This window comes from Sinomicrobium soli, assembly GCF_003285545.1.
GTDB lineage: Bacteria > Bacteroidota > Bacteroidia > Flavobacteriales > Flavobacteriaceae > Sinomicrobium.
Genome location: NZ_QLNV01000011.1, coordinates 1 through 115,343, shown reverse-complemented (window position 1 = coordinate 115,343; position 115,343 = coordinate 1). Strand labels below are relative to the sequence as shown.

Sequence of the window (115,343 nt, the reverse complement as noted above, 5' to 3'; positions counted from 1 at the left end):
CGGAAGGGACCGTAGAAAGCCGAAGCGTACTTGGCGCTGTAACTCATGATGCCGGTGTCGGTAAACCCTTCTTCTTCAAAGGCCTCGCGAATGGCCAGGATACGGCCGTCCATCATGTCGCTGGGCGCTACGAAGTCGGCCCCGGCACGGGCGTGGGAGAGGCTCATCTCCACCAGCACGTCTACGGAAGCATCATTGAGTATCCTGCCGTTTTCCACAATCCCGTCGTGACCGTAGGACGAATAGGGGTCCATGGCCACATCGGTCATCACCAGCATTCCGGGAACGGCATTCTTAACGGTCCTGACGGCGCGCTGCATCAGCCCGTCGGGGTTAAAGGCCTCCGTTCCCCGGTTGTCTTTCAGGGTGTCCGGTACCTTTACAAAAAGCAGTACGGCGCGGAGCCCTGTTTTATACAGTTCCCTGACCTCTTTTTCCAGGAGGTCCAGGCTGTAGCGGTAGTATCCCGGCATGGATGCGATCTCTTCCTTCAGCTGTTTTCCTTCCGTTACAAAAAGGGGCACCAGGAAGTCGTCGGGGGTAAGTGCCGTTTCCCTTACCAGCCGCCGGATGGCACTGTTCTGCCTCAGTCTTCGGTTTCTTCTCAATGGATACATAATATATTGTTTTTTAGTAATTGCAGATCAATCGGCCCATTCCACGGGCTCTTTCAGAACTTTGAGTAACTTCTCTTCTTCACTGCCCCCGGCCGGATGATGGTCGTACACCCATTGTACCCGGGGAGGCAGGCTCATGAGAATACTCTCTGTACGCCCGTTGGTCCTGAGCCCGAACAGGGTACCCTTGTCGTGTACCAGGTTAAATTCCACATAACGTCCGCGCCGTATTTCCTGCCAGTTGCGCTGGGCTTCGGTATAACCGGTGCCCTTGCGGCGCTGAACGATGGGGAGATAGGCTTCCGTAAAGCGGTCTCCCGTTGCTGTCACAAAATCGTACCACCGCTCGAGGGCCATGTCTTCCGAGGGGCGGCAATAATCGAAAAAGAGTCCGCCCACCCCCCTGGCTTCCTTCCGGTGCGTATTGTAAAAGTAGTTGTCACATTTCTTTTTAAACTCGGGGTAAAAGTCGGGATGGTATTGATCGCAGGCCGTTTTGCATACCCGGTGAAAATGGACTGCATCCTCTTCAAACAGGTAATAGGGCGTCAGGTCGAGCCCGCCCCCGAACCACTGGTCGGCAATATGGCCTTGAGCGTCATACATCTCGAAATACCTCCAGTTAGCGTGTACGGTGGGCACAAAGGGATTTTCGGGATGCAGCACCAGGCTGAGTCCGCATGCAAAAAAATCGGCGTCTTTTACCCCGAAGTGTCTTTGCATGGTCTCCGGGAGTTTGCCGAAAACCCTCGAAATGTTCACTCCTCCCTTTTCGAATACCTTTCCGTTTGCTATGACGCGGCTGCGCCCACCCCCGCCCCCGGGCCGTTCCCAGAGGTCTTCCCGGAAAGCGGCTCTGCCGTCTTCAGCTTCGAGTTTCGATGTAATATGGTCCTGAAGGTGTTGTATGTATTGGTAGAATTTCTCTTTCATCTCTGCGGTTTAACGTTCGGTATTTTCAATATGTACCAGCCGGTTGCCGGCTTTTTCCGTATCACCGGGCATCCTTATGGCGATACTGTTTCGGGAACAGGCTTGCAGCCGTTCTGTAATATAGCGGTAGCCCGGGGCTTTTCCCTCCTCCAGCCAGCACGTAAACAGATACCTCCCCGTGGCGTTATTGTGCATGTCCATGGCGTGCTGCAGGGGAGGATTGGGTGCAAAGTCCTCATGCCATTCCGTGATGGTCTTTGCCCATTCCAGGGCCTTGTGTGTGTCGTTTTTGTTCCATTTCATGCTTTCCCTTGCGATCGCGATATTCCACAGCGCATGTCTGAAGGCATTTTCAGGTCCGTTTCCCTGGTGTTTTCCGGGATAGAGCCTGTTGCAGATGGCCATACATTTTACGGTAGCCCTTGCGGTGGGGTATAGCATAAGCGGGCGTGCTGCAAAAAGCCGGGCGAGACTGGTCACCTGTTTCCAGTTCAGTGTTTTTATAAGCCTCCATACCGACATTAAGCCTTACTTTCGTATTCCTTGACGGCGTCTATAAAGGCCCTTGCGTGATCTACCGGAATGTTGGGCAGTATGCCGTGCCCGAGATTGGCGATATAGCGGTCTTTCCCGAACCGGTCGATCATTTCGTGTACCATTTTCCTTATCGTAGCAGGGGGAGACAATAACCTGGAAGGGTCAAAATTTCCCTGCAAGGTAATTTTTCCTCCGGTGAGATAGCGGGCATTTTCCGGCGAGCAGGTCCAGTCCACACCTATGGCACTGGCTTTTCCGGATGCCATTTCGCGGAGGGCAAACCAGCACCCCTTGCCGAATACGATCACCCTGGTAAGGGGGGCCAGGGCTTCGACGATGCGGTTGATGTATTTCCATGAAAACTCCTGGTAGTCTTCGGGAGAAAGCATACCGCCCCAGCTGTCGAAGATCTGTATGGCATCGCAGCCCGAACGGACTTTTTCCTTCAGGTATGCTATAGTGGTATCGGTGATCTTCCGGAGCAGTTCATGTGCGGCTTCGGGCCGGGAGAAACAGAACCCCTTGGCGGTATCGAAACTTTTCGAACCTTTTCCTTCCACGGCATAGCAGAAGATGGTCCAGGGAGAACCTGCAAAACCGATAAGCGGCACCTCGCCGCCGAGTTCCTCTTTGGTGAGTGCAATGGCGTCCATGACATAGCCCAGGCTTTCCCGGATATCCGGAACGATCACTTTTTCCACATCACTGGCAGAGCGTACCGGCTCGGGGAGCCAGGGACCTACATTCTCCTTCATTTCCACGTCTATGCCCATAGCCTGGGGGACTACCAGTATATCGGAAAACAGTATGGCGGCATCGGGTTTAACGATACGTATGGGTTGTACGGTGATCTCGGCTGCCAGCTCCGGGGTGCGGCAACGGGTAAAAAAGTCGTATTTGTCCCGTAATGCCCGGAATTCCGGCAGGTATCTTCCGGCCTGGCGCATCATCCACACAGGGGGGCGGGAAACGCTTTCTCCGTCAAGGGCCCTGAGAAACAGGTCGTTTTTTATCATGGTCATTATTCTTTTGGTTACCGGTTAAGGTTGTTCTTTATCCGTTTTTATGGTTAAAATATGCGACTGCACTTGCAATAACACTTTCTGTGGTAGGCTCCTGCGCTACAACGATATGGTTTGTAATGGTTTCCAGGGCCTTCGCCGTGGTGGTACCGATACAGAAGCACACCTTTTTTCCGATGGTATTTTTTTCCAGGTAGCTTTGAATGCCCGACGGACTGAAAAAAAGAATGCCCTGTACATCGGCATCCGTACCTGCCGGGGTGAGCCGGGTATGGTAGACCGTAAACTCGTTAAAAGAGATATTTGCGGCAGACATGGCATCCGGGAGGTTGTTCCTGCGCAGATTGCCGCAGAAAAACGTGAAACTCCTGTCGGCAAAACTGCTGGTAATCTCCGCGGCCAGCCCGGCAGCGTAATCTTTTTGTACCAATACCCTGAAGCCGTTCTGCTCCAGCAGCGCCCCGGTTTTTGACCCGACACAGAAACAGGGCCGGTCTTTCAGCGAATTACTGTTATGGTGCCGTAACACACTGCGTACGGCATTGCTGCTGGTAAAAATCAGGCATTCCTTTACCCGGTCGATACGGACGGGTAAAAGTGTTACGGAGATAAAATCGGCCTCTTCCAGCTTCAGTCCCGCATTCGCGAGAAGTTCCCGCTGTCCGGCACCGAGTTTTTTTGTAGATAATATATGTATGCCATTTTTCATTATTCCTGGGAACAGAAATTGGTAATATCCTTATTGGCCCCGAACACTACCAGGATGTCATTGGCCTGCACTACCGTATCCTTGTTCACTGCTCCGAGGACTTTCCCGATGGATTGCCGGGACCCGAAGAAGGTCGCTTTTACTTCTTTCCGGATGATAGTGATGATGTTGAGGTTGTATTCATTCCTGAAATTGATCTCCTGGAGGGTTTTGCCTTCGAATTCCGGTAATGCCTTTATCTCCGAGATGGAGTGATGGGGGTCGAGCTCGAAGTTGTTGATCATGCTTTTCAGGTTGATCTTCTTGGCGAGCGCCTCGGCAAATTCCTGTTCCGGACGTACTATGATCTCGATACCCATGGCCTGCAGTACGGTGTCGTGAATGGGTGACAGCGACCGGCTGATGATCTTGGTGTCTGATAATTTCTTGATAATGGCCGTGGCAATAATGGTGGCCCCTTCGTTTTCGCCTATGGCAATAACGGCGAGATCCGTGTTTTTCAGCGGAACGGCCTCGTAAGCCATTTCGTTGGTGGCATCCATACAGATGGTATGGGCGATGGCATCCTTCAGGCGGTCCACCTTTTCCATTTTAATGTCTATCCCTATAACTTCGTTCCCTGTCTCGGTGAGGTGTAATGCCAGCGATGAGCCGAAGTTTCCCAATCCTATTATGATAATTTTCATCTGTTTAAAATTTTTTGCACCGGCCAAAATATGCAAAAAATTTCTGCACATTCAGGAACCGCTGCGCTCTCACATGAAAAATTTTAATCATTTCCCTGTGTGAAATATTTGATTAAAGTTTTTCATGTTCGTTTCATTTATACAATATTTGCAAGCTCTTTCATTCGTTCATACATCAGTTAATCAAAATATTTTCCTCCGGGTAGCGGTGGAAATTGTGTTGTATACGGCGCAACATGCCTATCAGCAGGTTGAGCAGCCCTATCCGCCCGAAAAACATCACGAAAATAAGTACCAGCCTTCCGGGATCGCTGAGCTCGGAAGTGATGCCGAGCGATAATCCTACGGTACTGTATGCCGAAAAGACTTCGAAAGCGATCTGGATCAGGGTGAATTGAGGGTCGAAGACCAGCAACAGTAAAATGGCGATCCCTATTACAAAAAGCGATATGCATATAATGGCAAAGGCCCGTTTTACCGACTGGTTGTTGATCTGCCGCGTTCCGATCTCTATATTTTCCTTGCCTCTTGCCATTGCCGCGATATTCAGGACGGCCAGGGCAAAGGTGCTGGTCTTTATCCCTCCCCCGGTAGATGCCGGAGAGGCCCCTATCCACATCAGTAATATACAGAACAGGATAACGGGAATGGTCAGGTCGGCAAAGTCTACGGTGTTGAACCCGGCGGTACGGGTGGTCACCGAAATAAAGCTGGCCGTGGTAAATTTTCCCCAGAACCCGGCCTGTCCCCTGAGCATGTTATTGCTCTCTGCAAGGTATACGACCAGTGTGCCTACAAAAAGCAGGATGGAAGTCGTGACCAGTACGATCTTGGAATTGAGCGTAAGTACACGCACGGGTTCGCGGAACTTGTGGAAGGCTATGATGTTGAGGACCAGTTGCCTGATGTATTTTAAGGCGTTGAAAACGATATTGTATCCCAGTCCGCCGAAAATGATAAGGAACATGATAACCCACTGAAAGGCATAGGCCTTGTTGATCCCTGCAGTTCCCAGCCCGTCGGAGAGCGTGGAAAACCCGGCATTGCAAAAGGCCGAGATGGAGTGGAAAAGGGAAAAGAACAGTTTGTTGTCTATGTCGCTGATATCGCTGATGAAATAAAAAATAAGCACAGCGCCTACCAGTTCGAGGGCAAAAGTGAAAATGACGACCTGTACGGCCACTCTCAGTACGTCGTTCAGGCGCTCCGTGCCCATAACATCCCTGATATTCAGTCCTTCCTGGAAAGAAGTGCCTCCCTTGAAGAAAAAGGCAAAAAACGAGGTGAAGGTCAGCATGCCTATTCCTCCCAGCTGGATAATGACCAGTATTATGGTTTGCCCGAGTGAGGTAAATTCCGTAGCCGTGTCCATGACGATCAGCCCGGTGACACACACGGCGCTGGTGGCCGTGAAGAGGGCATCGATATACCGGATACCGCCGGTGGTGGCATTGGGGAGCATCAGGAGAAAGGAACCTATAAGGGCGATCACCACAAAACTCCCTATAAAAAGGATGAGGGGGTTGTGATATACGGTATACAGCTTTCTCAGCAGGTGGGTAAGCCGGAGCAGGAAATAAACGATAAGGCCGCTATCTATGATATAGGAAATCTCCCTTATTTTATGGATACTGTCAAAATCACCGATCAGGAATACCGAGATGGTGAGCACTACCGTGGTAATGAGTACCAGCAGATTGGCCTTGTACATATTGTTCAGTGGGGAGTGCCTGGAGATCCTCAGCCGGATAAAATTGAGTGCGATCAATGCCGTGGTTATCGTGAGCAGGGTAAGCGATTTGTTGTAGAAAAGATGGTAATCTGCCTTGTACCCGAAATCGATAACCAGGAATACGATCAGTATGATATCGGTGAAACCATAAATCCTGGACAGGGGATTCCTGTAGCTCTTTAAATTTTTCTTAGGCATCTTTCATCCAAAAAACATTCTACTTTTCCGGAATTGAACCGGGTTAAAACACCAGACTTGTGCGGTGCAAAGTTCTTAATAAAATGTAACATACTAAAAAACAAACGGTTTTTTTAAATACGATATTCCCGTTCCGGCATTTTCAGTGCGATGTGTTTCAGGAGGAAGCCGTCGTTCCCGGTCGCTGATCCTGGTACTGCCTGATGTGCTCCAGGGTTTCTTTTCCCCCGTTTTTCAGTATTTCCAGGGCGCATTGTTCCCCGAGAACGGTATATTGCTTCAGGGGAGCCCGCTTTTGTACGGAATGTTTTCTTTTCCCGTCGGGAGACAGCAGGATGCCGTTAAACACAATGTCGTCGTTTTCAAGGCATGCCTTTGCTCCTATGGGCGCAGTGCACCCCCCTTCGAGAACGCGGAGGAACTGTCGTTCCACATGCGTGCATATTTCCGTATCCCTGTGGTTCAGCCTGTCCAGAGCCTGCCTGCCGTAATCATCGTGCTCCATGGCTACTGCCAGCATGGCCCCCTGGGCGGGGGCGGGAACCATCCAGTCGAGAGTTATACGGTTTCCGGGATCGATGTCCGTGCCCTCAAAGGGAGAAATGCGTTCCAGTCCGGCAGCTGCAAATATGGCCCCGTTCCAGGAGCTGTTCTGCAGTTTTCGCATACGGGTGTTTATATTGCCCCTCAGGTTTTCTACGGAATGCTCCGGGTAGCGGTGGAGCCACTGGGCCCTGCGGCGGAGACTTCCCGTAGCGACGGTGCCTGCTTCATCGAGAAAAGCCAGGTCGCCCTTGTGTATAAGCAGGTCTGATGCATCCGCCCTTTTCAGTACGGCCCCCTGTACAATACCCCGGGGCAGGGCTGTGGGGACGTCTTTCATGCTGTGTACCGCAATATCTATTTCTCCCCGTATCATGGCTATATCCAGGGCCTTGGTAAAGATCCCGGTAATTCCCATTTCATACAGGGGCTTGTCCAGAACAAGGTCGCCATGCGACTTTACCGGTACAATCTCCGCCTGGTATTCCAGTGATTCCAGGCCTTCCTTTACCCTGTTGGCCTGCCATAAGGCAAGTTCACTGTCTCTTGTTCCGATTCTTAGCGTTTTTTTCATCTATACAAAAATCATAAGCCATTGGTTTGGCTTTGTTTATATCGGTTAGCATTGGCCATTTTTGCTAAATGCCCATTATGGGCCTTCATTGTTTGTTTTTGAGGTTCGAAGTCGGAAGTCCGAAGTACATTTACTTCCGGCTCCGGGCTTCCGACTTCCGACTATTCTGTCCATGCCTTTAAGCCCGCGCCGGGCAGGATTTTAAATGCTTCGTACCGGCCGGACGTGTTGCGGTACCTCCAAAGATATGATTTTTGTCTTTTGCGTCAGGTTGTCGCTTTGGTAGGCTTCTGCTCTTTTACAAGGGAATTGCCATTACTGTTATCCAGCTGAAAAACCTTTTTTATAAGCTCCAGGCTCTCGTCTGCAGACGCGTTGTTCTCCTTGAGGTGATTGGCAAAATGTGTGGTGATCTTCTGGATGATCCGGTTGCCGATAATTTCGGCCTGTTCATTGTTGAAACCCTCGATCTTTTTGCGCTGAAAATCCACTTCGGCATCCTTGAGCGATTTCAGCTTTTTCTTCAGGGCCTTGATGGTAGGGGCAAACTTTCGCGTTCCCAGCCATTGGGTAAACTCGCCTTTTACCTCCTCGATAATGGATTCTGCCTGGGGAACGAAGGCCTTCCGGCGTTCGAGGGTCTTGTCAGTCATCTGTGAAAGATGATCCAGCGATACGAGGGTTACCCCCGGCAGATTGGCCATGTCGCTGTCTGCATTCCGGGGAACGGAGAGATCGAGAACAAGCATTTCCTTGTCCGGCGGAACAAGTTCTCCGGTAACCGTAGGCGTCCGGGCCCCGGTAGCCACGATAAGGATATCGCATTTGCGTATCTCATCGGGAAGGTCGGCCAGGTCTTTTACGGTCAGGTTGAATTTTCCGGCTATTTTTTCGGCCTTGCCTTTAGTGCGGTTGATCAGGGTAATATGATCGTTTCCCGTATGTTTTATAAGATTTTCGCAGGTATTTCTTCCTATTTTCCCGGTGCCGAACAACAGGATGTTCTTTCGGGCGATATGGTTTACATGGTTCAGGATGTACTGCACGGAGGCAAAAGACACCGATGTGGCCCCCGAAGAGAGGTCGGTTTCGTTCTTGATCCGTTTACTGGCCTGGATCACGGAATTGCACAGGCGTTCCAGGAAGGCATTTGCGGTATGGTGTTTCCTGGACAGGGCAAAGCCTTTCCTGATCTGTGCTATGATCTCGAAGTCTCCCAGTATCTGGCTGTCCAGCCCTGTGCCCACCCTGAACATATGACCTATGGCCTCATTGTTCTTGTATACGTAGGCCACGTCCTTAAACTCGTCTACATTGCCGTTGGAGTGGTCACAGAGTAATTTTATAAGCTGAAAGGGGTGCTGTGCAAACCCGTATATCTCGGTACGGTTACAGGTGGATATGACCAGTATCTCATCGATACCCTGCGCCCCGGCCTGTTGCAGCAAGGATGTTTTCTGTGCTTCATCCAGGCTGAATTTACCCCTGATCTCTTCATCTGCTTTCTTGTAGCTCAGTCCTACGGCATAAAAATATTTTCCCCGGTTGAGGTTGTAATCTTCCATTTAGGCTAAATCTAAAATCGCAACAAAAGTAGGATACCTCCATATAAAAAAATAACGCTGGAGGAACTTTTTATGACGCTTCAGGAAATTTTCGCCCGTTTAGGTGTGCGAATGGGCCAAAAACCGTACTTTTGTAGGAATATCAACGGTTTCAAAAAGTAGAATTTAGAATTATTCTAAATAAAAAAGTCGAATGAGCTCATGATTACGGAAGATAAAAATATCGCTGTAAGTGCTGCGGATGAAGTGCAGCTCGAGGAGGGGTTTTCCCTTTTGAGAATACAGAATGAAGGAAGTGCCGGCCAGCATCTGACCAGGGAGATCGATTGTAGTTATATCCAGTTTCACTTCGGGTTGCGGGGAGATTCCAGGTTTAATTTCAGCGGGGGCCGCTATCATCTCCAGGTAGGGGAAGAGCAGTCGCTGCTGCTTTACAATCCGCAGCGCGACCTGCCCATAGACGTGGAGATAGGGCCTAAGGCACAGCTGCTTTCCGTATTGATATCCATACAGAAATTTCATTCCCTCTTTTCACATGAAGCCGGTTACATTCATTTTCTCAGCGAGGAGAACAAAGACAGGAAATATTACGATAACGCCGATGTTTCCCCGGCCATGATGGTCGTGCTCAACCAGATGGTGCATTATAACCTTCGCGATTCCGTAAAGCGGCTGTACCTGAAAGGCAAGGCCTATGAGCTTCTGGGGTTGTATTTCAACAAACCGGATGATGCCGATACCGACCAGTGCCCCTTCCTGGTAGACGAAGAGAATGTGGCGAGGATAAAAAGGGCCAAGGATATTGTAATTGCCAATATGGCCGAACCTCCTACCCTGGAAAACCTGGCCAATGAGGTGGGGCTCAACCTGAAAAAGCTGAAAACGGGGTTCAAACAGATCTATGGCGATTCCGTATACAGTTTCTTGTTCGATTACAAAATGGAGTACGCCAGGAAGATGCTGGAGGGCGGGGCCCACAATGTCAATGAGGTAGGGTTCAGGATAGGGTACAGCACCGCGAGCCATTTTATTGCGGCTTTTAAAAAGAAGTACGGAACAACGCCTAAAAAATACCTGATGTCCCTGAACGTATAGGTATTTTCTGCGGCAAGAAAAAATAAGCCCCTTTTCAGAAGCTGAAATACGCAACTTATCACTACATTTGGGAACCCGGTTCCCCGATTCCGGAAACAACTAACCCTTTAATTACAACTAATACAGGATGAAACCAACCCCGGCCTTATTGCTGCTGCTGTTTGCCCTTGTTTCTTTCGGGGGATATGCACAGAAGCAGCAGAGCGTACTTGTTTTTACCAAAACAGAAGGATTCCGCCATAAGTCCATAGAGGCAGGCGTGGCATTGATAGAAAAACTCGGAGCAGAGAACCGTTTTGGGGTACTGCATACGGAAGATGCCTCGGTTTTTTCGAAAGATTCGCTCCCGCATTTCGATGCCGTGGTATTTCTCAACACCACGGGAGATATACTGGATGACGAACAGCAGAAGGCTTTCGAGATCTTCATGGAAAAAGGAGGAGGTTTCGTCGGCGTGCACGCCGCATCGGACACCGAATTCGACTGGCCCTGGTACGGTATGCTGGTAGGAGCTTATTTCGACGGGCATCCCGAGATTCAGGAGGCTTCCATACAGGTGAGAATGCCGACCCATGCTACCTGTTCCCACCTGGGGGATACCTGGGTGCGTACCGACGAGTGGTACAACTTCAAGAATATCAGTCCGAATATCAAGGTATTGCTCAACCTCGACGAATCTTCCTATGAAGGCGGTACCAACGGGCCGTCTCACCCCATAGCCTGGTACCAGGAATTTGCCGGGGGCCGTTCGTTCTATACCGGGGGCGGGCATACGGTCGAATCCTACGAGGAGGAAGCCTTTGTACAACACCTGCTGGAAGGGATCAAATACTGCCTGTTCCGGTAGCGTTGCGGGTTGTGGATTATAAATTTTAAATTCTGAATTTTGAATTAAAAAACTTCGTGCTCCAAAACTCATTTCCGAGCTGCAAACATCTATGACTTTACAACCTGTGTTTTTTCTTAAAAAAACAGCTATAAACATTCCTTGGAGGCATATTCGGTATTACGTATTTTGTCTTAATTCCGTTAATCAGTAATTTATATCAGGACTGATTTTGTGTTGCATAATGTTTTTAATTAATGCGATTTTGTTGTTTATATCATTGTTTTTTATGATTTTATTTATATTTTTACTATTGTCGCCCTCCCCTTGTATTTGAACAAAATTTATTTATGCTTATGAAAAACATTATTACTCCGACCAAAATTTTTTATGTCTTTCTCTTATTCCTGTGTTTTGCTTGTCAAAAAGAAGATACGGGAATAGCTATTCGTACAGAAGATGATGGACCCCGGCACCCTTCTTCATCCGATATTTCAACATCTACTTACCAATATGTAACACCGGATAAAATTCCCGATATCATGAATGCCTATAGCAGGCACTCCGGGAAAATATCGGCTAAACAATTCAGGGAAAGCCCGAACGCTTCACTGATCATGGAAACCACTAATACGGATGGTGTTAAATCTTATAGTATGAGACTGTTGCAGGGCGACAGTAATCCTAATGTATTATATAACCTGGTTGTCAGGAAAGCCCCGGGAGAAGCCCCTTCGCGCCCTTTTATAGTCAAGTACGAAACCGACATACCGATTAATGAGATTACTCCCGGTTCTTATAAAGAGGCCCAATGGTCCATATCTACCTATTGGGCAGATGACAGGCAATTACAAGGGAAGGTTTCCAAGGGAGGGAAAAGCGGAATTTTTGCGAGATCAGAAGATATAGAAGAAACCACTCCCCCATGTGGAGGTTCTTCAGGTGGGGGCGGCGGAGGAGGAAGCGGGAGCGGTAATTCCTGGTGGACTACCTCAAATGTCAGTGATTGGGGAGATGGAGGTTCTTCCGGAAGCGGAGGAGGTTCCTCTGGTGGAGGAAATAGAATTAAACGTCTTTGTAATGCAAGAATAAATGTATCCCAATATAATTGTAACGGCCCTAACGGAGATACCCCTCATCCTGAAGGCCCTAACTCCGGGGAACCGGGCGATAACAGGTGTGGAGACCCTACCACCGGTTACGGAGGTACGGGATATGATATTGTAATTGAGATAGAGTGTGTTGAGATTTCTGTACCTGCAGAGATATTAATGGAAGAAGAGGGAACGGGAAATGAAACGCATACGCTGAGTTTTTGTGAAATGGCAGCGGTACATGACTTTTTACAAAGTGAAGCATCGGATCTGGATACTTCACAATTAGCCTTACTTTCTGAGCTGGAACGTTCTATAGAAGACGTAGATCTGAATGATTGTATGGATGATAAAGTAAGCGATCAAGAGAGAAAAACGTTTGTAATGGCGCGAAACGGAGATGAGGAGGACGGACCTGCAACCCCGGAAGATTCAGATGTGCCGGATGAAGAAGTCATTGAAGATAATTGTCCGGATATCGATGGTATTGGCCTTAACAGTGTTTCGGCGGAAGTGCTGGAGGTTATGAATTCACTTCTTTACCTGGAGGAGGATTTTGATGGCATCTCAAAAGAACAGGCAAACTGGATACTTGACCCTGGCAATCAAAGCAAGATTGAGGACATACATTCTTTTTTATACAATAACAATAATTCTGTTGAAGCCAAAGCTGAAGCCCTGATGCAAATTGATCTGGAAAGGGCGAATGACAATGGCTGGGATTTTACAAAATCCGGGACATTCCAAAACCGGCCTGCCCTAAAGTATGTGGCAACGTATTCTCCCGATCTTGGAGAATTGATGTACCTCCTGGAAAGCGGACAGGTATTATATCAATCTTCCAGGGAGCGGATTATTAATAAAAAGGAAGAAAAGAGTATTGCCGCTAGCGAACTGCCTGTCGATGGTTATAATTATATGTATAGTTATGAGACCAATAAATGGTATGAATATAAATTACCTAAACCGGATTATACGCATACCGACCTGAATTTTCTTATTGATGCTTTCTGGGATGGTGCCAAGTTTGTTGGCCGCTATGCCCTTCCGTTAGAAGATGCTATTATTCTTATAGACGGAAAGGATTTTGATGGCGTTGAACAAAGCCAGGCATTGTCAGCAGGAATGATCATAGTAGGTTTTATTCCTGGTGGCAAAATCATGAAACCTGTAACTAAAATTGTGAAGGGAACAGCAGCCTGGAAGATCATAGGTAATGTAGGAAGGAAAAGTGTGTCATTATCCTTTAACGTTGTAGATGGTTTAGTTACGTTTGGGAGTCGAAGTAAATTGGCTACTGTTATAAAAACAACGGCATTAGAAGAAGCACATCATATTATCCCATGGAATAAATTAGGGGACGAAGTTGTTCAGGAGGCTGCCTATGCCGGGTTTCATATGAATTCTGCGGTTAATGGAAAGGCATTACAGAAATATACGGCTTTAACCGGTGAGGGGATACATGGAAATCATCCGGCTTATGATAAATTTGTTCAATATAAACTTGATGAATTTAAGAGCAGTAATATACTTACTTCTGATAATGCATCAGAATTTTTAAATAACTCTTTAATTCCTGAATTAAATAACTTAATTGATGAAGCCATAGGTTCAGGAATGAATTTAAATACCTATTTTAGAGACGTTGTCAATCCTTTAAATGGTATAAACTAATGAGATATTATTCTATAGGAGTATCCGATGATTTAAAAATCATCGGATACTACCCACAATTAAAATTCAAAGAAGGATATAATCCTAGCCTACCCGAAGGGTATTATAATCTTCCTATACATCATTTTCCTGATTTTGTGCCTAATCTCGAGTATGAATTACATAAAGATGCCAGTCCTGTAAATATTTTACCTCCATACCCTGGGAGGTTTGCATTTATTATAGATGAAAAAGTAAAAAATATTCTAGAAAAACATTGTTTACCTCCTCATACTTTTTATCCAACAAAAGTGTTTCATAATGATAAGGTTTTGCAGTACTATTGGTTTCATTATATACCTAATGATTTTTGGGAACTTATAGATAATAAGAATTCTTTCGCATATGTTTATCAAATAAAAAAAGCGACCTTCACTAAAATAATGGAAATCCCTATAATTTCTAAAGAGCAAATATTAAATGAGCAAAAAAAATATACAGGGCTTACACCAATTAGTTTAGGCAAGCTAAAAATGAGTGTTGAATTTTGTAAATATGATTTCTACCTAACCGGAGCATTTAATCATACCATTATAAGTGAAAGGTTAAAAAAAGCATTGGAAGAAAATAATGTTTCTGGTTATAAAGCTAAGCTCTTTGATAAAATAAGTTTTGAGTAAGCATCTTGATTAAAAAACCGGGAACTCCGACCCCGTTCCCATACGATTAAAAAAAAGGTATTCCTGCCGGTCAAACCTTAAAGAATGCCTATTTTTGTCTGAAAAATCAGAGCAAAAGGATGAAGGGCGTATTATTGGTCAATCTCGGTTCGCCGGACAGTACGGATGAAGCAGACGTAAGGAAATACCTGGATGAGTTTTTAATGGATAAAAGGGTGATAGATGTCCCCTGGCTGTTGAGGGCTTTTATCGTAAAGGGGATGATACTGAGGACCCGGCCCAAAAGTTCCGCAGAAGCCTACAGGAGGATCTGGTGGGACGAAGGTTCGCCGCTTATCGTGCTCTCCCGGAGATTGCAGGAAAAAGTACAGGACATGGTCTCGGTACCTGTAGGACTGGCCATGAGATACGGCAACCCTTCCCTCGAACACGGCCTGAGGGAACTGTATGAAAAAGGGGTCAGGGAGGTGTTGCTCATACCGCTTTATCCGCAGTTTGCGATGGCCACCACCGAAACCATCCTGGTGCTGGCCGAAAAGCTCCGGAAACAGCATTTTCCCGATATGGATTTTACGACCATGCCCCCGTTTTACAATCATCCCGATTATATCAGGGTACTTTCCGCATCTGTAGAAGAAGCCCTTAAAGGGAAGGAATGGGATCACCTGCTGTTCTCCTATCACGGGGTTCCCGAACGGCATATCCGCAAATCCGATATCACACATTCACATTGCAAAATAGACGGGCAGTGCTGTAAAACTCCCTCGCCCGCCCACCAGTTCTGTTATCGTCACCAGTGTTACGAGACGACCAGGCAGGTGGCGGATTACCTCGGGCTTAAGGAAGGGTCTTACTCCGTCTCTTTTCAATCGCGGCTGGGAAAAGACCCGTGGTTGCAGCCCTTTACCGATAATACGGTGGCCGCTTTTCCGGCGAAAGGGGTCAGGAAACTGGCGATCGCAACCCCTGCATTTGTTTCCGACTGCCTGGAGACCCTCGAAGAGATCGGTATGGAGGCCCGTGAAGACTTTCTCGAAAAGGGAGGGGAAGAATTCCACGTAATACCCTGTATCAATGACAGGGAGGACTGGGTAAAGGTACTGGCCAGGTGGATGGATGAATGGGCAGATACCGCGGTTTTGAAAAAATAATAGTATGGCCGGGATTTCGTCAGAAGCCCTCGGGAAAGAGCCTGTAGGGAGATTATTGGTAAAGCAGGCGCTGCCGGCTTCGATAGGGATATTGGTGATGTCGCTCAATGTGCTTATCGACACCATTTTTGTAGGCAACTGGATAGGCTCTATCGCCATTGCTGCCATAAATGTGGTGCTACCGGTCTCCTTTTTTATCGCCGCTCTCGGGATGGCCATAGGTATAGGAGGAGCGTCCATAATTTCGCGGTCACTCGGTGCGGGAAACCCGGAAAAGGCACTGCATACGTTCGGGAACCAGCTTGTGCTGACCCTGGCGATCACTCTTGTTCTCGCCGTGGCCGGCTTGGGTTTTGCGGATGTCCTGGTGCCCGGATTCGGGGGGAAGGGCGATATATTCGACCCGGCAAAGACCTATTACACCATTGTCATGTACGGCGTTCCCGTTCACGCCCTGTGCATGATGGGCAACAATGTGATCCGGGCCGAGGGCAAACCGAAATTTGCCATGGTGGCCATGATGATCCCTTCGGTAGGGAACCTTGTCCTCGATTATGTATTTATCAACCTGCTGGGATACGGCATGCAGGGAGCGGCATGGGCTACCACGGGGTCTTTCTTTTTGTGTTTTGCCTATATGCTCTGGTATTTCCGGTCCGGGAATTCCGAACTGAAAATAGGGGCCGGACACCTTACCCTCAAGGCAGGGATTGTCAGGGAGATAGGAGCACTCGGGTTTGTGACCCTGGCCCGCCAGGCGGTGGTGAGTGTCACCTATCTCTTCGTAAACAATATCCTCTTTCGCCTGGGAGGGGAAGCTTCGGTCACGGTGTATGCCATTATAGGAAGAATGCTGATGTTTGCCCTGTTCCCGGTGCTTGGGGTTACCCAGGGTTTCCTTCCGATCGCCGGGTTCAATTACGGTGCCGGGAAGTACCGCAGGGTGGTGGAGAGCATTACCATAGCGGTTAAATACGCTGCCTTACTGGCTTTGCTGGTCTTTGCTTTTATCATGGCCTTTCCCGATACCATCGTCAGGGTATTCACCACCGATGCCGAAATACTGGAACGTGCACCCGGGGCGATGAGATGGGTTTTTGCGGCCACTCCCGTTATCGCATTACAGCTTATAGGGGCCGCGTATTTCCAGGCGGTAGGCAAGGCAGTTCCGGCCTTGCTGCTCACCCTTACCCGGCAGGGCTTCTTTTTTATTCCCCTCATACTCATATTGCCCGGACTTTACGGGGAAAAAGCGTTGTGGATGTCTTTCCCCATAGCCGATGTGCTGTCGACCCTGGTGACCGGGTTCTACCTTTTCAGGGAGATCAGGCTGCGTTTAAAGCCAGAGATCGCTGCTGTGGAGGAATGAAGGTTTTGAATTTTGTGCCACCCGAAACCATCAGGATCTGCCCGGTAAAGTATTTTAAACCGATAATATTGTCTAAATTTATCGGGCGAAACAAGAGAGCAATGACAGATTATTACAATTACATCAAGGCGCTTCACCTTATATTTGTCATTACCTGGTTTGCCGGCCTGTTCTATATGCCCCGGCTTTTTGTATACCAGGTGGAAGCATCCGGAAAGCCGTCTCCCGAAAAGGAGATCCTGGGGAAGCAGCTGAAGCTTATGGCCAAAAGGTTGTGGTTTATAATTACCTGGCCTTCGGCGGTGCTTGCCGTGATATTTGCCGTATGGCTGCTCGTCCTTTATCCGTACTGGCTGAAAATGGGATGGATGCACCTGAAGCTGTTATTCGTGGTCCTGCTGGTGCTCTATCACCTGAAAACACACCAGATATTCCGGCAGTTACAGCGTGGTGAGGTAAGGTACTCGTCCGGGTTTATGAGAATATGGAACGAAGGGGCTACCATCCTGCTTTTTGCCATTGTATTCCTGGCCATTCTCAAAAACAGTATCCACTGGATTTTCGGGGTGTTGGGTATCATAGGACTCGGCATACTGCTGATGCTGGGGATCAGGCTCTACAAACGCATCCGCGAAAAAAACCCGGATGCCTGACCGTATGGCGTGAATATTGTATAAGGGAAGCGGGAAGCCGGCAGGCTGAAAGTCGGTTGTGATTAGTTATTTAGTTCTTAGTTCTTAGTTGTTAGTTTGGAGAAACCTGCAACTAAGAACTAAAAAACTACAACCCTGCAAGCTTTTGAATAAACGGAAAAACGGTGTATAAACAATTATCATTAAGACTGCGCATATTTGTCACCATGATCGTACTGGTGCTCGTGGCCTTTGTGCTGATTGCGGGGGTTACCATTTTACAGTTCAAACAGCAGTCTGAAGAATACCACAAGGAGCGGCTCGACCGCAAGGAAGACCAGGTGATGGCCAGTATCAATTACGCTTTTGAAACGACTACCTGGCCGGCCACGCAGGAGAACCTCAGGTATATTTTCAGGGATGAGATCTACCGCATAGCCGATGTACAGAACGTATCTTTTAATATCTATGACCTCGAAGGCAACCTGGTTGCCAGTTCCAAACCGTATACGGACGAGGATTCCACCATGTTCCGCCTCAGCGATACGATACTTAACCGGATCGCCATGAGCCCGTATAAGCGCTATATCGAAAAGCACCTCGCCGCGGGCGACCGTTACCGGGCTTCCTATTGTTATATTACGGACCTGCGCTTTAAGCCTGTCGGGATACTGAACATTCCCTATTTCGAGGACGATTCCTTTAACAACAAGGAGCTGCGTTCGTTCCTGTTCCGCCTGGGCGGGGTTTATGTGCTGATCCTGATCATTGCTGTGTTCCTGGCCTATTTTATTTCCAAATACATCACCCGGTCGCTGAAAACCATCAGTGACAAGCTCAAGGAAACCCGGTTCAGTTCGGAGGCTGCGAATAAAAAAATAGCACTGAAGCATGCCGGAGAAGAGATCTTTAACCTGGTCAATGCCTACAACAACATGGTCGATGCCCTGGAAGACAGTGCCGTACGCCTGGCCCGTAGCGAGCGCGAGCAGGCCTGGCGGGAGATGGCCCGGCAGGTGGCGCATGAGATCAAGAACCCCCTGACCCCCATGCGTCTCAGCGTGCAGAGTTTCCAGCGGAAATTCGACCCTTCCGATCCGGAGATAGAGAAAAAACTGGACGAGTTTTCCAAAACCCTTATTCAGCAGATCGATACCATGAGCAGCATAGCTTCTGCTTTTTCCAATTTTGCCAGTATGCCCGCGCAACAGAACGAAACGCTGAATGTCGTGGAGATCGTTCGCCTGGCCCTGGATATCTTTACCGAAGATTATATCGCCTTTGTTACCCATGAGGAAGAGATCACGGCCCGTTTCGACCGTACCCAGCTTATACGGGTAATCACCAACCTGGTCAAGAATGCCATACAATCCATACCCGAGGACCGGGACCCCAGGGTGGTTGTTTCGGTACTTTCCGAAGGAGACAGGGTAAAGATCACCGTTGCCGATAACGGGGTGGGGATCGCAGAAGAAAACAGGGAAAAGATCTTCGAGCCCCGGTTTACCACAAAGACCAGCGGTATGGGGCTCGGGCTCGGTATGGTAAAGAATATCGTGGAAAATTACAAGGGAAGCATTAACTTTACCTCACAGCCCGGGAAAGGGACCGTGTTTGTCATGGTTTTTCCTAAAGAGCAGGAGGAAGAAGCTGAAAAATAAATATTATGGAAGAGTACGAAAACATTTATGTAGAGGAAGGTAACGGGATCGCTTTTATTACGATAAACCGCCCGGAAAAACTGAATGCCCTGAACAAGGCTACCATTGCAGAACTGCACGAGGCTTTTGAAGATTGTGACAAGGACCCGGAGATCAGGGCGATCGTTGTTACCGGTAGCGGGGACAAGGCTTTTGTGGCCGGTGCGGATATTTCGGAATTTGCCGGTTTTTCGGTGAAGGAAGGAGGGGCACTTGCGGCAAAAGGACAACAGTTGCTCTTCGATTTTGTAGAAAACCTTTCCACTCCCATTATTGCCGCGGTAAACGGGTTTGCCCTGGGAGGAGGTCTGGAACTGGCGATGGCCTGTCATTTCAGAGTGGCTTCTTCCAATGCCAGAATGGGACTGCCGGAGGTTTCTCTGGGAGTAATCCCCGGTTACGGGGGTACACAGCGATTGCCACAGCTCGTAGGGAAAGGGAAAGCGATGGAAATGATCATGACAGCCGGGATGGTCGGTGCCGAAGAAGCCAGAGCATGGGGGCTGGTAAATCACGTAGTTGCGCCGGAGGAGCTCCCCGGGTTTTGTGAAAGCCTGGCACAGAAGATCAGCAAGAACTCTCCGGTGGCCATCGCTGCCGCAATACATGCCGTAAACGCAGGGTTCCGGTATGATACGGATGGTTTTAAAACGGAGATAGAAGCCTTTAGTGCATGTTTCGGTACCGAGGATTTTAAGGAAGGGACGACGGCATTCCTCAAAAAGCGGAAGGCGGAATTTCCGGGAAGATAGCATTTCCCGGACGAACGGCCTTTATGACCTCAGTTCCATCAACCGCGAAACGTATTTTCCCACCACATCAAACTCCAGGTTTACTACAGTTCCCTTAGTGTAATTCCGGAAATTGGTATGGTCAAACGTATAGGGAATAATGGCTACGCTGAAAAAATCCCTGCCCGAATCCACTACGGTGAGGCTGGTACCGTCTATGGTGATGGAACCTTTTTCTATGGTTACATTGTTTGAGGAAGCATCATAACCGAAGGTAAATACCCGGCTTCCGTTGGCGTGTTCAATATCCCTGCACACCGCGGTCTGGTCTACATGCCCCTGTACGATATGACCGTCCAGCCGCTCCCCCAGTTTCATGGCCCGCTCCAGGTTTACCATGTCTCCCGGCTTGAGCTGCCCCAGGTTGGAACGCTGCAGGGTTTCCCTGATAGCAGTTACCGTATACCGGTCTTCGTCTATCCCCACTACTGTAAGGCATACACCGTTGTGCGACACACTCTGGTCTATTTGGAGTTCCCCGGTGAATGAACAGCGGACCGTAATATGCAGGTTATCCTCTTCCCGGGCAATATTCTCAATGGTTCCCAGAGTTTCTATGATTCCTGTAAACATGGTTTTGTGTTTATAAGTTATTTTTACAATGTAAAAGTAGGAAATATTAATGTGATCAGGGGGAGAGTTTTTTAGTTGTTAGTTCGTAGTTGTTAGTTCGTAGTCAAACCTGCAACTTGTAACCTTCAACCCAAAAACAACTGCCATCTATTTAGAATCTTTATAAATAAAATGGTATATTTGCGTTTATTTGATGGGAGTTACTGTCTTAAACTCACCGGCCCATGTTGATCAAAGCGAGGATAGAAAACCATAGCGAGTGGCTTTTCCAGGAAGAGATCCCGGAAAAATATGTCCCGGACCACCGTTTGTCCGAACGGCAGGTAAATATCAGGCATGCCCCCGTAGAGATGAAAAACTACCAGTTGTCTACCAACGGATTGTTTCTGTTGTATTCCGAAATGAATTTCAGTGATGCCGTCCGGATAGAGACCGAGGTAGATGGCGATGTGATTGCCAGCCAGTTTATTTTCAGCCGGGAGAAAAAGAAAAAGGCGGGTATTTCCGGGGGAGGTCAGTACCGTCAGAGCCGGCACAATATCCGGTACGTGCCTGCACAGCGGCAGAGTTATGAAGTAAAACCGGATTGGGAATATATCTATTTTCTCGTGGTGCTTTCCAGGGATTACTACTTTAACCTGGTAGATACCGGGACGCCCATGCATGAGAATTTCATGGGAGAAATAAACAAGGGGGTGGCCGCCTCCTTTATCGGGGAAGACCTGTATGTAACCCCGGAAATGAGGAAATCCATAGATGGCATACGCGAATGCAAACAGGCCGGCGACCTGAAGCGTATGTTTACCGATGCCAGGGTCATGGAGCTGATCATGTACCAGCTGGAACAGTTCAGCCAGTTTCTGAAAGACGAGGGAAACGTCCTGCACGATGAGGACATTTCCAAACTGGAATACGTCCGCGAATTTCTGGAGCAGCATTATATCGACCCGCCTACCCAGAGGGAGTTGTCCCGGATGGCTGCGATCAATGAATCGAAACTGAGAACGGGCTTTAAAAGATATTTCGGCACCACCATTTACGATTTTATTACCCGGCTTCGGATGGTAGAGGCCCGCAGGCTGATCGTCGAGGAACGGAAAAACAACATGTACGAGGTAGCTACCTCGGTAGGGTTTAAGCACCAGGCCAGTTTTACGAATGCATTTAAGCGCTATTATGGCTTTCCGCCCAGCGGGGTCAGGGTCTGAGGTAAGGTGCCTTCAGGTTGGAATTGAATGAGGCGGCGTCCAGTTTTATACCGCTCGGGCTTACTTTGGTAATCAGGGTCCGGGGGTCGGTCTGTACGGAAGTATGCAGCCCGAAAGCCGAATAGATATTCCTTGTGGTGAGTACTTCCTCCGGGGTGCCATCCCACCATTTACGTCCCTCCTTAAGCATGATGATACGGTCGGTATACTGGGCGGCCATGTTGATTTCGTGCAGTACGCAGACCACCATATAGCCTTTTCCGGCCAGGGCATTGACAATCCCAAGTGTCTGGTGCTGGTAAAGCATATCCATAGCAGAAACAGGCTCGTCAAGTAGCAGCAGTGCGTTTTTATGGTCCCATACCTGGGCCAGTACCCGGGCCAGGTGAACCCGTTGCTGTTCGCCCCCGGACAAGGTGAGCATGGAGCGTCCGGCCAGGTGACTGATACCGCATATTTTCATGGTCTCCGAGAGGGCAATGCTGTCGGCCCTCTTGTCTTTTGCCGTGCTGGTATACCTGCCCATACGGACGATCTCCTCTGCCGTAAAGGCCAGGCTTACGGTATTCTGCTGGTAGAAGGTGGAACGCTTTCCGGCCAGTTCCCTGGCAGTATATGCATCCAGGTTCTTTCCGTCGTACACCACCCGGCCTTCCGTAGGTTTCTTTTCCCGGCAGAGGATTTTCATCAGGGTCGATTTCCCCGCCCCGTTGGCGCCGATTACAGCGACTATTTCACCCTTTCGTATACTGAAGGTGATATCTTTCAGCAAATACCTGCCATTGACCTTATAGCTGACCGATTCTACCCTTAACATGTCTTTTTCTTTTGATGGTTTACTGTGCTGTTTTCTTTTTATCCCTGTACAGTATATACAGGAATACGGGAGCGCCCAGCAGTGCCGTGATCACTCCGATAGGTAATTCCAGGGGCGCTGCGAGAACCCGGGCCAGCATATCCGATACCGTGAGTACGAGTGCCCCGAGCAGTGCTGAGGCAGGCAGGACAAACCGGTGGTCCACTCCGCCGAGCAGGCGAACGATATGCGGCACCAGTAGCCCTACAAACCCTATGATCCCGCTAACCGATACACAGGCGCCTACCGACAGGGTGGAAAAGATAATTACAGCATTCTTGATCTTCCCCGGATCTGTCCCCGCCTGTTCGGCCTGCCGCTCTCCTATGGCAAAGAGGTTAAGCCCCTTGCCAAACAGCGGCAGCGCCAGTACAGGAACGAGTACGAAAGGGAAAATACCCAGTACCATCTTCCAGCTGGCCCCGCCCAGGCTGCCCAGCATCCAGAAAGTGATGGTGCGCAGCTGTTGTTCGTCTGCGAGGTAGGAGATCAGTCCGGTGAGCGCCCCTGCCAGGGCATTGATGGCAATACCGGCCAGCAGCATGGTCGCTATATCCGGCCTGCCGTCTGTCCTGGAAAACCGGTATACCAGTATGGCTGCGAGTCCGGCCCCGGCAAAAGCGGCGAAAGCCAGCAGGTAATACCCGAGGAACTGTCCTATGGAGACCAGCAAAACGGATTCCATGCCGATGACCAGGGCGGCGAAGAGGGAGGCCCCTGCCGAGATCCCTATCAGTCCCGGTTCGGCCAGGGGATTGCGGAAGATGCCCTGTACCGCGGCACCCGATATCCCCAGGGCCGCCCCGACCAGTACACCCAGCAGTACCCGGGGCATACGTACATATGATAATACGTTTCCGGCCAGGTCGTCGTCGGTAGTGAGCCCGGTAAAAAGACCTGAAGATCCCGCAAGAATGCCCGGGATATCCGTAACGGGTATTTTCATGGCGCCCATACCGAGGGAGAACAGGATTGCGATAAAAAGCCCGGTGGTAAGTATGGCGTAAATAATACTTTTTCTGTTCATGCTTATTCCTCTCCTTTTACAAGCTCGCGGTGCAGGCTTAATATGGCGCGGTCGAGCCGGGTGGCAAAATTGATCATAAGCGGTCCGTCCAGGGCTACGATCCGTTGGTGTTTCCCGGCATTGGTAAAAGCTACTCCCGGCATGCCGAGAACTCCTTTGCGGCCCCCGAGGCTTTCCATACCGAAATCGAACATGAGAATGACATCGGGGTTGGCATTCACCAGGGCTTCGGTATTATAGGTCTTGAACTGGTTGAATTCCCGTATCGCATTCCGCCCGCCGGCCAGGTGTATAAGGGCATCCATATTGCTGCCCCCGCCCGCCACGGTCATGGTGCCCGTACCCCGGGCGTAGATAAACAGTACCGTGGGACTTTTATCTGCGGCCTCTACCGTTTGCAGGGCCTGTTCTATACGGATGCCGGTCTCGTCTGCGAGTTGTGCTGCCCGGTCTTTCATTCCGAGGGCCTTTCCCACATCCCGGATAAATGCCAGGGCCCCTTTTGCCGAAAAATCCTGCCTTATGGCTACAAAGCGTATACCGGCCCCTTTAAGTGCCTGAACCACCCCATAAGGAACGTCGCCATAGGGAGCGAGGACCAGGTCGGGCCGGAAGGCCATCAGCCCTTCTGCCGAAACCGAACGGTTCCTGCTCACCTTGGGCAGTTTTCGTATCGCTTCGGGATATTCGCTGGTTACATCTACGGCTACAATACGGTCGGCCAGCCCGAATGCCGCAACGGTTTCCGTAAGGGCCCCTCCCAGGGTGATGACCCGCCGGGGCTGGGTGTGCGCCGCCCCGGCAAGCAGGAGGGTAATGACAGGGATATATATCTTTCTGAATGTGATGCTCATAGTTGATGCTGTTTCTTTTTCGGGCGGAATAATGATGCAGTATCCGGCCGTACGCGGTACAAAAGAAATATTTAATCAGTCTAAATACAAGTAGCGTTTTCACAGGGAAAAACGGATTGCACAAAATCCGGCCCCGCGGCTGCACCGGGATTTGTGATATTAAAATGCTTTTAATCAGTTTTTTACATCTGTTTGTTGTACATACTTTATCCCGCGGGGTCCTGGTTTTTATCCTTTAAAAAAACGGATTGCACAAAAAATAAAACGGATCGCACAAAACAAAGAACGGATTGCACAAATCACCTGTAGGGGGTTATGACTAATATTGCAATGACATTTATTTAGATTAATTATAAATAAAATAACTTACAGAAAATGAGAATGATAATCATGGTAAACAGGTGGTTTATGTTCCTGCTGCTTATTCCCTGGATGCTGCAATCCTGTTCCGGCAGTGATGATACTGTAGACGGAGGAGATCTCGACGACGGGTTCAGTACCGTGGTCCGGGACCTTCCGGGAGATACCAACGGCTCCATGGGCGGGGATGTGGACGGCAAGACCAAACAGGGTTTCGACACCTTCCTGTTCCGGCTCAGCGACCAGAAACAGGTCTGGCTGCGCAATGAAGCCGATTCTGCCCGCTGGATGAAAACCGCCGACTGGGACCTGGCCTTTACCGGGCCCTATAACAGTGAGGTGTTTGTCAATAATGCAAATTATTTTTATAACCCTGGTTATGAAGGAGAAGCTGTGAATACGTCGGTTGTGATGATAGACCAACCATATGAAACGGTAAATGAAGCACCTTCAGATGAAGAATTCGATACTTCAGAAATCACCAAGATAGGATGGGCCACCAGCGCTTATGATGATGGCTGGTTTTTTTACAGTATGGATACCCATATAGCCATACCTGTCAGGGACAGGACCTGGGCCATCCGGCTTCCCGATGGTAAATATGCCAAACTGGAACTGATCAGTGTCTACCAGGGCAACCCACCGGAGGTGACTAATATGAACTGGCCCGCGCCCTATTTTACCTTTAGGTATTATGTACAGGAAGATGGTTCTGAAAATTTAAAAACTCAATAATATTTGAACAAGCTATATGAAAAGACTTAAAAATAAATATCGGTACTGTTTTCAAGGAGTTCTAATCTTGTTGTTATTGAGTTTGACCTTGTCCTGTAGCAGTGATGACGGCAGAGATCCGGATACAGAACCTGATTTTGTAACGGACGAATCTATTTTTAACCGGCTTATTACTGTATCCAATCTCGGAGGAGAACTCCCGGAAGGACACGAACCCATGGACGAACAGGACCCACTCTATTATAGTCTTGAAAATGAGGCCACCGTAAATACCCATTACAAACAGACCGACCGATGGGATATCAGTTTCAGTGGGATATACAGGAGTTTTGCCGGTGGTAATAACGGGTCGGATGTTGCTAACCTGGGATATAAGGGGCCCGGAGTAGGAGGGATACTCATTCTTGAAAAAGCCTTTGATGATGTTATAGACATTCCCGATGACTCAGAGTTCCGTACTCCAACAGGAATCATTGGGACAGACGATGCAGGAGCCTTTGGCAATGGGATAGGGTATTATTGTTATGACTTTGGAGGTGATATTTTTAATGATGGCTCTTACGAATACCAACATATAGCTTATTGCCTGGCAGATACGACCACCGTATATGAGGGGACGGAAAAGGAAAGAACACTTTTACCACGTACGATGATCGTAAAAACGGCAAAAGGTAATTACGCCAAAATAAAGATGATCAGTTTGTATAAGGACTTGACTGACCCGGACGAATGGAAGCGAAATTCTCCTCATGTGTATTATACCTTCCAATATGTACTGGCCAAAGCCGGGAGTAGCAAATTTGAAATAACGCAATAGGACCTTCATCAAAATAATCACAAAATGAACTATAGATTTTTACCTTTTACCGTCATTATACTGATCATAATCTCTGTTTTACTGCTTTTTTCCTGTGAAGATACTGTTGAACCCGAACCGTTACCTAAAGATATCATTGAGGAATACAAAGTGAGTAATATCCCGGACAATATAGTATACGGAACGATAGACAATATTGAAAATACCATTACCGTGTACTTGCCCTATTATTATTCTCTGGATGTGATAGATCCCGAGATCACACTGGCAGAGGGAGCCACCCTTGAAGAAGAGATACTTCCTGTATCTGTTAACGATACTACACAGATCTATACTGTTAATGGAGACGATGGTAATATAAGAACATATAGGCTGGATATTGTTCAGCAAAACCCTTCCAGTCTTACGGTCGATTACAATTCGCTTTCTGATACCGCTACCGAATTTGCAAGTTATCCTAATGCCACAACAACACTTAAAGGAAACTTATTTAGTGTTAGTACTGCAACATTGGAAGTGACTTTAATCGACAGCATAAATGAGAAAGAAATTCCTGCAGATCTTAGTTCCACTATGATTACCGCTGGAGCAGAAGAATATACCTTCCCTATAATTATTCCAGCAGAGGCTGATAGTGGTTATTATGATATTAGAGTGAAATTTTTAGGTAATACATGTATACTTCCAAAACCCATACATCTGAAGTATAGGTCTCCACAAGCTGTAACAGGTTCAAGTACAGTTATACAGGGAGGTAATTACACCATAAATGCAAAAAGCGGATATGTGTTTTTAGAAGCGACCTCAGTAACCGTTAACTTGGCCAGCGGTGATAATATAAACCTGCCGATTGTGAGTGAAAGCAGAAAACAGATTATAGTTAAAATACCAGATGATTTTCCTTTGGGCGCCACCGGAACTCGGCCGTGGACTTTTGAATATTCGGGATGGACAGATGCGATAATACAGAATTTCGGGCTGACAGTGCAGGCTAAGGAATAATATGATATTAATTGATGGAACTAATGACAGTGCTGAAACGTCTTTTAATAATTAATCCAAACAAAATTATATATGAAAAAACAAAAGTGAATAATGGTTGCTCCGCCTCGAAGAAATCGATCATGGAATTTTGTATTTATGCGTTTTTTACAGATTTACTTGATTGGTTATTGGAGATAGGGGATATCCTATCACATCCCTTAATAATTGAATTAGAAAACGCAAAAACCAAATTAAATAAATCTTAAAATTTAAAAAAAATGAGTTCAGTAAGAATAATTAATCCAAACGGAACAATTACAATTTCAGGTAACTGGGGGAACCCTGCATTAAGTTCTGGTGCAGACTTCGGACAAATATTTGCAAGTGTTACTACTGGTCAGCAAGGGGTTTTACCCCAATCCACACGTCAATTAATTTTTGGCAGTTACAACAATTCTTATATAAGTGCAGCCAGTGGCTTTACATTAAGTTATACCACAGATACAGCATTTGCTGATGCTGATTCGGGAACCTATGCTACAGCAACGGTTGCTACAACACCGCAGGGTGCTGGTACTTGGTATACGTATTCAACAGGTGGTTTTGTTGATCTCACTGACGATTTTGTATTTTATGTTACAGCCGGAGGTTCAGAGCCAGTTTATGCATTTGCATTTATAGGTTTTACTACGGCTGGTGACAATACCTCGAATCAAGGAACCTATACATTTGAGGTAAAAACTCTTTAACTATAACATAGTTACGTGTGTTTAGCTTAAAACTCACTTAGCTACTATCTCTATCAACAGCAGACAACTCTTGCTAATTTATGCAGGAGTTGTCTCTCTAAAAGTTTAAAGATTGTGAACATAATAAGCCAGAGATTAAGGATAACCTTATCGGTTGTTTTAATTTTATTTATGAATATATTCCTGTCCTGTGAAAAGGAATATTTGGAATACCCATATAACGATATAAAACAGTTTAGTATAACTGATGCAAACGGCAATGAATTAAAAGCCGTAATAAAGGACGATAGTATTATCGTTTACTGGCCCCCACTTCAAGATATTCCGGAAATTGTAACTCCAAAGATAACTGTCTCAGATCTGGCGTCATTGAGTCCTGCATCAGAGCAACAAGTTTCTTTTACTTCAGAAACAGTATATACAGTAATTGCTCAGGACGAGAGTGTAAAAACTTACACATTGATACCGATAATTAATCAGCCTGAGCCTTGGGTAGAGATAAATCAAAGAGATGCAGCTATTTATAGACTTAATTCCCAAAGCCTACGGATAGGAGGAGAATACATCATACCGAATTCGGAAGAGACTAATGTCTTTTTGATAGATTCCGTAAGCAAAAAAGAATTTAAGATTGATTTGGAGAATGCAACAATATTTACATACAATGCAATAATAGTTAGTATACCTGCATATCAAGAAATAGATCCAGGACGGTATTATGTAAAAGTAACAACAGGAACTTATACAAAAACTACCGAACCTTATTCACTTCTTCCCCCAATAGGAGGAACTGATTTGATACAAAGCTTACAATTAGATCAACAAGGGCAGCAAATAAAACAAGGTGACGAATTAAGTTTTACCTATTCACTGACCGGTCCGGCGGCTAAATATTATATAGGAAATTTTACATATGCTGTCATTACAGATATGTTTGGAGTTACAATAGCAACTGCTAATATTTCGGAACAGACGGAAACATCTTTGAAGTTGCAACTACCAGATGATATCCCGACAGGTTTACTTGGAACCATATATTTATATAATTCTGCGAATATAAATGGTTCTACACCTGTTATATTATCTCAGTGGTATGCGGACTATATTACTGGTATTATTGCTAAATGATACTATAAGTGATTTATGGAGTAATGGAGAGTATTTCTATTCCAATTGAAATGGAAAATTGTTTGTACTTTAAAAGGGGAAAGGCGCATTGATTTTTAAGAGGATATTTATTTTGATTTTACTATTTGTAAAATTTATTAATGTAAGTAACGCCCAATCCCCCATAAGAGGCACACTTACCGGGCAGGTACTGGACGACCGGGGTGCTCCCGTAACAGGAGTAAGCGTATACCTGGAGCCCGATATGCATATCGCCCGGACCGATGATGCCGGGAACTTCGGGTTTCGCGATATCATCGCCGGGAACTATACCCTGCATATATCGGGTCTGGGCTATATAAAACAGGCCCTGAAAGTGCATGTGGAGCCCGGCCGTACGGAAACGGTGGCTGTAACGCTGGTGATGGACAAGGATAACGACCTGGACGAAGTAGTGGTGGAAGGCCGGGTAGAGGCCGCAGACAACCTGCTCGATATCCGGGGTGGCAGTGCCATGCCCGTAACGGTTATCGGGAAGGAGGCCATTGCACAGATGGGCAGCCGCAGGCTGGACGAGGTACTGAAGGAACAGACAGGGATTGCCATAGTCAACGATATAGGCGGCGGGGCCCGGGCAACAGGGGTGCAGATGCAGGGGTTCAGCAGCGATTATGTGATGATCCTGATCGACGGGCAGCCCATGGTAGGGCGTAACCGGGGGAATTTTGACCTTTCCCGTATCAGCGTGAGCAATATAGAACGTATCGAGATCATCAAGGGAGCTTCTTCCTGCCTTTTCGGAAGTGAGGCTCTCGGAGGGGCCATCAATATCGTTACCCGCCACGGTGCCATTCAGCCGCAGGCGATGGCATCGGTGCGCTACGGTTCATTGAACATTGCAGATATAACCCTGGAAGGAGAGACTCCGTTTGACCACCAGCGCGGTTCGGCCAATATCTCGGCCAATTATTACCGTACCGATGGTTTTAATACCGATCCTTATATGTCCGGCGGGACTACCGCCCCTCCTTATGACGATTATACGTTACAGGGTAGGGTGAGGTACCGCCTTTCCCCCACGGGAACCCTCGGGGGGTCGTTCCGCTATGCCCTTCGCAGATCGTTTATGGAACAGGTTTTCGGGACGGGGGCACAACAGAATACGGCGGGGGACAACCAGGATATTACCGATATCAATGCCTCCCTGACTTACGATAAGACCTTTAAGAACGGGGTGCGCAGCATGAGCCGCTACTACCTTACCCGCTATGTGTCGGATATGAGTGTATTGTGGCAGGAGACCGATGCTAAAGCCGGTGCCGAGAAGTTTGCACAGACCCTGCACCGGGCAGAACAGCAGTTTGCCTATACCCCCCATAACGAATTGAAATTTACGGCCGGGCTGGGGGGTAGTGTGGAACAGATGGACAACCGTGATTTTAATGTACCCGGCGGATTGTGGAGCGGCTTTGCCTACCTGCAGGCCGACTGGCATATCGATGACCGTCTCGAAGTGGTGGGCGGACTGCGTTACGACCATCACAACAGTTTCACTGGGCGGCTCAACCCCAGTCTCGGGTTGCACTACAGGGTGTTGCCGGAGCTGACTTTTAACCTCGCTATGGGTAGTGGTTTCAAGACACCCGATTACCGCCAGCGCTACCAGGTGTTTATGAACCCGGTGGCCAATTACCTGGTGATCGGTACCGAACTGCTCCGGGAAACCCTCGAAGAGATGAAGGATGCCGGCCAGATCAGCGAGGTGAGGGAATACCTGGTGAACCAGCTCGACCAGAACCTGAAGGCTGAAAAATCCCTGTCGTTCAACGGGGGTTTTACCTATGCTCCGAAGAAAAATGTAAAGATAGATGTAAACGCCTTCTACCACGACATTTCAAACCAGATCAACAGTATCCGTGTGGCTTCCGGAACCAGTGTCCGGGATATCTATACCTATCAGAACCTGCCCAGGTCGTTTAATGCGGGACTGGAAGCCTCGGCGTCGGTCACGCTGCCGTCCGGGCTGGATATCAGGGCTGGATATCAGTACCTGGTGGCCAAAGACCGGGGGGTAATGGACAGTATACGCAATGGTACGGGGGCCTATGCCTATGTGCGCGACAATGCTTCGGGCTTGTTCCGCGAGTCGAGACTGTCTGATTATTTCGGCCTGGAAAACCGGTCGAAACACATGGCCAATACCAGGGTGGCCTATCGCTATGCACCGTGGAATGTTACGACCAATATACGTGTGAATTACAGGGGGAAATACGCCTTTGGCGACCGGAACAACAATCGTTTTATCGATCGTTACGATACCTTTGTAAAAGGACATTTCCTGGTCAATGCCGGGATAGAGAAGAAATTGTTTAACGACAGGATGGGTATACAGCTCACGGCAGATAATATCCTGGATTACACCGACAGGCTGATGCCCGGGCAACCGGGGCTGGTGTTGCTGGCAGGGGTTACCTACCGGTTTTATAAGGAGTGAGGTTTAATGAAAAGAATTACTTATTTTTAACCATAAAAAGAAAACGGAAAAGATGGAAATGTTAAGTGCAGTGATCAAGGAAGCGACCAGAACAAACCACCAGGAGACGGAGAAAAAAGTGGTGCTCCGTATTAAGAGTATCGAAAGTGATGCGGGCTATGCAGCATTGCTGAAGTGTTTCTACGCGTATTTCAGTGCGGTGGAAAAGGCCATAGCGCCTTATATATACGGCGTACTGCCCGATTATGAAGAACGTCGTGACTCCTCGTATATCAGGGCCGATATAGAAGCCCTGGGCGGTAGTGTCGAAAACCTGCCCCCGGCTACGGCTCCTGAGATAGGAGATGCCGTCCAGGCCATGGGGGCCCTGTATGTGCTGGAAGGCTCCATCATGGGAGGGCCTTATATTGTACAGATGTTGCAGAAAAAGGGGATTGACAGGGGTTTTTCCTTTTTTAAGGGATATGGAGACGAGTCTGCCCGGAAGTGGAGTGCGTTTACCGAAGTGCTGAACCGCCTGCCCCGCAATGAGGAAGACCGGGAAAAAGCAGTACGTGTGGCCTCGGAAACCTTTAAACGCTTCGGCGACGTTTTCGATCGTGCTGAAGTCGCCAGGCTTTAAACGGGCAACGATCTGCCGGCTCGGCAGCATTTTGACTTCCCGAAGTTTTTAATCCTGTTCAACGGCTCCGGTTTTCCTGTGCCGGAATAAGAGGGTTTCATCTGTTTGAATGCCCCGGGGGCAGTTGATTTATCGGTTTCAAATACGTATCTTTCGCACCGGAATCAAACCGCCGCTGATGAATACAACAGAACGCATAAAATTAGGAATTTCCATAGGGGATGTCAACGGGATCGGGGGAGAGGTTATCCTCAGGACTTTCGAGGACCCCAGGATGCTGGAATTCTGTACTCCGGTGATATTTGCAGGCAATAAGGTCATGGCTTTTCAGAAAAAGCATTTTGATATTGATATTAATTACAACGGGGTTCAGGAGGTTTCCCAGGTGGTGGAAGGAAAGATCAATATTGTCAATATTTCCAAAAACACGCCTAAAATAGAATTCGGACAGGAAACGGAAGAGGCCGGAAAGTATGCCGTATTATCGCTTAAATGTGCTGTAGAGGCACTCAAGGCCGGTGAGGTGGATGTGCTGGTTACGGCTCCAGTCAACAAGAGTAATATCCAGTCGGAAGAATTCCGTTTCCCCGGGCACACCGATTACCTGGCCAGGGAACTGGGAGGGGAAGCGCTGATGTTTATGGTGACCGACGACCTGAAAGTCGGGCTGCTTACCGACCATATCGCTATCAATGAGGTGAGCCGGAATATCACCCCGGAACTGGTGAGGGAAAAAGTGGAGAAAGTACACGACTCCCTGGTTCGCGATTTCAGGGTCCGCAAACCCAGGATAGCGTTGCTCGGCATCAACCCGCACAGCGGGGACAACGGTGTGATAGGGCAGGAAGATGACCAGGTGCTGAAACCGGTGATCGCCGAACTCTTCGAAAAGGGCATCATGGTTTTCGGGCCTTATTCGGCCGACAGCTTCTTCGGATCGGGAAATTACAGGAAATTTGACGCCGTCCTTGCCGCATACCACGACCAGGGGCTCATTCCGTTCAAGACACTGTCCTTCGGCCGCGGAGTAAATTATACGGCAGGCCTTGAGAAAGTCCGTACCTCCCCCGACCACGGTACCGCTTACGGGATCGCCGGAAAAGGGGAAGCCGATTTCCGGTCGTTTGAGGAAGCGGTTTTTACCGCCATTCAGATTTACAGGAACCGCCGGGAATACGACGAGATCAGTGCCAACCCCCTTAAAAGGAACCTCGCCCGGGATATAGGGCACGACAAAAGGAGACGGGGGTGAATTTGATAATTTGATAATTTGCCAATGTGATGATGTGCCAATGTGATGATGTGCCAATGTGATGATGTGCCAATGGGGGGCTGGGGGACGGAAGCATAAAGTGGAAAATCCCCTCTGCGTATCTTTGTGAAATAACCAGTAACCGGCAACCTCCACTCCCTCCTCCAGGGAAATCAAAAAAAAAACAATACTAAGTTGGTCATTAATAAAAATTTATATCTTTGCACACCCGTTCCGATACCGTAAGGGTCGGTATGTGATGCGAAGGAAATGTAGTGTAAGATGAAGAAGTTCAGGGATTTTGATATTCCCTTTGCAGGGCTTAAGCAGGGGGAGCACAGGTTCGGCTACCATATAGATAACCGTTTTTTCGAAAGCTTTGGGTATACCGATTTTAACGGCGCCTCGCTGGATGTCACGGTGGTGCTTCGCAAGAAGAGTAACCTGCTGGAGCTGGAGTTTGAAGTGAGTGGCACTGTTAATGTGTACTGTGACCTGTCCGGTGAGCCTTTCGACCAGGAGATCGGGGGAAACCTGGAGCTGGTGGTGAAATTCGGGGAGGATTACAACGATGAGAACGAAGAGATACTCATCCTGCCTCACGGAGAGCACCAGGTGAATGTGGCACAGTATATATATGAAATGGCGGTACTGGCCGTACCGGCCAAAAAGGTGCACCCGGGTATAGAAGACGGTAGCCTGGATTCGGAGATTGTAAGGAAGCTTTCGGAATTGCAGCCCGGAAGTTCCGGTAAAGACGATAAAAAAGAAACAGACCCGAGATGGGATTCACTGAAAAAACTGTTGACCGATAAATAAGAGAAGCAAAAATTTTAAAATAGACGAAAATGGCACATCCTAAAAGAAGACAGTCCAGTACGAGAAGAGATAAAAGAAGAACGCATTACAAGGCGACTGCTCCTCAAATTGCCGTAGACTCCACCACGGGAGAGGCTCACCTTTACCACAGGGCACACTGGCATGAAGGAAAACTGTACTACAGGGGTAAGGTGTTAATTGATAATACCACAGAAGAAGTGGCTTAATAAGCCCGATATTAAAATGTAAAACTCTCACGGTGTGAGGGTTTTTTTTATGAAGAAATATTTTTCTAAATAGTAAAAACCAACTATTTTGCACCGAAATTCAAAGAAAATTAATAATTTCACATATAATAGTTCGCTGTAAACCGGTGATATATTCCGGGCAAAGGTGCTTTGTGTACAGGAGAATGAGTTGTGATTATTATTTGACGGTGTGAGGAGGAGGCCTCGTGTTTGGTAGCGGATTCCGGTATCCGGAACAGAAGGTCCCGCCCCGCGATGGTAGAGGGATGTTAATTTTTCTTCGGTTTCGTGTTTTTGAATAAAACGGAATTTGATTATGGGTAAAAAAACAGCAGCAATTACCGCTGTAGGAGCATATGTCCCGGATTTTGTACTGACCAATAAGATCCTGGAAGGTATGGTGGAAACCAATGACGAGTGGATTACCACAAGAACAGGGATCAAGGAGCGACGTATTCTCAAGGACGATACCAGGGGCACATCTTATCTTGCCATAGAAGCTGCAAAAGACCTTATAAAAAAATCACAGATCAATCCGGAAGAAATAGACCTTATTATTATGGCTACCGCTACGCCCGATCTTCTCGTGGCCTCTACCGGGGCCTATGTGGCTACCGAAATTGGAGCGGTGAATGCCTTCTCCTATGATCTGCAGGCGGCCTGTTCCAGTTTTTTGTACGGGATGTCTACAGCGGCCAGTTATATAGAGTCGGGAAGATATAAGAAAGTGTTGCTGGTAGGTGCAGACAAGATGTCTTCGATCATCGATTACACCGATCGCACTACCTGTATCATCTTCGGAGACGGCGGGGGTGCGGTTTTGTTCGAGCCTAATGAAGAGGGATTGGGGCTCCAGGATGAATACCTGAGGTCTGATGGCGCCGGAAGGGCTTTCCTGAACATGGAAGCCGGGGGGTCGTTGATGCCGGCTACGGAAGAGACCGTCAGGAACAAGCAGCACTACGTCCACCAGGACGGCAGGACGGTATTCAAGTTTGCAGTGTCCAATATGGCTGATGTGGCCGACAAGATAATGAAGAGGAATAACCTGGAGCATGACGATGTGCAATGGTTGGTACCGCACCAGGCCAATAAGAGGATTATAGATGCCACGGCCGCACGTGTAGGGCTGCAGGAGGAAAAGGTGATGGTAAACATTCAGAAGTACGGGAATACCACATCGGCGACCCTGCCGCTGCTGTTAAACGACTATGAAAAGCAACTGAAAAAAGGAGATAACCTTATATTTGCTGCCTTTGGAGGTGGTTTTACCTGGGGTTCCGTGTATCTGAAATGGGCCTATGACCCCCGGTAATATGACATTCGTCCCGTTTGTCGGGAAATGCAAAAAGACCTAAAAACAAACAAAACGACTAACATGGATTTAAAAGAAATTCAAAATCTGATCAAATTCGTCGCCAAGTCCGGTGCCAGTGAGGTAAAGCTGGAAATGGACGATGTAAAGATCACGATCAAGACGGGTACCGAAGGAAGTGCTGCAGAAACCACGTACATTCAGCATGTACCCGTGGCTCCCGCCGTGGCGCCGCAGCAGGTACAGCAACCGGCTCAGGAAGTTCCTGCCCCGCCGGCCCCTGCCCCTGAGAACCCCTCGTCCGACAACGATAAATACATTACCATAAAATCTCCCATTATCGGAACCTTTTACCGGAAACCTTCACCGGATAAAGCTGCTTTTGTAGAGGTAGGAAGCACTATAAAACAGGGTGACGTACTTTGTGTTATAGAAGCGATGAAGCTGTTTAACGAGATCGAATCGGAGGTGTCCGGTAAGATCGTTAAGGTACTGGTAGACGATTCGTCGCCGGTAGAATTCGACCAACCCCTTTTCCTGGTTGATCCATCATAAGAAATTTTAAATTTCAGCAGATGTTTAAAAAAATACTGATAGCAAACCGGGGAGAGATTGCGCTTCGCGTTATTCGTACGTGCAGGGAAATGGGTATCAAGACCGTAGCAGTCTATTCTACGGCCGATGCCGAAAGCCTGCATGTCCGTTTTGCCGATGAAGCGGTCTGTATAGGACCTCCCCCGAGCAATATGTCGTACCTCAAGATGTCCAATATCATCGCGGCAGCGGAGATCACGAATGCCGATGCCATACATCCGGGGTACGGATTTCTTTCCGAAAATGCCAAGTTTTCCAAAATATGTGCCGAGCACGAGATCAAGTTTATCGGGGCTTCTTCCGAAATGATCGAGAAAATGGGAGACAAGGCTACGGCAAAAGCGACCATGAAGGAAGCCGGTGTTCCTACGGTTCCCGGATCAGACGGGCTTCTGGAATCTTATGAACACGCGGCAAAACTGGCCAAAGAAATGGGATATCCCGTGATGCTGAAGGCCACTGCAGGAGGCGGAGGAAAGGGCATGCGTGCCGTATGGAAGAAAGAAGACCTTAAAAAGGCCCTGGAAAGTGCCCAGCAGGAGGCTGCTGCAGCCTTCGGGAACGACGGGATGTATATGGAAAAGCTCATAGAAGAGCCCAGGCATATCGAAATACAGATCGTAGGCGATGCCTATGGAAAGGCCTGTCACCTTTCGGAAAGGGACTGTTCCGTACAACGGAGGCACCAGAAGCTTACCGAAGAGACCCCCTCTCCCTTTATGACCGATGAACTCCGGGAAAAAATGGGAAAAGCGGCGGTAAAGGCTGCGGAATACATAAAATATGAAGGTGCCGGTACCGTTGAGTTTCTTGTCGACAAACACCGGAATTTCTATTTTATGGAAATGAACACCCGTATCCAGGTAGAGCACCCGATCACCGAACAGGTGATCGATTACGACCTGATCCGCGAGCAGATACTGGTTGCTGCAGGAGTGCCGATCTCCGGGCGTAATTACACGCCCAAACTGCATTCCATAGAGTGCCGTATCAATGCCGAAGACCCGTATAACGACTTCAGGCCGTCTCCCGGACGGATCACTACCCTGCATGCGCCGGGAGGCCACGGAGTGCGCCTCGATACGCATGTGTACAGCGGTTATGTGATACCGCCCAATTACGATTCCATGATCGCCAAGCTCATCACCACGGCACAGACCCGTGACGAGGCGATCAACAAGATGAAGCGGGCACTCGACGAATTCGTTATCGAAGGGATTAAAACGACCATCCCTTTTCACAGGCAGCTGATGGACCACCCCGATTATATTGCGGGGAATTACACCACCAAGTTTATGGAAGACTTCGAAATGAAGCCTGAAGAGGAAGAATAGGATAAAAATACTGTAACATACTGAAAACCCGTGCCGGACGGCACGGGTTTTTTTATGGGAAAAGGTTTGTTGGTCTCAAAAAAGTTTAAAACTATGCACTTCAGTGCATCTTCCTTCCAGGTTCTAAAAGTCTGCCGAAAACCTATGGACTTCAAGTCCATAGAGAGGTTTAGTTCAAATATTCCCGGAGTAAACACTCCCGGACTCCTTGTCAAAACGGAAAGAAATACGGAATAATCAGCGAAGCTACGATCCAGGTAATAATGTTGAGCGGGGTGCCGATCTTCAGAAAATCATTGAACCGGTAATTTCCGGGGGCGTATACCATGGTATTTGTAGGGTAGCTTACCGGGGTCATAAAGGTAAGGGAACAGGCAAACATGACCGCGACCAGAAATGGCCGTTCGTTTACGTTCATGGCAGCGGCGAGATTGATAACTATCGGGGTCATAAGGGCTGCAGCTGCCTTGCTTGAAAGAATGTTGGTAGAGAGAAAGGTGGCCAGGTACAGCAGGCTCAGCGTTATCCTCGGATCATAGCTTCCGAGGCTTTGTTCTATAAAAGCGGCCATCTGCTCTGCCCCGCCTGTTTTTTCCAGTGCCGTTCCCATCGAAAGCACCCCGGCCACCATAAAAATGACTTTCCATTCTATTGCCTTATAGGCTTCCGTGGGTTTCAGGGTTGCCGTGATGATCATTAAGAGAGAGCCTATCATACTGCTGATCAGTATGGAGGTGAGGTTGAGGGTGGCTGCGAGAATTACTCCTGATGCGATGACCAGGGAAGGAATGGCTTTCCTGAGGTTCACGCGGGTCGATTTGTGTTCCGAGAGTATAACGATCATTCCCTGTGACGACAGGGCCTGTACTTCTTCATACGACCCGAGGACAAGAAGCATATCACCTTCCAGGAGCCGGGTATCGGCAAGCTTTTCCATCTGTAATGCTCCACGGTGCCGTATGGCCAGTACGGAAGAGCGGTATTTGCGACGGAAATTGACAGCACGCAGGGAATTTCCGGAAAGGGAAGAACCGAAGGGAATAATGACCTCGTAAAGATGTCTTTCGTCGTCATCGCTTTTCAGGGGCGATCCCTTCAGGTCACCTTTTATGGTATATCTGCCGGCCTCGTGGATAAGATTAAGGGTGTCCGGCCGGATAATGACTCTGATAACATCACCCTGCTGTATAGTGGTTTCCGGGCTTATGTGATAAATATTGATATCGTTGCGGCGTATACTCAGTATCTGCAGCTCGTATTCCCGGACCAGTCCGGATCGCGAAATACTGGTGCCGGTATCCGGGCATCCTTCCGGGATGACAATTTCACTGACATAGTTTTCCGCTTCTTCTTTCAGGGCTTTGGCGGTGTTTTTCCGTTTCGGAAGTATCAGGGGAGATGCGAAAAAAATATAGATAAATCCTATAGCGAGCAGGCAGAGTGCGGCCAGGCTGAATTCGAACATCCCGAACCCTTCGACTCCCAGCTTTTCGGCATAACTGCTCACCAGTATATTGGTCGAAGTTCCTATCAGCGTACAAGTGCCCCCGAACAACGCGCAAAAGGAGATGGGGATAAGTAGTCTTGAAGGGCTGATATCGCTTTCCCGGCATACCCTGAGAGCTACGGGCAGCAACAGGGCCACTACCGCAGTATCGTTGACAAAAGCGGAAAACAGCGCTGAGCTCAGGCAGAATACGATAAGGGCCGGTATATAGCCCTTGCGGGCGAGTTTTACCATTTTTTCACTGACCCCTTCGAGTAACCCGGAATGAAATACACCTGCGCTGATCACAAACATACATCCGAGGGTGATGGTTGCCGGATGGTTAAAGCCCGAAAACCCTTCTTCGGGGCTCAGTACCCCGGACACGATGAAAAGGGCCATGATAAGCACGGAAGTCGTGTCTATGGAAAAGTAGTCCCTGACAAACAGGAATATGCCTGTGCCGATGATGACAAGTGTAACGATTAATTGTACAGACATATGTTTATCACGGATATACGATGATCTTGCTGTTCCTGGCGAAGTACTTTTCCAGTTTGGCAGGAAGGTTGTCCATCAGGGGCAGGTGGGAAACCGATCCCTTGCGGGCTGAGATCAGTATAAACAGATCGTTTGGTTTCAGCTCCCCGGAAAGTATAAAGAAATCATCCCAGCTTTCCAGAAGTTCGAACTGATGCCCGGAGTTGATCTTGTGGGCTTCCGTATACTTTTGTATGGCCTCCCTGGTATCTGCGGTACAGTAATACCGTACGGGTATGTTGAGTTCTTCAGACAGCCGGCATATTTTGCTGACCCAGGTGCCGAAACCTTGTTCCAGCTCGGAAAAGGGAGGTGCCGTGACTAAAATACGCTGATGTTTTACCAGGGGTGTCCTGAAATCCCCGATAAATATGGTCTTATCGGTATAGGTCATCAGGTGTTCCATTTTTTCACCGATGAGTTTCTCGATAAACCCCTTTTTTCCCGGCCAGCCCAGTAAAATAATATTGGCGAGGGTTTCCCTGGCTGTCCGGGCTATACCGTTGGAAGCGTTGTAATCTATGGTGGCTATGACATCGGTCCTGATCTCGGAGGCCGTGGCTTCACGCGAGAAGCGCTCGAGCTCTTCCCTTGCTTTTCCCATGTTTTTTTCAGCTTCCCTGTCATTGGGGACCACCGTAAGGATGGTAAGGGGGTATGCCGATTTTTTGTCCTTGATCAGGGTGGCGAATTCCAGGGCTTTCTCCATATTCCTGGTATTGGCAATCGGGAGGAGGATATGCTCGTCGGAAAAGATGGTTCCCCTGCTTCCCGGAACGGAACTGTTACTGCTCGGTTCTTCTGCACTCATGGCAATCTTGCGGCCGGCTTTTTGTGTGGCGAAAGAAGCGATGATGCAGGTTATAAGGATCAGGATAACGGTGCCGTTAAGAATATTCTTGTCGAGTACTCCCGCCCGGTACCCCACCAGGATCACGGCCAGGGTGGCGGCGGCGTGAGCACTGCTCAGCCCGAAAATAAGTTGTCTCTGGGCGGCGGAATACCTGAATGTGACCTGGGTAAGCAATGCGGCACACCATTTTCCCACCAGGGCAACTACCGAAAGTGTTCCGGCTATGATCAATGCCATGGGGCCATCTGTGATAACCCCTATATCGACCAGCATTCCGACACTGATCAGGAAGAAGGGAATAAAAAGGGAATTCCCGATAAACTCTATCCTGTTCATTAAGGCAGAGGAGTGGGGAATTAAACGGTTGAGTGCCAGGCCGGCCATAAATGCCCCGATGATGGGTTCTACCCCTGCGATCTCCGCCAGGAATGCCGCCAGGAAAACGATAAAAAGAACAAAAATATAATGTGAGTGTTTTTCGTTTTCAAGCTTGTGAAAGAACCATTGGGCAATTTTCGGAATTACCAGAAACATAATGATCAGAAAAATCCCCAGGGAAATTGCCAGGCGTATCCAGAAGTCGGTGGTAAGCCCGCCCTCTTCAGACCCCATGATTACCGCAAGTATGATAAGCACTGCGGTATCCGTGAGTATGGTGCCTCCCACGGTAACGGCAACTGCCTGGTTTTTGGATATCCCGAGCTTGCTGACCATGGGATAGGTTACCAGGGTATGCGTGGCAAACATACTGGCGGTGAGCAGGCTTGAATTCAGGTTATACCCCAGAAGGTAATAACATACCGGCAGCCCTATGGCGAGCGGGATGATAAAGGTAAAAAAACCGAATAGCACACTTTTGTTCCTGTTGGCCTTGAATTCGTTCATGTCCAGTTCCAGCCCGGCGATGAACATGATATACAGGAGCCCGATGGTGGAAAACAGGTCTACCGCCGAGTTTTTTTCAAGGATATTGAGACCATATGGGCCTATCAGCACCCCGGAAAGTATGAGTACGATGATGCCGGGAATATTCAGCCGCTTCAGGAGTATGGGCGATAACAGTATAATAAAGAGTATAAGGCTGAATACCAGTACGGGATTGCTCAATGGCAGTTCGAATTCGTGTTTTAACTGACTGATCATGGTTTCCATGGTGACGGGATGTTAAAAGTGTTATGTGTTTGCCATTTTGTATTCTATGTAAATGTAAGATTACAATAATTATCTGATATAATATACGGTATATCCCGGTTCGAGTTCCACTCCGTAATGGTAAATGCGATACTTTCCGTCGCTGTTTTTGTAAAATACGGGAAGTATGTCTCCCTGTTCGGCTGTGAGCTTTTTCAGGAATTCTCTTGATGAAACGGTATCGGTTATTTCGATACTGTATTCTTCAAACTCTTTGTTCTCAATTTTGTAATCCCATTTGTAGTGATCTATCTTTTTGGCGAAAACGGTGGAAGCCCCGATGGGTTCCAGCAGGTCGACATTCGCTCCTTCCGAAGAAGGGTTCAGGGAAACGTAAATGTTGGGAATGCCTATGGCCTCATTGGCGAGCTGTGCCGCGAGTACATTGATCTCGCTGTTGTTGGTAAGGCTTACGAAAGTACCGGCTTCGTACCCGTCGGCTTCTATGATGGTCTCTTCTTTCAGGGCATTGCCCTGTATGCATTTCAGTCCGAAGGACGAGGCCCTGCTGCAGTTGTCTATATTCGAATCGATAAGGGTGACCTGGGCAGACGATCTCAGTTTTCCGGCAATGTATAGTGGCAGAGGTCCGGCACCGAGAATGAGTACCCCCTGTTTCTTTGTGGAGGAAAAAACCAGTTCTCCGCGTTTTCGCAGCCAGTTGGTGGTCCAGGTCAGGAATACGGGTACGGTAGCGGTAGTGAAAATGGCCATAAATACCAGGATCGAAAAGATGGTATTGTCTATATACCCCATACTGAGCCCGATGCCGGCAATGACGATCTCTACTGCTCCGCGGCCGTTCATCCCGGTGCCTACGGTAATCCCTTCACGCCATCCGTTCCCGCTGGGGATATAGAAGAGTGTCGTACCGATAATTTTTCCCAGTACGGCCACAGCGAGTACTATCAGTAACAATGTCAGGTTGTTCTGGAAAACATCAAAGGTGACGTGATAACCTGCGGTTACAAAAAATATGGGGGCCAGGAAACCGATGGAAATATCGTGGAATACCTTGTTGAGCTCCCTGGAAAGCCGGTGGTCAAAAATGCTGTCCCTCAGGAAGAGCCCGGCAATAAAGGCGCCGAGAATGGAGTGAAGCCCTGCCAGTTCCGCCAGTTCGGAAAAACCTATGGCTATAACGAGCATTATGGTAAAATACAGGGTGCGGTTTGCAAGTCCGGATTTTTCCAGTTGCCTGCCGAGAAAAGGCAGTACATACATGCCGATCAGTCCGGCTACGAGAAAGAAACCGAGAGCCTTGCCCGTAACCAGGAGAATTTCGGTAAAAGCGATATTTCCGGCATCGGCAAAACTGATGATACCTGCAAAGATAATCAGGGCCACGGTGTCCGATATCAGGGCTCCTGCCATCAGCACGTGGGCGATACGGGTGTTCAGGAGCTTCAGGTCTACCAGGATACGCGATTTGGTAGCCAGGGAAGTGACCCCCACGGCTATGGCCACAAACAGGGCGCCCATAGGTGAGCTGCCGAACCGGATCATGACGAAATATCCCAGGCCGAAAGGAACAACAAAGCCGCCTATGGCTGCCAGCAACCCGGCTTTGGAAGCTTTCCCCAGGTCCCGGAAGTCTATTTCCATACCTATGTACAGCATCATGAGCAATACCCCCATTTCTGCCAGTATCGCGGTGGTTTCGGAGGGAGCCAGGATACCGAGCCAGGCCGGACCGAAAATAATGCCGGCCACCAGTTCTCCCAGAATGGACGGGTATCCCATCCGGGTGGCTGCAGCACCTCCTAACCAGGCAAATAGCAGAACCAAAAGTAAATTTAATAGTTGTAACTCCATAAAGGGGATAATTTTTTAATTGCGGGTTTGTTGTTCCCGGGATTCGTAATAAAAACGTTTCAGGCTCTTTTTGAGCAGAATAAACCGGTAAATTCCGATAACCAGAAACACGATACTGAGAGCCAGAGCCAGTATTCCCAGATACCTGAGGTTGTAAAAATTGTTGAGTTGAATCAATGCGATACCGCCCAGTATCAGGTACAGAAATGTACGGATGTAGGACAATAGTGTTCTTTCGTTAGACAGCCGGGTCCGTTCTATGGAGAGGTAGTCTCTGAGAATAAGATTGTGGTCCTCTCTCAAATCACGCCCGAATCGCAAAAGTTTCATATTTCGGAAGGGAATGAGTTTTTTCATGGTTCACGCTTATACCTGAGTGTACACAATTAATATCCGGATGGGACAGATCCACCGCCAAAGCTGTTCGAACGGTGCCCGTACGCTCTAAAAATAAATGAATATTTTAGAATATCCATAAGATTGTCTTTTAAAAATATACCGAAATATAAAAATGTTAAAAAACACCCAATAAAAAGGGGTTTTCTGATATTTTGTTTTCCTGATTTATTATTTTGCGGGTTATTTGACAAAATCGGGGCGCATACCGGGAGATCGGGTGAAGAAAAGACGGGCTTACCGCCTGGTACGATCGATATCCGGTAAACGGGACCCGGATGAATGCAGAAAAACGGTAACCCGGGAAAGGAGGTGCCGGGTCTGCTTGTAAACAGCTGTTGTGTATGCAATTATATCCGATTGAAACGGGGAATTTCAAACTGGACGGAGGCGCGATGTTCGGAGTAGTGCCGAAATCGCTGTGGCAGAGGACCAACCCGGCCGATGCCAATAACATGATAGACCTGGCGGCCCGTTCGCTGCTTATAGAGGATGGGAACAGGCTTATACTTATCGATACCGGCATGGGCGACAAACAGTCGGAAAAGTTCTTCGGGTTCTATTATTTATGGGGCGACCACAATACAGACCGGTCACTGGCCCGGTATGGTTTTCACAGGGATGATATCACCGATGTCTTTATGACCCACCTGCATTTCGATCACTGCGGGGGAAGCATCCGGTGGAACAGGGACAGGACGGGATACGAACCTGCATTTAAAAATGCCCGGTTCTGGAGCAACAGGGACCACTGGAAATGGGCCACCGAACCCAATGCAAGGGAAAAAGCCTCCTTTCTGAAGGAAAACATATTGCCTATCGAGGAGAGCGGACAGCTGCACTTTATTCCCGCTCCCGAACCGGGGTCGGATTATCTTGAAGACACGGAGCTGGGTTTCGGTATCCTGTTTGCAGACGGTCATACCGACAAACAGATGATCCCCCATATCAGATACAAGGGAAAGACACTGGTTTTTGCCGCCGATCTCCTCCCTACCACGGGACATATTCCGCTGCCTTATGTCATGGGATACGATACGCGTCCCTTGCTCACCCTGGAAGAAAAAGGCAGGTTCCTGGACAAGGCGGCATCCGAAGAGTACTACCTGTTTATGGAGCACGATGCCCACAACCAGGTCTGTACCCTGAAACATACGGATAAGGGGGTAAGACTCCGGGAAACCCATACCTTTGACGAGGTATTTAATTAAGTGAATTCAGTCGGCAGCCCGGCTTTTAAAGACAAATATATTATTTTATGAACCTTACAAAATCGTTTCTGTTGCCTGTATCGGCAGCCGTTTTGCTCGCAGGTTGCGGAACCTCCGCAATCGTATCTACCCCAATAGAAAATATAGATGCCGTACCGCTCAAGGTTGCCGCACTTTCGCAGGAACAATACGAGACCTGGCCTCATGCCGACCTCCTGGCCGACACCATACCCGGAATGAGTGTAGGCAGAGCCTATGACGAACTGCTGCAGGGACGTAAGAGTACCAGGGTTGTCGTAGGAGTAGTAGATTCCGGAGTGGATATAGAACACGAAGATCTCAGGGATGTACTCTGGACCAATACAAAGGAAATCCCGGGAAATGGTGTAGACGATGACGGAAACGGTTATGTGGACGATGTTCACGGCTGGAATTTCCTCGGCGAGGCCATACACGAAAATCTCGAGTATGTACGCATCCTCAAGAAGGGGGACGACGGTTCCCAGACCTATAAGGATGCCAGGGCCGAATACGATAAGGAACTGGCAGAGGCCAAGACCAATAAGGATCAGTACGAACGTATTCTCCAGATGGTAAACGAGGCTGATGAAGTGATCAGGACCGTGCTGAAAAAGGAGGATTATACGAAAGAAGAGCTCAATAAAGTTGAAGGTTCCGACCTGGAGATCGTCAAGGCCAAGGGAATGCTCAACAACATTCTTTCCATAGACAGCAGCCTGACTTCGGTAAAAGAACTGAAAAAGGAACTCAAGGACGGGATCACGCATTTTACCGACCAGCTGAATTACAACCTCAACATGGATTTTGACGGAAGAAGCGTGGTCGGGGACAACCCGGACGATATTAACGATACGGACTACGGTGATGCCAATGTTATAGGTCCGGATAAGGAGGAAGCCAAGCACGGAACGCATGTGGCGGGTATCATTGCCGCTACCCGTAACAACGGGATCGGGATGAACGGTGTGGCCAATAATGTGGAGATCATGGCGGTACGTGCCGTGCCCAACGGGGACGAATACGACAAGGATATCGCCCTGGCCATCAGGTATGCGGTAGACAATGGCGCCAGAATCATAAATACCAGTTTTGGAAAATACTACTCTCCCCATGTGGAATGGGTAAGGGAGGCTATCAGGTATGCCGCAGAACACGATGTGCTTATTGTCAATGCCGCCGGGAACGAATCCAAGGACCTGGACAAGACCAATGTGTATCCCAATGATGCTATAGATAACGAGACGGAGATTGCGGATAATTTTATCACCATAGGGGCACTGGACTATACCTATGGCCCGGAAATGATTGCCAGGTTCTCGAATTACGGGAAAAACAATGTGGATATTTTTGCCCCGGGAACAAAGATATGGTCTACCATCCCCGGAGATAAATACGAATTTCTGCAGGGAACCTCCATGGCCTCGCCGGAGGTGGCCGGGGTGGCGGCGCTGATCCGTTCGTACTATCCCGACCTTACCGCTTCGCAGGTGAAGAAAATAATCATGCATTCCGGCCTTGCTTCCGAAACGAATGTCATCCTGGAAGGAAACGCGGAGAAAAAGAAACCTTTCTCTGAAGTATCGAGGTCAGGAAGAATGGTCAATGCGTATAATGCCATTATTATGGCTGATAAGGTGTCCAGGAACAAACTTACCCTGTAAGTAAGTTAGTGGGTTAATGAGTTATTGGGTTATTAAGTGTTGCCTTAATAACTCATTAATCTAATAACCTATTAACCTAATTAACCTAAAAAAGAAATAAACATAAATATGAAAAGAGTTGTTATTGCGTGCTCCATGCTCGTGGCGGTATTTCACGCCGTGGCCCAGTCCGGCGCTGAAGGGTACTGGCAGCAGCATGTGGATTACAGTATGGACATTGATATGGATGTCAGGACCTATCGTTATACGGGGAAACAGGAACTGGTGTATACCAATAATTCTCCCGATGAGCTCGACAGGGTTTTTTATCATCTGTACTTCAATGCCTTCCAGCCCGGCAGTGAGATGGATGTGCGCCTGAAAACGGTAAACGACCCCGACAGCCGTATGGTAACCAATAAGGGGACTAAAGAAGAGCCCGTGTACGAAAGCCGTATCGAAGTGCTGAAACCGGATGAGATCGGGTATATCAAGGTACATAGCCTGGTACAGGACGGGGAAGCAGTGGAGTACAAGGTGGAGGGGACTGTTCTGGAGGTTGATCTCGCCAAACCCATAGCACCCGGAGCGTCGACGACGCTCGTGATGGATTTCGAAGGGCAGGTACCGTTGCAGATCAGGAGATCGGGAAGGAACAGTGCAGAAGGAGTGGCCCTGTCTATGACCCAGTGGTATCCTAAAATGGCCGAATACGATTTTGAAGGCTGGCATGCCGACCCGTATCTCGGCCGGGAGTTTCACGGTGTATGGGGAGATTTTGACGTAAAAATAAGTATTGATAAGGATTATGTGCTGGGAGGTAGCGGATACCTGCAGAACCCCCAGGAAATAGGACATGGTTATGAAGAGGAAGGGACAAAGGTAAAACGCCCGAAAGGGAAAAAACTCACCTGGCATTTTATAGCTCCCAAAGTGCACGATTTTACCTGGGCAGCCGATCCCGACTATATTCACGACAAGCTGGAAACCGCCTCCGGTGTTACATTGCATTTTCTTTACAAGGACAACAAGGAAATTATTGAGAACTGGAAGAACCTGCAGCCCAGGACGGAGGCCCTGCTGGATTTTTTCAGTAAAAATATAGGGCCGTATCCGTGGAAACAGTATTCCGTAATTCAGGGAGGAGACGGTGGCATGGAGTACGCCATGTGTACCCTGATCACGGGAGAGCGAAGCTTTGGCAGCCTGGTCGGGGTTACGGCCCACGAGATGGCACATGCCTGGTTTCAGCACCTGCTGGCCACTAACGAATCGAAACATGCGTGGATGGACGAAGGGTTTACTTCCTTTATATCAGACCTGGCCGAGAATGAGGTCATGGAACACAACAGGCCCAATCCGTTCGAAAATGCATACCGCAGTTATTTTATGCTGGCCCATTCGGGAAAGGAGCAACCGCAGACGACGCACAGTGACAGGTATGCCGAAAACATGGCGTATTCTTTTGCGGCCTATAGCAAGGGTGAGGTCTTCCTCGCACAGCTGGGTTATATCATCGGGCAGGACAAGCTGATGGAGACCCTGGGAAAGTATTACGAAGATTTCAAATTCAGGCATCCTACCCCCAACGATTTTAAACGCGTGGCCGAAAAAGTGTCCGGTTTTGACCTGGACTGGTACCTGGTAGACTGGACCATGACGACCAATACCATAGATTACGGGATAAAGGAAGTTGCGGAAGAAGAAGGGAAGACCAGAGTAACGCTCGAACGCATAGGGCTTATGCCCATGCCGGTCGATGTGCTGGTGGTCTATAAGGATGAGACTTATGAAACATTCTATGCGCCGCTTCGTATGATGAGAGGTGAAAAGGAAAACCCTTATCCCAACCTGAAGCGTACGGTTTTGCCCGACTGGGCGTGGGCCTATCCCACCTATGAATTTGAAATAGACAGGCCCAAGAGCGATATCAAGGCTATTGTCATAGACCCGTCCGAACTTATGGCAGACATAGACAAGAGCAATAACGGCATGACGTATGAATAAGAACATTGGGGAACCCGGGGTATCCTCCGGATAAAATTCAGATAGTTTCCTAAATGAGTTTACCAGAAAACCTCCCTGTTTCGGGAGGTTTTTCTATTTTTACAAAAAGATACTCAAATGACTCAGGATTTTCCGAAACCGGAAAAATTGAAAAGCCGGAAGCTGATCGGGCAGCTCTTTGCGGAAGGGAAGAGTATTTCCAGGTTTCCCCTTCGCCTGGTGTATATGCCTGTGGTACTACCTCCCGGTATCCGGTTTCAGGTGGGGGTTTCTGCGAGTAAGCGCAATTTCAGGAAAGCCGTGTCCCGCAACCGGATCAAGCGGCTGCTCCGCGAGGCCTATCGCCTCAACAAACATATCCTGGAAGAAGGCCATAAGGGGGGATATGCCTTTATGCTGCTCTATCAGCACAGGGAAATGCCCGATTTTGAACAAGTGAACCGTAAAATGCAACAGCTGCTGCACCTCTTCCTGGAAAAGGAAGCCGCTGCGGCCGGGGTAAAAAATACAACAGATGATGTTTAATACCGCCCTGTATACCGACCTGTACCAGCTTGCTATGGGGCAGGCCTATTTTCTGAAAGGCAAGCACCGTACGGAAGCATCCTTCGACTATTTTTACCGGAAGATCCCTTTCGGAGGAGGGTATGTGCTTTTCTGCGGACTGGAAGATGCCCTGGCATGGCTGGAAGAGGTGTCGTTCTCCGATGACGACCTGGAATACCTGAAAGGGCAGGGCTTCGATGCCCGGTTCCTGGAATACCTGAAAGAGTTCCGTTTTACGGGTACGGTGCGCAGTATTCCGGAAGGAGAACTGATCTTTCCCTTTGCCCCGGTGCTTTCGGTAACCGGTCCCGTAGTAGAATGCCAGATCGTGGAGACTTTTCTGCTCAACACCCTCAATTTTCAGTCGCTCATAGCTACCAAGGCCAGCCGTATCCGTTATATTTCGGGTGAAGAAAGTACGCTTTCCGAATTCGGGCTGCGGCGTGCACAGGGATATGCGGGGTTACAGGCATCGAGAGCGGCTTTTGCCGGAGGGTTCGATTCCACTTCCAATGTATTGGCCGGGAAAACCTATGGGATACCGGTAAGCGGGACCATGGCACATGCCTATATCCAGAGTTATGACGATGAGCTTGAGGCCTTCCGGGATTTTGCCGAAACCCGCCCCGAAAACTGCGTCCTTCTCGTAGATACCTATAATACCCTGGAAAGCGGGGTGCCCAATGCAATTACCGTGGCCCGTGAAATGGAAGCGTCGGGCAGAAAACTGATGGGGATCAGGCTCGATAGCGGAGACCTGGCCTACCTCTCGAAGGCCGCGCGGGATATGCTGGATAATGCCGGGTTATACGATGTGAAAATAGCAGCCTCCAACCAGCTCGACGAACATGTGATACGGAGCCTCAGGGAGCAGCGTGCCGCTATTGATATATACGGAGTGGGTACCAATCTTGTTGTAGGACACGAGAACGGGGCGCTGGACGGAGTGTACAAACTGTGCAGTTTCGGGGGGCATCCCAGGATAAAGATTTCCGAAAACCTGAAAAAGATGAACTTCCCCGGAAAGAAGCAGGTATACAGGTATTACGATCGCAACGGACAATATATGGCGGATGCCATTACGGGGGCCGGTGCGCTTCCGCCACACCGTATGGCACATCCTTTCGAACCGGGAAAAAGTATGCGGCTGGACCCTGCTACGGCCCGTCCGCTGCTGGAGGAGGTCATGAAGAACGGGAAACGGATTGCCGGTGTACGGGAAGTGAGGGACATAGCAGCTTCCGGAAGGGAAAACCTCCGGAAACTTCCGGAAGAGCACAAGAGGTTCGACTTTCCCCATGTGTATAAGGTGGGGCTGGGCCCGGAAATGGAAACCTTGCGGAATGCCCTTAAGGAGAGGAAACTGAACGGTGACCCGGAGTAGAATAGAAAACAAAAGCGTTAAAGTTCCTTTGTGCCTGGGCCGGGGATTCCCTGCCTGCCGGGAGGCAGGTTCACTTCGTTCTGAATGACATTTGAGCCCAAACCAGCAACTAACAACTAAGAACTACAAACTAAAAAACCAAACCTATGAAAGTTTTGCTGATTGTGGATGTACAGCACGATTTTCTCCCCGGGGGAAAACTGGCTGTGCCCGGCGGAGATGAGGTGATCCCGGTAATCAATGCCCTGCAACCGGATTTTGACCTCGTAGTGGCCACACAGGACTGGCACCCGGCAGGGCATCTCAGTTTTGCCTCTTCCCACCCGGACCGGAAACCTTTTGATGTGATAGACCTCAAGGGGATGGAACAGGTCCTGTGGCCCGACCATTGTGTGCAGGGAACAGGAGGGGCCGCATTGTCGGATCTGCTTCACCAGAACCGTATTGCCGCCATATTCAGAAAGGGAACGCACCGGGAAACGGATAGTTACAGCGGTTTTTATGACAATGGGAAGAAATATACCACGGGGCTTACCTCCTACCTCCGGGAAATGGGAGTGAGAGATGTATATGTATGTGGCCTCGCTGCGGATTATTGTGTGTATTACACGGCAAAAGACGCGAAGACCAGTGGTTTCGAAACCTATTACATTACCGATGCCACCAGGTTTATTGCCAGTGATACCTATGACAAGGCTGTTTCCGATCTCAGTGATATCGGGGTGCATATGATAGCTTCGGATGAACTACAAACTAACAAACTATGAAGAAGATACTTAAAAAACGCCTTGTAATACCTGTTCTCGCCCTGGCTGTGCTGGCAGGGACGAGTTCGTTCAGGAACGATTTCTTTGAGATCGCCAAGCAGATAGAGATCTTTACGACCCTGTTCAAGGAGCTGAACATGAATTATGTAGACGAGATAAACCCTGCGGGATTGATGGACGGGGCCATTAAGGAGATGCTCGGTAAGCTCGATCCGTATACGGTGTATATGAACGAACAGGACGTGGAAGAATACAGGATCAAGAACAGCGGGGAATACTCCGGGATCGGTGCGGTAGTGCGCAGCTACCGGGATAAACTGCTTATTGTGGAACCTTATAAGGGCTACCCCGCAGATAAGGCAGGCCTGAAAGCGGGAGATGAGATCGTACAGATAGGCGATATCCGTATCGCTGATTTCAAGGATGATGCGGGAGAACTGCTGAAAGGCGCCGTAAACAGCTCGGTAGAGATGGTATACCGCAGAACGGGAGAGACCCGTAAAACAACACTTAAGAGAGAAGAAATAGAAGTCGATGCTGTTCCCTTCTACGGGAAGATCGACGATCAGACCGGTTATATCGTCCTTTCCCGCTTCAACAGAAAGGCTTCGGCACAAACCGGGGCTGCCCTTAAGGACCTGAAATCGCAGGGGGTTACCCGTATGGTACTGGACCTCCGGGGAAATCCGGGAGGATTGCTTACCGAGGCGATAGACGTTACCAATCTCTTCGTGCCCAAAGGAGAGACGATAGTGACCACCCGGTCGAAAGTGAAAAAGTTCAACCAGGAATTCCGTACCCGGAAACAACCTATGGATACGGAGATCCCCCTCGTGGTACTGGTCAACGGGCGTAGTGCATCGGCCAGTGAGATAGTCTCCGGGGCCCTGCAGGATCTGGACCGGGCCGTTATTGTCGGGGCAAGGAGCTTTGGAAAGGGGCTGGTACAGCGACCGCTGAAGCTGACGTACGGCACCCAGCTGAAGGTGACCATATCCAGGTATTACACGCCCAGCGGCAGGTGTATACAGGCTATGGATTACGCGCATCGCGATGAAAACGGCAATGCCGTAAGGCACGATGCATCTGTGTACAAGGCCTTTAAGACCAGGAGCGGAAGGACAGTATACGACGGGGGAGGGATCGCCCCGGACCTGGAGGTGAAAGTGCTGAGACAGAACAAGCTGGTACAGGAATTACTGGACAACCACGTGGTTTTTGATTATGTGACAAAATACTATTTTTCGCATCAGCTTGCGGATTATGCCGGCTTTTCCTTTGGCGAAAGCGATTATGCCGACTTCAGGAAATATGTGGTGGACAGGGGTTTTCACTATGAAACGGAAGTAGAGAAGTTGCTTAAGCAGGCTGCGGACCATGAAGAAATGGAGCTGTTCGGGCAGGAAGTAAAGCAGGATTACGACAAGCTGCTGGACGATATAGCCGAGAGCAAGCTCACTGCCCTGGACACCTACCGGGCGGAGCTGACCAAGGAGATAGAGGATGAGATCATTAAGCGCTATTTCTACCGGGAAGGGCTTTACAGCTATTACCTTACCCATGACGAGAGTATCATGGCTGCGGCCGGCCTTCTGAAAAATACCGGCCGCTATAAGGCTTTGCTGAAATCGTGAGTTGCGTTCTGCCTATTCCTTGTAGCTCCGTTTTACCCGGCGGGAGATCGCTGTAACGAGTTCGTAGGAGATGGTCCCGGCCGTAGCGGCGAGTTCTTCCGCAGACGGGTCTTTGCCGAAGATGATGACTTCATCGCCTTCGCTGCAGTCGATACCCGTTACATCTATCATCAGCATATCCATACATACATTGCCCAGTATACGTGCGGGTTGTCCGTTTACCGAGACATGGCTTTTCCCTTTTCCGTATGGTCTTCCTATCCCGTCGGCATGCCCGAGGGGCAGGGTGGCGGTTATCGTGGGCCTTTCGGCGATAAAACCGCGGTTGTAGCCCAGGCTTTCTCCCTTTTCGAGCCGGTGTAATTGTGATATTACCGATTTGAGGGTGCCTATGGGCCGCAGACGGGCACTGTGAATGGCATCATTCCCGTATCCGTAAAGGCCGATACCACTTCGCACCATGTCGAAATGAGCTTCGGGATAGCAAAGTATCCCGGAAGTGTTGCATTGATGGAGCAAAGGACGAAATCCTGCCAGGTGTTCGAAACGGTCGGCGATCTGTTTAAAAGCCGAGATCTGTACACGGGAAAAATCGCGTTCTTCGGGGTCTTCTGAAGCTGCCAGGTGAGAGAACAGGGATACCGGTTTTACAGCCTGGTGCTGCTCCAGGAAAGAGACCACCTTGTCCACATCCCCGGCATCGAACCCCAGCCGGTTGAGGCCGGTATTGAATTTGAGGTGAACGGGGTACTCACGCAGTCCCCCGTTCCCGGCGGTGACGGCAAAACGCTGTAAGACCTCTTCCGAATACAGGGAAGGTTCCAGCCGGTGCGCTATGATCTCTTCAAAGTGAACAGGCTGGGGGTGCAGCACAATGATAGGGGCCTGCACCCCTGCTTCGCGGAGTTCGACCCCTTCTCCGGTATAGGCCACCGCAAAATAGTCGACCCCCAGTTTTTCCAGGAAAAGGGCTATGGGCGGAGCGCCGTGTCCGTATGCATATGCCTTGACTACCGCAAGGAATTTTGTCCCGGGCCGTAATTCCGATCTCAGGTATTCATAATTGTGCCGAAGTGCATTGAGGTCGACTTCGAAAACCGTTTCTCCAACTGTTGACATAAATAAGGTATATGGCATAAACAATACTCGGTACTACTGGCGGGATAGTCTGTGGGTTCCGGAAATCACCCGGAGTTTTTTCCGGGACCCGGTGCTGAAATATCTTTAGGGTCCTTAACATCCATGTTCCGGACTTTTTCCCGGAGCATGGCCTTGTAAAAAGCTCCCCTGCTCAGGGGTTCGTATTCCTCCGTTTCCCCGAGTAACACCAGTTTGTCGTCGTCGGCTTTCCGGAAGCTGTAATGTGCGAGATTCCCGGTCCGGGTACATATGGCATGTACTTTGGTAACATACTCGGCAGTGGCCATAAGGGCCGGCATGGGGCCGAAAGGATTGCCCTTGAAGTCCATGTCCAGCCCGGCTACAATAACACGTATCCCCCTGTTGGCAAGGTCGTTGCATACCGAAACGATCTCATCGTCAAAGAACTGGGCCTCATCGATACCCACCACATCACAGCCATCGGCCAGAATGCGGATGTTTGCCGCTGCCGGTACCGGGGTGGAGCGGATCTCGTTCGCATCGTGGGAAACAACCATTTCCTCGCTGTGGCGGATGTCGACAGAAGGTTTGAAGATCTCCACTTTCTGACGGGCAATACGGGCGCGGCGCAGCCTGCGGATCAGTTCCTCGGTCTTGCCGGAAAACATGGAACCGCAGATGACTTCTATCCAGCCAAACTGTTCTTTATGATTAACTGTATTTTCGAGAAACATTTTGTATTTTTCAAGTCGGAAAAATTATGGAAAAACCGCTTGCACGGATTTTATCAGGGAGTATTCCGATCGTTTTTCACCCGTGCCTGCCCTGATCCGGTAACCGTGGCCTCCGGAAAGACCGGCGGTGATACCTGTCATGCAAAGCTAAGGAAAAAAACGTGATGCCGGGGGCGTATAAACGGCTCTTTTTTGCAGCCCCGACTACGCTCCGGAATTTGTCCGGGATATTCGCAGGGGGGCTTGCTCCGGGCAGAACAGGGCGCATTGAAACGGGATCGGGTGTGTTGTAAAGGAACGGAAGGAACACTGGGTGCCTATAGTTATAATAATACTAATATATTTGTATCTCTTACGGGAAAAACCTATCTTTTGAAAATAAAACGTTGTGCTTCTTTATTGCAGGTAGTACTGGAAGTAATACCCCGGGAGTGACGCCATAAATAATTGTTAAAATAAAAAGCGATGAAAAAGAAACTGGAATCAGAACTTGTGAGTATAGCACATGATATCCTGAAGATGAAGGGAAGGGAAGACCTGGCAGGTCTTCAGATACAGGCCAGGAAAATGTATGAAAAACTGACCCTGCTGCAGTTTGTGGAGCAGCACTTCGGGGAGATGCAGCCTACGGTGGGCAAAAGTGAGGCCCTTCAGAAATTTGAACAGCTTGCGGGAGCGGTTATCGATGAAAACAGGAGGGTGCCGGAAAATAACCCGCACAGTGAAGACATTATCATACCTGCTATGGATACCATAAAGGACATGGTGGCGGAAATGCCGGAAAAGGAAACCCTCGACGACATCCTTGCCGATATATTGCCCGAACCCGTTTTTGAGCGAAGGGTGGAAGAAGAGGAGGTGCCGGTGACAGAAACGGTAGAATTGCGGCCGAAGTCGCTCAATGACAGGCTCAAGGAGGGCGCCGGGATAGGGCTTAATGACAAACTGGCCTTTATAAAACACCTCTTTAACAATAGTACGGAAGATTATAACCGGGTGATCTCGCAGATCAATACCATAGATAGTGAGGAAGAAGCCAGGCAGTTTATCACGCTCATGATAAAACCCGATTATAACAACTGGGAGGGAAAGGAAAAGTACGAGGAGCGTTTTATGAGCTTGCTGGAAAAGAAATTTAACTGAGTTCAATGTCTAAACTCTATATTGTGCCTACCCCGATAGGCAACCTGGAAGACATGACCTTCCGGGCGGTAAAGGTACTTGAGGAAGCAGATACCGTGCTCGCGGAAGATACCCGAACGAGCAGTAAGCTCTTCAGGCACTTCGGGATCGGTACTCCCTTGCAGAGCCATCACATGCACAATGAACACAAGACGGTGGCGGCTATCGTAAAGCGCATAGCGGCAGGGGAAACCATAGCGCTTATCTCGGATGCCGGTACTCCTGCCATATCAGATCCCGGTTTCCTGCTTACACGGGCCTGTGTGGAAGCGGGGATAAGCGTGGAATGTCTTCCCGGGGCAACGGCTTTTGTACCTGCGCTGGTAAACAGCGGCCTGCCCAACGACCGGTTCGTGTTCGAGGGTTTTCTGCCTGTTAAAAAAGGCCGGCAGACCCGCTTTAAGGCCCTGGTTTCCGAACAGCGGACGATGATCTTTTACGAATCTCCCTATAAATTGCTGAAAACCCTGGCTGATCTCGTATTGTATTTCGGGGCAGACAGGCCTGTTTCCGTGTCCAGGGAGCTGACCAAGATCTATGAAGAAACCATAAGGGGTACGGCCGCAGAAGTGCTGGCACATTATACCGGAAACCCGCCTAAAGGAGAGATCGTGATCGTTGTTGGAGGAGTGAGGGAATAGGGTGATCTTATAACTTTGCAGCCTTGTGCAAACAGGTGAAACTATGCCGGGAGAAACAAAGAACAAAGTGTCGTTCCGTGAGATTAACAAGCTGGCAATACCCGCGATTATTGCCGGAATTGCCGAACCCCTGATTTCCCTGACCGATATTGCGGTCATAGGGCACGTAGACGAGCATCCTGTGGAGGCCCTTGCCGCGGCGGGGATCGTGGGGTCTTTTCTTTCGGCCATCATATGGATCGTGGCACAGGCCAAGACCGCCATATCGGCCACAGTTTCCCGTCACCTCGGGGAAGGAAGGCTGAATGCCGTAAAAACCCTGGTGCCCCAGGCTATTGCATTCAATCTTTTACTGAGTTTGCTTATTCTGGCGGTGACCTCCTTTCTCGCCGGTTTTATTTTCAGGGCCTACAATGCCGAGGGGCTTATACTGCAATACTGTACCGGTTATTACCGTATCAGGGCGCTGGGCTATCCCGTAACCCTGGTCACTTTTGCCATTTTCGGGGTGTTCCGGGGGTTGCAGAATACCTGGTGGGCCATGTCGGCCAGCCTTGCCGGGGCTGTGGTTAATGTGGCGCTGGATTACGCGCTGGTATACGGGATAAACGGGCTGCTGCCCGCCATGCATCTGCAGGGAGCGGCATATGCCAGTTTGTGTTCCCAGTTGGTGATGCTGCTTATTGCGCTGTATTTTTACGGCAGGCATACGCCCTTTTCATTCCGGTTGAGCCTGAGGGTCAATCCCCGGTTAAAAGGATTGTTGTTGATGAGCTTTAATCTTTTTATCCGTGCCGCAGCCCTGAACATCGCCATTTATATGGCCAATTCCTATGCCACCGGCTATGGCAAGAACTACATCGCAGCCCAGAGTATGCTGATGAATATCTGGCTGTTTTTCTCCTTTTTCGTAGATGGTTATGCCAATGCGGGAAATGCCATCTCCGGGAGGCTTCTGGGGGCCGGCGACTACAGGAGGTTGTGGTACCTGTGCAAGGATACCTGTAAGTATGCCATTGCCATAGCCCTGGTACTGATGGCTGTCTGCGGTGTTTTTTATGATGCCATAGGACTGGTCTTTAACAAGGACCCCATGGTACTCGCACTCTTCGGTTCGGTATTCTGGATGGTATTGCTGATGCAGCCGCTGAATGCCGTTGCCTTCATGTTCGACGGAATATTCAAGGGGCTCGGGGAGGCCGCCTATCTCAGAAATGTATTGCTGACCGCAACCTTTCTCGGCTTTGTCCCGGTACTTTTTATTACCGATGCGTTGCAGTGGAAACTCCACGGGATCTGGATGGCCTTTACGGTCTGGATGCTGATCCGGGGAGGAGCGCTGGTGTTTAAATTTCGCCGGAAATATCTCAGTGCTGTCGGGTAATATTTGTAATTTAGCTCTTAGCTCTTAGCTCTTAGCTCTTAGCTCTTAGCTCTTAGTTTGCCCAAACCGGCAACCTGTAACCCAGTAAAACCCGAAAAACAATGTCAACAGATCGTCCCAATGGTAGTTTGTATACCAGCATAGAAAATCACGTAGCCACTGTAGAGTTCGGCCATCCTTCGAGTAATGCCTTCCCCCTCGAATTGCTGCAACGCCTCCGGAAAGAATTTGAGTCGCTTTCGGATAACGACGACGTGTATGTTATTGTATTGAAGAGCGAGGGAGAAAAGGCTTTTTGTGCCGGGGCCTCTTTTGACGAATTGCTGGCCGTCCGGGACAAGGAAGAGGGAACAAGGTTTTTTAACGGTTTTGCCGGGGTGATCAATGCCATGCGGAAATGCAGCAAGCTTATTGTGGGCAGGGTACAGGGCAAGACCGTAGGAGGAGGCGTAGGGCTGGCAGCGGCCTGCGACTATGTGATGGCCGTTGAGGCAGCGGCTGTAAAACTGTCTGAGCTCACCATCGGTATCGGCCCTTTTGTCATTGCCCCGGCGGTAGAGCGCAAAATGGGAAAAGCCGGCCTGGCCGAGCTTGCCCTGGCGCCCGAACAGTGGAAGAATGCCTACTGGGCTAAGGAAAAGGGACTGTATGCCAGGGTCTTTGATAAGATAGGTGAACTGGACCGGGAACTGGAGATATATACGGCAAAACTGGCCTCCTGTAATCCGAAGGCCCTGGAGGCCATGAAAAAAACACTTTGGGAGGGTACGTCGCACTGGGATGAACTGTTGCCTGCCAAAGCTGAAATTTCGGGAGACCTGGTACTTTCCGCATTCACCCGGAAAGCCCTGGAAAAATTCAGGAAACAGCAGTGATTAAAAACAAAAAAGGTTGTCCTTTGGGGCAACCTTTTTCCGGTAATCAAACCGCGCTTTTTGAGTAAAGCTAACCTAACTAAAACCTAAAACTAAAGCCTGTATATACACCGAATGAGTACGGGCGGAAACCGCCGCTGTCACCGGAGAATGTGTTTAACTGGTATTTGAACATGGGCTCCACCTGTAACCTGAGTTTGTCGGATAACAGGTAATCCACGCCCAGCCCTACATTGGTGCTGAAATTCACGTCATTGACATTATTGGCCTCCCCCAGCTCCGTAGCCAGGTTATCCGATTTCAGCAGTATGGAATTATTGGTGAGGAACAGCGAACTGATCCCGCCGATGACATTGAGCCCGAACCGGTGATCTATAAGCCGGTATTTTAATTCCATCGGGACCTCTATATATCCGAATTCCTGCTGCATGTTGCCCTCCTGCGGAGAGAAAGTGGCAGCGATCTCCTCCCTTGACGACATCGGGGGGGATTTGGAATCGTTCTTGCTGGATACCAGGGGAGCGGAAGCCACGTCCGATTGCCTGGCGTAATTCACATTGGTCAGAGCCCTGGCCTCGAAATTGGGGCTAAAGGAGATGTCATTGGTATTATAACCGTAGTTTACCTTGTTTACCCCTGAGCGAAAGCTCAGGCGGTTATTGACCTCATAGGCCACATTCACCCCGTAGCTGATATTGACTTTTCCGGATTTCGAATTTCCACTGAATTCGGGATCGATGGGAGACCCTCCGCTTACCGAATTGTAGTATACCGGGGCCACATTGGGGCTCAGGCTCCATTTTTTTCCGTTTTTCCGGGAATTGATGCGGTCTTCGTCGTTCTCCTGCTGTTCCTGTTCCATTTCCGCAATAGCCGTCAGCAGCGATTTTTTCCCCGCCTCTTCCTCGTCATCTGCGGGCGTAAGGTCATTTTTCCTTGTGGTGGGATTGTCGGTATTATCATCATCCGATTTTACATTCTGCGTCTGTACCACGGTATCCCCCTCCGTATTTCCGGAAACCTGTTGATTTTGTGTTTCGGCGTCGTTGTTGGTATCGTTGGTATTATCGTTATCATCCCGTAGAGACGCATAATCATGCGTCTCTACACCACCACCATCATGCGTCCCTGCATCATTCGATTGCGCATCCTGCGTCTCTGCATCCTGTGTTTGTGCCGCGGCATCATCCTGTGTCTGTGCCGTATTATCATCATCCTGCGTTTGTGCGGGCGGGTCCTGGTCTGTTCCGGTTTGCTGTACGGTGTTGACTTTTTCCAGGGGATCTTCAGGGATATCAGAAGGGGTATGGAACAGGCTGTTGAGCCCCAGCGAGAGCAGCAGTATCACCGTAGCTGCGATGCCTCCCAGTTTCCACCACATGGCAGCGGGTTTCCGGGTGGCAGGTATTTCATCCAGCCTTGCCTCGATACCGGTCCATAAATCCTTTTCGGGAAAAGTTTCAAAGTCCTTGAATTTTTCCTGGAAAAGTCTGTCTATGTTCTTTTTGTTGCTCATTTGGTTATAGAGACGTCACTTTTTTTTTATGCTGGTCTTCTTCTATCATCCCCTTGAGAATGCCTCTTGCCCGGGAGAGGTTAGACTTTGATGTACCTTCGGAAATACCCAGAAGTTCCGAGATTTCCTTGTGTGAATAGCCGTCCAGTACATAAAGGTTGAACGTAAGCCTGTATTTATCCGGCAATTGCTGTATGATCCCCAGGAGGTAATCCAGGCTGATATCTTCGTCTTCGAGTATGACTTCCGCCTCATCTTCGATTTCGTCCGATACCAGGCTGAAGACCTTTTCCTTGCGGTATTTCTGCAACACGGTATTTACAGTGACCCGTCGCAGCCATCCTTCGAAAGAACCCTTGAACCGGTACTGTTCTATTTTGCTGAAAATGGCCATGAAGCTATCCTGCAGATTATCTTCCGCCTCAGTCTGGTTCCGGGAGTACTTCAGGCAGGTACTGTACAGCTTGCCGCCAAACAGGCGATAGAGTTGTTCCTGTGCCTTCCGGTCCCGTTTTTTGCACCGGTGTATGAGTTCTTCTAAACTCACTTAATGAACTTGTTCGTTTTGGTTTTAAAACTTTCGGGGAACGGAATTATGTCCCCCGAAAAATCTGTTTTTTTATTCTTCCCGTTTTACAGGAACTAAACGCGATATGAACTCGTCGTCTCCGTTACTGTCTTTTCCTGTCCAGAACTGGAATTTGTATAGGTAAGGAAGCGTTGCTGCTGTCGGATCGATCTGGAACGAGTTGGTGATACCGTCGTCCTTGACTATGTTTACGGTCCGGCAGGAATCGTTGCTGCTGGTCTGTACCCTTGCCAGGGGTACGAATGTTACGACCCTTATAGAGTCTGTCGAGGCTTCGGTATCTGTCCACCCCTGGTTGCCTATATAGGTATGGCATTCCGTAGGAATACGGTAGGAAAAGGCTATTTTATAGTCTTCCCCGACTTCCAGGCTATCCGGAACACTGTCTATAGACACTGTGGGAATCGCCTCGTCATAAAAATTTGCCCCGTCATCACTCAGACATCCCGATACGGCTACCACAAAGGTTAATAGCACTGCTGCAATACTTACTTTTTTCATCGTCGTTTCTGTTTGTTAATTTTAATTGCTTTGCTGTTAATTTATTTATTATTGTTTCCGCTATTCTTTGTTTTACAGGGGGTTGTGTGATGTTTCCCTTTTGATTGTAAAACGCTTTTTTCTTTGTTTTCTGATAGAAAGATACGGGATATTGCAAAGGGTTGCGTCAGGAATAAAAAAAATCCGCCCTTTTTCAACAGGACGGATTTTGATATAAAAGGTGTTTGCTGGTCAATTATTTAATGGCCGTGATCGCCTCCTTGATCTTGGCTTCCAACTCTTCCAGCAGTTCCGGGTTGTCTTCGAGCAGCAGTTTTACCGCATCCCTTCCCTGGCCCAGTTTGGTATCGCCGTAACTGAACCACGAACCGCTTTTCTTGATGATCTCGTATTCCACACCGAGGTCGAGGATCTCACCTACCCTCGAGATACCTTCACCGTACATGATATCGAATTCGGTAGCCTTAAAGGGAGGGGCTACCTTGTTCTTGACCACTTTTACCTTGGTCTTGTTCCCGGCCACTTCCCCGTTGCTGTCCTTGATCTGGGTAGATCTCCTGATGTCGAGACGTACGGAGGCATAGAACTTGAGGGCATTACCCCCTGTGGTGGTTTCCGGGTTTCCGAACATCACCCCGATCTTCTCCCGGAGCTGGTTGATAAATATAACGGTACACTTGGTCTTGCTGATACTCGCCGTGAGCTTGCGAAGGGCCTGTGACATCAGGCGGGCGTGGAGCCCCATTTTGGAATCGCCCATTTCGCCCTCGATCTCACTTTTTGGGGTCAGTGCCGCTACCGAGTCTACGATAACGATATCGATGGCTCCCGAACGGATGAGGTTGTCGGCAATTTCCAGGGCCTGCTCCCCGTGGTCGGGCTGGGAAATGATAAGATTATCTACATCCACCCCGAGTTTTTCGGCATAAAACCGGTCGAAGGCGTGTTCCGCATCTATAAAGGCAGCGATACCGCCTGCTTTCTGTGCTTCTGCGATGGCATGAAGGGTAAGGGTGGTCTTCCCCGAAGATTCCGGTCCGTAGATCTCTATGACCCGGCCCCGCGGATAACCGCCTACTCCCAGTGCAATATCCAGTCCGATGGAGCCTGTAGGGATCACTTCGACATCTTCCACCACATGGTCTCCCATTTTCATTACGGCCCCTTTTCCGTAGGTCTTGTCCAGCTTATCCAGCGTAAGCTTCAGGGCTTTAAGTTTTGCGTCTTTCTCTGAACTCATTAGTCGTTTTTTACAAAAAATAATTCGTGCTAAAATACCATTTCTTTTTCAGAGAAGCAACGGGCGGGATCGAAGAGATGTACCCGGAAGGAGGACGTGTGGAACAAAAAGCAGGCGGCCGGCAGGAAATACCTGCTTTGCCGGACCGGCAAAAAAAACTACTTTTGCAAAAAAATATCCTGATTCTTTAACTTTTAATATTCGTATAGCATGCAACTGTACAATACCTTAAGCGCTAAAGAGAGGGCAGCACTGATAGAAAAGGCAGGCCAGGACCGCCTGACGCTCTCTTTTTACAAGTACCACCACATCAAGAACCCGCAACTGTTCCGGAACCATATGTTCCTGTCCTGGAATGAGATGGATGTCCTGGGGCGTATTTATATCGCCCGTGAGGGGATCAACGCACAGCTGTCGGTACCTGCCGGGAATTTCAAGGCCTTTAAGGAACACCTGGACAGCATAAGCTTTCTGGAGAACGTAAGGCTGAATATTGCCATTGAGCAGGACAACAAGTCTTTTCTGAAACTCAAGGTAAAGGTGAGGCATAAAATCGTGGCCGACGGCCTGGACGACGATACGTTCGACGTTACCGACAAGGGCGTACATGTCAATGCGGAAAAATTTAACGAACTCCTCGACGACCCCGATACCATTCTCGTGGATATGCGAAATCATTACGAGAGTGAAATAGGTCATTTCAGAAATGCCATAACCCCTGATGTGGATACGTTCAGGGATTCTTTGCCGATTATCGAAGACGACCTGAAAGCACATAAGGAAGATAAGAAACTGGTGATGTACTGTACCGGGGGCATCCGTTGTGAAAAGGCCAGTGCCTATTTCAGGCACAAGGGATTTAAGGAGGTGTACCAGCTGGAAGGCGGGATCATCGAATACACCCGGCAGGTGGAGGCAAAGAACCTGGACAACAAGTTTATCGGGAAGAATTTTGTCTTCGATGAACGCAGGGCAGAACGTATCTCGGAGGATGTCATAGCCCATTGCCATCAATGCGGCAAGCCGTGCGATACTCATGTAAACTGTGCCAACGAGGGGTGCCATTTGCTGTTCATACAGTGTGAAGAGTGTGCCGAAAAGATGAACGGCTGCTGTTCCGAAGCCTGTATGGATATCGTGGCCCTGCCCTATGAAGAACAAAAAGCATTGAGAAAGGGCAGGTACAAAAGCAATAACATATTCAAGAAAGGGCGGTCTGAAGTGCTGAAGTTCAAGCCGTAGCGTTTCCGCGGAGGCGGGTGACGCCCGTTTTATGCGCAAGGGGTATGGCTGTGGGATGCAGAAAGGGTAATGTAAAAAAACGTATCTTTACCCTTTGTAAGGTGAGGTGTGCCTCGCCTGTAAATTTAATTATGAACCCTTTTCTGTGTGTTTTAGCCTGAGAATGGCAGCGGACATACAGTTACAATATACAAGCAATTATGGGATGTAGCAGTTGTTCTACCGGAAAGGGAGGACAGCCACGGGGATGTAAGAATAACGGAACATGCGGTACCGATGGCTGTAATAAACTGACTGTTTTTGACTGGCTTTCCAATATGTCGCTTCCGGCAGGGCAGGAGCCGTTTGATTGTGTGGAAGTGCGTTTTAAGAACAGCCGTAAGGAGTTTTTCAGGAATACCCAGAACATATCCCTTTCCATAGGGGATGTCGTCGCCACCGAAGCGGCTTCCGGTCACGATGTCGGGATCGTTACCCTTACCGGGGAGCTGGTAAGGGTGCAGATGAAACGGAAAAAGACAGACTGGAAAGATCCGGCGCTTCCCAAAATATACCGCAAGGCCACACAGCGCGATATCGATATCTGGACGAGTGTGAGGGACAAGGAGGAAGAAGTGAAAAAGAGATCGCGGGAACTGGCCATAGCGCTCGGGCTCCAGATGAAGATCTCCGATATAGAATTTCAGGGCGACGGTTCCAAGGCCACCTTCTATTACACGGCAGAAGAACGGGTGGATTTCAGGCAGCTGATCAAGGACATGGCCCGTGCTTTTAACGTGCGTATAGAAATGCGGCAGATAGGCTTCAGGCAGGAGGCTTCCCGTCTCGGGGGGATAGGATCGTGCGGAAGGGAATTGTGCTGCTCTACCTGGCTTACGGATTTTCGCTCTGTAAATACTTCTTCGGCACGGTACCAGCAACTGTCGCTTAATCCTCAGAAACTCGCAGGACAGTGCGGAAAGCTCAAATGCTGCCTCAATTACGAGCTCGACGCCTACCTCGATGCGCTGCACGAATTTCCGAAAACAGACGTGAAGCTGTTCACCGCCAGGGGAAGGGCGGTATGCCAGAAAATAGATATATTCAAGGGGTTCCTGTGGTATGCCTATGAAGATAACGGCGCCAACTGGCACAAGCTCACCCTGGAGCAGGTTCACGATATTATCGACAAGAACAAGCACGATGTCAGGGTAGACGGCCTGGAGGAATACGCTTCGGAAATTGTGGAAGAAGATACTAAAAAAGCATTTGAAAACGTTGTAGGACAGGATAGCCTTACCCGCTTCGATCAGCCCAGGAAAAAACGCAGGGCCAAGGGAAGAGGAAAGAACGGGAAAAAACGGGCGCCCCGGAAAGCAGCGAGAAAAAAGGAATAAAAAGGATATGAACTCGTCTTGGGTTGTTTCATTTAGGCGAAAAGCCACTATTTTGTGCCCAGATGAAGGCTTTTTTGAGCCACATAGCCATAGCTATGGGGAGAAAAAAAGACAAAATATGGGTGCAAAAGAGGGTTTTGCAGCAAATTATAATAACTCAAGACGAGTTCTATGCCTGATGGTGTACGGCAGTTGGTATCAATTAATTTCTAAGCAATGACGAATATATGCAGATCGTTATCGGTTGCGGGATGTATGCTGATGCTGTCCTGCGATCATGCCTCAGGCGTGTATTCCGAATACAGGGCGCTGGAGGATGCCTGGCCCAAAGGGAAAGCTGTGGAGTTTGCCTTCGAGGCACCCGATACGACACAGGTTTATGACATGTTTATCAACCTGAGAAATGACGAACGCTATCCTTTCAGCAATCTTTACCTTATCGTAAATCTCGATTTTCCCGATGGCAGGGTTATTGCGGACACTCTCGAATACGAAATGGCAGCACCGGACGGTACCTGGCTGGGCCGGGGGTTTACCGACCTGAAGGAGAACAGGCTGTGGTATAAGGAATCGGTAGTTTTTCCGGTACCGGGCACCTATGCTGTCGGTATAGAGCAGGCCATGAGAAAAGTGGGGGAAGAAGAAGGACTGGAAGAACTCGAAGGGATTACGGATGTAGGCCTGCAGATAGAGAAAGCGGAATAGACATGGCAGGCAGTGCGGTATATGCGCCGGGAACCGGGAAAAGATAGTTAGATAATTTTGATATTCGGAATATCATGAGAAATAAACCTGTTAAGAAAAAGGAAACACAAGGTTTTGGTAAATATATAAAATGGTTCTGGGGACTTTTTTTCGGAGGTATACTCCTGGTTGTGCTGGTGTTCCTGCTGGCCTCCTGGGGGGCTTTCGGGACCATGCCTACCTTTGAGGTACTGGAAAATCCGCAGACCAACCTGGCCACCGAGATCATCTCGGCAGACGGGAAAACACTGGGGAAGTATTACCTCGACGATAACAGGACCCCCGTGTCTTTTGACGGGCTCCCCGACGACCTGGTACACGCGCTTGTGGCCACGGAAGACGAACGGTTTTATAAACACTCCGGTATCGATGCCCGCGGGACCTTGAGGGCAGTGGCCTTTCTGGGTAGAAAAGGAGGGGCCAGTACCATTACACAACAGCTGGCCAAACAGCTGTTTACGGAGCAAGTTGCCAATAATATCGTGGCGAGGATACTTCAGAAATTCAAGGAGTGGGTGATTGCGATACGGCTGGAACGCCAGTATACCAAAAACGAGATCATCACCATGTATTTCAATATTTATGATTTCGGATATAATGCCGACGGGATACGTTCTGCTTCGCGAACCTATTTCGGAAAAGAACCGCAGGAACTGAAAATAGAAGAGTCGGCCATGCTGGCCGGAATGTGCCAGAACTCTTCCCTTTTTAACCCTGTAAGACGTCCTGAACTGACACAGAAAAGGCGAAACGTGGTGCTCAGGCAGATGGAGAAAAACGAATACATCACCGGGCAGGAAAGAGATTCGCTGAGTGCGCTGCCGATTAAGCTCAACTTTTCCGCGGAGACCCATAAACAGGGACTTGCTACCTATTTCAGGATGTATCTTCAGAATTTTATGAAAGATTGGGCCAACGATCCCGAAAACCGCAAACCCGACGGGGAGAAATACAATATCTACCTGGACGGCCTCAAGGTATATACCACCATAGATTCGCGAATGCAGCAGTATGCCGAGGAGGCTGTTTCCGAACACATGAAAAAACTGCAGGCGGAATTCTTTCACCAGAACACCCCGGATAGAAATAAAACGGCACCGTTCATAGGGTTGAGCCAGGAGGAGATCGACGCTACCATGAGACGGGCCGTGAGGCAGTCGGAGCGCTGGCGCAAGATGAAATACGACCTGGGAAAATCGGATGAGGAAATCCTGGGTTCGTTTGAGAAAAAGACAGAAATGACCGTGTTTACCTGGGAGGGGGAGAAGGATACCGTAATGACCCCGCTGGATTCCATACGCTATTACAAGTTTTTCCTTCGTACGGGAATGATGTCTATGGAGCCCCAGACCGGGCATGTACGTGCCTGGGTAGGAGGGATCAATTACAAGCACTTCCAGTACGACCAGGTAAAACAGGGGGCAAGGCAGTCCGGCTCTACCTTCAAGCCTTTTGTGTATGCCACGGCGATCGACCAGTTGCGGATGTCGCCCTGCGAAAAGCTGCCCGATGTGCAGCACTGTATCGAGGCGGGCAAGTACGGCAATATAAATCCGTGGTGCCCTAAAAACTCCAGCGGGAAATATACCGGAAAGATGCTGACCCTTAAGGAGGCGCTGGCCAATTCGGTGAATACCATTACCGCTACACTGATCGATAAGGTGGGGCCGGAACCTGTTACACAACTGGTGCGCAGCCTGGGGATCGAGTCCGATATCCCCGCCGTTCCTTCCATTGCGCTCGGGACTCCCGATTTTACGGTGTATGAAATGGTAGGGGCCTACAGTACTTTTGCCAACCAGGGGGTATATGTGAAACCGGTCATGGTGACCCGTATCGAAGATAAGAACGGTACGGTGCTTTTCGAGTCCGTCCCGGAGACCAGGGATGTGATGAGCGAGGAAGTGGCCTATACCACCGTTAAACTGATGGAAGGGGTTACCGAATCCGGTTCCGGTGCGAGGCTGCGCCACAAGTGGGCGGTAAACAATACACTGTATAAGGAGGTCATTACCGGGTATCCTTACGGGTTTACCAACCCGATTGCCGGGAAAACGGGAACTACACAGAACCAGAGCGACGGGTGGTTTATGGGTATGGTGCCCAACCTCGTTACCGGGGTATGGGTAGGAGGAGAAGACCGCGCTACACACTTTGCGGGGCTCAATTACGGGCAGGGAGCCACTATGGCGCTCCCCATATGGGGGTTGTACATGAAAAAGTGTTATGCCGATGAAGAGCTCGGCGTGTCTGAAGAGGATTTCAGGGAGCCTGAGAACATGACTATCGAAATTGATTGTTCCAGGTTTGAGGAAAGCCAGGCACCTGTTGATCTGAATATCGATGAGATCGACTTTTAGTAAATCCTGATAAAATACTCCGTTATACCTGTGTTTATTGTTTTATTATTTGTATTTTTCTGCTAAAAATACGGAAATGATAAATAAAAGGGTAGCTTCTGTTTCCGAGGCCCTGCGGGGAGTTCGCGATGGCATGACTTTTATGCTGGGCGGGTTCGGGCTGTGCGGGATTCCCGAAAACTGTATTGCCGAGCTGGTGCGGCTGGGGATTAAGGATATTACCTGTATCTCCAATAATGCCGGGGTTGATGATTTCGGCCTGGGGCTTTTACTGCACAAACACCAGATCAGGAAAATGATCTCTTCCTATGTAGGCGAGAACGACGAATTTGAACGCCAGATGCTCAGCGGAGAACTCGAGGTGGAGCTCACTCCCCAGGGTACGCTGGCCGAAAAATGCAGGGCGGCCCAGGCCGGTATTCCGGCTTTCTACACTCCTGCAGGGTATGGTACCGAAGTGGCCGAAGGCAAGGAAACCCGTGAATTCAACGGAAAGATGTATGTGCTGGAAGAGGCCTTCAGGGCAGATTTTGCCGTGGTGAAAGCCTGGAGGGGTGATGAGGTGGGCAACCTGGTTTTCAGGGGCACCGCCCGGAATTTTAACCCGTGCATGTGCGGGGCGGCACAGATTACCGTGGCCGAGGTGGAAGAGCTTGTGCCTGCGGGAACACTGGACCCCGACATCATTCATATTCCCGGGATTTTCGTGCAACGGATCTTTCAGGGGGAAAACTACGAAAAACGGATCGAGCAGAGAACCGTAAGAAAACGGGAGGTTTAATTTTTCAATATAGCTGTTATGTTGGATAAAGACGGTATCGCGAGGCGTATTGCCAGAGAACTTAAAGACGGATATTACGTAAACCTGGGCATAGGGATACCTACGCTGGTAGCCAATTATGTCCCCGAAGGGATAGATGTGGAGTTTCAGAGTGAGAACGGCGTACTGGGAATGGGGCCTTTTCCGTATGAAGGAGTGGAGGATGCGGATATCATCAATGCCGGGAAGCAGACGATAACCACGCTTCCGGGGGCCTCTTTCTTCGATTCGGCTACCAGTTTCGGGATGATACGGGGGCAGCACGTGCACCTCACCATCCTGGGGGCTATGGAGGTGGCTGAAAACGGGGATATAGCCAACTGGAAGATCCCCGGAAAAATGGTCAAGGGCATGGGCGGGGCGATGGACCTTGTCGCTTCCGCGGAAAATATTATTGTGGCCATGATGCATACCAACAGGGCCGGGGAGTCTAAGCTGCTGAAATCCTGTACCCTGCCGCTTACCGGGGTGGGCTGTGTAAAAAAGATTGTGACCAATATGGCGGTGCTGGAAGTTACCGCGGAAGGCTTCAGGCTGCTGGAACGTGCCCCGGGGGTATCTGTAGAGGCCATCAGGCAGGCCACGGAAGGACGGCTGGTGGTGGCAGGAGATGTCCCCGAGATGGCATTGGTGTGATAACAGGATGCCACACGGTATTTTTACCCGAAAAGATCTGAAATAACGTCTTCTATACGGGATACCAGGACTACCCGGATATTGCGGTTTTCCGGGACGATCTTGTTCTGCCCGGATATGAAAATGGTGGAAAAACCGAGTTTTTCCGCTTCCAGGATACGTTGTTCCACGCGCTGTACCGGCCTTATTTCTCCGGCAAGCCCGATCTCTGCGGCAAAGCATATATTTTTTTCCACGGCGATATCCTCGTTGCTCGACAGGATGGCAGCTACTACGGCCAGGTCTATGGCCGGGTCGTCTACCGAGATCCCCCCGGTGATATTGAGAAAGACATCTTTGGCACCCAGGCGGAATCCCGCCCTTTTCTCCAGGACGGCGAGCAGCATGTTCAGACGCTTTGCGTTATATCCCGTAGTGCTGCGCTGGGGGGTGCCGTAAACGGCAGTACTCACCAGGGCCTGTATCTCTATCATAAGCGGGCGCATCCCCTCGAGGGTGGCGGCAATGGCGGTGCCGCTGAGGGTCTCGTCACTCTGAGAGATCAGGATCTCCGAAGGGTTGGATACCTCCCGGAGCCCGTTGCCCTGCATTTCGTAGATGCCGAGTTCGGCCGTTGATCCGAAACGGTTCTTGAGCGACCTCAGGATGCGGTAGACATAATTCCTGTCGCCTTCGAACTGCAATACGGTATCTACCATGTGCTCCAGTATCTTCGGGCCTGCTATATTTCCTTCCTTGGTAATATGCCCTATCAGCATGACCGGGGTCCCGGTCTCCTTGGCAAACTTTATCAGCTCGGCGGTACATTCCCTGATCTGGGAAATACTTCCCGCCGAAGATTCTATGTAGTCGGAATGCAGGGTCTGTATGGAGTCGACGATCAGGATATCGGGAGCGATCCCTTGTACCTGCTTAAAGATATGCTGGGTTTTGGTTTCTGTGAGTATATAGCAGTGTTCGCTGTCGGGGGCAATGCGTTCTGCCCTCATCCTGATCTGGGACTGGCTTTCCTCTCCCGATACATAAAGCGTTTTATACGGCAGGCGGAGAGCGATCTGCAACAGCAGGGTACTTTTCCCGATACCGGGTTCACCTCCCAGCAGCACCACCGATCCGGGAACGATCCCTCCGCCCAGTACACGGTCCAGTTCCGTATTCCCGGAACGCATCCGGTGCTCTTCGGATTGTGATATTTCCTTGATCTTTAGTGGTCTCGATACCTTTTTGCCCCCCTGTTGCTCCTGTTGCTCCCAGGGGCTTTTCTCTTCTTTCCGGACCACTTCTTCTACAATGGTGTTCCAGGACCTGCACGAGGTACACTGTCCCTGCCATTTGGCGTACTGAGCCCCGCAGTGCTGACAGAAATAGGAGGTTTTTACTTTGGCCATGTCATATGTATTGGGAAGGAATTCAGCGGCCTAAATTAGGGATAATTTTCGGAATTATAGTGCCGGAACCGCTCAGTTATTCAGCGCCTCTATCCGCTCCATGATAAGGTCTTTGTGGATGAAATCGATCTCCTTCATACCGAAAGCCTTCTTGTAGGTGCGGGTTGCTTTTTTGATATCTCCTGTTTTCTCGGCGTATTCGGCTTCGAGAAAATACCCCAGCATGGTATCCGGAAACTCCTGCCTGGCGAGTTTGCCCAGTTTCTCCAGTGAATTGAGGTCATTTTTTTCCAGGCAGGCTGCGTAGATGGCCATAAAGTCGTTGAGACTTACCGGTTTGCTGAAACCGAAGAGTGCTTCGGCATTTTCGTATTTTCTTTCGAGGTAATCGTATACCGGGTCAGGAGAAGCCAGGATATTGTTTTTGTACTCATAAGGGGAAATGGGGCGGTATATGGCGAATATGCGGTTCAGGGCCTGGGGAATAGCGCAGGATGCAGCGGCATAACCGTCGGTATTTTCAAAGCTGTCGAAGTAATAATGAAGCCGGTCGTTCTGTATCTCCTCAACAGGAGTGTTGAGGTTGTGAATGCGGGACACCTGTTCCCGGTCGCCTTCTTCGCCGACGGCGAGATAGTAGAATGTAGTGGTGCCGATCGCGGGAAGTCTTGCGGCCAGGTGTTGCCTGATGCCGGGTGCAAAGTCGGGCTGTATGGCAATATAAGCGTCGAAAAGCGGCTGATCCTTAAAGATGAAGTAGTTTATAAAGTTGGCCGAAGAGCGATGCCCTGTAATCATTTTAAAGTTGGCCAGACTGTATTTATCTTCCAGGGAAGGCAGCAGCTCCATTCCTATGAATTCGAAGAAATCGGCTCCCGTTCCGGCGGGAAAACCACTCTCGGCGTCATAGCTGCCGTCAATGGCGGCCTGTGTGTCCGGCTGATCTATACCTACCACAATGCTGGGGGGCATCTGCCCGTTTGCAGTGTAAAACCTGGAATTCCCGACCACCAGCTCAAAGAGGTATTCGGCATTCAGCACCAGGATGAGGGGATAATACTGACCGGGATCGTAATCTTCGGGAACATACACCCTGATGTTCCGGGTTTCCCCGAGATATTCGGAGTCGAAAGATATTTCCCTGACCTGTGCGTGATTGTGCAGGAACGGGAGCAGGCCCAGCAGGCAAAGGCATAGCAGTCTCATAAGATAAGCGTATTTGGTTGTGTTTGTTACGGCACCCGGTTTCGGGGGTAACCTGCGGGTACTTTTGAAGGAACTTCCGGAATACAACAGCCGTGGCTATGGTATATCCTGCGGTGTCCTTAAGGGTTTATGCCCAGGAAGTTTGGTTATCAAGCATAACAAATATAGGCTTATTATCTCAAAATACGAATGTTAAAATCACAAAAAGGAGAAGAGGCCCGGTTACCGGCTCTTGTTGTATACCGGGAGCATCAGGAAAGACAGGGAACCCAGGGCAACGATTACGGCGGTCTGGGAGATCCACACGATCCATCCGAAAGAAGTCCCTATGGTATAGTCTATTCCGTACAGTGCAATGGCACCGGCAATGAGGAAGGGATAGGTGCCGAAGCCTCCGTTGGTAAAGGCAATGGTAAAAGAGCCGACGACAAAGAGCGACAGGGTTTCGGAAAAACTGAGGTGCTGTGTTTCGGGAAAGGCAAAGATACAGATATAGAACATCAGTACGTACATGGCCCAGATAAAGAGGGTGTGCAGGATAAAAGGCCCTTTGTGTTTCATGGAAAGTATGCTGAGAACGCCTTCCTTTAACCCGGATATGAAATGCTTTATTTTTTGCCCGGGGGCAGACTTTGTCCTTTTGAGGTACCCGTAGCACACGAGTGCCAGGATCAGGCCCGCACCTGCGATGATGCCTATTTTTCCGGGATTGATATTGCCGGTATCCACAAGCCCCCACAAAATGTCGAACTGGAGAAAGAGCGCGGTAAAGAGGATACACACCGAGATAAGGAGATCCGCTATGCGTTCGGCCACGATGGTCCCGAAGGCTTTTTCGAAAGGTACCTTGTCGTACCGGGTGGCCACCAGCGCGCGGGACACTTCCCCGGAGCGGGGAATGGCGAAGTTCAGCAGGTAACCGATACTCACGGCCATAATGCTGTTAGGGGTCCTTATACGGTGCCCGAGGGGTTGCAGCAGGTAGTTCCACCGCAATGCACGGGAGATGTGGCTGAATGCCCCGAAGAACATGGACAGCCAGATGTAGGTGTAATCTGCCTTCAGGAAATTTTCCCTGAGCTGGCCGAGCTGTTCGGGGGTAAACCTGGAGTAGGCATACCAGATCAGGAACAGGCCGAGTGCCAGCGGAAGTACGATCTGAAGGATTTTTGACAGCTTTTTTTTCACACCCCGTAATTGCCTGTTAGGTTGGTTAAGGCGGTTTCCCGCTTAGCCGATAGCATTGTTTTCTGTGTTCGGAAAAACCAGGGATGGCTTGAATTGTTTGGCTTCTTCGAAATCCATCAGGGCGTAGGAAATGATAATGACAATATCTCCCTTCTGCACTTTTCTTGCAGCGGGGCCGTTCAGGGTTATTTCACCACTGCCCCTGTTTCCCTTTATAACATAGGTTTCCAGGCGCTCCCCGTTGTTGATGTTTACGATCTGCACCTTTTCTCCCTCGATGATGTTGGCGGCTTCCATGAGTGCCTCATCTACGGTTATACTACCGATATAGTTGAGTTCTGCCCCGGTAACGGTAACCCTGTGGATTTTGGATTTTACTACTTGTATCTGCATGCTGCAAAGGTAATTATAAATTGGGAGTTATGTGTTAAGTATTGTTAAAGGCAAAGGCATATGCTCCGGCATGGTCGTGGCTCAGTTGAGGGCGATATTATCGATAAGCCTCACTTCTCCTGCAAACACTGCTACGAATGCCCGGTATTTTTTGCCTTTTTCCTTTTGCGCGGCAGTCTCAAGAGTGCCTGCATCTGCAATTTCCACATATTCCAGCCTGAATTCCGGGTGTTCCCCGAATCGTTCCCTGACCAGTTCTTTTACGGATTCGGGGGTGCGGGTCCGGAAGTTTTCGCGTGCTTCCTGCAGGGTCCGGAATATAAAGCCTGCTTCCCTGCGGAGCGCTGCGGGAAGACGTTCGTTGCGGGAACTCATGGCCAGGCCGTTCGCCTCCCTTTTTACAGGGCACCCGTGAACGCTTACCGGGATATCGTATTTCCCGACCAGCGTCTTTATGATCTGAAGCTGCTGGTAGTCTTTCTCTCCGAAGTAGGCATTGTCGGGCCTGATGATCTCAAAAAGCCGTTTGACAATGGTTCCTACCCCGTCAAAATGCCCTTCCCTGAATTTTCCTTCCATCCGGAATTCCAGTCCGTCAAAGTCAAAATGATCTGATGTCACGGCGCTGTCATAGATCTCTTCTACATCGGGAGCAAATACCAGGACATCCGGGTTTACGGCATATAAGATACCGGTATCTGCTTCCAGGCTTCGGGGATATTTTTTCAGGTCGTCCTTGTTGTCGAATTGTGTCGGGTTTACGAAAATGCTTACCACAACCGTGTCGTTTTCGCGGGTGGCCTCTTCCACCAGGGACAGATGCCCCTGGTGCAGTGCCCCCATGGTAGGGACCAGCCCGATGGTCTTACCTGCTGCTTTTAGTGCGGAAATTTCCTTTTGTAATACCTCTTTCCGGTGGTATACTGCCATAAGGTGATGAATTAATAGCCTGCAAATCTATGTATTTTCACCGAAACAGGGGATGGTTATGTGATATTCCTTAAAAAGCCCGCATACCGGAAACAAGACCGCGCCGCAGGAGCGGAATGCCGGCAGGTATACAGAATAGGGCAGGTAGGAATGAGTACGTTAGGTATATTTTTTGTATTTTTGCATGCTTTGGGAGTTTTTTGAAAAAAACAAACAGCTTCTCTGATAAAAGTTTTATTGTAAACACAACGAATTTATGACTGATAAAAAAGTGTTATTTGTCGCTTCCGAAATGATACCTTATCTGCCGGAGAACGAAGTTTCATCCCTGGCCTATGAGAATCCGAGGATGGTTAATGACAGGGGGGGACAAATACGAATTTTTATGCCTCGTTTCGGTAATATCAACGAGAGAAGACACCAGCTTCATGAAGTCATACGCCTTTCCGGCATGAACCTGGTCATCAATGATATGGATATGCCGTTGATCATCAAGGTAGCGTCTATTCCCAAAGAGCGCATTCAGGTATATTTTATCGACAATGAGGAATACTTCAAGAGAAAGGCTACGTTTTCGGATGAAGAGGGAAATCTTTTTCCCGATAATGACGAAAGGGCGATATTTTTTGCCAAGGGCGTTGTAGAGACGGTAAAGAAACTCAACTGGTCGCCGGATATTATCCACGTACATGGCTGGATGGCCTCGATGCTTCCGCTGTACCTCAGGAGGTATTATGCCGACGAGCCCCTGTTTGCCGACAGTAAGATAGTGACTTCGGTATACGATAGGAATTTTGAGGGAACACTGGACAAGGGGATGCTGGAAAAGGTGAAGTTCGACGGCATAGCGGAAAGTGAAGTGAATGCCCTGGCAGATCCGGATTATTCGGGAATTATGAAAGTGGCCATAGATAATTCTGATGCCGTAATTGTGGCTTCGGAGCGTATTCCCGAAGACCTGCAGGCCTATCTGGATAGTGCAGACAAACCGGTATTGCCGTTTGTCCCCATATATGAATTTGAGGAGGCTTATAAAGAATTCTACGAAACAAAGGTTTTAGGTTAAATTGAGGAATTTGCGGACCGCTGGTACAGCACTTCCGGCAGCCCTTGTATTGGGAGGGGATACGGGAGTACGCCCGGTTTACGGTTCCGGAAAAAAAAGAACAGAATGAGGAAAGCATATTTTCGGTTATACGGGGCAGTACTGCTTCTGGGCAGTGGCGTTTTTGGTGTGTCCTGTAATGATGATATCAATACGATCGGTACCGATATCATAGGCGGAGGTAATTTTGAGACCGAAAAGGTGGATTTTGAAGTATATGCGTACAACCGGAAACTGGCCGGGGTGCAGACCAACGGGTTGCCCCTGTACCAGTTGGGGGTGTATAATGATCCCGTGTACGGAAAAACCGAGGCCAGTATCATCTCGCAGTTGGGGCTGCCCAGTTCTACCGTATTCGGAACTTCGGGAGATAATAATGAGCAGGTGAAGACCGTGTATCTCAATATTCCTTTTTTCAGTACGGTCAAGGAGGGACAAACCGAAACGAATGACAACGGCGAGCCGGTGGCCCGCCAGTTTGAGATCGATTCCGTTTTCGGGAATAAAACTGCCGAGTTCAGGCTCAGGGTAGAGGAGTTTACCTATTATCTGAGAGACCTCGATCCGGGAAGCGACTTCGGGCAGCAGGAATATTTCTCCAATAACGAAGAACTTTCCTCTCACGTAGGGGCGGTACTCCGGGATGATGTGATGACCATCGATGACCGGGAGATACTGGTTATGAAAGAAGATGATCCGGACACCGATGAAGACGAATCGGAAGAAGTGGATACCCGGCTGAGCCCCCGGATAAGGGTAGAGCTGGAGCCTGAATTTTTTCAGCAGATACTGGACCGGGAAGGCAGTGAAGTACTGTCGACCAGAAGTAATTTCCAGGAATTTATCAAGGGGCTCCGCTTTTCCGTAGGGGACCTCTCCGACGATATGCTGATGTTGCTGGACTGGAATAATGCCAGCGTGGAGGTGGTGTACACCTACGAAAGGGAAGATACCTCTTCAGACAATGACGATACTGTAGAAACGGAGGCCTCGTTTACCATGAGCCTTGCGGCGTATACGGTAAACTCCAGTAACGGTGCGAGGTCGAAGGCAAATAATGTGGTCAATATAATGCACAATGAAGCCTACCCGGCCGAGATCGCCGACCAGCTCGATACCGGTACCAATGCTTCCAGCCTGTACCTCAAGGGAGGGGCGGGAACCGTGGTGGAACTGAGCCTTTTTGACGAAGACAGGGAAGGTGAGGTATTGGCAGATATCAGGGCCAAACAATGGGTGATCAACGATGCAAGCCTTACCTTTTACGTAGACCGGGAGAAGCTGGACGCCTACCAGGTGGGCAGGGAGCCTTCCAGGGTCTATGTCTATAACCTGGACGATAACAGTGTACTGGCCGATGTGGAGCTGGATTATACCACCAACCAGGACAAGAACCTTTCCAGGCTGATATACGGCGGGGTGCTGGAAGAAGAGAACGATAAAGGGATAAAATACAAGATCAGGCTTACCGAACATATAGACCGGGTCGTAAACAAGGATTCTGCCAATGTCAGGCTGGGGCTGGCGCTTACGGCGAGTATCAACAATACCATGAACGTATCTGCCCTGGACCAGGAGGGGGATTCTTCCCTGCATGTGCCGGAAGCTGCCGTGCTTACTCCCCTGGGGACCATTCTGTACGGGAACAATGTAGAAGATGAAGCGCAGAAGGACAAGCGTCTGAAACTGGAATTGTACTATACCGAGATAGACTGAGAAACTGTTCCGGGAAAACCTCGAAGGGTCTTTGTTTCGGGGAGGCTTTGAGCATGCCTGTAGTAAAAAACACAAAGCACCTGTCGGAACCCCGGTACAGCCCGGAAATACGACAGGTGCTTTGTCATTTGATATGAAGTTATTAGGTTACTGGGTTAATGAGTTAATGAGTGTTGCCTGAATAACCTGATAACTTAGTAACTTAATAACCCAATCATAGCTACCGGCCCGGTTTACGGATGTTGGTGTGAGCGGATCTCGATAAAAGGAAGTTTCAGATGGAAATAGCATACAAGGGAATTCCGGTTTTCTTTGAGGAAGAAGGCAAGGGGGCTGCCGTGGTATTGCTTCACGGTTTCCTGGAGAATACGACAATGTGGGACGGGTTTTTGCCTGTGCTTTCGTCCGGGTACAGGGTGGTGACCATAGACCTTCCGGGCCACGGGAAGACCGGGTGTCTCGGTTATGTGCACACCATGGAAATGATGGCCGGGGTGGTCAGGGAGGTACTTCGCCACCTGAAAATCCGGAAACCGGTGCTGATAGGTCATTCGATGGGAGGATATGTGGCCCTGGCCTTTGCTGAAAAACATCCTGATATGGTAAAGGGGCTGGTGTTGCTCAATTCTACAGCCCGTGCAGACGACAAGGTCAGGAAGCAGAACAGGGACAGGGCCATTGCCGCTGTCAAACAGAACCACAGGAACTTTGTGCGGATGGCCGTGGCCAATCTTTTTCGTCCCAAGAACAGGAAATTGTTCAGGGAAGAAATAGCCCGTGTAAAGGCGGAAGCCCTGAAAACCCCTCTTCGGGGAATTGTGGCTGCCCTTGAAGGCATGAAGGTCAGGGAGGACCGGGAGGTGCTGCTGCATTTCTCTCCGTACCGGAAAATGATCATTGCCGGAAGAAAGGACCCCGTACTGCCGTTTGATACGCTACTGGGGCAGACGGAGGGAACGGATGTTGCATTGTTTGAAGTTTCTGACGGCCATATGAGCCATATTGAGAATAAAAAGGAGGTTTTGAATGCAATATGTTGGTTTTTAAAGAAATAGGCTTGGTTTTTTTGGTATTCCGTTTATTATGCATTATATTCGGGGCATTAATCGAAACACCCCAAAACTATGCGTATAAAGTCTAAAAAATCTGCCTTTTCACTGGCGCGGATATTGTGTTTTGTATTCGGGCACCGTTTTCGGGTAAGCAGGGAGGTCACCGCCCATATCAAGGAATACCGGTGTACCTGTTGCCGGGCCGAAGTAACCCTTGACGACGAGGGGCATATTACCTCGCTGACGTCACAACTCAAGGAAATAAACGATACGCTTACCGATCTGCACAAGAAAAAGCGGCATTCCAGTTCCGCAGCCTGAAGCGGGTTCCGGGGGCGTAGTGCGGCCGGTGTTTTTCCCGTACCGTTTTAATCGTCCTTTAAGGCATTCCATCCCCTTGCCGTAATCGGTATTGCGGTGTTGGCTCGGGTAATCAGGTGCTTGCCTTCATTCTCCGGGGTCATATAGCCGATAATGCTCAGGTTGGGATTTCCCTTTATCCTGGGGTAATCTTCCTGGTCTATGGTAAAGAGCAACTCGTAATCTTCCCCTCCGCTCAGGGCTACCGTGGTGCTGTTGATATCAAATTCCTCACAGCTGGAAATAACCTGGGGGTCCAGGGGGATCTTGTCTTCGTGAAGGTTGCAGCCCACCGCCGATTGTTTACAGATATGGATGATCTCCGAAGAGAGCCCGTCCGAAATATCGATCATGGAAGTGGGTTTTACGCCCAGTTGCTTCAGGAGTACGGGGATGTCTTTTCTGGCTTCCGGTTTCAGTTGTCTTTCCACGATATAGGTGTACATGGAGAGATCGGGCTGATTGTTCGGGTTTACCTTAAAAACCTCTTTCTCCCGTTCCAGTACCTGTAATCCCATATAGGCCGCACCCAGGTCTCCGGTAACCACGAGCAGGTCGTTGGGCTTTGCACCGCTGCGGTACACCAGGTCCTCCGCCCCGGCTTCGCCTATGGCGGTTACGGAAATGAGCAGCCCCTTGCCGGAAGAGGTGGTGTCGCCGCCTACCAGGTCTACCTGGTACAGTTCGCAGGCGTGGGAGATACCCGCATAGAGTTCTTCCAGGGCTTCCAGCGGAAAGCGGTTGGACACTGCGATGGAAACGGTGATCTGTGTGGCCGTGGCATTCATGGCGTAAATGTCGGAGAGGTTTACCATTACTGCCTTATACCCCAGGTGCCTGAGCGGCATATAGGCGAGATCGAAATGTACCCCCTCGACAAGCAGGTCGTTGGTCACCACTGTTTTCCGGTCCTTGAAATCCAGCACTGCGGCATCGTCGCCAATGCCTTTTACGGTAGATTCCCTCTTAATCGTAAAATTTTTGGTAAGATGCTCTATAAGCCCGAACTCCCCCAGTTCCGACAGTGATGTGCGCTCTTGGTTTTTATCTTCTAACATAGTGCAAAGTTAGCGGTTTTTACAGGATATCCGCAAAATGTCTCTTTTTGAAACCTCCGGGAGGTAACGGCCTGTTGTTTTCCGTGATTTTTTCCGGAATGATCTTTCATAAGCTTTGCCTATGAGGGCATAGCGTAATTGCTGTATAAATAGTTTATTAAGTCTAATATAGTTACTATCTTTGCCAGGCAATTAAGGATTAAACCATTAACAAGATCATGATAAAAGTTTCAGACACAGCGAGGCGAAAGGTTGTAGAGCTCATGACCGAGGAGGGTTTTGATGCTGCCAGTGATTTTGTACGTGTCGGTGTAAGGAGCGGAGGGTGCAGCGGCTTGTCCTACGAGCTGAAGTTCGACCACGACCGGAACGATGACGACAAGCTCTTTGAAGATAACACCGTACGGATACTGGTAGATAAAAAAAGCTTTTTATACCTGGTAGGGACCACCCTGGAATATTCGGGAGGGCTCAACGGAAAGGGGTTTGTGTTTAACAACCCCAACGCGCAGCGAACCTGCGGATGCGGGGAGAGCTTCTCCCTGTAGGCGGAGATGCAGATGACGGTTTGGGCCTGTGTATATCACCGGCCGGGATAATTTTTGAAATCATAGCAATGGCATATACAGAAGAAGAACTTAAGAAGGAGCTCGAAACAAAAGAGTACGAGTACGGTTTCTATACGGATATCGAGTCGGACACCTTTCCGGTAGGCCTCAATGAAGACATTGTCAGGGCCATATCCAAAAAAAAGGAAGAACCCGGGTGGATGACCGAATGGCGTGTGGAGGCTTTTCGTGCCTGGGAGCAGATGAAAGAACCGGAATGGGCCAATATTCATTACGAAAAACCGGATTTTCAGAAGATCAGTTATTATTCGGCCCCGAAAAAGAAAGACAAGTACAACAGCCTGGACGAGGTAGACCCGGAGCTGCTGGATACCTTCAATAAGCTGGGGATCTCCCTGGAAGAGCAGAAACGGCTGGCCGGAGTGGCCATAGACGTGGTGATGGACTCGGTGTCGGTAGCTACTACGTTCAGGGAAACACTGGCGGAAAAAGGGATTATTTTCTGTTCCATCAGCGAGGCCATACGGGAATACCCGGAGCTGGTCAAAAAATATATAGGGACCGTAGTGCCCCAAAGGGATAATTTCTATGCGGCACTCAATTCTGCCGTATTCTCAGACGGGTCTTTCTGCTATATTCCCGAAGGGGTACGCTGCCCGATGGAGCTTTCTACCTACTTCAGGATCAACCAGGCGGGAACAGGCCAGTTCGAACGTACCCTGGTCATTGCAGACAAGGGGAGTTATGTGAGTTACCTGGAAGGATGTACGGCGCCCATGAGGGATGAAAACCAGCTGCATGCGGCCGTAGTGGAGCTCATAGCACTGGATGATGCGGAGATTAAATACTCTACCGTGCAGAACTGGTTTCCCGGAGGTAAGGATGGCAAGGGCGGAGTGTTTAATTTCGTGACCAAAAGAGGGTTGTGCGAAACCAATGCCAAGATTTCCTGGACCCAGGTAGAGACCGGAAGCGCCATAACCTGGAAGTATCCCAGCTGTGTGCTCAAGGGAGATCATTCGGTAGGGGAGTTTTACTCCATAGCGGTGACCAATAATTACCAGCAGGCCGATACCGGGACCAAGATGATCCACCTGGGGAAAAACACCAGAAGTACGATCATTTCCAAGGGGATCTCTGCGGGGAAATCCCAGAACAGCTATCGCGGACTGGTACAGGTGAACAGCCGGGCTGCGAATGCGCGGAATTTTTCACAGTGCGATTCGCTGCTTATGGGAAACAACTGCGGGGCGCATACCTTCCCGTATATCGAGGCCAAAAACAAGACGGCCCAGATAGAACACGAGGCTACGACCTCCAAGATCGGGGAAGACCAGATATTCTATTGCAACCAGAGGGGAATAGATACGGAAAAGGCCATAGCGCTTATCGTAAACGGTTTCAGCAAGGAAGTGCTGAACAAGCTGCCCATGGAATTTGCCGTGGAAGCACAAAAACTTCTGGAAATCTCCCTGGAAGGTTCTGTAGGGTAAACTTCCGTAAGCATAATTCCGGGTTTATAGAGAAAAGTAATAAAATATGCGGGGGTCGGTGTCCGTACCGGATAATAAGGAGGCCCCTGTTTTAAACAGAAATGACAAAAATGTTAAAAATAAATAATTTACATGCCGGTGTAGAGGGAAAGGAAATCCTGAAAGGGATCGATCTTGAGGTTAATGCCGGTGAAGTTCATGCCATCATGGGGCCTAACGGTTCCGGCAAGAGTACGCTTTCTTCGGTCATAGCGGGAAAGGAAGAGTTTGAGGTTACCGGCGGGGAGATCCTCTTTGAAGGTGAAGATGTCGACGAACTGGCCGCCGAGGAAAGGGCGCACAAGGGAATTTTCCTGTCGTTCCAGTATCCCGTTGAAATTCCCGGGGTCTCCGTGACCAACTTTATGAGAACTGCGATCAATGAAACGCGGAAGGCCCGCGGACTGGAAGAGATGCCCGCAAGTGAAATGCTCAAAAAGATCAGGGAGAAATCGGAACTGCTCGAAATAGACCGTAATTTCCTGTCGCGATCACTTAACGAAGGCTTTTCGGGAGGAGAGAAAAAACGCAATGAGATCTTCCAGATGGCCATGCTGGAACCCAGGCTGGCCATTCTTGACGAAACGGATTCCGGACTGGATATCGATGCCCTGCGGATCGTCTCTAACGGCGTGAACAAGCTGAGATCCAAAGACAATGCCGTTATCGTGATTACGCACTACCAGAGGCTCCTGGATTATATCGTACCTGATTTTGTACACGTACTGCTCGACGGAAAGATCGTGAAGTCCGGTACGGCCGAACTGGCCCATGTACTGGAAGAGAAAGGATACGACTGGATAAAACAGGAAAAAGTAAGTAATTAGTTCCGGTTAGCCCCGGATTGCGGGACGGCTTCGTATGCCGGCCGGGTGCAATACAGGGGGTATGGAAACCGCCGGGGGTTCCCCCGGGTCCGGAAAGCAACAGAAACTACAACGAAATGGAATTAAAGGATAAACTGGTCTCTTCTTTTCCTGCACACGAAGGTGGTACGGATGTCCGTTCGCCGCTTCACCGCATTCGCACCGAGGCGATGAAGCAGTTCGAACACAAGGGATTTCCTTCCAAAAGGGAAGAGGCGTGGAAATATACTTCTATCAATACCTTGCTGAAACCCGATTACAGCCTGTTTCCCGAAGGAGGAAAGGGACTGGAATTCGAAGAGGTGAAACGCTATTTCATACACGATATCGACTCCTACAGGATAGCGTTTGTAGACGGCAGGTATGACGAAGGCCTTTCGGCAATGGCACATGAGGGTTTTGATATATGCCTGATGAGCACTGCCCTGGAAAAACCCGGGTACAGGGAAGTGGTGGAAAAGTACTTCAACAGTACCGTGAATACCGAAGACAGCCTGACGTCGTTGAATACCGCCTTTCTCAGGGAAGGGGTTTTCGTGCATGTCCCGAAGGGAAAGGTGGTGGACAAGCCCGTACAGATACTGCATTTTTCCACCGGCAGTGAGCCTGCCCTGCTGCTGCAGCCCAGGAACCTTATTGTGGCCGGGGAGAATGCACAGGTACAGGTTATAGAGCGGCACCAGAGCCTTTCGGACCATCCGGTACTGACCAATTCGGTGACCGAGATATTTGCCGGCAAGAGGGCTATGGTGGATTATTACAAGATACAGAACGACAAGCTGTCGGCTTCGCTTATCGATAATACCTATATATCGCAGGAACGGGAAAGCCATGTTTCGGTACATACCTTTTCATTCGGAGGTAAACTCACCAGGAATAACCTGAATTTCTACCACAGGGGAGAATATGTGGAGTCTACCCTGAAAGGGGTTACCATTCTGGAGGGGCAGCAGCATGTGGACCATCATACCCTGGTAAATCACGCCCGTCCCGATTGTGAGAGCCACCAGGATTACAAGGGGATATACGGCGACCGCAGTACGGGAGTGTTCAACGGTAAGGTTATTGTGGAAAAGGAGGCCCAGAAAACGAATGCCTTCCAGCAGAACAACAACATTTTGCTGGACGATAAGGCCACGGTAAACACCAAGCCGCAGCTGGAGATCTTTGCCGATGATGTCAAGTGTTCTCACGGGTGTACCATAGGTCAGCTGGATGACGATGCCCTTTTCTACCTGCGTTCGCGGGGGATTCCCGCCAGGGAGGCTAAAGCCCTGATGATGTATGCTTTTGCCAATAACGTACTGGAGAGCGTAAAAATACCCGAGGTACAAGCGCGTATCAACAAGCTTATTGCCAGGAAGCTCGGGGTGCGTATGGGGTTCGCCTCCGAGGAGTGACAGGCCCGCGGACCTGTGGTCCGTACCTGTTTGATTTTTTGTTTAATGTTATAAAAGCCCGTAAAGATGGCTTCATCCATATCCGGTACCACTTCGTTCGACATACAGCGTATACGCGAAGATTTTCCGATACTGAAGAGAAAGGTGAACGGCCACCCGCTGGTCTATTTCGACAATGCGGCTACATCGCAGACCCCCGGGGTAGTGATCGATGCCATAGTGGATTATTATAGCCGGTACAACGCCAATATACACCGGGGGGTGCATACGCTTTCACAGGAGGCTACCGATGCCTATGAGAAGGCCCGCATAAAACTTCAGCAGCACTTTAATGCAGCCAGGCCTTATGAAATGATCTTTACTTCCGGGACCACTCACGGGATCAACCTGGTGGCCAGCGGATTTGCTTCGTTTCTCGAAAAAGGTGATGAGATCATAGTCTCGGCTATGGAACATCACTCCAATATAGTGCCCTGGCAGATGCTCTGTGAAAAAACGGGGGCCGTACTTCGTGTGATCCCCATGAATGAGGCAGGAGAGCTGGTTGTGGAGGAATATGAAGGAATGCTTTCGGACCGGACAAGGCTGGTTTTCTGTAACCATATCTCCAATGCGCTGGGAACGGTAAACCCGATCGAAAGGATTATTGCTGCGGCACATAAAGCCGGTGCCGCGGTGCTGATAGACGGCGCACAGGCCTGTCCGCATATCCGGCCCGACGTACAGGCGCTCGATGTCGATTTCTATGTGGCTTCTGCACATAAGATGTGCGGCCCTACCGGGGTGGGCGTGCTTTATGGAAAGGAAAGCTGGCTGGAGAAATTGCCTCCTTACCAGGGCGGGGGAGAAATGATCGAAGAGGTGACTTTCGAGAAAACGACCTATGCTGGGCTGCCCCATAAATTTGAAGCCGGAACCCCCAATATATGCGGGGGCATAGCCTTCGGGGCGGCCGTAGACTATCTGAACGGAATAGGTTTTGATGCCATCGCGGCCTATGAACACAAATTGCTGGAATACGCTACCCGGCGCCTGCTGGAAATAGAGGGGCTGCGTATTTACGGAACATCGGAACATAAAACCTCGGTGATTTCCTTTAACCTGGAAGGCATACATCCTTACGACGTAGGAACGATAGTGGATAAACTGGGTATCGCCGTGCGAACAGGGCATCACTGTGCACAGCCCGTTATGGACTATTACAGGATTCCGGGTACGGTAAGGGCGAGTTTCGCTTTTTACAATACTATTGAAGAAGTGGATGTGTTGGTGGAAGCGGTCAAAAAGGCAAAACTGATGCTGAGTTAGCCGGACCAGCGATACGATAGGGGAAAGTTAATAGTGTGAAAATCAATAAAAGAGGAAATTAGGAGGTGCATTTCAAAAATATTTCTAAATTTGCACCTCGCTTAAAAAACACAACTAAACCACTAAACAACAGCATAACAATGTCTTATACAGTGCCGGAGCCTAAGGTTTTTCCCTGTGAGCAAAGTATGGAGCTCGCTGAAAAGATAGCGAAATCTTACGGGACAAAACTGGGAAGTGTAACCTTTTCCAAGTACAGTGACGGGGAGTTCCAGCCTTCTTTTGAGGAATCCGTAAGAGGGTCCAGGGTATTTATCATCGGCTCTACGCATCCCGGTACGGAAAACCTGATGGAAATGCTGCTTATGCTCGATGCGGCCAAAAGGGCATCGGCACGGCACATTACCGCAGTAATGCCTTATTTCGGGTGGGCACGCCAGGACAGGAAAGACAAGCCCAGGGTTCCCATAGGAGCGAAACTTGTGGCCAAGCTGCTGGAAACCGCAGGGGCAACCAGGATCATTACCATGGACCTGCATGCCGACCAGATCCAGGGATTTTTCGAAAAACCTGTCGATCACCTGTTTGCATCGACCATATTCCTGCCCTACCTCGAGTCGCTTAAGCTGGATAATCTCACTATAGCTTCCCCGGATATGGGAGGTTCGAAAAGGGCTTATGCGTATTCCAAGTTCCTGGAGAGTGAGGTAGTGATCTGTTACAAGCAACGCAAAAAGGCCAACGTGATCGATCATATGGAACTGATCGGGGATGTACAGGGTAAAAATGTGGTGCTGGTTGATGATATGGTAGATACGGCGGGAACACTTACCCGGGCTGCAGACCTGATGATGGAGCGGGGAGCAATAAGCGTGAGGGCCATTACAACACATGCCCTGCTTTCCGGAAATGCGTATGAACGCATAGAGGAGTCCAGGCTGGAAGAGCTGATCGTAACAGATTCCATTCCGCTCAGGAAGGAGAGCCCCAAGATAAAAGTGCTCACCTGTGCCAACCTGTTCGCCGATGTGATGCGAAGGGTGCACAGTAATACCTCCATCAGTTCCAAGTTCCTGATGTAGGGCTGTTTTAAAACGAAACATTTTAATTTTTTTATATAATGAAGTCAATTACAATCAAAGGATCTCAAAGAGAAAGCGTGGGCAAGGCGTCGACCAAGGCCTTACGTAATGCTGGAAAGGTTCCTTGCGTACTTTACGGAGGAGACAACCCATTACACTTTTCAGCTGATGTACTTGCATTTTCAAAGTTGGTTTACACTCCGGATGTACACACGGTAGTGATTGACCTCGGGAGTGACAAGTACAATGCGATACTCCAGGACATCCAGTTCCACCCGGTAACCGACGAAATCCTTCACATCGATTTCTACCAGTTGCAGGACGACAAGGAAGTGACCCTGGAGATCCCGGTGAAGATAGAAGGTACTGCCCCCGGTGTTATCAAGGGTGGGGTACTGCGTCTTACCAAGCGCAAGCTCAAGGTCAAGGCTCTTCCTGCCGATCTTCCCGATTTTATTCCTGCTGATATCTCTGAGCTGGAAATAGGGAACAAGCTTTATGTAACGGCCCTGGGAAATGAGAGTTACAAGATCATGCACCCGGACAATACCGTGGTATGCCAGGTGAGGATTTCCCGTGCGGCGATGAAAGCTGCCCAGGATGCTGCCAAGGCAGAAAAAGCGAAATAGAAAGCAGCAGCTTTTTTAAATACGGAACATCCCGGCTACTGTCGGGATGTTTTTTTATTTTTATCCACTGAGTGGGACTAAAAATGCTCCGATGAAAAAATTCCTGATAGCCGGCCTGGGGAATATTGGCCGGGAATATGAAGAAACCCGACATAATATAGGTTTTAAGGTGCTCGATCACCTGGCCGGAAAGGAATCGCTTGCCTTTGAAACGGTGAAGCTCGGCGACCGTTGCGTATACAGGTTTAAAGGAAGGGTGCTGATACTGCTGAAGCCTGCTACATTCATGAACCTCAGTGGCAAGGCTGTAAGATACTGGATGGACAAGGAGAATATTCCCCTGGAAAACCTGCTGGTGATCACCGATGATATCAACCTGCCCTTCGGTACCATAAGGCTTAAGGGTAAGGGAAGTGACGGGGGGCACAACGGCCTGAAGAGTATACAGCAGTTGCTGGGTACTTCACAGTACTGCCGTTTTCGCTTTGGCGTCGGTGCCGATTTTACCAGGGGAAGGCAGATAGATTACGTACTGGGAACGTGGAATGAAGAGGAAGAGGCGGCTCTGCCGGAGCGCCTCGGGCAATCCTGTGAGCTGATACGCTCTTTTGCTACTGCCGGGCTTGGTAATACGATGAATGCGTTTAACGGGAAATAAACAGGGGGGGTGTAGTTGTTTAGTTCTTAGTTGGTAGTTCGTAGTTTGGGCAGGTGTGTCGAAGTGCCGGGGCAGGGTGATCCCAAATAAAAAGGCGGAGTATAACTCCGCCTTTTTGCCCCAAATCTTACCATGAACTTAACCTACTTATGCTATGGTGATTCAAATATAAGCCTTGTTTTGTGGATTTAAAAAAAATATTCGATAAAAGGCTTATAAATCCGATAAAAGCCTTTTATTGTCTTTTTGCGAAGTTTTTTAATAAGCCCTGTCCTTGTTTCCTTCGTAAAAATTTATAAATGCCTTGTTCACCACCCTGTTGCCCCCCGGGGTAGGATAGTTGCCGGTGAAATACCAGTCGCCCAGGTTTTCCGGGCAGGCTTTATGCAGGTTTTCCACCGATTGGAAAATGATCTTGACACTGGCCCTGATGTCTTCCGAACTCAGCATTTCCGATATTTTAGCTGATATTTCCTCATCGGTAAACGCTGTGTAGAACTGTTGTACGGCATTTTTCACCTCCTTGTCGGGGTAGTCTACCTGTGCCTTGCATTCGCGGTATATCTTGTCTACGATATCGTATGACCCCCTTTCCCTGTGTAACTCCAGTGCGGCACGGAAAGCGACCAGGTCCTCGAGGCGCGCCATGTCGATGCCGTAGCAGTCCGGGTAACGGATCTGCGGGGCAGAGGATACGACGACTATGGATTTCGGGTCGAGCCGGTCCATCATTCTGATAATGCTCTTTTTGAGGGTAGTACCCCGCACAATGCTGTCGTCGATGATCACCAGGTTGTCTTCCGGCCTGATGACACCGTAGGTGACGTCGTAAACGTGTGCTACGAGATCGTCCCGGCTGCTGTCTTCCGTAATAAAGGTACGCAGTTTGGCATCCTTGATCGCGATCTTTTCCGTACGCAGCCGCCGGGACAGTATTTCGGTGAGCCGTTCGTCGGTGAGATGGTCTCTTTCCTTGAGGATCTGCCTGTTCTTCTCTTTGTTCAGTTCGTCCTGGGCAGCCTCTACCAGTCCGTAGAAAGAGGTTTCTGCCGTATTGGGGATATACGAAAAGACCGTATTGGCCGTGTCGTGGTCGATGGCGTCCAGGACCTTGGGCATGAGAAGCCTTCCGAGATCCTTGCGTTCGCGGTAGATTTCCGCATCGCTTCCCCTTGAAAAATATATGCGCTCGAAAGAGCAGGCGCGGCGTTCCAGTTTCGGGAGTATCTTTTTATGGACAACGGAGCCGCTGGCCTTTACGATCACGGCATGGCCCGGGGTGATTTCCCGTACCTCTTCAAAAGGGACGTTGAATACGGTCTGTATTACCGGTCGTTCCGAAGCGATAACCACTACTTCGTCGTCGTGATAGAAATACGCGGGACGTATTCCTGCCGGATCGCGCAGCACAAAGGCATCTCCGTGCCCCAGCAATCCTGCCATGGCATAGCCCCCGTCCCAGTTTTTGGCAGATTTCTTCAGTATTTTGGCTATATTTAGCCTTTCGGCGATCAGTGCCGAAGCTTCCATCTTATTGTAGCCTTCATGCTTGATCTCTTTGTAGAGTTTGGCCACGGCATCGTCGAGGAAATGACCTATTTTTTCCATAACCGTAATGGTATCGGCTTTTTCCTTGGGATGCTGCCCCAGGCGTATGAGATTGTCAAAAAGCTCATTGACATTGGTCATGTTGAAATTTCCGGCCACTATGAGGTTGCGGTGCTTCCAGTTGTTTTGCCGCAGCAGGGGCTGAACATTTTCGATACTGTTCTTCCCGTAGGTACCGTAACGCACATGGCCCAGGAACAATTCTCCTATGTAGGGGATGTTTTTTTTCTGTAATGCCACATCATTTTCGTATTCCGGGTGTTCTTTCAGCGTTCCGCTGATACGGCCGTTTATCTGCGAAAAGATGTCCTGTATGGGCTGCGACTGGTTGGAGCGTACCCTGCTGATGTACCGTTCTCCCGGGGCCACATCCAGTTTTATGCTGGCAAACCCCGCACCGTCCTGTCCGCGGTTGTGCTGCTTTTCCATCATCAGGTACATCTTGTTGACGCCGTAAAACGCACTTCCGTACTTTTCCTTGTAGTATTCGAGAGGTTTTAGGAGTCTGATCACGGCTATACCGCATTCGTGTTTAATAGCGTCGCTCATCGGTGTTGTTGTGTTTGTATGAACAAAAAAGGCCCCGGAAATCCGGGGCGTGGTATTTTATGTTAGTTCTATTTCGAATTGTGTCAATGCCTTAAACTGTAACAGTCTTTTCCGTATTTCTTCTTTCGAGAGTTTCTGCATGCGCTCGGTGCCGAATTTTTCGACGCAGAACGAGGCGAGGTTGGAGCCGTAAATGACAGCATTTTTCATATTCTCGAAAGAGGTGTCGCCTGTTGCCGCAATGTATCCGGAGAAGGCTCCTGCAAAAGTGTCTCCCGCCCCCGTGGGGTCGAACACCTCTTCCAGGGGCAGGGCCGGTGCAAAAAAGATATTGTCATCGTGAAAGAGCAGGGCACCGTGTTCTCCTTTTTTGATCACCACGTAGCGGGGTCCCATTTCCCGTATTTTCTGGGCGGCTTTCACCAGGGAGTATTCCCGGGTAAGCTGCCGGGCTTCTTCGTCGTTGATGGTGATCACATCGGTCCGGGCAATGACCTGCATGAGTTCGTCCCAGGTATGGTCCATCCAGAAATTCATGGTGTCGAGAACAATGAGTTTCGGCGAAGCCATCTGCTCGATGACCCCGAGCTGCGTAAGCGGGTGCAGGTTTCCGAGCAGTACCACATCCGCGTCCTTGTGGTGTTCGGGGATCACGGGATTAAAATCTCCCAGTACATTGAGCTGTGTTTCCAGGGTGTCCCTGGAATTGAGGTCGTTGTGATATCTTCCGCTCCAGAAGAAGGTCTTTCCTCCCTTTACGATCTCGATCGCCGAGGTGTCTATATTCCGTTTTCTCAACATGGAGAGGTATTCCTCGGGGAAGTCTTCGCCTACCACGGAAACGATGGCGACCTCTATCCCGAACTGCGAAGCGGCCAGGCCTATATACGGAGCGGCACCGCCGAGAATTTTATCTGTTTTTCCGAAAGGGGTTTCAATAGCATCAAAGGCCGTGCTTCCGACCGCCAGCAGTTTGCTCATATTGAAATTTTTTGCAAACTTACGCAAATTTATCGGTCTCGAAAAACGTTAGAACCATCTACTTTGGCTCGCCTTGTCCTGAGAGGATGTCCGGGTTTTTCTTTTCCGAAAAACCGGTGTCTTCCGGAAGGTCTGTTTTTTTGGAGGCTTCTACGGCCAGAAAATCGCAGCGTTCGTTCTGCGGATGGTTGTTATGGCCTTTTATCCAGTGAAAACGCACATGGTGCCGGCGGTATTCCCGGAGGAATTCGGTCCATAGATCGGCGTTTTTCTTTCCTTTGAAATGATTGCGTTCCCAGTTGAAGACCCATTTTTTTTCAACGGCATCGGCAACATACCTCGAATCGGTAAAGACCTTGACATTGGTATTGGGGTGCTTCAGTTTTTTCAGGGCTTCGATAACCGCGAGCAGTTCCATGCGGTTGTTGGTCGTATGGCGGAAACCCTGCGAAAACTCCTTCACGTATTTTTTTCCCGCCCATTCCATGACAATGCCGTATCCGCCGGGACCGGGGTTTCCCCGGGCAGCGCCATCAGTATATATATGTACGTCGAAAGTGTTCAAAGCTAAAAGTGTTTTAGATAAGGATATTCCGGCAGTATTTCAGTTTTCTGTTAAAAGCTGTGCTATCACCCGGGGAAAATGCTCGTATTCCAGGGCGTGTACTTTTCCGGCAACATCTTCAGGGGTGTCTGACGGGAGTATGGCCACCCTGGCCTGGAAGATCACGGCACCTTCGTCGTAATTTTCGTTTACATGATGTATGGTGATACCGCTTTCGGTTTCCCGGTTTTCGGTTATGGCCCGGTGTACATTCATGCCGTACATGCCCCTGCCGCCGTATTTGGGGAGCAATGCGGGGTGTATGTTGATCACCCTGCCGGGAAAGGCCCGGAGGATATTGTCGGGAAATTTCCAGAGAAAACCTGCCAGTACGATGAGGTCCGGGCCGATGTCCTTCAGGAGGTTGACGATCAGATCGGAACGGTAAAGTGCTTTCCGGTTAAAATAAAGGGCATCGATATCCTGCCGGTCTGCCCTGTCCAGTACGCCTGCCTCCCTCTTGTTGGAGAGTACCAGGACTACCCTGGCGCTTTCGCTTTCGGAAAAGAAACGGATAATATTTTCCGCATTGGTGCCGGAACCTGAAGCAAATATGACAATTTTTTTCACCGGTTACTTGTTTTTACAGGGCAAAAGAGCGCCTTTCCGGGAGCTGGTTGACCCCGGCGATGACGGCCGGCTATGCCCCTGTTTACGGAGGCAAAAGAACGCATAATAATTAAGAATTAGAAATTAAAAGTAAAATAGGTATTTTATTTTTTAGTAAATTACAGCCACATTTTGGAACTTAGATGTTGTTTTCAACCAAAGTTTTTTATTTTTGCCATCAATTTAAATTTTAAAACTAAAAGATTATGTCAGACATTGCATCAAGAGTAAAAGCGATCATCGTAGACAAATTAGGTGTTGACGAGAATGAGGTTGTACCGGAAGCAAGTTTCACCAATGACCTCGGTGCAGACTCCCTGGACACAGTGGAATTGATTATGGAGTTTGAAAAAGAATTCGATATTCAGATCCCTGACGATCAGGCAGAAAATATCGCTACTGTAGAGCAGGCCATAAAATACATCGAAGAGGCAAAATAAGAATAGGAATATTATAGCAATAAGGGCATGAAACAGAATTCCTGTTTGCCCGGAATTCTGTTTTTATGCCGGATATATTGTGTTTATCTACACGTATTCGGGCTATGTCTGATGGTCCCGGACTCAACAGAAAAAACAGTGAAAAGGGGAGGTATCTTTAAAGTGCTCCCCTGTTTTTCCTCATATCCGGGGATAGATTTTGCAAGGTTTATAGACCTGGATCTCCATAGGGCTGTCACTTTTCCTGCCTGTGGGATGATGTTATCCCGGTTTTCAGGACAAGTGCCTTCTTTTTGAGATGTGTACGTATCCCCAGCGGATGCATGATCATGTGAACGAAGCTTCCGCTTCCTGAGCATATCACAAAAAAACAGTTTGGACTAATATTTATTCGAATGAAATTAAGGCGAGTTGTTGTCACAGGATTAGGAGCTTTAACCCCGATAGGCAATACCCTGGAGGAATATTGGCAAGGCTTGAAAAACGGCGTTAGCGGTGCCGCTCCGATTACCCACTTCGACGCTTCTAAGTTCAAAACGCAATTTGCTTGTGAGGTAAAGAATTTCAATGTTACCGATTTTATAGACCGGAAGGAAGCCAGGAGACTCGACAAGTTTTCACAGTACGCCATGGTGGCGGCAGACGAGGCTATCGCAGACTCGGGAATTGAACTGGACAGCATTGACAAGGAGAGAACCGGCGTAGTCTGGGGAGCGGGTATCGGCGGATTGGAGACTTTTCAGGAAGAAGTGCTCAATTACAGTAACGGAGACGGAACTCCCAGGTTTAATCCTTTCTTTATCCCGAAGATGATAGCCGATATGGCTCCGGGGCTTATCTCGATCAAGCACGGTTTTATGGGGCCTAACTATACGACGGTCTCTGCTTGTGCTTCTTCGGCCAATGCCATGATAGATGCCCTGAACTATATTCGCCTGGGATATGCCGACGTTATTGTGTCGGGAGGTTCGGAAGCAGCCGTAACAGCGGCAGGGATGGGAGGTTTTAATGCCATGCATGCGCTTTCTACCCGAAATGATGACCCGCAGACCGCATCCAGGCCTTTCGACAAGAACAGGGATGGTTTTGTGCTGGGAGAAGGAGCCGGGGCGCTGATCCTCGAAGAGTACGAACACGCCAAAGCGAGAGGGGCCAAAATATATGCCGAACTGGTTGGCGGCGGACTGTCTGCCGATGCCTACCACATGACCGCTCCGCATCCCGAAGGGAAAGGAGTTAAGGCAGTAATGCGCAACTGCCTGGAAAATGCAGGGCTTAAACCGGAAGATGTGGATGCCATCAATACTCATGGAACATCTACACCGCTTGGAGATGTGGCCGAACTCAGGGCGATTACGGAAGTGTTCGGAGAGCATGCCGGGAATATCAACATCAATTCGACCAAATCCATGACGGGGCACCTGCTGGGTGCGGCGGGGGCCATAGAGGCCATAGCGTCGATACTGGCCATGGAGCACAAACTGGTTCCGCCGACGATTAATCACAGTACCCCGGATGAAAAGATATCGCCGGAACTGAACCTTACCCTGAACAAGGCCCAGGAGCGGGATATCAGGGTAGCCATGAGCAATACTTTTGGTTTCGGAGGGCATAATGCCTGTGTACTGTTTAAAAAACTGGATTAGCTTAAGCTTGAATGAAAATCGTTCAGAACATATTAAATTCCCGCTCAGATGACGACGGGAATTTTTTTTTGATGCTCAGAAAAATGCTGGGTTTTTCTCCGAAACACCTCGGGTTTTACAGGAAGGCTTTCACCCATAGGTCGGCCAACCGTAAAGACCGGGACGGAAACCCCATGAACTATGAGCGGCTGGAGTTTCTGGGCGATACCATGCTGAGTACCATTATATCGTATTACCTGTTCAAAATGGTCCCGGCCGGTGACGAAGGCTATCTTACCAAAATGAGATCGAAGGTCGTAAGCCGGGAACACCTGAACGAGCTCGGGAAGGAGCTGGGACTGGTGCGCCATATAGACTCGAGGATATCCAGGGAAAGTTTCGGGGAGAATATTCACGGGAACCTCTTCGAGGCATTGCTCGGGGCCATATACCTGGACCGGGGCTACAAGTACTGCGAGAAGTTTGTCTATCGCAGGGTCATAGAGCCCTATGTGGATATCGAAAGGCTCGAAGGGAAGATCATCAGCTATAAGAGTTTTGTGATAGAATGGTGCCAGAAAGAAAAAAAATCATTTAGCTTTGAGGTATACGAAGATAGCGGTAATGAAAGTGTAAGGCATTTTTCCGTACGGCTTTTTATAGAGGGAAAAGTGATATCGAAAGGAAGGGCGACCTCCAAGAAAAAAGCAGAGGAACAGGCGTCGAAAAGGGCGTATTATGCACTGCAGGATAAAATGCAGTAGGCGAAATCGTTTTCGGTGCTATTATTTGGTTAAACCTCGCAGATATAGTTGCCTAATCGCTTGCATACCCCTATATTTACACTTCCATGTAAATTTATATGGCTACACTCAAACTGTCAGATGATTTTTACGAGCCTGCCTTTTCCCTGATCGCTATTCACTGTTCTGCGGAGGCATGCCGTCTGGCCTATTTTCTCAATGCCGGCCTGGGAATAAGATTAAAGAGAATGATAAGAGATGATGTGCGTGAAAATGATTTGCTGTCGGAGTATTACGAATGGGAGAACGATATGGACGAAGTCGTATGGGCTCTGGTGGTCAATGCGGCCAGGTCTGTAGTGTCGCTGGCGGGGGAGAATCTCTTTTCCGCGGATCAGCTGACCGTAACCCGTTATCTTGTTCCGGAACTGAAAAAGGTAGACTGTTTTCTGAAGATAGACAATGCCGAAGGAGAAGATCACGGAAGTACCGTAGTGTGTAAAATAAATAAAATACCTCAGGTGACTACGGCATATGAGGTGGATGTGAACCAACTAAAATCGAAACACAATTTAATTTTTTGATAATGCCAAACAGAAAAAAAACGAAAATTGTCGCTACTCTGGGACCTGCTACCAGCAGGAAGGAAATCCTGAAGGACATGATAGAAGCGGGAGTTGATGTTTTCCGGATCAATTTCTCCCACGCCAATTACGAGGATGTGGCCGAGCGGATCAGTATGATCAGGGAGCTCAATGAAGAATTCGGATATAATACCGCGATCCTTGCCGACCTGCAGGGGCCCAAGCTTCGTGTGGGGGTAATGGCTGAAGATGTGGTAGTGAACAAGGGAGACGAGATCACTTTTATTACAGGAGAGGAATTCAAGGGAAGCCGGGAAAAGGTGTATATGAATTATGAAGCGTTTCCGCGGGATGTACAGCCCGGTGAACGTATTCTCCTGGACGATGGCAAACTGATCTTTGAAGTGGTGGATACGGATAAGAAAAGTACGGTAAAGGCAAAGGTAATACAGGGAGGAGCACTAAAGTCGAAGAAGGGGGTCAACCTGCCCAATACCAAGGTATCCCTGCCTGCACTGACGGAGAAGGATATCAAGGATGCCATCTTTGCGATAGGGAAAGAGGTAGACTGGATAGCCCTGTCTTTTGTAAGGCACAGCCAGGACCTTATAGACCTGCAGGAGCTGATCAGGGAGCACTCCGACAAGAAGATCCCCATTATAGCCAAGATAGAGAAACCTGAAGGTGTTGAAAACATAGACAAGATCGTGGCGTATTGTGACGGTCTTATGGTAGCCCGGGGCGATCTCGGGGTGGAGGTGCCTGCACAGGAGGTACCCCTGATCCAGAAACAGCTTGTACTCAGGGCCAAAAAAGCCAGGATACCCGTGATTATTGCCACCCAGATGATGGAGAGCATGATCACCAGTCTTACCCCTACCCGGGCCGAGGTAAACGATGTGGCCAATTCCGTGATGGACGGTGCCGATGCCGTGATGCTTTCGGGAGAGACTTCCGTGGGGAGCTATCCGGTACAGGTGATCGAGAAAATGTCGAGCATAGTCACCAGTGTCGAACACTCGCCCCTGGTAAAGGTGCCCCAGGAACCGCCGCATATCAGGACAAGAAGGTATATCACCAAATCGGTGTGCTACCACGCTGCCCTGATGGCCAACGAGATAAAGGCAAAGGTGATCACTACCCTTACCAATAGCGGGTACACGGCCTTCCAGATCTCTTCATGGCGCCCGCAGGCCCACATTCTCGTGTTTACGTCGAACAGGAGGCTGCTTACCCAGCTCAACCTGCTCTGGGGGGTCAAGGCCTTTTATTACGACAGGTATGTGACTACGGATGAAACGATAGATGATGTAAATAACCTGGCCAGGGAAAAGGGTTTTGTGGAAACAGGGGATATGATGATCAGCCTTGCCGCCATGCCGATACAGGAAAAGGGAATGGTAAATACGATGCGGGTAACCGAGATCCATTAATCAGGCATATAGAGGGCCGGTATTTACCGGCGGAGCAGTATATTGACAAAGCGCAGCGGGGAGAATTTCCGCTGCGCTTTTTTGTTGCCCGGGTGACGGTTAAAAGTCGAATTTCAATTGTACGACCACCTGTTCTTCCCTGGGCGTATTGAGGTTGCTTACCGAAATTCCCAGCAGGCGTACCGAATTGAGCAGCCTGTCCTGGTAGAGCAATGCTTTTGCCGTTTCGAGAATAAGGCTTCTGTCACTGATAAAGTAAGGAAGGGTCCTGCTGCGTGTCTGTAAGGTAAAATCGCTGTACTTGATCTTCAGGGTTACGGTCTTTCCCGATATTTTCTTCTCTTTCAGCCGTCCGGAAAGTTCGGTGGCAATATGGTCCAGGCGTTCGAGCATGAATATCTCAGACGACAGGTTTTCGGCAAAAGTGCGCTCTGCTCCTATCGATTTCGGGGTACGGTCCGGTTTTACCGGGCTGAGGTGTATGCCCCTGACGATGTTGTAGTAATGTGTTCCGGCCTTGCCGAATTGTTCCTGCAGGAATTCCATAGGCTTGAGGCTCAGGTCCTTTCCGGTAAAAATACCGAGACTGTACATTTTTTCGGCAGTAACTTTCCCTATACCGTGAAATTTTTTGATATCGAGGGCATGAAGAAAGGGAATGACATCCTCAGGGTTCACCGTTTTTTGTCCGTCAGGCTTGTTGTAGTCGGAAGCGATCTTGGCGATAAACTTGTTTATGGAGATCCCGGCGGAAGCCGTAAGCCCCGTTTCTTCCAGGATCCGTTGTCGTATTTCGGCGGCCAGCATGGTGGCAGAAGGGTTTCCTTTCTTGTTTCGGGTCACGTCGAGGTAAGCCTCGTCCAGTGACAGGGGCTCCACCAGGTCGGTATACTCGCGGAAGAGCTGCCTTATGCGCAGGGAGATTTCGCGGTAGCGGTCGAACCGGGGTTTTACGAACAGGAGTCCGGGACACAGTTTCCGGGCCAGGGCACCGCTCATGGCACTCCGCACCCCGAATTTCCGGGCTTCGTAACTCGCCGCTGCGACCACCCCGCGCTTGCTGCTGCCTCCTACGGCCAGCGGCTTCCCCCGGAGTTCGGGATGGTCCATCTGCTCTACGGAAGCATAGAAGGCATCCATGTCGATATGGATAATTTTGCGATATACGGAGAGGTCGTCCATAAATGATTTAACTTTGGCAAAGGTCTGAAACTTATGTCAATTATACTGCCATGAAGGAAATAGAGCGAAAATTTCTGGTACGGTCGCGGGAATACAGGAAAGAGGCCCGCTTGTCGTACCGCATTGTACAGGGGTTCCTGAATACAGATCCGGAACGCACGGTAAGGGTGCGTATCAAAGGAGATAAGGGCTTTATTACGGTTAAGGGAAGGTCTGATGCCCGCGGACTGGAAAGATTCGAATGGGAGAAGGAAATAAGCCCCGGAGAAGCCGGACTGCTGTTGCCGTTATGTGAAAAGGGCGTTATCGATAAGATACGGTATGAGGTGGTCTCCGGACCCCACGTTATAGAGGTCGATGAATTTTCGGGAGATAATGACGGACTGATACTTGCAGAGATAGAACTCGGCGATGCGGACGAAGTGTACCGCGCCCCTTCCTGGCTGGGACAGGAGGTAACGGGCGATACGAGGTATTACAATTCACAGCTGAGCCGTTGTCCTTATAAGGACTGGGGGCGTGATAGTTATTAGGTTATTGAGTTATTAAGTTATTCAGACGATACCTGTAAACTCAATAACCAAATAACCAAAAAAAGAAACTGCCTTCCCTGTATGCATGATCCGGAAGGATACACACAAGGGGAAGACAGCCTTCTTTTTTAAACTTCCGGGAACTATTTCCAGCCCCCGCCAAGTGCTTTATACAGCGATATTACAGCGTTGAGCTGCCTGTATTTCGAATCGATGTAATTCAGTTCCGAATTGAGGGCCTGTTCTTTGGCGGTAAGCACTTCGAGATAGTTGACCATACCGTTGTTGAGCAGTTCTTCGGAGTATTCAGTAGCCAGTTTGTAGGCACTGAACTCTTTTTCCCTGATATCGATCTTTTCGGTCTCCGCCTCATAGGTATACAGGGCATCGGAAACTTCTTTACTGGCATTCAGCAGGGTTTTCCTGAATTCCAGCAACGCGGATTCCTGCTGTGCTTCAGAGACTTCGTATTGTGTCCTTATCTGCCTTTTGTTAAATATGGGTTGCACCAGTCCTGCGGTCAGGGTAGCGAAAAGGGAGCCCGAATCGAACCATTTCTGAAAATCAGTACTCTGGAACCCCCCGGTAGCTGACAGGGTAAGCGAAGGATAGAAATTACTCCTCGCTACATTGGTCAGCTCAAAGGCATTTACAAGTCCGTACTCGGCAGCCACGACATCCGGACGGTTCTGCAGCAGCTGTGCAGGGACCCCGGTGCGGAGTTCGGTATCGATGTGCTGGCTGTCGAGAGTGCTTCTCTCTATTTTCTGCGGTGCTTCACCGAGCAATATGCTTATGGTGTTTTCCATCAGTTTGATATTGGCCCTGATATCCACCAGCAGGGCTTCAGCCGTATGCAGCTGTGCTTCGGTCTGTTTTACCCCGACTTCGGTCACCGTTCCGGCCTCTTTCAACGCCCTGGTGGTTTCCAGGCTGCTTTTCCTGTTGGCAATGGTCTCTTCGGTAATTTTCCGTTGTTCGTCAAGAGACAGCAACTGGTAATACGCAGAGGCGATGGAGGCTATAAGTTCCGTTTTTACAGCCTTGTGTGCTGCCACGGTTTGCAGGTAGGAAGCCAGGAAGGCCCTCCGGTTACTGCGTATCTTGCCCCAGATATCGGCCTCCCATGAAAGGTTACCGGTAAGCTGGAACTGGTCTATATGCCCGCTGAAGAAAGAGCCGAACTGGCTGTTTTTCGCCAGAAACTGCCGGCTGGCATCAGCACCTACGCTTAAGGTAGGGAAATAGCCTGCCTTCCCCTGTTTCATATAAGCTTCCGCAGCTGTGATCTGCTGTATGGCAATACGGATGTCGAGATTGTTCTCCAGTCCCTGTCTTATGTAATCGCGGAGATAGGAATCGGTAAACAGTTCTTCCCAGGATACGTCGGCCATGGTCAGGCTGTCCTGGGGCAGTTGATCCGTACGGTAGGTGCCCTCGGCTTCCTTAACCTCCGGACGATCGTAGGTTTTGGCTACGAAGCAGGATTGCACGAGCAATGCAAATCCCGCTATCGCAGTTATTTTGAAAATTCTCTTATGGTTCATATATCCTATGGTATTTTAGCTTTCTTGTGATTCTTCTGCGTGTACTACCGGTTTCCTGCTGATGCGCTCCTGCAGCCACTGGAAGGCTATGAAGAGTATCGGAATAATGAATACCCCGAGTATGGTACCGATAAGCATCCCTCCTGCGGCACCGGTACCGATGGAGTTATTTCCGACAGCACCAACCCCTCCGGCCAGCGCCAGCGGCATCAGTCCGAGAATAAAGGCAAAAGAGGTCATCAGGATAGGGCGTAAACGCGCCTTTGCACCGTGAATGGCCGCATCTACCAGTGTTTCTCCCCGCCTTCGCCTCTGAAGGGCGAATTCCACGATAAGGATCGCATTCTTGGCCAGCAGCCCGAGCAGCATGATCAGTGCGATCTGGAAATAGATGTTGTTTTCCAGTCCTACCATCTTGGTGGTAAAGTAGGCCCCGAATACCCCCAGGGGAAGCGAGAAAAGTACGGAAAAAGGTAACAGGTAACTCTCGTACTGCGCCGCTAACAGGAAGTATACGAATACGATACTCAGAATGAATATCAGGACGGTCTGATTTCCTGCATTGACCTCTTCCCTGGTTAACCCGGAGTAGGCAATGGAATAGTTTGAATCCAGTTTTGCCGCTTCCGCTTCTGCGATACCGATACCGTTACCGGTACTGAAGCCGGGATTCATGGCGGCGTTGATCGTCGTCGAGTTAAAGAGGTTAAAACGTTTTACGGATTGCGGACCGTATACCCGGTTCAGGTTGACAAACTGTGTGATAGGTGACATGCCATCGCTGGTACGCACATAGAGCTGGTCGAGAGCTTCAGAGTTGGCCCTGTCTTCCGGAAGGGATTGCATGTATACGCGATATTGTTTACCGAACCGGGCAAAGTCGGCCGTGTATATCCCGCCGATATACCCCTGCAGGGTCGAGAATATGTCGCTTATCGCCACTCCCTTATCCTTGGCCAGAGGTACGTTTACCTCCAGTTCATACTGGGGATAACTGGTGCTGAAAGCGGTCTGTCCGTATTGTATTTCCGGGTGAGACATCAGTCCCATGATATATTCCTGGGTGGCACTGTCCAGGTCCCTGAAATCACCTCCTGACCGGTCGAGCAGGTTGATCTCCACTCCGGCGGAATTACCGAAACCGGGAACACTGGGAGGGGCAAAGAAAATGATGTTGGCCCCGGGTATGGTGGCTGCTATCCCGAAAAGCTGTCCGGTAATGGCATCCGACGAAAGATCGTCTGTGGTTCGTTCTTCCCAGTTTTTCAGCTTGATAAAACCGAAAGCGTTGTTGCTACCCTGGCCGCTAAGCATACCGAAACCGTTGATCATGGAGACCCCTTCCACTCCGGGGATGTCTTTTGCCTTTTCAGACAGCTGGTTTGTTACTTCGGTAGTCCTGTCCAGCGATGATCCCGGGGGCAGCTCGGCATTTACAAAGATAATCCCGCGGTCTTCATTGGGGATAAACCCTGAAGGCGTGGTGGAGTTGGCCCATAAGATACCTGCCACGGAAGCGATGATGACCACCGGGGTGATCCACTTGTGTTTGTACAGGAACCCGAGGGATTTTCCGTAACGCTCGGTAGTGGCGTTGAAACCTTTGTTGAACGCGTTGTAAAAACGTTGCAGGAAGGTGGTGTTCTTCTTTTCCTCCTCCGTATGTGTCTTGAGGAAGAGGGCACACAGGGCCGGGCTCAGTGTAAGGGCGTTTACCGCCGAGATCAGAATGGCAACGACCAGCGTGATACCGAACTGTTCATAAAATACCCCGGTAGGGCCCTGTATAAAGGTTACCGGTACGAACACCGCAGACATCACGAGGGTAATGGATATAATGGCCCCCGAGATTTCGCTCATGGCATTTACGGTGGCATCCATCGCGCTTTTGGCGTGGCCTTCCTCGATCTTGGCATGCACGGCTTCCACCACCACAATGGCATCGTCCACCACAATACCGATGGCCAGGACCAGGGCAAACAGCGTAAGCAGGTTTATGGAGTAGCCAAAGATGTTGAGGAAAAAGAAGGTCCCGATAATGGCTACCGGTACGGCGATGGCAGGGATCAGGGTAGACCTCACATCCTGCAGGAAAATGAATACCACGAGAAACACCAGGATAAAGGCTTCTACAAGGGTATGGATCACCTTGTCTATGGAAGCTTCGAGAAAGTCGTTGGTGTTATACGGGATATAGGGTTCAATACCTTCCGGGAAGTCTGCTTCCAGTTCGTCAAGCCTGTTCAGAATGGTCTCGATGATCTCCTGGGCGTTGGACCCCTTGGTCTGGTATATCGCCATGTTTACCGCTGGGTATCCCTTGGTATTGGAATTCACGGAATACATCTGTCCGCTCAATTCTATATCGGCTACGTCTTTAAGACGCAGGTATTCCCCGTTGCCCAGGGCCTTGATCACGATATCGTTGTATTGCTGTTCGGTCTTGAACCGTCCGCTGTATTTAATGACATAGGAGAAGGCTTCTCCGTTGTTCTCTCCCAGCGATCCGGCAGCGGCCTCGAGACTTTGTTCCCGGAGTGCGGCGGCCACATCGGAAGGGATGAGATCATATGCCGCGAGCTTGTCCGGTTTCAGCCAGATACGCATGGCGTAATCGTTGCTGGAGAATACGTTGACATCTCCAACTCCCGTCACCCTTTTGAATTCAGGTACTACGTTGATACTCAGGTAGTTTTGAAGGAATGTCGCATCGTACTCCTCATTGGTGGAGTAGAACGACATGAACATCAGGGCACTGGTTTGCTGTTTTTGTGTGATAACCCCCGTCTGTACCACTTCCTGGGGCAGTAACGGGTTGGCACGTGCCACCCTGTTCTGTACGTTTACCGCAGCGATGTCGGCATCCATTTCCTGGTCAAAATATACGGTAATGGTTGCACTCCCCGAATTGGTAGCCTCGGAGGTGATATAGGTCATCCCTTCCACACCGTTTACCTGCTCTTCGATAGGGATTACCACACTTTCCATAATGGTCTCGGCATTCGCCCCGGGGTAGGTGGCTTGTACCTGGACCGTCGGCGGAGCGATATCGGGGTATTGCTCCATGGGAAGGGTAAGAATACCCAGAACCCCCAGGATTACTATCAGGATCGAGATCACCGTAGATAAAACGGGTCGCTCTATAAATCTCTTTAACATATCGTAATTTTTAGGCTTCTTTTAGTTTCTGAATGATACTTTTATGGGCTTGGTAACACTGTCGTATGAAACTTCCTGGGGAGCGATTTTCATTCCGCTCTTGAGTTTTCCGACCCCGCTGGTAACGATCTGGTCTCCGATGTTCAGGCCCGATCCTACTACATAAAGATTGTCGACATCGTCTTTGATCTCGATAATCACCGGGTTTATCATTCCCTCGCCGTCTACCGTAAACGCCATGACCTGGCCCTGCCTTTCGAAAGTGGCCGCCTGGGGTATTACAGGCTGGTCGGCATAGGTGGTAGGGATCATGATCTTACCACTGTTACCGTTGGTGATCAGGCGTTCCGGGTTATCGAATATGGCCCTTATGCTTACCGTACCCGTATTCCGGTTTACCTGCCCGGTCACGGTCTGTATCTTACCCTTGTGGCTGTAAATGGTGCCGTTGGCCAGTTGCAGGATTACTTCCGGGAAGTTGCCTATTTTTTCTTTCAGGGTTTCCCCGGGTGTGTTCTCGAGGAAATTCAGATAGTCTTTCTCGTTAAATGAAAAGTAGGCGTATACCTCATTGATATCCGAAACCGTGGTCAGGGGCACCTGGTCACTCGGGCTGACGAGAGTCCCGAGGCGGAAGGGAATGGCCCCTACATAACCGTCTACCGGACTTTTTACGGTAGCATAGCCGATATTGGCCACGATACTGTTATAGTTGCTCTTGGCCTGGGCCAGGTTTGCCTTGGCAGTCTCCAGCTGCACCTCACCGACAATCCCCTTTTCAACCAGGGGCTTCAGTTTGTCGACCTCTACCTGGGCCACATTGATGCTGGCCCTGGCAGCTTCTGCATCCTGGGAGAGCGATTCGGTTTCCAGCCTGAACAGGGGTTGGCCCTTTTTTACCTTTTCTCCTTCATCTACCAGCACTTCCTTGATATATCCCGCCACTTTCGCGCGGACATTACTGTTTATAATACCTTCTATGCTGGTAGGGAAAACCTGGTAGGCGGTTACTTCCTTACTTTCTATTTTTGTCACAGGAAAAGGCAGGGCCTGTTGTGCCTGCTGTCCCTGTTGCTGCTTCTGGTTGCAACTGATAAGTAATGGCGCAATTCCTGCTATTGCTGCCATATATTTCAAAATAGTTCCTGTTCTCATTGCTGTTATTTAAATTGGTTTAAGGTATTCGATATATTTTTCCGTAATTCGAGCAGATTGTTGATCATGGTATCCGCAAACCTGATATAGTGCTGGTTGAACTGCATGCTTACCTGGTTCGGATCGTTTTCCGGATCATACTGCACGCATTTCAGCTTGTAAGACTGTACTTTTTCCAGTAACTGCTTTTCTTTTTTCCACTGTTCTATCTTTTCGTCCAGGCGTACAAGCATCTGGTCCGGGGCCGTTTTGAAATAGCGCTTCCGATCCCCGGTTTTGGTGAAATAGGTGATCTTACCGGTAGATTGCAGAAGGTGCAGGTTGGTGGATACAGAACTCTTGCTGGCCTCCAGCCGTTCCAGAAGCTCTTCAAAGGTAACTCCCCGCTCTCCCGATAATACCAGCATGGAAAAAATCCTTGCCGACAGGGGAGAAAAAGTTTCGTTTCTTTCAAAGAAAACGCCCATTTCTTCTATCAGACTGCATTTCTCATTTTCTAACTCTTCACACTGCATGGCCATCCATGATTTAAATTTCCGGCAAATATATACAAGGTTCGGTTTTTACCGAACCAAACAGGAGTTAATAAAATGTTAAATATGGCCGGGGTAAAAGAAAGGTAATAATATATAGAACGGGATATACACAAACGGTTGTTTTTATACTTACCTTTCTATCTCTATCCATCTCCGGAGTTCCATGCCGTTCCTGTCGATCACCGTGATCAGGTGCTTGCCTGCATCGGGGAGGATGGACATTTCGTGAAATGTCTGTGTGGTCCCGATATATTCTTCGTCCAGGTACCAGAATACGGAGGTCCCCGGTTTGGAGTGTGCTATTTTTACGACCAGCGGATTGGTGTTTCCGTCGAAATCTTTGGGAAGAATGATGTTTTTGCCTTCGGGGGGATATATGAAATCCATGCTGTTGCGGTCTTCGGTAAAGCAGTCTGCCCTGAACGGTGGCAGGGTTTTGTAATCCGAATGATTTTTCCTGAAATAGAATTCCATGACCGGCGGCAGGCTGAACCAGGGTTCCGTGACCATATCGGTGATGTTTTCGCAGGAAGAGTTTACCCGGAATTGCCTTTTGCTGTCCAGGTGTACCAGGTGGTGGTACGGGCAGGGGGCGGTCCGGGTACCGCTTCGGGGGACCTGTCTTTTTACCGCGGGGCACATGGGAGTGGCCAGGTATCCGCTGTTGCGGCATACCTCGGTTTGCGCGAGTTCGTCATACGGTATTTTAAATGAAGATGACCGGGGCAATGCACCGAATACGTCAAACATCAGGGGAGCTGCCGATGTGGCCCCGGTAAGCCCCGGACGCCCTTCCCCGTCTGCATTCCCTACCCATACCCCTACTACATGGTCCGGAGTGACCCCGATGGCCCAGGCATCGCGATTGCCGAAACTGGTGCCCGTTTTCCATGAAATGCTGCGCGACGACTCGAAGTACCGCCAGGCCTGGTTGCCGTCGGGGCGGTTGAGTTCCTGCATGGCCCTGAGGGTGAGATAGATGCTTCCGGCATCAAAAACGGTCTTTTCCGTACCCGGTTTTCCGAAATCGGCTTCCTGGTCTTCTGCCCATACCGGTTCGGTAAATTCACGGCTGTAGTACTCGCTGGATGTCGCGGTATAGTGATCTACGGTGCCGGCCAGCGCTGCATAGGTCTTGCACAGGTCCCACAGGTTGCTCTCGGCCCCTCCGAGGATGAGGGTAAGCCCGTAATAGTCGGCAGGTTTGTTTACGTCCCTGAGCCTGAAACTTTCCAGTTTGTCGCGGAAGCGCTCCAGGCCGTATTCCTGTAACATCCTGACAAACGGAATGTTCAGGGAGCGGACCAGGGCATGGTCTGCAGCTACCGCACCGTCGTATTTCGGGTCGAAGTTCTCGGGCGTGTACCCCGATATTTGTGTGGGGATGTCCGGGATAAGGGTCTGCGGGAGTATCTCTCCGGCATCCAGCATGGCGGCGTAGAGCAAAGGTTTCATGATACTGCCGGTACTTCTCGGGGCATGTATGATGTCTACATCTTTCTGATGCGCCTTGTCGGTAGGGCTGTTTCCCGTATAGGCCAGTACTTCCCGGGTCTTTACATCCATAACCAGTACGGCGGCATTGTAGATATCGTTCTGTTTAAGTACGTTGTAGTGTTGCTTTACGATATCGTTTACCCGTTGCTGCAGGCTGTAATCGATGGTGGTCCGTGTTTTTCTTCCGGGGCGCCGGTTTCCGCCGTACTGCAGCAGGTGAGGGGCATGCCGGGGCAGCGGAAACGGCTGCTGCGGCAGCGGCTCGGCGACCGCCAGCCGGTATGAGGTTTCGCCGAGCACTCTCTTTTCGAATAATTTGTGCAGCAGCCTATTGCGTTTTTTCAGCAGTTCTTCCTGGTTCTTTCCGGGATAGATCAGGGCGGGGGCATTGGGCAATACGGCAAGAGTGGCACTTTCGGCCCAGGAGAGCTGTTGGGGCTGTACGCCGAAATACCGCCAGGCAGCTACGTCCAGCCCTACGACATTACTGCCGAAAGGGGCATGGGAAGCATAGAAGTTCAGGATGCTTTTCTTGGAATATCCCAGTTCCAGCCGGGTGGCCAGTACAGCCTCGATCCCTTTTTCAAGGTAGGTGCGTTTCCTGCCTTTCCTGGACAGGCGGATGACCTGCTGGGTGATGGTACTCCCCCCGCTGACCACCTTTCCCGAGCGGATATTCTGCCATAGGGCCCGCATTGCGGAAACCGGGTTGATCCCCGGGTGGTAATAGAAATACTCGTCTTCGAAATGCAGTACACACTGTTCGAATTTTCCGGGAATGCTGTCGCTCTCGGGAAACCGCCACTGGCCGTCTGCGGCGATCCGGGCACCTAACAATTCACCGTTCCGGCTTTCTATGACCGTTGAATAGGGAGCGTGAAAGAGCGGATCGGGCAGGCAGAAATAGTAACCGGTCAGGACCAGTACTGCCATAACGGTTTTTACCAGATGTTTTTTTATGATGTGCCAGACCCTGTTCAACGTATTGCTTTTTCCGGTGAAATTATTCTTTTTTCACCAGATGGCGTAACCAGGCGCTGTTAAAAAAAGGAAAGCACCCTCGCTTTGAACAGAGAAAGGCGCTTTCCAAACTAACTAACCAAAAATCAACTAACCGTTATTTTTCAAGGGTACTTATCATGTAAATAATGTGTTTTTTATGTCTCCATAACGCAATTATCAAGGTGTCATTGTGAGAAATATCATAATCTAATGTTAAAATTTTACCTCCGGAAACGCTATCTGCCCTGAAGAATAGTATTGCCCCTGCTTTAAGAGGTTGATTTTAAAGGAAATGATGTTCGTTGCAGAAAAGGCGTAGGTGCGTGGCAAAACAGCTTCCCGAAGCGTCTTGTATGGATACGGTCATTATTTTTTTGGTTATTTTTGGCTGGTAAACGTTTGTGAACCGTATGGAATGGGGCAGGATGCTACGCCCGATTCGAAAAAAAACAGTATTTATGAGTGATAAGAAATTTGCAGTGATCGGGGGAGGAAGCTGGGCAACGGCTATTGTAAAGATGCTGACGGAAAACCTGGAGGAAGTGGGCTGGTATATGCGAAATGTATTTGTGAAAGAACATATACAGAACCAGGGCCATAACCCCAATTACCTGAGTGCGGTGGAATTCCGCCCGGAACAGTTGCGGCTTACCAACGATATCAATGAAGCCGTTCGCCGTGCCGATGTGCTTGTTTTTGCCATTCCTTCCGCATTTCTCCTGGCCGAACTGGAAAAATTACAGGAGCCGCTGCAGGATAAGATCATATTTTCCGCGATAAAGGGGATAGTGCCGGAAACCGGGCTGATCGTCGGGGAGCACTTTCACAAGGAATATGGTATCCCCTATGAAAACATAGGGGTGATCACGGGACCGTGCCATGCCGAGGAAGTGGCGCTGGAACGGCTGTCTTATCTCACCATAGCCTGTGCCGATGAAAAAAAGGCCCGGATGGTAGCCCGCAATCTTTCGAGCGACTATATAAAGACTAAAATATCAGATGATATTATCGGTACCGAATATGCGGCGGTATTGAAAAACATCTATGCCATAGCGGCGGGAATAGCTCATGGGCTCGGATATGGCGACAATTTCCAGAGTGTGCTGATGAGCAATGCCATACGCGAAATGCGGAGGTTTATAAAGCGCGTGCACCGTATGAAACGGAATATTACCAATTCCGCATACCTGGGCGACCTGCTGGTAACGGGCTATTCGGTGTTTTCCAGGAACAGGATGTTCGGGAATATGATCGGCAAGGGCTATACCGTAAAATCGGCCATGATGGAGATGAGTATGGTAGCCGAAGGATACTACGCGGCAAAGAGCGCCCGCCTGCTGAATGAAAAGAATGAAAAAAAGATCAGGACCCCCATTATCGACGCAGTGTATAACATACTTTACGAAGGAAAGGACCCCAAAAAGGTATTTAAGAAGCTGTCGGAAAAACTGGATTGATGAGTTTGTTGGTTCTTAGTTCTTAGTTGGTAGTTCTTAGTTTTCAAACTGCTCTGAATGTCTTCTATTTCGCAGCTTATCATACGATTAAGGGCCGATATGCCAATCCCCTCTCCTGAGGGGACTCCGGCATGGTGTTTTTTACGATGAAAAACGCTTACGGCGGTTTCTGTTACATTAGGTCCCTCCGCCGTATTTCGGCTATATTTTTCGATCTGTGGCTATGGTGATGTGTCTCAAAACACCTTCGCCTGATGAAGATCTACTTGCCGGTAGGTAATAATACGCTATAAATAATTCCAAAAACAAATTTTGTATAGCTTCTGAGTTATTGGTTGGAAATATGCGGGACTAAGCCCTTTGCCCGTCATTTTAGAATGCATCCATGATCATAATTATTACTACCTGCACCGCGATTACCTGGGCAGTATACTGGCCATTACCACCCCGGCAGGAGACATTAAAGAACAACGCCACTTCGATGCGTGGGAGGGCCGGGCGTTAAGAAACAGCCCGGTGGGCTGTTTTAGCGGAGGAGCCAGTTGGCGCGGGGCATATAAAATTAACGGATGGCTCGGGCACAGCCTTAAATAATTTTGCTATCTTGGATAGAGGTTATACCGGCCATGAGCACCTGGCCGGGGTAGGGCTGGTGCATATGAACGGCCGTTTATACGATCCGGTACTGCACCGTTTTCTGATGCCGGACAATTTTGTTCAGGACCCGTATAGTACCCAGAACTTTAACCGGTATGGGTATGTACTCAATAACCCGTTGATGTATATAGACCAGAACGGGGAGTTTTTCTTTGTAGCAGCCCTTATCGGCGCGGCGATCGGGGCCATAACCCAGGCCATTAAACCCGGGGCCAATTTCGGTAAGATTCTTGGCGGGGCTTTGATAGGCGCTGCTTCGGGAGCTATCGGAGCGGGAGTAGGCAATGTCGTATCCGGAGGGGCATTTTTTGGTAGTCAGGTAGCCGTAACCATCGGGTTTGCCCATGGTTTTGCTTCCGGGTTCGCAGGTGGTTTTGCCGGTGGCTTTATTGGCGCTGCCGGGAATTCCTGGCTGGATGGAGCGAGTTTCGGGGCTGGTTTGGGAGCAGGTTTAAAGGGAGGTCTTATGGGCGGAGCTATAGGAGGAGTGGTGAACGGGACGATTAGCGGGATTAGAGCAAATAAATCAGGATTAAATTTTTGGGATGGCAAGAGTTTAAGTAAAAGAACAATAGGTTTTATGAAAGCAAGCGGGTTTAATCCTGATTCATCTATTGACCCTACCGATGCAAATTTAATTAAAGCCAGAGAAGAGTGGATACCAGATGCCCCAATGGAAAATGTCAGGAATTTTACAACAGAAAACGTACCGGAAAATATGCAGAAATTAATGGATTCAAATGGTGCGGCGGCTGCTACTCCTGCGCTTCAAAAAGGAGGCGTTTTTACGGGAAGGTCAGACATGTATTTTAACAAAAACTTAGCTTTTTCAAGCGCAAAGGAATTATATTATACAATGGTACATGAATTCAACCATGTATCTCAACATGCCCTTTTAAGGGGATTATCGGTTAGTGATTTCAGTTCTTCCTTATTTGGTCATGTAAAGGAGTTTACGGCATATAGTCATGTGTCTTCTTTGGGAAGTACTAATTATGGAGGATACGGTGCTGGAGGACCTTTTAGTCATTTAATTCCGAAAATTGTAAGTCATCCATACTATTCTGCTTTCCAACCTCAGAATTATTCATGGGTTAAAACACTCAATTTTACTAATATTAAATTTTAAGCTATGAGATTTGTGTTTATTATTTTAATCCATATAATTACTGTAAGTCATGGATATTCTCAGAATATGGCTAACGACACCCTTGATGTCATGGCTAAAGTTCTTTTTGACAATATAGATTACTCATTGAAACCAAATTATTATATAACGTGTGTGGGTCCGGAAACCCATTTCACTAAAAAATCATTTTTGACAGATTCAGAACTATCAGATATTCCAATGGAGGTGCTGGAAGAATTGGAAACCAATGCCAGAGGAGGTAAAGCCAAGGTTTGGTGCAGCGGTTTCCTGAAAACACTACTAAAAAACTATGATACCATTTTGAACCCCTCTCTTTTTCCTCAAAAAACGTGTATAACACTATCTCCAAAAGACATACAAAAAGCCAGAAATGATCATGAGTATAGGATTGCAGGAATTTCAGGAAAAATCAAAGATATTATCATCTTCACATTGCATACCCCCGTTTTCGATAATAATAAGGAGCATTGTGTCGTATCTGTGGTGTCCCGGTTCTATATATTTGGATTTCAGTCGTTTGATTATTTTTTGAAAAAAGTATATGGCAAATGGGTAATTATCTCGAAATTTAATTATGTCATTTCTTAAAACATCGATACCGTACAATACAATGTTGTCGGTTACTTGAATGTTTCAAATTTCATAAGTTATATGAACCAATGTAATACAAGATGGTGACATTTTATTTATGGTATACCCAGAAGGTTTTAGCGGGGATATTAATTTTATTTTTCGGATTTATTGGTTACTCTCAAACAGAGGAACACCCGCCTTGTGGTGATATTTCCGGTTTTTTGGACATTGAACTTGCTTTTCAACAAGACACCATTGCTATGGGAGAGAAGGTAGAATGTTGTGTTAAATTTATAAATACCAGTTCGGAAGCTATAGAATTTTATCCCAAGGGGGTGATACGCCTTATAAGGCCATTTGTAACATTTGGAACGGCAGGTTATCCTTTAAATGACACCATAGATGTAAGGAAAATAATTAAACTTAAACCTCTTGAGAGATATGAGGATGTGTACGATATGGAAGTGGAAGATTCTTTCTTTAAGAAAGGAGAAAATAAGTTGAGAGTACATTATCTGTATAGAAATTTCACAAAAGAAAAGGAGTATGACCAATTATGTGGTGTCCTGATGTCAAAAGAAGTAAACATTGTGGTGGTAGATCCAATGTAAATGCTACTATGGCCGGACATTGTTTATGGCCAAGGAATAAAGAACAACCAAATAGATTATATCATGAGAAAAACTACTTTTTTAGTACTGATCGCAGGGGCACTTGCTTCCTGCGCTGCAAACAAATACCTCGCTTCTTCGGTAAAGCCAATATTACGATACATACGGTCATTTTTGATGGGGAGCGTGGTAATATTGCCTTTTACCGGCAGACACCCCTCAAGGAAAAATCCCCTACCGACCCCGAAGTCCTGGCCGGGGAGTTCTCACAGGTTTTTGAAGGGTATTTGTATCCCAAGAGGTGAGGTTGTTTTTCAAAGGAGTACAGTGACTGGATTATGATTGTTTAAAGTGTATAAATGAAAAAAATAGCAGTCTTTTTTTTGTTGTTAATTGCGCTTCTGTTTCTTTTGGGATTTTATCTGATGCGAATAAGGGAAGGCTTAAAAAGTGAAAATGAAAAGGTGGAATTGGCCTGGGAGAAGGTGATACAGGCCGATAAGGAAAGGACCGCTTTTTTAAGAGAAAATACAAACCGGTTTACCGGTCTGCCGGGGTTCGAAACAATGGATAGTTTGCTAAATGTCCATTATTATCCTGATGCCAATACCAAACCGTATATGTACAGGCAGAGCCGGATCAATAATTATACTGTGATGTATATAGACCAGACAGAAGGTATTTCCGGTTTCAGGGATACGATCCGGAGATATGATGCAAGGAGTAATCAGTATATAGAAGACTATAATAAAAAAGCCGGAGCTTTCAACAGGAATGCCAGTGCTTTTCCCAATATAATAGTATCGAGAAAGTATAAGTATAAAAGAAAGGCAAAGTTCAGGGTAGTATACGGCATGTACGATAATATGGAAGAGAAAGATAAAAAAATGCAGGAGTGGATGTCAAAAATGGAGCGGGAAAAGGGATTGTAGTACTATCGGGAAATAATCAACAGCAAGATGTAGCGCAGACATCTGCGGCTTCGCAGTTCATTTTGTGAGTGACAGGAAATATATAAATTTCCTCTTTGATAGGAAGCGGGAAAGGTGTTTTGTTGTATTGCGACCCGATACTGCACCGTTTTCTGATGCCGGACAATTTTGTTCAGGACCCGTATAATACCCAGAACTTTAACCGGTATGGGTATGTGCTGAACAACCCGTTGATGTATGTAGACCAGAACGGGGAGTTTTTCTTTGTGGCAGCCCTTATCGGCGCGGCGATCGGGGCCATAACCCAGGCCATTAAACCCGGGGCCAATTTCGGTAAGATTCTTGGCGGGGCTTTGATTGGCGCTGCTTCGGGAGCTATCGGAGCGGGAGTAGGCAATGTCGTAGCCGGAGGGGCATTTTTTAGTAGTGAAGTAGCCGTAACCATCGGGTTTGCCCAGGGTTTTGCTTCCGGGTTCGCAGGTGGTTTTGCCGGTGGCTTTATTGGCGCTGCCGGGAATTCCTGGCTGGATGGAGCGAGTTTCGGGGCTGGTTTGGGAGCAGGTTTAAAGGGAGGTCTTATGGGCGGAGCTATAGGAGGAGTAGTGAACGGGACGATCAGCGGGATTAGAAGTGTTAGTGAACATAAGAGTTTCTGGTCCGGAGCCGAAAAAGGAGTAAGTGATTTGAATACGGAAGGGGCTAAAGCCGGTTTATTGGGTAAGGCGCTTAACAGGAAACCCGAGCCTGTGGTTTATGCCGAAGGCACTTATAATGACTGGGTTCAGGCGCATCAGGCAGAGTTCTCCGTAACGTATAGGGTAACGGACTGGCAACGGACTATTCTGGAGACCTCAAAAACGCTACAAGACCTGGGAGATTACCTTACTTACGGAGGGTATGCATTAACTACAACGGGTGTTGGTGCCGGTGTTGGTGTCCCTTTGTCTGGGGTAGGAGGAACTGTTTCTCTTGTCGGTAGTGGTATAGAGGCATATGCCACACAAAATTACGGTCAGGGAATAAGATCTGCAGGTTTTTATATGACAAATAGAGTAGGTGGAAAATTAATAAGTAAGATACCGGGAATGACCGATTGGTCAACGCAAATCCTACGACAAAACCTTGGTATAAAATTTTCTCTTATAGAAAAGGGAATTAATCAATATCCAAATTCACTAATGGGTACTAAAAATTAAACTAAGTTCTTTGAAACTCTTTGTATATCGCGATTGGGGAGTTTTTTGATAGC

General features: G+C 49.0%; 104 protein-coding genes (1 of these 104 running past the window's edge). 65 read left to right on the top strand and 39 right to left on the bottom strand.

What is annotated here, in order from left to right:
- The 9 genes from hemB to hemA form a co-directional block, all read right to left on the bottom strand.
- Positions 1-617 carry the 5' portion of a porphobilinogen synthase gene (hemB, locus tag DN748_RS14415; RefSeq protein WP_112372526.1) on the bottom strand. Its footprint begins 376 nt before the window's first position, so only the first 617 of its 993 coding nucleotides appear in the window; the start codon lies at positions 615-617; the stop codon falls past the left edge of the window.
- Positions 618-644: 27 nt separating this feature from the next.
- Positions 645-1,550, bottom strand: a complete 906-nt coding sequence (gene hemF, locus DN748_RS14410; RefSeq protein ID WP_112372525.1) for an oxygen-dependent coproporphyrinogen oxidase — start codon at positions 1,548-1,550, stop codon at positions 645-647.
- A gap of 9 nt (positions 1,551-1,559) precedes the next feature.
- Positions 1,560-2,072: a DUF6973 domain-containing protein gene (locus DN748_RS14405; RefSeq protein ID WP_112372524.1), complete on the bottom strand. Its 513-nt coding sequence runs from the start codon at positions 2,070-2,072 to the stop codon at positions 1,560-1,562.
- Positions 2,072-3,103 (bottom strand): uroporphyrinogen decarboxylase, encoded by a 1,032-nt coding sequence (gene hemE / locus DN748_RS14400; protein WP_112372548.1) that lies wholly within the window; start codon positions 3,101-3,103, stop codon positions 2,072-2,074. The genes DN748_RS14405 and hemE overlap by 1 nt, the downstream gene beginning before the upstream one ends.
- A gap of 37 nt (positions 3,104-3,140) precedes the next feature.
- Positions 3,141-3,818 carry a uroporphyrinogen-III synthase gene (locus tag DN748_RS14395; protein WP_112372523.1) on the bottom strand — a complete coding sequence of 226 codons (678 nt, stop codon included), beginning with the start codon at positions 3,816-3,818 and terminating at the stop codon, positions 3,141-3,143.
- A complete protein-coding gene (locus DN748_RS14390) occupies positions 3,818-4,504 on the bottom strand; it encodes a potassium channel family protein (RefSeq protein ID WP_112372547.1) in 687 nt (228 codons plus the stop codon). Before DN748_RS14390 ends, DN748_RS14395 begins: the two co-directional genes overlap by 1 nt.
- Positions 4,505-4,679: 175 nt before the next feature.
- Positions 4,680-6,434, bottom strand: coding sequence for a TrkH family potassium uptake protein (locus DN748_RS14385; RefSeq protein WP_112372522.1), 1,755 nt, complete (start codon positions 6,432-6,434; stop codon positions 4,680-4,682).
- Positions 6,435-6,591: 157 nt separating this feature from the next.
- Positions 6,592-7,551: a hydroxymethylbilane synthase gene (gene hemC / locus DN748_RS14380; protein ID WP_112372521.1), complete on the bottom strand. Its 960-nt coding sequence runs from the start codon at positions 7,549-7,551 to the stop codon at positions 6,592-6,594.
- A 266-nt stretch (positions 7,552-7,817) separates the two neighbouring features.
- The gene (gene hemA / locus DN748_RS14375) at positions 7,818-9,116 is read right to left on the bottom strand and encodes a glutamyl-tRNA reductase (protein WP_112372520.1); all 1,299 of its coding nucleotides are present in this window, start codon (positions 9,114-9,116) and stop codon (positions 7,818-7,820) included.
- A 201-nt stretch (positions 9,117-9,317) separates the two neighbouring features.
- On the opposite strand from hemA, the gene DN748_RS14370 reads away from it, so the two are divergent.
- The 9 genes from DN748_RS14370 (at position 9,318) to DN748_RS14330 (ending at position 20,068) form a co-directional block, all read left to right on the top strand.
- Positions 9,318-10,211, top strand: a complete 894-nt coding sequence (locus tag DN748_RS14370; RefSeq protein WP_112372519.1) for an AraC family transcriptional regulator — start codon at positions 9,318-9,320, stop codon at positions 10,209-10,211.
- 127 nt (positions 10,212-10,338) lie between these two features.
- On the top strand, positions 10,339-11,058 hold the full coding sequence (locus DN748_RS14365) for a ThuA domain-containing protein (RefSeq protein WP_112372518.1): 720 nt from the start codon (positions 10,339-10,341) through the stop codon (positions 11,056-11,058).
- Between the two features lie 335 nt (positions 11,059-11,393).
- Positions 11,394-13,805 (top strand): AHH domain-containing protein, encoded by a 2,412-nt coding sequence (locus tag DN748_RS14360; protein ID WP_146746622.1) that lies wholly within the window; start codon positions 11,394-11,396, stop codon positions 13,803-13,805.
- On the top strand, positions 13,805-14,464 hold the full coding sequence (locus tag DN748_RS14355; protein ID WP_112372516.1) for a hypothetical protein: 660 nt from the start codon (positions 13,805-13,807) through the stop codon (positions 14,462-14,464). Before DN748_RS14360 ends, DN748_RS14355 begins: the two co-directional genes overlap by 1 nt.
- 119 nt (positions 14,465-14,583) lie before the next feature.
- Entirely contained in the window at positions 14,584-15,615 is a 1,032-nt protein-coding gene (hemH, locus tag DN748_RS14350; protein WP_112372515.1) for a ferrochelatase, read from the top strand.
- Between the two features lie 4 nt (positions 15,616-15,619).
- Positions 15,620-16,984 (top strand): MATE family efflux transporter, encoded by a 1,365-nt coding sequence (locus tag DN748_RS14345; protein ID WP_112372514.1) that lies wholly within the window; start codon positions 15,620-15,622, stop codon positions 16,982-16,984.
- A gap of 101 nt (positions 16,985-17,085) precedes the next feature.
- A complete protein-coding gene (locus DN748_RS14340) occupies positions 17,086-17,637 on the top strand; it encodes a CopD family protein (protein ID WP_112372546.1) in 552 nt (183 codons plus the stop codon).
- A 206-nt stretch (positions 17,638-17,843) separates the two neighbouring features.
- Positions 17,844-19,277, top strand: a complete 1,434-nt coding sequence (locus DN748_RS14335; protein ID WP_112372513.1) for a sensor histidine kinase — start codon at positions 17,844-17,846, stop codon at positions 19,275-19,277.
- A gap of 5 nt (positions 19,278-19,282) precedes the next feature.
- Positions 19,283-20,068, top strand: a complete 786-nt coding sequence (locus DN748_RS14330; protein WP_112372512.1) for an enoyl-CoA hydratase/isomerase family protein — start codon at positions 19,283-19,285, stop codon at positions 20,066-20,068.
- Between the two features lie 21 nt (positions 20,069-20,089).
- Here DN748_RS14330 and DN748_RS14325 read toward each other — a convergent pair whose 3' ends face one another.
- Positions 20,090-20,680: a riboflavin synthase gene (locus tag DN748_RS14325; RefSeq protein WP_112372511.1), complete on the bottom strand. Its 591-nt coding sequence runs from the start codon at positions 20,678-20,680 to the stop codon at positions 20,090-20,092.
- Between the two features lie 224 nt (positions 20,681-20,904).
- On the opposite strand from DN748_RS14325, the gene DN748_RS14320 reads away from it, so the two are divergent.
- Positions 20,905-21,888: a helix-turn-helix domain-containing protein gene (locus tag DN748_RS14320; protein ID WP_112372510.1), complete on the top strand. Its 984-nt coding sequence runs from the start codon at positions 20,905-20,907 to the stop codon at positions 21,886-21,888.
- On the opposite strand, the gene DN748_RS14315 is transcribed toward DN748_RS14320, so the two are convergent.
- Genes DN748_RS14315 through DN748_RS14305 form a run of 3 tightly spaced genes read right to left on the bottom strand, consistent with a single transcriptional unit; the run spans position 21,878 to position 24,625 of the window.
- Positions 21,878-22,705: a heme ABC transporter ATP-binding protein gene (locus DN748_RS14315; RefSeq protein WP_112372509.1), complete on the bottom strand. Its 828-nt coding sequence runs from the start codon at positions 22,703-22,705 to the stop codon at positions 21,878-21,880. The genes DN748_RS14320 and DN748_RS14315 overlap by 11 nt on opposite strands.
- 19 nt (positions 22,706-22,724) lie before the next feature.
- Positions 22,725-23,771, bottom strand: a complete 1,047-nt coding sequence (locus DN748_RS14310; protein ID WP_112372508.1) for a FecCD family ABC transporter permease — start codon at positions 23,769-23,771, stop codon at positions 22,725-22,727.
- Positions 23,772-23,773: 2 nt separating this feature from the next.
- Positions 23,774-24,625, bottom strand: coding sequence for a heme/hemin ABC transporter substrate-binding protein (locus DN748_RS14305; RefSeq protein WP_112372507.1), 852 nt, complete (start codon positions 24,623-24,625; stop codon positions 23,774-23,776).
- 375 nt (positions 24,626-25,000) lie between these two features.
- Between DN748_RS14305 and DN748_RS14300 the strand changes: the two genes are divergently transcribed.
- The 13 genes from DN748_RS14300 (at position 25,001) to accC (ending at position 38,055) form a co-directional block, all read left to right on the top strand.
- Positions 25,001-25,720, top strand: a complete 720-nt coding sequence (locus DN748_RS14300; protein ID WP_236636878.1) for an HmuY family protein — start codon at positions 25,001-25,003, stop codon at positions 25,718-25,720.
- Positions 25,721-25,796: 76 nt separating this feature from the next.
- On the top strand, positions 25,797-26,537 hold the full coding sequence (locus DN748_RS14295; RefSeq protein WP_146746621.1) for an HmuY family protein: 741 nt from the start codon (positions 25,797-25,799) through the stop codon (positions 26,535-26,537).
- Between the two features lie 24 nt (positions 26,538-26,561).
- Positions 26,562-27,539 (top strand): hypothetical protein, encoded by a 978-nt coding sequence (locus tag DN748_RS14290; RefSeq protein WP_112372504.1) that lies wholly within the window; start codon positions 26,562-26,564, stop codon positions 27,537-27,539.
- 260 nt (positions 27,540-27,799) lie between these two features.
- A complete protein-coding gene (locus DN748_RS14280; protein ID WP_112372502.1) occupies positions 27,800-28,270 on the top strand; it encodes a hypothetical protein in 471 nt (156 codons plus the stop codon).
- A 114-nt stretch (positions 28,271-28,384) separates the two neighbouring features.
- Positions 28,385-29,398, top strand: coding sequence for a hypothetical protein (locus tag DN748_RS14275; protein WP_112372501.1), 1,014 nt, complete (start codon positions 28,385-28,387; stop codon positions 29,396-29,398).
- 112 nt (positions 29,399-29,510) lie between these two features.
- Positions 29,511-31,871 carry a TonB-dependent receptor gene (locus DN748_RS14270; protein WP_201741486.1) on the top strand — a complete coding sequence of 787 codons (2,361 nt, stop codon included), beginning with the start codon at positions 29,511-29,513 and terminating at the stop codon, positions 31,869-31,871.
- Positions 31,872-31,923: 52 nt separating this feature from the next.
- Positions 31,924-32,493, top strand: coding sequence for a biliverdin-producing heme oxygenase (locus tag DN748_RS14265; RefSeq protein ID WP_201741485.1), 570 nt, complete (start codon positions 31,924-31,926; stop codon positions 32,491-32,493).
- A gap of 178 nt (positions 32,494-32,671) precedes the next feature.
- The gene (gene pdxA / locus DN748_RS14260; RefSeq protein ID WP_112372543.1) at positions 32,672-33,745 is read left to right on the top strand and encodes a 4-hydroxythreonine-4-phosphate dehydrogenase PdxA; all 1,074 of its coding nucleotides are present in this window, start codon (positions 32,672-32,674) and stop codon (positions 33,743-33,745) included.
- 282 nt (positions 33,746-34,027) lie between these two features.
- Positions 34,028-34,564, top strand: a complete 537-nt coding sequence (locus DN748_RS14255) for a YceD family protein (RefSeq protein WP_112372500.1) — start codon at positions 34,028-34,030, stop codon at positions 34,562-34,564.
- A 29-nt stretch (positions 34,565-34,593) separates the two neighbouring features.
- The gene (rpmF, locus tag DN748_RS14250) at positions 34,594-34,791 is read left to right on the top strand and encodes a 50S ribosomal protein L32 (RefSeq protein WP_112372499.1); all 198 of its coding nucleotides are present in this window, start codon (positions 34,594-34,596) and stop codon (positions 34,789-34,791) included.
- 337 nt (positions 34,792-35,128) lie between these two features.
- Positions 35,129-36,127, top strand: a complete 999-nt coding sequence (locus tag DN748_RS14245; RefSeq protein WP_112372498.1) for a beta-ketoacyl-ACP synthase III — start codon at positions 35,129-35,131, stop codon at positions 36,125-36,127.
- 63 nt (positions 36,128-36,190) lie between these two features.
- Positions 36,191-36,682: an acetyl-CoA carboxylase biotin carboxyl carrier protein gene (accB, locus tag DN748_RS14240; RefSeq protein WP_112372497.1), complete on the top strand. Its 492-nt coding sequence runs from the start codon at positions 36,191-36,193 to the stop codon at positions 36,680-36,682.
- Positions 36,683-36,702: 20 nt separating this feature from the next.
- Positions 36,703-38,055, top strand: coding sequence for an acetyl-CoA carboxylase biotin carboxylase subunit (gene accC, locus DN748_RS14235; RefSeq protein WP_112372496.1), 1,353 nt, complete (start codon positions 36,703-36,705; stop codon positions 38,053-38,055).
- Between the two features lie 211 nt (positions 38,056-38,266).
- On the opposite strand, the gene DN748_RS14230 is transcribed toward accC, so the two are convergent.
- From DN748_RS14230 to DN748_RS14215, 4 genes are all read right to left on the bottom strand, one after another.
- Positions 38,267-40,042: an SLC13 family permease gene (locus DN748_RS14230; protein WP_112372495.1), complete on the bottom strand. Its 1,776-nt coding sequence runs from the start codon at positions 40,040-40,042 to the stop codon at positions 38,267-38,269.
- A gap of 7 nt (positions 40,043-40,049) precedes the next feature.
- The gene (locus DN748_RS14225; RefSeq protein ID WP_112372494.1) at positions 40,050-42,086 is read right to left on the bottom strand and encodes a cation:proton antiporter; all 2,037 of its coding nucleotides are present in this window, start codon (positions 42,084-42,086) and stop codon (positions 40,050-40,052) included.
- A gap of 69 nt (positions 42,087-42,155) precedes the next feature.
- Positions 42,156-43,940, bottom strand: coding sequence for a cation:proton antiporter (locus tag DN748_RS14220; protein ID WP_201741484.1), 1,785 nt, complete (start codon positions 43,938-43,940; stop codon positions 42,156-42,158).
- Between the two features lie 15 nt (positions 43,941-43,955).
- Positions 43,956-44,297: a DUF202 domain-containing protein gene (locus tag DN748_RS14215; RefSeq protein ID WP_236636877.1), complete on the bottom strand. Its 342-nt coding sequence runs from the start codon at positions 44,295-44,297 to the stop codon at positions 43,956-43,958.
- A 383-nt stretch (positions 44,298-44,680) separates the two neighbouring features.
- Here DN748_RS14215 and DN748_RS14205 point away from each other — a divergent pair, with 383 nt between their 5' ends.
- The 7 genes from DN748_RS14205 to DN748_RS14175 all read left to right on the top strand — a co-directional run bounded on the left by DN748_RS14205 (position 44,681) and on the right by DN748_RS14175 (position 53,546).
- On the top strand, positions 44,681-45,547 hold the full coding sequence (locus DN748_RS14205; protein ID WP_112372491.1) for an MBL fold metallo-hydrolase: 867 nt from the start codon (positions 44,681-44,683) through the stop codon (positions 45,545-45,547).
- A 47-nt stretch (positions 45,548-45,594) separates the two neighbouring features.
- On the top strand, positions 45,595-47,229 hold the full coding sequence (locus tag DN748_RS14200; RefSeq protein WP_112372490.1) for a S8 family peptidase: 1,635 nt from the start codon (positions 45,595-45,597) through the stop codon (positions 47,227-47,229).
- A gap of 108 nt (positions 47,230-47,337) precedes the next feature.
- Positions 47,338-49,215, top strand: coding sequence for a M1 family metallopeptidase (locus DN748_RS14195; RefSeq protein WP_112372489.1), 1,878 nt, complete (start codon positions 47,338-47,340; stop codon positions 49,213-49,215).
- 117 nt (positions 49,216-49,332) lie between these two features.
- Positions 49,333-49,740 (top strand): ribonuclease P protein component, encoded by a 408-nt coding sequence (gene rnpA / locus DN748_RS14190; RefSeq protein ID WP_112372488.1) that lies wholly within the window; start codon positions 49,333-49,335, stop codon positions 49,738-49,740.
- On the top strand, positions 49,730-51,145 hold the full coding sequence (locus tag DN748_RS14185; protein WP_112372487.1) for a nicotinate phosphoribosyltransferase: 1,416 nt from the start codon (positions 49,730-49,732) through the stop codon (positions 51,143-51,145). The genes rnpA and DN748_RS14185 overlap by 11 nt, the downstream gene beginning before the upstream one ends.
- Positions 51,146-51,291: 146 nt before the next feature.
- Entirely contained in the window at positions 51,292-51,912 is a 621-nt protein-coding gene (gene pncA, locus DN748_RS14180; protein ID WP_112372486.1) for a bifunctional nicotinamidase/pyrazinamidase, read from the top strand.
- Positions 51,909-53,546 carry a S41 family peptidase gene (locus DN748_RS14175; protein WP_112372485.1) on the top strand — a complete coding sequence of 546 codons (1,638 nt, stop codon included), beginning with the start codon at positions 51,909-51,911 and terminating at the stop codon, positions 53,544-53,546. Before pncA ends, DN748_RS14175 begins: the two co-directional genes overlap by 4 nt.
- A 12-nt stretch (positions 53,547-53,558) precedes the next feature.
- Here the strand turns inward: DN748_RS14175 and alr are convergent, their stop codons facing one another.
- Together alr and DN748_RS14165 are read right to left on the bottom strand one after the other, a co-directional pair.
- On the bottom strand, positions 53,559-54,665 hold the full coding sequence (gene alr / locus DN748_RS14170; protein WP_112372484.1) for an alanine racemase: 1,107 nt from the start codon (positions 54,663-54,665) through the stop codon (positions 53,559-53,561).
- Positions 54,666-54,730: 65 nt separating this feature from the next.
- Complete coding sequence (locus DN748_RS14165; RefSeq protein WP_112372483.1) at positions 54,731-55,381, bottom strand: thymidine kinase; 651 nt, start codon at positions 55,379-55,381, stop codon at positions 54,731-54,733.
- Positions 55,382-55,846: 465 nt separating this feature from the next.
- On the opposite strand from DN748_RS14165, the gene DN748_RS14155 reads away from it, so the two are divergent.
- The 4 genes from DN748_RS14155 (at position 55,847) to DN748_RS14140 (ending at position 59,463) form a co-directional block, all read left to right on the top strand.
- Positions 55,847-56,524 carry a hypothetical protein gene (locus tag DN748_RS14155; RefSeq protein WP_112372481.1) on the top strand — a complete coding sequence of 226 codons (678 nt, stop codon included), beginning with the start codon at positions 55,847-55,849 and terminating at the stop codon, positions 56,522-56,524.
- Positions 56,525-56,529: 5 nt separating this feature from the next.
- Positions 56,530-57,204 carry a 16S rRNA (cytidine(1402)-2'-O)-methyltransferase gene (rsmI, locus tag DN748_RS14150; RefSeq protein ID WP_112372480.1) on the top strand — a complete coding sequence of 225 codons (675 nt, stop codon included), beginning with the start codon at positions 56,530-56,532 and terminating at the stop codon, positions 57,202-57,204.
- A 43-nt stretch (positions 57,205-57,247) separates the two neighbouring features.
- Entirely contained in the window at positions 57,248-58,588 is a 1,341-nt protein-coding gene (locus tag DN748_RS14145) for an MATE family efflux transporter (RefSeq protein WP_112372479.1), read from the top strand.
- Between the two features lie 101 nt (positions 58,589-58,689).
- On the top strand, positions 58,690-59,463 hold the full coding sequence (locus tag DN748_RS14140; protein WP_112372478.1) for an enoyl-CoA hydratase/isomerase family protein: 774 nt from the start codon (positions 58,690-58,692) through the stop codon (positions 59,461-59,463).
- Between the two features lie 79 nt (positions 59,464-59,542).
- Here DN748_RS14140 and DN748_RS14135 read toward each other — a convergent pair whose 3' ends face one another.
- The 4 genes from DN748_RS14135 to recA form a co-directional block, all read right to left on the bottom strand.
- Positions 59,543-60,979: a porin family protein gene (locus tag DN748_RS14135; RefSeq protein WP_112372477.1), complete on the bottom strand. Its 1,437-nt coding sequence runs from the start codon at positions 60,977-60,979 to the stop codon at positions 59,543-59,545.
- A gap of 4 nt (positions 60,980-60,983) precedes the next feature.
- Positions 60,984-61,526 carry an RNA polymerase sigma factor gene (locus tag DN748_RS14130; protein WP_112372476.1) on the bottom strand — a complete coding sequence of 181 codons (543 nt, stop codon included), beginning with the start codon at positions 61,524-61,526 and terminating at the stop codon, positions 60,984-60,986.
- A gap of 72 nt (positions 61,527-61,598) precedes the next feature.
- Positions 61,599-62,069: a hypothetical protein gene (locus DN748_RS14125; protein ID WP_112372475.1), complete on the bottom strand. Its 471-nt coding sequence runs from the start codon at positions 62,067-62,069 to the stop codon at positions 61,599-61,601.
- A gap of 235 nt (positions 62,070-62,304) precedes the next feature.
- On the bottom strand, positions 62,305-63,309 hold the full coding sequence (gene recA / locus DN748_RS14120) for a recombinase RecA (protein WP_112372474.1): 1,005 nt from the start codon (positions 63,307-63,309) through the stop codon (positions 62,305-62,307).
- A 210-nt stretch (positions 63,310-63,519) separates the two neighbouring features.
- Here recA and trhO point away from each other — a divergent pair, with 210 nt between their 5' ends.
- The 6 genes from trhO to DN748_RS14090 all read left to right on the top strand — a co-directional run bounded on the left by trhO (position 63,520) and on the right by DN748_RS14090 (position 70,487).
- Positions 63,520-64,551 carry an oxygen-dependent tRNA uridine(34) hydroxylase TrhO gene (trhO, locus tag DN748_RS14115; protein WP_112372473.1) on the top strand — a complete coding sequence of 344 codons (1,032 nt, stop codon included), beginning with the start codon at positions 63,520-63,522 and terminating at the stop codon, positions 64,549-64,551.
- Positions 64,552-64,751: 200 nt separating this feature from the next.
- Positions 64,752-65,927, top strand: coding sequence for a PSP1 domain-containing protein (locus DN748_RS14110; RefSeq protein WP_112372472.1), 1,176 nt, complete (start codon positions 64,752-64,754; stop codon positions 65,925-65,927).
- Positions 65,928-66,143: 216 nt separating this feature from the next.
- Complete coding sequence (locus tag DN748_RS14105) at positions 66,144-66,632, top strand: gliding motility lipoprotein GldH (RefSeq protein ID WP_112372471.1); 489 nt, start codon at positions 66,144-66,146, stop codon at positions 66,630-66,632.
- 74 nt (positions 66,633-66,706) lie between these two features.
- Positions 66,707-69,031 (top strand): penicillin-binding protein 1A, encoded by a 2,325-nt coding sequence (locus tag DN748_RS14100; protein WP_112372470.1) that lies wholly within the window; start codon positions 66,707-66,709, stop codon positions 69,029-69,031.
- A gap of 76 nt (positions 69,032-69,107) precedes the next feature.
- Positions 69,108-69,812 (top strand): CoA transferase subunit A, encoded by a 705-nt coding sequence (locus DN748_RS14095; RefSeq protein WP_112372542.1) that lies wholly within the window; start codon positions 69,108-69,110, stop codon positions 69,810-69,812.
- Between the two features lie 18 nt (positions 69,813-69,830).
- Positions 69,831-70,487 (top strand): CoA transferase subunit B, encoded by a 657-nt coding sequence (locus DN748_RS14090; RefSeq protein ID WP_112372469.1) that lies wholly within the window; start codon positions 69,831-69,833, stop codon positions 70,485-70,487.
- A gap of 23 nt (positions 70,488-70,510) precedes the next feature.
- Here DN748_RS14090 and radA read toward each other — a convergent pair whose 3' ends face one another.
- From radA to panC, 5 genes are all read right to left on the bottom strand, one after another.
- Positions 70,511-71,875: a DNA repair protein RadA gene (gene radA / locus DN748_RS14085; RefSeq protein ID WP_112372468.1), complete on the bottom strand. Its 1,365-nt coding sequence runs from the start codon at positions 71,873-71,875 to the stop codon at positions 70,511-70,513.
- 72 nt (positions 71,876-71,947) lie between these two features.
- Positions 71,948-73,081 (bottom strand): alpha/beta hydrolase, encoded by a 1,134-nt coding sequence (locus tag DN748_RS14080; RefSeq protein ID WP_112372467.1) that lies wholly within the window; start codon positions 73,079-73,081, stop codon positions 71,948-71,950.
- Positions 73,082-73,303: 222 nt separating this feature from the next.
- Entirely contained in the window at positions 73,304-74,269 is a 966-nt protein-coding gene (locus DN748_RS14075) for a lysylphosphatidylglycerol synthase transmembrane domain-containing protein (RefSeq protein WP_236636876.1), read from the bottom strand.
- A 42-nt stretch (positions 74,270-74,311) separates the two neighbouring features.
- On the bottom strand, positions 74,312-74,662 hold the full coding sequence (panD, locus tag DN748_RS14070; protein ID WP_112372466.1) for an aspartate 1-decarboxylase: 351 nt from the start codon (positions 74,660-74,662) through the stop codon (positions 74,312-74,314).
- An 81-nt stretch (positions 74,663-74,743) separates the two neighbouring features.
- On the bottom strand, positions 74,744-75,592 hold the full coding sequence (gene panC / locus DN748_RS14065; RefSeq protein WP_112372465.1) for a pantoate--beta-alanine ligase: 849 nt from the start codon (positions 75,590-75,592) through the stop codon (positions 74,744-74,746).
- A gap of 256 nt (positions 75,593-75,848) precedes the next feature.
- On the opposite strand from panC, the gene DN748_RS14060 reads away from it, so the two are divergent.
- The 4 genes from DN748_RS14060 (at position 75,849) to DN748_RS14045 (ending at position 79,786) form a co-directional block, all read left to right on the top strand.
- Entirely contained in the window at positions 75,849-76,658 is an 810-nt protein-coding gene (locus DN748_RS14060) for a glycogen/starch synthase (RefSeq protein WP_112372464.1), read from the top strand.
- 105 nt (positions 76,659-76,763) lie between these two features.
- Entirely contained in the window at positions 76,764-78,413 is a 1,650-nt protein-coding gene (locus DN748_RS14055; RefSeq protein ID WP_112372463.1) for a DUF4270 domain-containing protein, read from the top strand.
- 278 nt (positions 78,414-78,691) lie between these two features.
- On the top strand, positions 78,692-79,468 hold the full coding sequence (locus DN748_RS14050) for an alpha/beta fold hydrolase (RefSeq protein ID WP_112372462.1): 777 nt from the start codon (positions 78,692-78,694) through the stop codon (positions 79,466-79,468).
- Between the two features lie 69 nt (positions 79,469-79,537).
- Positions 79,538-79,786 carry a hypothetical protein gene (locus DN748_RS14045; RefSeq protein WP_112372461.1) on the top strand — a complete coding sequence of 83 codons (249 nt, stop codon included), beginning with the start codon at positions 79,538-79,540 and terminating at the stop codon, positions 79,784-79,786.
- 47 nt (positions 79,787-79,833) lie between these two features.
- On the opposite strand, the gene thiL is transcribed toward DN748_RS14045, so the two are convergent.
- Complete coding sequence (thiL, locus tag DN748_RS14040; protein WP_112372460.1) at positions 79,834-80,883, bottom strand: thiamine-phosphate kinase; 1,050 nt, start codon at positions 80,881-80,883, stop codon at positions 79,834-79,836.
- A 218-nt stretch (positions 80,884-81,101) separates the two neighbouring features.
- On the opposite strand from thiL, the gene DN748_RS14035 reads away from it, so the two are divergent.
- The 8 genes from DN748_RS14035 to pth all read left to right on the top strand — a co-directional run bounded on the left by DN748_RS14035 (position 81,102) and on the right by pth (position 88,927).
- Positions 81,102-81,431 (top strand): HesB/IscA family protein, encoded by a 330-nt coding sequence (locus DN748_RS14035; RefSeq protein ID WP_112372459.1) that lies wholly within the window; start codon positions 81,102-81,104, stop codon positions 81,429-81,431.
- A 68-nt stretch (positions 81,432-81,499) separates the two neighbouring features.
- A complete protein-coding gene (gene sufB, locus DN748_RS14030; RefSeq protein ID WP_112372540.1) occupies positions 81,500-82,945 on the top strand; it encodes a Fe-S cluster assembly protein SufB in 1,446 nt (481 codons plus the stop codon).
- A gap of 110 nt (positions 82,946-83,055) precedes the next feature.
- On the top strand, positions 83,056-83,811 hold the full coding sequence (gene sufC / locus DN748_RS14025) for a Fe-S cluster assembly ATPase SufC (protein ID WP_112372458.1): 756 nt from the start codon (positions 83,056-83,058) through the stop codon (positions 83,809-83,811).
- Between the two features lie 116 nt (positions 83,812-83,927).
- Positions 83,928-85,250: a Fe-S cluster assembly protein SufD gene (gene sufD / locus DN748_RS14020; protein ID WP_112372539.1), complete on the top strand. Its 1,323-nt coding sequence runs from the start codon at positions 83,928-83,930 to the stop codon at positions 85,248-85,250.
- A 66-nt stretch (positions 85,251-85,316) separates the two neighbouring features.
- Positions 85,317-86,558, top strand: a complete 1,242-nt coding sequence (locus tag DN748_RS14015; protein WP_112372457.1) for an aminotransferase class V-fold PLP-dependent enzyme — start codon at positions 85,317-85,319, stop codon at positions 86,556-86,558.
- 140 nt (positions 86,559-86,698) lie between these two features.
- Positions 86,699-87,640, top strand: a complete 942-nt coding sequence (locus DN748_RS14010) for a ribose-phosphate pyrophosphokinase (RefSeq protein ID WP_112372456.1) — start codon at positions 86,699-86,701, stop codon at positions 87,638-87,640.
- A 38-nt stretch (positions 87,641-87,678) separates the two neighbouring features.
- On the top strand, positions 87,679-88,269 hold the full coding sequence (locus DN748_RS14005) for a 50S ribosomal protein L25/general stress protein Ctc (RefSeq protein WP_112372455.1): 591 nt from the start codon (positions 87,679-87,681) through the stop codon (positions 88,267-88,269).
- A 91-nt stretch (positions 88,270-88,360) separates the two neighbouring features.
- On the top strand, positions 88,361-88,927 hold the full coding sequence (gene pth, locus DN748_RS14000) for an aminoacyl-tRNA hydrolase (protein WP_112372454.1): 567 nt from the start codon (positions 88,361-88,363) through the stop codon (positions 88,925-88,927).
- 258 nt (positions 88,928-89,185) lie between these two features.
- On the opposite strand, the gene DN748_RS13995 is transcribed toward pth, so the two are convergent.
- Genes DN748_RS13995 through purN form a run of 4 tightly spaced genes read right to left on the bottom strand, consistent with a single transcriptional unit; the run spans position 89,186 to position 93,239 of the window.
- Complete coding sequence (locus DN748_RS13995; protein WP_112372453.1) at positions 89,186-91,084, bottom strand: amidophosphoribosyltransferase; 1,899 nt, start codon at positions 91,082-91,084, stop codon at positions 89,186-89,188.
- Positions 91,085-91,141: 57 nt separating this feature from the next.
- Positions 91,142-92,065, bottom strand: coding sequence for a PfkB family carbohydrate kinase (locus DN748_RS13990; protein WP_112372452.1), 924 nt, complete (start codon positions 92,063-92,065; stop codon positions 91,142-91,144).
- 58 nt (positions 92,066-92,123) lie between these two features.
- A complete protein-coding gene (rnhA, locus tag DN748_RS13985; protein ID WP_112372451.1) occupies positions 92,124-92,630 on the bottom strand; it encodes a ribonuclease HI in 507 nt (168 codons plus the stop codon).
- 39 nt (positions 92,631-92,669) lie between these two features.
- Positions 92,670-93,239, bottom strand: a complete 570-nt coding sequence (purN, locus tag DN748_RS13980) for a phosphoribosylglycinamide formyltransferase (RefSeq protein ID WP_112372450.1) — start codon at positions 93,237-93,239, stop codon at positions 92,670-92,672.
- A gap of 245 nt (positions 93,240-93,484) precedes the next feature.
- Between purN and DN748_RS13975 the strand changes: the two genes are divergently transcribed.
- From DN748_RS13975 to pyk, 5 genes are all read left to right on the top strand, one after another.
- Positions 93,485-93,718: an acyl carrier protein gene (locus tag DN748_RS13975; RefSeq protein ID WP_072316774.1), complete on the top strand. Its 234-nt coding sequence runs from the start codon at positions 93,485-93,487 to the stop codon at positions 93,716-93,718.
- A gap of 395 nt (positions 93,719-94,113) precedes the next feature.
- Complete coding sequence (gene fabF / locus DN748_RS13970; protein WP_112372449.1) at positions 94,114-95,364, top strand: beta-ketoacyl-ACP synthase II; 1,251 nt, start codon at positions 94,114-94,116, stop codon at positions 95,362-95,364.
- A gap of 11 nt (positions 95,365-95,375) precedes the next feature.
- On the top strand, positions 95,376-96,107 hold the full coding sequence (gene rnc / locus DN748_RS13965; RefSeq protein WP_112372448.1) for a ribonuclease III: 732 nt from the start codon (positions 95,376-95,378) through the stop codon (positions 96,105-96,107).
- Between the two features lie 98 nt (positions 96,108-96,205).
- Positions 96,206-96,670: an IPExxxVDY family protein gene (locus DN748_RS13960; protein WP_112372447.1), complete on the top strand. Its 465-nt coding sequence runs from the start codon at positions 96,206-96,208 to the stop codon at positions 96,668-96,670.
- Between the two features lie 2 nt (positions 96,671-96,672).
- Positions 96,673-98,103 (top strand): pyruvate kinase, encoded by a 1,431-nt coding sequence (pyk, locus tag DN748_RS13955; RefSeq protein WP_112372446.1) that lies wholly within the window; start codon positions 96,673-96,675, stop codon positions 98,101-98,103.
- 99 nt (positions 98,104-98,202) lie between these two features.
- Here the strand turns inward: pyk and dinB are convergent, their stop codons facing one another.
- Positions 98,203-99,285, bottom strand: coding sequence for a DNA polymerase IV (dinB, locus tag DN748_RS13950; protein WP_112372445.1), 1,083 nt, complete (start codon positions 99,283-99,285; stop codon positions 98,203-98,205).
- 50 nt (positions 99,286-99,335) lie between these two features.
- Between dinB and DN748_RS13945 the strand changes: the two genes are divergently transcribed.
- The gene (locus DN748_RS13945; RefSeq protein WP_112372444.1) at positions 99,336-99,818 is read left to right on the top strand and encodes a CYTH domain-containing protein; all 483 of its coding nucleotides are present in this window, start codon (positions 99,336-99,338) and stop codon (positions 99,816-99,818) included.
- A 143-nt stretch (positions 99,819-99,961) separates the two neighbouring features.
- On the opposite strand, the gene DN748_RS13940 is transcribed toward DN748_RS13945, so the two are convergent.
- The 5 genes from DN748_RS13940 to pbpC form a co-directional block, all read right to left on the bottom strand.
- Positions 99,962-101,365, bottom strand: a complete 1,404-nt coding sequence (locus DN748_RS13940; protein ID WP_112372443.1) for an efflux transporter outer membrane subunit — start codon at positions 101,363-101,365, stop codon at positions 99,962-99,964.
- Positions 101,366-101,380: 15 nt separating this feature from the next.
- Entirely contained in the window at positions 101,381-104,524 is a 3,144-nt protein-coding gene (locus DN748_RS13935; RefSeq protein WP_112372442.1) for an efflux RND transporter permease subunit, read from the bottom strand.
- 21 nt (positions 104,525-104,545) lie between these two features.
- Positions 104,546-105,652, bottom strand: coding sequence for an efflux RND transporter periplasmic adaptor subunit (locus DN748_RS13930; RefSeq protein WP_236636875.1), 1,107 nt, complete (start codon positions 105,650-105,652; stop codon positions 104,546-104,548).
- 32 nt (positions 105,653-105,684) lie between these two features.
- The gene (locus tag DN748_RS13925) at positions 105,685-106,194 is read right to left on the bottom strand and encodes a GbsR/MarR family transcriptional regulator (protein ID WP_236636874.1); all 510 of its coding nucleotides are present in this window, start codon (positions 106,192-106,194) and stop codon (positions 105,685-105,687) included.
- A 150-nt stretch (positions 106,195-106,344) separates the two neighbouring features.
- Positions 106,345-108,645 (bottom strand): penicillin-binding protein 1C, encoded by a 2,301-nt coding sequence (gene pbpC, locus DN748_RS13920; protein ID WP_112372538.1) that lies wholly within the window; start codon positions 108,643-108,645, stop codon positions 106,345-106,347.
- A 527-nt stretch (positions 108,646-109,172) separates the two neighbouring features.
- On the opposite strand from pbpC, the gene DN748_RS13915 reads away from it, so the two are divergent.
- The 7 genes from DN748_RS13915 to DN748_RS13880 all read left to right on the top strand — a co-directional run bounded on the left by DN748_RS13915 (position 109,173) and on the right by DN748_RS13880 (position 115,290).
- Positions 109,173-110,171, top strand: coding sequence for an NAD(P)H-dependent glycerol-3-phosphate dehydrogenase (locus DN748_RS13915; RefSeq protein ID WP_112372439.1), 999 nt, complete (start codon positions 109,173-109,175; stop codon positions 110,169-110,171).
- Positions 110,172-110,531: 360 nt separating this feature from the next.
- Positions 110,532-110,765 carry a hypothetical protein gene (locus tag DN748_RS13910; RefSeq protein ID WP_112372438.1) on the top strand — a complete coding sequence of 78 codons (234 nt, stop codon included), beginning with the start codon at positions 110,532-110,534 and terminating at the stop codon, positions 110,763-110,765.
- 10 nt (positions 110,766-110,775) lie between these two features.
- Positions 110,776-111,957: an RHS repeat-associated core domain-containing protein gene (locus tag DN748_RS19265; protein WP_236636873.1), complete on the top strand. Its 1,182-nt coding sequence runs from the start codon at positions 110,776-110,778 to the stop codon at positions 111,955-111,957.
- A gap of 3 nt (positions 111,958-111,960) precedes the next feature.
- Positions 111,961-112,566, top strand: a complete 606-nt coding sequence (locus DN748_RS13900) for a hypothetical protein (RefSeq protein WP_112372437.1) — start codon at positions 111,961-111,963, stop codon at positions 112,564-112,566.
- Positions 112,567-112,649: 83 nt separating this feature from the next.
- Positions 112,650-113,162: a hypothetical protein gene (locus DN748_RS13895; protein ID WP_112372436.1), complete on the top strand. Its 513-nt coding sequence runs from the start codon at positions 112,650-112,652 to the stop codon at positions 113,160-113,162.
- A 359-nt stretch (positions 113,163-113,521) separates the two neighbouring features.
- On the top strand, positions 113,522-114,094 hold the full coding sequence (locus DN748_RS13885) for a hypothetical protein (protein ID WP_112372434.1): 573 nt from the start codon (positions 113,522-113,524) through the stop codon (positions 114,092-114,094).
- 155 nt (positions 114,095-114,249) lie between these two features.
- A complete protein-coding gene (locus DN748_RS13880; RefSeq protein WP_146746620.1) occupies positions 114,250-115,290 on the top strand; it encodes an RHS repeat-associated core domain-containing protein in 1,041 nt (346 codons plus the stop codon).
- Positions 115,291-115,343 lie beyond the last annotated feature (53 nt).

Bases quoted from the DNA above. Each gene is read 5' to 3' on its own strand.
- hemF (WP_112372525.1), bottom strand. From the start codon at position 1,550: ATGAAAGAGAAATTCTACCAATACATACAACACCTTCAGGACCATATT.
- DN748_RS14405 (WP_112372524.1), bottom strand. From the start codon at position 2,072: ATGTCGGTATGGAGGCTTATAAAAACACTGAACTGGAAACAGGTGACC.
- hemE (WP_112372548.1), bottom strand. From the start codon at position 3,103: ATGATAAAAAACGACCTGTTTCTCAGGGCCCTTGACGGAGAAAGCGTT.
- DN748_RS14395 (WP_112372523.1), bottom strand. From the start codon at position 3,818: ATGAAAAATGGCATACATATATTATCTACAAAAAAACTCGGTGCCGGA.
- DN748_RS14390 (WP_112372547.1), bottom strand. From the start codon at position 4,504: ATGAAAATTATCATAATAGGATTGGGAAACTTCGGCTCATCGCTGGCA.
- DN748_RS14385 (WP_112372522.1), bottom strand. From the start codon at position 6,434: ATGCCTAAGAAAAATTTAAAGAGCTACAGGAATCCCCTGTCCAGGATT.
- hemC (WP_112372521.1), bottom strand. From the start codon at position 7,551: ATGAAAAAAACGCTAAGAATCGGAACAAGAGACAGTGAACTTGCCTTA.
- hemA (WP_112372520.1), bottom strand. From the start codon at position 9,116: ATGGAAGATTACAACCTCAACCGGGGAAAATATTTTTATGCCGTAGGA.
- DN748_RS14370 (WP_112372519.1), top strand. From the start codon at position 9,318: ATGATTACGGAAGATAAAAATATCGCTGTAAGTGCTGCGGATGAAGTG.
- DN748_RS14365 (WP_112372518.1), top strand. From the start codon at position 10,339: ATGAAACCAACCCCGGCCTTATTGCTGCTGCTGTTTGCCCTTGTTTCT.
- DN748_RS14360 (WP_146746622.1), top strand. From the start codon at position 11,394: ATGAAAAACATTATTACTCCGACCAAAATTTTTTATGTCTTTCTCTTA.
- DN748_RS14355 (WP_112372516.1), top strand. From the start codon at position 13,805: ATGAGATATTATTCTATAGGAGTATCCGATGATTTAAAAATCATCGGA.
- hemH (WP_112372515.1), top strand. From the start codon at position 14,584: ATGAAGGGCGTATTATTGGTCAATCTCGGTTCGCCGGACAGTACGGAT.
- DN748_RS14345 (WP_112372514.1), top strand. From the start codon at position 15,620: ATGGCCGGGATTTCGTCAGAAGCCCTCGGGAAAGAGCCTGTAGGGAGA.
- DN748_RS14340 (WP_112372546.1), top strand. From the start codon at position 17,086: ATGACAGATTATTACAATTACATCAAGGCGCTTCACCTTATATTTGTC.
- DN748_RS14335 (WP_112372513.1), top strand. From the start codon at position 17,844: ATGATCGTACTGGTGCTCGTGGCCTTTGTGCTGATTGCGGGGGTTACC.
- DN748_RS14330 (WP_112372512.1), top strand. From the start codon at position 19,283: ATGGAAGAGTACGAAAACATTTATGTAGAGGAAGGTAACGGGATCGCT.
- DN748_RS14325 (WP_112372511.1), bottom strand. From the start codon at position 20,680: ATGTTTACAGGAATCATAGAAACTCTGGGAACCATTGAGAATATTGCC.
- DN748_RS14320 (WP_112372510.1), top strand. From the start codon at position 20,905: ATGTTGATCAAAGCGAGGATAGAAAACCATAGCGAGTGGCTTTTCCAG.
- DN748_RS14315 (WP_112372509.1), bottom strand. From the start codon at position 22,705: ATGTTAAGGGTAGAATCGGTCAGCTATAAGGTCAATGGCAGGTATTTG.
- DN748_RS14310 (WP_112372508.1), bottom strand. From the start codon at position 23,771: ATGAACAGAAAAAGTATTATTTACGCCATACTTACCACCGGGCTTTTT.
- DN748_RS14305 (WP_112372507.1), bottom strand. From the start codon at position 24,625: ATGAGCATCACATTCAGAAAGATATATATCCCTGTCATTACCCTCCTG.
- DN748_RS14300 (WP_236636878.1), top strand. From the start codon at position 25,001: ATGAGAATGATAATCATGGTAAACAGGTGGTTTATGTTCCTGCTGCTT.
- DN748_RS14290 (WP_112372504.1), top strand. From the start codon at position 26,562: ATGAACTATAGATTTTTACCTTTTACCGTCATTATACTGATCATAATC.
- DN748_RS14280 (WP_112372502.1), top strand. From the start codon at position 27,800: ATGAGTTCAGTAAGAATAATTAATCCAAACGGAACAATTACAATTTCA.
- DN748_RS14265 (WP_201741485.1), top strand. From the start codon at position 31,924: ATGGAAATGTTAAGTGCAGTGATCAAGGAAGCGACCAGAACAAACCAC.
- pdxA (WP_112372543.1), top strand. From the start codon at position 32,672: ATGAATACAACAGAACGCATAAAATTAGGAATTTCCATAGGGGATGTC.
- DN748_RS14255 (WP_112372500.1), top strand. From the start codon at position 34,028: ATGAAGAAGTTCAGGGATTTTGATATTCCCTTTGCAGGGCTTAAGCAG.
- rpmF (WP_112372499.1), top strand. From the start codon at position 34,594: ATGGCACATCCTAAAAGAAGACAGTCCAGTACGAGAAGAGATAAAAGA.
- DN748_RS14245 (WP_112372498.1), top strand. From the start codon at position 35,129: ATGGGTAAAAAAACAGCAGCAATTACCGCTGTAGGAGCATATGTCCCG.
- accB (WP_112372497.1), top strand. From the start codon at position 36,191: ATGGATTTAAAAGAAATTCAAAATCTGATCAAATTCGTCGCCAAGTCC.
- accC (WP_112372496.1), top strand. From the start codon at position 36,703: ATGTTTAAAAAAATACTGATAGCAAACCGGGGAGAGATTGCGCTTCGC.
- DN748_RS14230 (WP_112372495.1), bottom strand. From the start codon at position 40,042: ATGTCTGTACAATTAATCGTTACACTTGTCATCATCGGCACAGGCATA.
- DN748_RS14225 (WP_112372494.1), bottom strand. From the start codon at position 42,086: ATGGAAACCATGATCAGTCAGTTAAAACACGAATTCGAACTGCCATTG.
- DN748_RS14220 (WP_201741484.1), bottom strand. From the start codon at position 43,940: ATGGAGTTACAACTATTAAATTTACTTTTGGTTCTGCTATTTGCCTGG.
- DN748_RS14215 (WP_236636877.1), bottom strand. From the start codon at position 44,297: ATGAAAAAACTCATTCCCTTCCGAAATATGAAACTTTTGCGATTCGGG.
- DN748_RS14205 (WP_112372491.1), top strand. From the start codon at position 44,681: ATGCAATTATATCCGATTGAAACGGGGAATTTCAAACTGGACGGAGGC.
- DN748_RS14200 (WP_112372490.1), top strand. From the start codon at position 45,595: ATGAACCTTACAAAATCGTTTCTGTTGCCTGTATCGGCAGCCGTTTTG.
- DN748_RS14195 (WP_112372489.1), top strand. From the start codon at position 47,338: ATGAAAAGAGTTGTTATTGCGTGCTCCATGCTCGTGGCGGTATTTCAC.
- rnpA (WP_112372488.1), top strand. From the start codon at position 49,333: ATGACTCAGGATTTTCCGAAACCGGAAAAATTGAAAAGCCGGAAGCTG.
- DN748_RS14185 (WP_112372487.1), top strand. From the start codon at position 49,730: ATGATGTTTAATACCGCCCTGTATACCGACCTGTACCAGCTTGCTATG.
- pncA (WP_112372486.1), top strand. From the start codon at position 51,292: ATGAAAGTTTTGCTGATTGTGGATGTACAGCACGATTTTCTCCCCGGG.
- DN748_RS14175 (WP_112372485.1), top strand. From the start codon at position 51,909: ATGAAGAAGATACTTAAAAAACGCCTTGTAATACCTGTTCTCGCCCTG.
- alr (WP_112372484.1), bottom strand. From the start codon at position 54,665: ATGTCAACAGTTGGAGAAACGGTTTTCGAAGTCGACCTCAATGCACTT.
- DN748_RS14165 (WP_112372483.1), bottom strand. From the start codon at position 55,381: ATGTTTCTCGAAAATACAGTTAATCATAAAGAACAGTTTGGCTGGATA.
- DN748_RS14155 (WP_112372481.1), top strand. From the start codon at position 55,847: ATGAAAAAGAAACTGGAATCAGAACTTGTGAGTATAGCACATGATATC.
- rsmI (WP_112372480.1), top strand. From the start codon at position 56,530: ATGTCTAAACTCTATATTGTGCCTACCCCGATAGGCAACCTGGAAGAC.
- DN748_RS14145 (WP_112372479.1), top strand. From the start codon at position 57,248: ATGCCGGGAGAAACAAAGAACAAAGTGTCGTTCCGTGAGATTAACAAG.
- DN748_RS14140 (WP_112372478.1), top strand. From the start codon at position 58,690: ATGTCAACAGATCGTCCCAATGGTAGTTTGTATACCAGCATAGAAAAT.
- DN748_RS14135 (WP_112372477.1), bottom strand. From the start codon at position 60,979: ATGAGCAACAAAAAGAACATAGACAGACTTTTCCAGGAAAAATTCAAG.
- DN748_RS14125 (WP_112372475.1), bottom strand. From the start codon at position 62,069: ATGAAAAAAGTAAGTATTGCAGCAGTGCTATTAACCTTTGTGGTAGCC.
- recA (WP_112372474.1), bottom strand. From the start codon at position 63,309: ATGAGTTCAGAGAAAGACGCAAAACTTAAAGCCCTGAAGCTTACGCTG.
- trhO (WP_112372473.1), top strand. From the start codon at position 63,520: ATGCAACTGTACAATACCTTAAGCGCTAAAGAGAGGGCAGCACTGATA.
- DN748_RS14110 (WP_112372472.1), top strand. From the start codon at position 64,752: ATGGGATGTAGCAGTTGTTCTACCGGAAAGGGAGGACAGCCACGGGGA.
- DN748_RS14105 (WP_112372471.1), top strand. From the start codon at position 66,144: ATGACGAATATATGCAGATCGTTATCGGTTGCGGGATGTATGCTGATG.
- DN748_RS14100 (WP_112372470.1), top strand. From the start codon at position 66,707: ATGAGAAATAAACCTGTTAAGAAAAAGGAAACACAAGGTTTTGGTAAA.
- DN748_RS14095 (WP_112372542.1), top strand. From the start codon at position 69,108: ATGATAAATAAAAGGGTAGCTTCTGTTTCCGAGGCCCTGCGGGGAGTT.
- DN748_RS14090 (WP_112372469.1), top strand. From the start codon at position 69,831: ATGTTGGATAAAGACGGTATCGCGAGGCGTATTGCCAGAGAACTTAAA.
- radA (WP_112372468.1), bottom strand. From the start codon at position 71,875: ATGGCCAAAGTAAAAACCTCCTATTTCTGTCAGCACTGCGGGGCTCAG.
- DN748_RS14080 (WP_112372467.1), bottom strand. From the start codon at position 73,081: ATGAGACTGCTATGCCTTTGCCTGCTGGGCCTGCTCCCGTTCCTGCAC.
- panD (WP_112372466.1), bottom strand. From the start codon at position 74,662: ATGCAGATACAAGTAGTAAAATCCAAAATCCACAGGGTTACCGTTACC.
- panC (WP_112372465.1), bottom strand. From the start codon at position 75,592: ATGGCAGTATACCACCGGAAAGAGGTATTACAAAAGGAAATTTCCGCA.
- DN748_RS14060 (WP_112372464.1), top strand. From the start codon at position 75,849: ATGACTGATAAAAAAGTGTTATTTGTCGCTTCCGAAATGATACCTTAT.
- DN748_RS14055 (WP_112372463.1), top strand. From the start codon at position 76,764: ATGAGGAAAGCATATTTTCGGTTATACGGGGCAGTACTGCTTCTGGGC.
- DN748_RS14050 (WP_112372462.1), top strand. From the start codon at position 78,692: ATGGAAATAGCATACAAGGGAATTCCGGTTTTCTTTGAGGAAGAAGGC.
- DN748_RS14045 (WP_112372461.1), top strand. From the start codon at position 79,538: ATGCGTATAAAGTCTAAAAAATCTGCCTTTTCACTGGCGCGGATATTG.
- thiL (WP_112372460.1), bottom strand. From the start codon at position 80,883: ATGTTAGAAGATAAAAACCAAGAGCGCACATCACTGTCGGAACTGGGG.
- DN748_RS14035 (WP_112372459.1), top strand. From the start codon at position 81,102: ATGATAAAAGTTTCAGACACAGCGAGGCGAAAGGTTGTAGAGCTCATG.
- sufB (WP_112372540.1), top strand. From the start codon at position 81,500: ATGGCATATACAGAAGAAGAACTTAAGAAGGAGCTCGAAACAAAAGAG.
- sufC (WP_112372458.1), top strand. From the start codon at position 83,056: ATGTTAAAAATAAATAATTTACATGCCGGTGTAGAGGGAAAGGAAATC.
- sufD (WP_112372539.1), top strand. From the start codon at position 83,928: ATGGAATTAAAGGATAAACTGGTCTCTTCTTTTCCTGCACACGAAGGT.
- DN748_RS14015 (WP_112372457.1), top strand. From the start codon at position 85,317: ATGGCTTCATCCATATCCGGTACCACTTCGTTCGACATACAGCGTATA.
- DN748_RS14010 (WP_112372456.1), top strand. From the start codon at position 86,699: ATGTCTTATACAGTGCCGGAGCCTAAGGTTTTTCCCTGTGAGCAAAGT.
- DN748_RS14005 (WP_112372455.1), top strand. From the start codon at position 87,679: ATGAAGTCAATTACAATCAAAGGATCTCAAAGAGAAAGCGTGGGCAAG.
- pth (WP_112372454.1), top strand. From the start codon at position 88,361: ATGAAAAAATTCCTGATAGCCGGCCTGGGGAATATTGGCCGGGAATAT.
- DN748_RS13995 (WP_112372453.1), bottom strand. From the start codon at position 91,084: ATGAGCGACGCTATTAAACACGAATGCGGTATAGCCGTGATCAGACTC.
- DN748_RS13990 (WP_112372452.1), bottom strand. From the start codon at position 92,065: ATGAGCAAACTGCTGGCGGTCGGAAGCACGGCCTTTGATGCTATTGAA.
- DN748_RS13975 (WP_072316774.1), top strand. From the start codon at position 93,485: ATGTCAGACATTGCATCAAGAGTAAAAGCGATCATCGTAGACAAATTA.
- fabF (WP_112372449.1), top strand. From the start codon at position 94,114: ATGAAATTAAGGCGAGTTGTTGTCACAGGATTAGGAGCTTTAACCCCG.
- rnc (WP_112372448.1), top strand. From the start codon at position 95,376: ATGAAAATCGTTCAGAACATATTAAATTCCCGCTCAGATGACGACGGG.
- DN748_RS13960 (WP_112372447.1), top strand. From the start codon at position 96,206: ATGGCTACACTCAAACTGTCAGATGATTTTTACGAGCCTGCCTTTTCC.
- pyk (WP_112372446.1), top strand. From the start codon at position 96,673: ATGCCAAACAGAAAAAAAACGAAAATTGTCGCTACTCTGGGACCTGCT.
- dinB (WP_112372445.1), bottom strand. From the start codon at position 99,285: ATGGACGACCTCTCCGTATATCGCAAAATTATCCATATCGACATGGAT.
- DN748_RS13945 (WP_112372444.1), top strand. From the start codon at position 99,336: ATGAAGGAAATAGAGCGAAAATTTCTGGTACGGTCGCGGGAATACAGG.
- DN748_RS13940 (WP_112372443.1), bottom strand. From the start codon at position 101,365: ATGAACCATAAGAGAATTTTCAAAATAACTGCGATAGCGGGATTTGCA.
- DN748_RS13935 (WP_112372442.1), bottom strand. From the start codon at position 104,524: ATGTTAAAGAGATTTATAGAGCGACCCGTTTTATCTACGGTGATCTCG.
- DN748_RS13930 (WP_236636875.1), bottom strand. From the start codon at position 105,652: ATGGCAGCAATAGCAGGAATTGCGCCATTACTTATCAGTTGCAACCAG.
- DN748_RS13925 (WP_236636874.1), bottom strand. From the start codon at position 106,194: ATGCAGTGTGAAGAGTTAGAAAATGAGAAATGCAGTCTGATAGAAGAA.
- pbpC (WP_112372538.1), bottom strand. From the start codon at position 108,645: ATGGCAGTACTGGTCCTGACCGGTTACTATTTCTGCCTGCCCGATCCG.
- DN748_RS13915 (WP_112372439.1), top strand. From the start codon at position 109,173: ATGAGTGATAAGAAATTTGCAGTGATCGGGGGAGGAAGCTGGGCAACG.
- DN748_RS13900 (WP_112372437.1), top strand. From the start codon at position 111,961: ATGAGATTTGTGTTTATTATTTTAATCCATATAATTACTGTAAGTCAT.
- DN748_RS13895 (WP_112372436.1), top strand. From the start codon at position 112,650: ATGGTGACATTTTATTTATGGTATACCCAGAAGGTTTTAGCGGGGATA.
- DN748_RS13885 (WP_112372434.1), top strand. From the start codon at position 113,522: ATGAAAAAAATAGCAGTCTTTTTTTTGTTGTTAATTGCGCTTCTGTTT.
- DN748_RS13880 (WP_146746620.1), top strand. From the start codon at position 114,250: ATGCCGGACAATTTTGTTCAGGACCCGTATAATACCCAGAACTTTAAC.